Annotated in this window: 86 protein-coding genes and 2 pseudogenes; 58 read left to right on the top strand and 30 right to left on the bottom strand. The window is 39.0% G+C overall.

What is annotated here, in order from left to right:
• Positions 1-96 (top strand): IS3 family transposase (locus FJR77_RS07185; protein ID WP_133162783.1); only part of this gene is annotated, 96 nt, incomplete at its 5' end.
• Between the two features lie 116 nt (positions 97-212).
• Here FJR77_RS07185 and FJR77_RS07180 read toward each other — a convergent pair.
• Genes FJR77_RS07180 through FJR77_RS07170 form a run of 3 tightly spaced genes read right to left on the bottom strand, consistent with a single transcriptional unit; the run spans position 213 to position 2,492 of the window.
• The gene (locus tag FJR77_RS07180) at positions 213-509 is read right to left on the bottom strand and encodes a rhodanese-like domain-containing protein (protein ID WP_140833997.1); all 297 of its coding nucleotides are present in this window, start codon (positions 507-509) and stop codon (positions 213-215) included.
• Positions 499-2,166: an FAD-dependent oxidoreductase gene (locus FJR77_RS07175; protein WP_140833999.1), complete on the bottom strand. Its 1,668-nt coding sequence runs from the start codon at positions 2,164-2,166 to the stop codon at positions 499-501. Before FJR77_RS07175 ends, FJR77_RS07180 begins: the two co-directional genes overlap by 11 nt.
• 20 nt (positions 2,167-2,186) lie before the next feature.
• A complete protein-coding gene (locus tag FJR77_RS07170) occupies positions 2,187-2,492 on the bottom strand; it encodes a rhodanese-like domain-containing protein (protein ID WP_000468857.1) in 306 nt (101 codons plus the stop codon).
• Between the two features lie 185 nt (positions 2,493-2,677).
• On the opposite strand from FJR77_RS07170, the gene FJR77_RS07165 reads away from it, so the two are divergent.
• The 3 genes from FJR77_RS07165 to FJR77_RS07155 are packed head-to-tail and all read left to right on the top strand — an operon-like array spanning position 2,678 to position 5,534.
• On the top strand, positions 2,678-3,442 hold the full coding sequence (locus FJR77_RS07165; RefSeq protein ID WP_140834001.1) for a nucleoside phosphorylase: 765 nt from the start codon (positions 2,678-2,680) through the stop codon (positions 3,440-3,442).
• Positions 3,443-3,475: 33 nt separating this feature from the next.
• Positions 3,476-4,855 carry a TrkH family potassium uptake protein gene (locus FJR77_RS07160; RefSeq protein WP_140834002.1) on the top strand — a complete coding sequence of 460 codons (1,380 nt, stop codon included), beginning with the start codon at positions 3,476-3,478 and terminating at the stop codon, positions 4,853-4,855.
• Positions 4,856-4,868: 13 nt separating this feature from the next.
• Positions 4,869-5,534, top strand: coding sequence for a potassium channel family protein (locus tag FJR77_RS07155; RefSeq protein WP_023944046.1), 666 nt, complete (start codon positions 4,869-4,871; stop codon positions 5,532-5,534).
• 88 nt (positions 5,535-5,622) lie between these two features.
• Here the strand turns inward: FJR77_RS07155 and FJR77_RS10340 are convergent, their stop codons facing one another.
• Positions 5,623-5,892 carry a hypothetical protein gene (locus FJR77_RS10340; protein WP_235888722.1) on the bottom strand — a complete coding sequence of 90 codons (270 nt, stop codon included), beginning with the start codon at positions 5,890-5,892 and terminating at the stop codon, positions 5,623-5,625.
• 39 nt (positions 5,893-5,931) lie between these two features.
• Here FJR77_RS10340 and FJR77_RS07145 point away from each other — a divergent pair, with 39 nt between their 5' ends.
• The 6 genes and pseudogenes from FJR77_RS07145 (at position 5,932) to rpsD (ending at position 12,452) form a co-directional block, all read left to right on the top strand.
• Complete coding sequence (locus FJR77_RS07145; RefSeq protein WP_140834003.1) at positions 5,932-6,948, top strand: glycosyltransferase family 2 protein; 1,017 nt, start codon at positions 5,932-5,934, stop codon at positions 6,946-6,948.
• A gap of 115 nt (positions 6,949-7,063) precedes the next feature.
• Positions 7,064-7,165: pseudogene (locus FJR77_RS10550) on the top strand (YSIRK-type signal peptide-containing protein); the annotation flags it as partial.
• A 72-nt stretch (positions 7,166-7,237) separates the two neighbouring features.
• Positions 7,238-9,775 carry an SSURE domain-containing protein gene (locus tag FJR77_RS07140; protein ID WP_456243019.1) on the top strand — a complete coding sequence of 846 codons (2,538 nt, stop codon included), beginning with the start codon at positions 7,238-7,240 and terminating at the stop codon, positions 9,773-9,775.
• Positions 9,776-9,898: 123 nt separating this feature from the next.
• Complete coding sequence (locus tag FJR77_RS07135; protein ID WP_140834005.1) at positions 9,899-10,594, top strand: response regulator transcription factor; 696 nt, start codon at positions 9,899-9,901, stop codon at positions 10,592-10,594.
• Positions 10,594-11,646 carry a HAMP domain-containing sensor histidine kinase gene (locus FJR77_RS07130; RefSeq protein WP_140834007.1) on the top strand — a complete coding sequence of 351 codons (1,053 nt, stop codon included), beginning with the start codon at positions 10,594-10,596 and terminating at the stop codon, positions 11,644-11,646. The genes FJR77_RS07135 and FJR77_RS07130 overlap by 1 nt, the downstream gene beginning before the upstream one ends.
• Positions 11,647-11,840: 194 nt before the next feature.
• Entirely contained in the window at positions 11,841-12,452 is a 612-nt protein-coding gene (gene rpsD / locus FJR77_RS07125) for a 30S ribosomal protein S4 (RefSeq protein ID WP_000092756.1), read from the top strand.
• A 95-nt stretch (positions 12,453-12,547) separates the two neighbouring features.
• Here the strand turns inward: rpsD and FJR77_RS07120 are convergent, their stop codons facing one another.
• Both FJR77_RS07120 and FJR77_RS07115 read right to left on the bottom strand, forming a co-directional pair.
• Entirely contained in the window at positions 12,548-13,711 is a 1,164-nt protein-coding gene (locus FJR77_RS07120) for a tyrosine-type recombinase/integrase (RefSeq protein ID WP_049534734.1), read from the bottom strand.
• Between the two features lie 56 nt (positions 13,712-13,767).
• Complete coding sequence (locus FJR77_RS07115) at positions 13,768-14,307, bottom strand: helix-turn-helix domain-containing protein (RefSeq protein ID WP_140834008.1); 540 nt, start codon at positions 14,305-14,307, stop codon at positions 13,768-13,770.
• Positions 14,308-14,479: 172 nt separating this feature from the next.
• Here FJR77_RS07115 and FJR77_RS07110 point away from each other — a divergent pair, with 172 nt between their 5' ends.
• The gene (locus FJR77_RS07110; protein ID WP_049499271.1) at positions 14,480-14,776 is read left to right on the top strand and encodes a hypothetical protein; all 297 of its coding nucleotides are present in this window, start codon (positions 14,480-14,482) and stop codon (positions 14,774-14,776) included.
• A gap of 147 nt (positions 14,777-14,923) precedes the next feature.
• Positions 14,924-16,465 carry a phage/plasmid primase, P4 family gene (locus FJR77_RS07105; protein WP_049534735.1) on the top strand — a complete coding sequence of 514 codons (1,542 nt, stop codon included), beginning with the start codon at positions 14,924-14,926 and terminating at the stop codon, positions 16,463-16,465.
• Positions 16,466-17,174: 709 nt separating this feature from the next.
• Here the strand turns inward: FJR77_RS07105 and FJR77_RS07100 are convergent.
• The 4 genes from FJR77_RS07100 to FJR77_RS07080 form a co-directional block, all read right to left on the bottom strand.
• Positions 17,175-18,242 carry a DUF6287 domain-containing protein gene (locus FJR77_RS07100; protein WP_140834010.1) on the bottom strand — a complete coding sequence of 356 codons (1,068 nt, stop codon included), beginning with the start codon at positions 18,240-18,242 and terminating at the stop codon, positions 17,175-17,177.
• Between the two features lie 6 nt (positions 18,243-18,248).
• On the bottom strand, positions 18,249-19,202 hold the full coding sequence (locus tag FJR77_RS10335) for a hypothetical protein (RefSeq protein ID WP_235888721.1): 954 nt from the start codon (positions 19,200-19,202) through the stop codon (positions 18,249-18,251).
• 62 nt (positions 19,203-19,264) lie between these two features.
• Positions 19,265-19,702 (bottom strand): thioredoxin domain-containing protein, encoded by a 438-nt coding sequence (locus FJR77_RS07085; RefSeq protein WP_136937404.1) that lies wholly within the window; start codon positions 19,700-19,702, stop codon positions 19,265-19,267.
• Positions 19,695-20,534 carry an excalibur calcium-binding domain-containing protein gene (locus FJR77_RS07080; RefSeq protein ID WP_140834012.1) on the bottom strand — a complete coding sequence of 280 codons (840 nt, stop codon included), beginning with the start codon at positions 20,532-20,534 and terminating at the stop codon, positions 19,695-19,697. The genes FJR77_RS07085 and FJR77_RS07080 overlap by 8 nt, the downstream gene beginning before the upstream one ends.
• Positions 20,535-20,717: 183 nt before the next feature.
• Here FJR77_RS07080 and FJR77_RS07075 point away from each other — a divergent pair, with 183 nt between their 5' ends.
• The gene (locus FJR77_RS07075; protein ID WP_000340949.1) at positions 20,718-21,044 is read left to right on the top strand and encodes a helix-turn-helix domain-containing protein; all 327 of its coding nucleotides are present in this window, start codon (positions 20,718-20,720) and stop codon (positions 21,042-21,044) included.
• Positions 21,045-21,444: 400 nt separating this feature from the next.
• Here the strand turns inward: FJR77_RS07075 and FJR77_RS07070 are convergent, their stop codons facing one another.
• The gene (locus tag FJR77_RS07070) at positions 21,445-22,248 is read right to left on the bottom strand and encodes a hypothetical protein (protein WP_140834014.1); all 804 of its coding nucleotides are present in this window, start codon (positions 22,246-22,248) and stop codon (positions 21,445-21,447) included.
• A 522-nt stretch (positions 22,249-22,770) separates the two neighbouring features.
• Between FJR77_RS07070 and relB the strand changes: the two genes are divergently transcribed.
• The 7 genes from relB to FJR77_RS07030 all read left to right on the top strand — a co-directional run bounded on the left by relB (position 22,771) and on the right by FJR77_RS07030 (position 29,575).
• On the top strand, positions 22,771-23,058 hold the full coding sequence (gene relB / locus FJR77_RS07060; protein ID WP_001101478.1) for a type II toxin-antitoxin system RelB/ParD family antitoxin: 288 nt from the start codon (positions 22,771-22,773) through the stop codon (positions 23,056-23,058).
• The gene (locus tag FJR77_RS07055) at positions 23,048-23,395 is read left to right on the top strand and encodes a type II toxin-antitoxin system RelE/ParE family toxin (RefSeq protein WP_045606568.1); all 348 of its coding nucleotides are present in this window, start codon (positions 23,048-23,050) and stop codon (positions 23,393-23,395) included. The genes relB and FJR77_RS07055 overlap by 11 nt, the downstream gene beginning before the upstream one ends.
• 537 nt (positions 23,396-23,932) lie before the next feature.
• Entirely contained in the window at positions 23,933-24,739 is an 807-nt protein-coding gene (locus FJR77_RS07050) for a hypothetical protein (protein WP_140834017.1), read from the top strand.
• A 21-nt stretch (positions 24,740-24,760) separates the two neighbouring features.
• Positions 24,761-26,008: a toxic anion resistance protein gene (locus FJR77_RS07045; RefSeq protein ID WP_140834019.1), complete on the top strand. Its 1,248-nt coding sequence runs from the start codon at positions 24,761-24,763 to the stop codon at positions 26,006-26,008.
• 79 nt (positions 26,009-26,087) lie between these two features.
• Positions 26,088-26,729 carry a helix-turn-helix domain-containing protein gene (locus tag FJR77_RS07040; protein WP_140834020.1) on the top strand — a complete coding sequence of 214 codons (642 nt, stop codon included), beginning with the start codon at positions 26,088-26,090 and terminating at the stop codon, positions 26,727-26,729.
• A gap of 90 nt (positions 26,730-26,819) precedes the next feature.
• Complete coding sequence (locus FJR77_RS07035; protein ID WP_140834022.1) at positions 26,820-28,385, top strand: phosphoribosyltransferase-like protein; 1,566 nt, start codon at positions 26,820-26,822, stop codon at positions 28,383-28,385.
• 191 nt (positions 28,386-28,576) lie between these two features.
• On the top strand, positions 28,577-29,575 hold the full coding sequence (locus tag FJR77_RS07030) for a reverse transcriptase family protein (protein ID WP_140834023.1): 999 nt from the start codon (positions 28,577-28,579) through the stop codon (positions 29,573-29,575).
• A 352-nt stretch (positions 29,576-29,927) separates the two neighbouring features.
• On the opposite strand, the gene FJR77_RS07025 is transcribed toward FJR77_RS07030, so the two are convergent.
• The 4 genes from FJR77_RS07025 to FJR77_RS07010 all read right to left on the bottom strand — a co-directional run bounded on the left by FJR77_RS07025 (position 29,928) and on the right by FJR77_RS07010 (position 32,744).
• Positions 29,928-30,458: a hypothetical protein gene (locus FJR77_RS07025; protein WP_140834024.1), complete on the bottom strand. Its 531-nt coding sequence runs from the start codon at positions 30,456-30,458 to the stop codon at positions 29,928-29,930.
• A gap of 103 nt (positions 30,459-30,561) precedes the next feature.
• Positions 30,562-31,881 (bottom strand): hypothetical protein, encoded by a 1,320-nt coding sequence (locus tag FJR77_RS07020; protein ID WP_140834026.1) that lies wholly within the window; start codon positions 31,879-31,881, stop codon positions 30,562-30,564.
• Positions 31,882-31,904: 23 nt separating this feature from the next.
• Positions 31,905-32,444, bottom strand: a complete 540-nt coding sequence (locus tag FJR77_RS07015; protein WP_140834028.1) for a hypothetical protein — start codon at positions 32,442-32,444, stop codon at positions 31,905-31,907.
• A 126-nt stretch (positions 32,445-32,570) separates the two neighbouring features.
• The gene (locus tag FJR77_RS07010; protein ID WP_235888720.1) at positions 32,571-32,744 is read right to left on the bottom strand and encodes a hypothetical protein; all 174 of its coding nucleotides are present in this window, start codon (positions 32,742-32,744) and stop codon (positions 32,571-32,573) included.
• Positions 32,745-32,956: 212 nt separating this feature from the next.
• Here FJR77_RS07010 and FJR77_RS07005 point away from each other — a divergent pair, with 212 nt between their 5' ends.
• Entirely contained in the window at positions 32,957-33,748 is a 792-nt protein-coding gene (locus tag FJR77_RS07005) for a hypothetical protein (RefSeq protein WP_125431706.1), read from the top strand.
• A 60-nt stretch (positions 33,749-33,808) separates the two neighbouring features.
• On the opposite strand, the gene FJR77_RS07000 is transcribed toward FJR77_RS07005, so the two are convergent.
• From FJR77_RS07000 to rpmF, 3 genes are all read right to left on the bottom strand, one after another.
• Positions 33,809-34,594: a hypothetical protein gene (locus FJR77_RS07000; RefSeq protein WP_140834030.1), complete on the bottom strand. Its 786-nt coding sequence runs from the start codon at positions 34,592-34,594 to the stop codon at positions 33,809-33,811.
• A 280-nt stretch (positions 34,595-34,874) separates the two neighbouring features.
• Complete coding sequence (gene rpmG, locus FJR77_RS06995) at positions 34,875-35,024, bottom strand: 50S ribosomal protein L33 (RefSeq protein ID WP_001265622.1); 150 nt, start codon at positions 35,022-35,024, stop codon at positions 34,875-34,877.
• A gap of 15 nt (positions 35,025-35,039) precedes the next feature.
• Positions 35,040-35,222, bottom strand: a complete 183-nt coding sequence (gene rpmF, locus FJR77_RS06990) for a 50S ribosomal protein L32 (protein WP_000290417.1) — start codon at positions 35,220-35,222, stop codon at positions 35,040-35,042.
• Positions 35,223-35,452: 230 nt separating this feature from the next.
• On the opposite strand from rpmF, the gene ilvD reads away from it, so the two are divergent.
• A complete protein-coding gene (ilvD, locus tag FJR77_RS06985) occupies positions 35,453-37,156 on the top strand; it encodes a dihydroxy-acid dehydratase (RefSeq protein WP_140834031.1) in 1,704 nt (567 codons plus the stop codon).
• A gap of 212 nt (positions 37,157-37,368) precedes the next feature.
• Here the strand turns inward: ilvD and FJR77_RS06975 are convergent, their stop codons facing one another.
• A complete protein-coding gene (locus FJR77_RS06975) occupies positions 37,369-37,710 on the bottom strand; it encodes a metal-sulfur cluster assembly factor (RefSeq protein ID WP_001206380.1) in 342 nt (113 codons plus the stop codon).
• Positions 37,711-37,834: 124 nt separating this feature from the next.
• Here FJR77_RS06975 and FJR77_RS06965 point away from each other — a divergent pair, with 124 nt between their 5' ends.
• The 13 genes from FJR77_RS06965 (at position 37,835) to FJR77_RS06905 (ending at position 48,521) form a co-directional block, all read left to right on the top strand.
• Positions 37,835-38,686 carry a helix-turn-helix domain-containing protein gene (locus FJR77_RS06965; RefSeq protein WP_140834032.1) on the top strand — a complete coding sequence of 284 codons (852 nt, stop codon included), beginning with the start codon at positions 37,835-37,837 and terminating at the stop codon, positions 38,684-38,686.
• A 197-nt stretch (positions 38,687-38,883) separates the two neighbouring features.
• The gene (locus tag FJR77_RS06960) at positions 38,884-40,131 is read left to right on the top strand and encodes an MFS transporter (protein ID WP_140834033.1); all 1,248 of its coding nucleotides are present in this window, start codon (positions 38,884-38,886) and stop codon (positions 40,129-40,131) included.
• Positions 40,132-40,359: 228 nt separating this feature from the next.
• Positions 40,360-41,640 (top strand): histidine--tRNA ligase, encoded by a 1,281-nt coding sequence (hisS, locus tag FJR77_RS06955; protein ID WP_140834035.1) that lies wholly within the window; start codon positions 40,360-40,362, stop codon positions 41,638-41,640.
• A gap of 49 nt (positions 41,641-41,689) precedes the next feature.
• Entirely contained in the window at positions 41,690-42,103 is a 414-nt protein-coding gene (locus tag FJR77_RS06950) for a hypothetical protein (protein ID WP_140834036.1), read from the top strand.
• Between the two features lie 9 nt (positions 42,104-42,112).
• Entirely contained in the window at positions 42,113-42,319 is a 207-nt protein-coding gene (locus tag FJR77_RS06945) for a helix-turn-helix transcriptional regulator (protein WP_140834037.1), read from the top strand.
• Positions 42,319-42,516, top strand: a complete 198-nt coding sequence (locus tag FJR77_RS06940) for a hypothetical protein (protein WP_140834038.1) — start codon at positions 42,319-42,321, stop codon at positions 42,514-42,516. Before FJR77_RS06945 ends, FJR77_RS06940 begins: the two co-directional genes overlap by 1 nt.
• Entirely contained in the window at positions 42,513-43,259 is a 747-nt protein-coding gene (locus tag FJR77_RS06935) for a DUF3169 family protein (RefSeq protein ID WP_140834040.1), read from the top strand. The genes FJR77_RS06940 and FJR77_RS06935 overlap by 4 nt, the downstream gene beginning before the upstream one ends.
• A gap of 10 nt (positions 43,260-43,269) precedes the next feature.
• Positions 43,270-44,094: an ABC transporter ATP-binding protein gene (locus tag FJR77_RS06930; protein WP_000621677.1), complete on the top strand. Its 825-nt coding sequence runs from the start codon at positions 43,270-43,272 to the stop codon at positions 44,092-44,094.
• Positions 44,087-44,785, top strand: coding sequence for an ABC transporter permease (locus FJR77_RS06925; RefSeq protein WP_140834042.1), 699 nt, complete (start codon positions 44,087-44,089; stop codon positions 44,783-44,785). Before FJR77_RS06930 ends, FJR77_RS06925 begins: the two co-directional genes overlap by 8 nt.
• Before the next feature lie 9 nt (positions 44,786-44,794).
• Positions 44,795-45,436 (top strand): CPBP family intramembrane glutamic endopeptidase, encoded by a 642-nt coding sequence (locus tag FJR77_RS06920; RefSeq protein ID WP_140834043.1) that lies wholly within the window; start codon positions 44,795-44,797, stop codon positions 45,434-45,436.
• A 17-nt stretch (positions 45,437-45,453) separates the two neighbouring features.
• Complete coding sequence (locus FJR77_RS06915; RefSeq protein ID WP_000832180.1) at positions 45,454-45,684, top strand: hypothetical protein; 231 nt, start codon at positions 45,454-45,456, stop codon at positions 45,682-45,684.
• A gap of 154 nt (positions 45,685-45,838) precedes the next feature.
• Positions 45,839-47,602: an aspartate--tRNA ligase gene (gene aspS / locus FJR77_RS06910; protein ID WP_140834044.1), complete on the top strand. Its 1,764-nt coding sequence runs from the start codon at positions 45,839-45,841 to the stop codon at positions 47,600-47,602.
• On the top strand, positions 47,580-48,521 hold the full coding sequence (locus tag FJR77_RS06905; RefSeq protein ID WP_140860093.1) for a YitT family protein: 942 nt from the start codon (positions 47,580-47,582) through the stop codon (positions 48,519-48,521). The genes aspS and FJR77_RS06905 overlap by 23 nt, the downstream gene beginning before the upstream one ends.
• Before the next feature lie 29 nt (positions 48,522-48,550).
• Here the strand turns inward: FJR77_RS06905 and FJR77_RS06900 are convergent, their stop codons facing one another.
• From FJR77_RS06900 to FJR77_RS06880, 5 genes are all read right to left on the bottom strand, one after another.
• Complete coding sequence (locus tag FJR77_RS06900) at positions 48,551-49,537, bottom strand: LacI family DNA-binding transcriptional regulator (protein ID WP_140860091.1); 987 nt, start codon at positions 49,535-49,537, stop codon at positions 48,551-48,553.
• 9 nt (positions 49,538-49,546) lie between these two features.
• Entirely contained in the window at positions 49,547-50,347 is an 801-nt protein-coding gene (locus FJR77_RS06895) for a DUF1189 domain-containing protein (protein WP_140834048.1), read from the bottom strand.
• 135 nt (positions 50,348-50,482) lie between these two features.
• Complete coding sequence (locus FJR77_RS06890) at positions 50,483-51,325, bottom strand: sugar ABC transporter permease (protein ID WP_042900152.1); 843 nt, start codon at positions 51,323-51,325, stop codon at positions 50,483-50,485.
• Between the two features lies 1 nt (position 51,326).
• Entirely contained in the window at positions 51,327-52,619 is a 1,293-nt protein-coding gene (locus FJR77_RS06885; protein ID WP_000414958.1) for a carbohydrate ABC transporter permease, read from the bottom strand.
• Positions 52,620-52,730: 111 nt separating this feature from the next.
• Positions 52,731-54,002, bottom strand: a complete 1,272-nt coding sequence (locus FJR77_RS06880; RefSeq protein WP_140834049.1) for an extracellular solute-binding protein — start codon at positions 54,000-54,002, stop codon at positions 52,731-52,733.
• Positions 54,003-54,481: 479 nt separating this feature from the next.
• Here FJR77_RS06880 and malQ point away from each other — a divergent pair, with 479 nt between their 5' ends.
• The 7 genes and pseudogenes from malQ (at position 54,482) to FJR77_RS10465 (ending at position 61,891) form a co-directional block, all read left to right on the top strand.
• Complete coding sequence (gene malQ / locus FJR77_RS06875; protein WP_140860088.1) at positions 54,482-55,999, top strand: 4-alpha-glucanotransferase; 1,518 nt, start codon at positions 54,482-54,484, stop codon at positions 55,997-55,999.
• 25 nt (positions 56,000-56,024) lie between these two features.
• On the top strand, positions 56,025-58,283 hold the full coding sequence (glgP, locus tag FJR77_RS06870) for a glycogen/starch/alpha-glucan family phosphorylase (protein ID WP_140834051.1): 2,259 nt from the start codon (positions 56,025-56,027) through the stop codon (positions 58,281-58,283).
• A gap of 350 nt (positions 58,284-58,633) precedes the next feature.
• Positions 58,634-59,530: a helix-turn-helix domain-containing protein gene (locus FJR77_RS06860; RefSeq protein ID WP_140834053.1), complete on the top strand. Its 897-nt coding sequence runs from the start codon at positions 58,634-58,636 to the stop codon at positions 59,528-59,530.
• A 158-nt stretch (positions 59,531-59,688) separates the two neighbouring features.
• Positions 59,689-59,910 carry a hypothetical protein gene (locus FJR77_RS06855; RefSeq protein WP_033679542.1) on the top strand — a complete coding sequence of 74 codons (222 nt, stop codon included), beginning with the start codon at positions 59,689-59,691 and terminating at the stop codon, positions 59,908-59,910.
• Between the two features lie 41 nt (positions 59,911-59,951).
• A pseudogene (locus tag FJR77_RS06850) lies at positions 59,952-60,776 on the top strand (ABC transporter ATP-binding protein).
• Positions 60,769-61,557 carry an ABC transporter permease gene (locus FJR77_RS06845; protein WP_140834054.1) on the top strand — a complete coding sequence of 263 codons (789 nt, stop codon included), beginning with the start codon at positions 60,769-60,771 and terminating at the stop codon, positions 61,555-61,557. The pseudogene FJR77_RS06850 and the gene FJR77_RS06845 overlap by 8 nt, the downstream one beginning before the upstream one ends.
• A gap of 127 nt (positions 61,558-61,684) precedes the next feature.
• A complete protein-coding gene (locus tag FJR77_RS10465; RefSeq protein WP_033679545.1) occupies positions 61,685-61,891 on the top strand; it encodes a hypothetical protein in 207 nt (68 codons plus the stop codon).
• A gap of 352 nt (positions 61,892-62,243) precedes the next feature.
• Here FJR77_RS10465 and FJR77_RS06835 read toward each other — a convergent pair whose 3' ends face one another.
• Complete coding sequence (locus FJR77_RS06835; RefSeq protein WP_140834055.1) at positions 62,244-63,092, bottom strand: putative RNA methyltransferase; 849 nt, start codon at positions 63,090-63,092, stop codon at positions 62,244-62,246.
• A 151-nt stretch (positions 63,093-63,243) separates the two neighbouring features.
• On the opposite strand from FJR77_RS06835, the gene FJR77_RS06830 reads away from it, so the two are divergent.
• Both FJR77_RS06830 and FJR77_RS06825 read left to right on the top strand, forming a co-directional pair.
• Positions 63,244-63,522: a DUF6110 family protein gene (locus tag FJR77_RS06830; RefSeq protein WP_000910903.1), complete on the top strand. Its 279-nt coding sequence runs from the start codon at positions 63,244-63,246 to the stop codon at positions 63,520-63,522.
• Position 63,523: 1 nt separating this feature from the next.
• Positions 63,524-65,584 (top strand): heavy metal translocating P-type ATPase, encoded by a 2,061-nt coding sequence (locus FJR77_RS06825; RefSeq protein WP_061759667.1) that lies wholly within the window; start codon positions 63,524-63,526, stop codon positions 65,582-65,584.
• 78 nt (positions 65,585-65,662) lie between these two features.
• Here the strand turns inward: FJR77_RS06825 and tyrS are convergent, their stop codons facing one another.
• Entirely contained in the window at positions 65,663-66,919 is a 1,257-nt protein-coding gene (gene tyrS / locus FJR77_RS06820) for a tyrosine--tRNA ligase (protein WP_140834056.1), read from the bottom strand.
• Positions 66,920-67,060: 141 nt separating this feature from the next.
• Here tyrS and pbp1b point away from each other — a divergent pair, with 141 nt between their 5' ends.
• The 6 genes from pbp1b to FJR77_RS06790 all read left to right on the top strand — a co-directional run bounded on the left by pbp1b (position 67,061) and on the right by FJR77_RS06790 (position 73,857).
• Positions 67,061-69,526 carry a penicillin-binding protein PBP1B gene (gene pbp1b / locus FJR77_RS06815; RefSeq protein ID WP_140860086.1) on the top strand — a complete coding sequence of 822 codons (2,466 nt, stop codon included), beginning with the start codon at positions 67,061-67,063 and terminating at the stop codon, positions 69,524-69,526.
• Between the two features lie 82 nt (positions 69,527-69,608).
• Positions 69,609-70,520: a DMT family transporter gene (locus FJR77_RS06810; protein ID WP_140834058.1), complete on the top strand. Its 912-nt coding sequence runs from the start codon at positions 69,609-69,611 to the stop codon at positions 70,518-70,520.
• A gap of 228 nt (positions 70,521-70,748) precedes the next feature.
• A complete protein-coding gene (gene dapD, locus FJR77_RS06805; RefSeq protein WP_140834060.1) occupies positions 70,749-71,447 on the top strand; it encodes a 2,3,4,5-tetrahydropyridine-2,6-dicarboxylate N-acetyltransferase in 699 nt (232 codons plus the stop codon).
• A 67-nt stretch (positions 71,448-71,514) separates the two neighbouring features.
• On the top strand, positions 71,515-72,645 hold the full coding sequence (locus tag FJR77_RS06800) for an N-acetyldiaminopimelate deacetylase (protein ID WP_140834061.1): 1,131 nt from the start codon (positions 71,515-71,517) through the stop codon (positions 72,643-72,645).
• 11 nt (positions 72,646-72,656) lie between these two features.
• The gene (locus FJR77_RS06795; protein WP_140834062.1) at positions 72,657-73,196 is read left to right on the top strand and encodes a 5-formyltetrahydrofolate cyclo-ligase; all 540 of its coding nucleotides are present in this window, start codon (positions 72,657-72,659) and stop codon (positions 73,194-73,196) included.
• Positions 73,180-73,857 (top strand): rhomboid family intramembrane serine protease, encoded by a 678-nt coding sequence (locus FJR77_RS06790; protein ID WP_140834063.1) that lies wholly within the window; start codon positions 73,180-73,182, stop codon positions 73,855-73,857. The genes FJR77_RS06795 and FJR77_RS06790 overlap by 17 nt, the downstream gene beginning before the upstream one ends.
• A gap of 169 nt (positions 73,858-74,026) precedes the next feature.
• On the opposite strand, the gene galU is transcribed toward FJR77_RS06790, so the two are convergent.
• The 4 genes from galU to argS all read right to left on the bottom strand — a co-directional run bounded on the left by galU (position 74,027) and on the right by argS (position 78,321).
• Positions 74,027-74,926 (bottom strand): UTP--glucose-1-phosphate uridylyltransferase GalU, encoded by a 900-nt coding sequence (gene galU / locus FJR77_RS06785; RefSeq protein ID WP_125451563.1) that lies wholly within the window; start codon positions 74,924-74,926, stop codon positions 74,027-74,029.
• Positions 74,927-74,947: 21 nt separating this feature from the next.
• The gene (locus FJR77_RS06780; RefSeq protein ID WP_140834064.1) at positions 74,948-75,964 is read right to left on the bottom strand and encodes an NAD(P)H-dependent glycerol-3-phosphate dehydrogenase; all 1,017 of its coding nucleotides are present in this window, start codon (positions 75,962-75,964) and stop codon (positions 74,948-74,950) included.
• A 167-nt stretch (positions 75,965-76,131) separates the two neighbouring features.
• Positions 76,132-76,377, bottom strand: coding sequence for a hypothetical protein (locus FJR77_RS06775; protein WP_049532292.1), 246 nt, complete (start codon positions 76,375-76,377; stop codon positions 76,132-76,134).
• A 252-nt stretch (positions 76,378-76,629) separates the two neighbouring features.
• The gene (gene argS, locus FJR77_RS06770) at positions 76,630-78,321 is read right to left on the bottom strand and encodes an arginine--tRNA ligase (RefSeq protein WP_140834066.1); all 1,692 of its coding nucleotides are present in this window, start codon (positions 78,319-78,321) and stop codon (positions 76,630-76,632) included.
• Positions 78,322-78,456: 135 nt separating this feature from the next.
• On the opposite strand from argS, the gene argR reads away from it, so the two are divergent.
• The 8 genes from argR (at position 78,457) to FJR77_RS06725 (ending at position 89,492) form a co-directional block, all read left to right on the top strand.
• Positions 78,457-78,903, top strand: coding sequence for an arginine repressor (argR, locus tag FJR77_RS06765; protein WP_001231476.1), 447 nt, complete (start codon positions 78,457-78,459; stop codon positions 78,901-78,903).
• 50 nt (positions 78,904-78,953) lie between these two features.
• Positions 78,954-81,488, top strand: a complete 2,535-nt coding sequence (gene mutS / locus FJR77_RS06760; protein WP_140834067.1) for a DNA mismatch repair protein MutS — start codon at positions 78,954-78,956, stop codon at positions 81,486-81,488.
• Positions 81,489-81,634: 146 nt separating this feature from the next.
• The gene (gene patA / locus FJR77_RS06755; RefSeq protein ID WP_140834068.1) at positions 81,635-83,341 is read left to right on the top strand and encodes a multidrug efflux ABC transporter subunit PatA; all 1,707 of its coding nucleotides are present in this window, start codon (positions 81,635-81,637) and stop codon (positions 83,339-83,341) included.
• Position 83,342: 1 nt separating this feature from the next.
• The gene (gene patB / locus FJR77_RS06750) at positions 83,343-85,109 is read left to right on the top strand and encodes a multidrug efflux ABC transporter subunit PatB (protein WP_140834069.1); all 1,767 of its coding nucleotides are present in this window, start codon (positions 83,343-83,345) and stop codon (positions 85,107-85,109) included.
• A gap of 137 nt (positions 85,110-85,246) precedes the next feature.
• The gene (locus FJR77_RS06745; protein WP_140834071.1) at positions 85,247-85,936 is read left to right on the top strand and encodes a gamma-glutamyl-gamma-aminobutyrate hydrolase family protein; all 690 of its coding nucleotides are present in this window, start codon (positions 85,247-85,249) and stop codon (positions 85,934-85,936) included.
• A 170-nt stretch (positions 85,937-86,106) separates the two neighbouring features.
• Positions 86,107-87,456: a glucose-6-phosphate isomerase gene (locus tag FJR77_RS06735; protein WP_000018268.1), complete on the top strand. Its 1,350-nt coding sequence runs from the start codon at positions 86,107-86,109 to the stop codon at positions 87,454-87,456.
• Between the two features lie 127 nt (positions 87,457-87,583).
• A complete protein-coding gene (gene gltX, locus FJR77_RS06730; RefSeq protein WP_140834073.1) occupies positions 87,584-89,044 on the top strand; it encodes a glutamate--tRNA ligase in 1,461 nt (486 codons plus the stop codon).
• Positions 89,045-89,057: 13 nt separating this feature from the next.
• Positions 89,058-89,492 carry a cytidine deaminase family protein gene (locus tag FJR77_RS06725; RefSeq protein ID WP_140834075.1) on the top strand — a complete coding sequence of 145 codons (435 nt, stop codon included), beginning with the start codon at positions 89,058-89,060 and terminating at the stop codon, positions 89,490-89,492.
• Positions 89,493-89,680 lie beyond the last annotated feature (188 nt).

Here is an 89,680-nt window from a genome sequence, read left to right as displayed (position 1 = left end):
ATTGTAGACTATATTGATTACTACAACAATAAACGAATTAAGGTAAAACTAAAAGGACTCAGTCCTGTGCAATACAGAACTAAATCCTTCGGATAAATTGATTGTCTAACTTTTTGGGGTCAGTACATGAAAACCTTGATAGTATGCGTTTTATTGTGGGGAAATTTACTTCACTTTCTCCTGAAATTGAGTTTTTGCCCAGCTCCTCTTGATTATTCTACTTGCTCAGGCCAAGCATTCATACCACCTTCTACATTGATAACGTTGAGGCCTTGGGCGCTGAGAAATTGGCAGGCAGAGGCAGAACGTACTCCACCTTGACAGATGACATGGTATTCATGGTTAGGTTTGAGTTCTTTATAGCCTTGCTCCAAGGTACTTAACGGAAGATTTTTGGCACCTGGTGCATGTCCTGCTTGGAATTCATGTGCTTCACGGACATCGATAAGCTCTAAATTTTCATTTTGATATTTTTCATAAAAGTCAGCCATGCTGATACTAGTTTCCATATTCTACTCCTTCTGGCTTAGCCATTTTGTATAGTGAATAAGCGCCGTCAAGGTTTTGGACGGTAAATCCTGCTTGTTTGAGGATACGCTCTGCGATATAGCTGCGCAAACCACTGTGGCAGCTAACGATGTAGGCTTGGTTCTTGTCCAGTTCGTTCAAGCGTTCCCGCAAGCGTTCCCGTAGTTCGTTTAGGGGGATGTGGATGGTATCGACTTTGAGTCGACCACTCTGAAATTCGCCACTTGTCCGTACATCAAGGAATTTCTTTCCCTTAGCTAGTTCGTCTTCGAGTTGGTACCATTGAACATTGTCGCTGAGACCTTCGATAAGATTCAAGGCTGCGTAGCCCAGCATATTGACGGGATCCTTGGCAGAGCCAAATGGTGGCGCATAGGTGAACTCCAATTCTGGCAAGTCAAAGACGGTGAGATTTCCCTTGATAGCAGTTGCCAGGATATCGATTCGTTTGTCAACGCCTTTCTTCCCGACTCCTTGGGCACCGTAGATTTTTCCAGTGGTTGGGTCAAAGAGGAGCTTCAAGGTCATATCAGTAGCGCCTGGATAATAACCAGCGTGGTCTTTCCCACTGACATGAAGGGCCTTGTAAGGAAGTTGATTCATGCTAAGGATACGCTCGCTGAGACCAGTCGAAGCAGCTGTCATATCAAAGGCACGAACGATAGCAGTGCCGATACTTCCCTTGTTTGTACGTTCTAGTCCTGCGATGACGTCTGCCACTTGGCGTCCCTGACGATTGGCAGGAGAAGCGAGAGAGATGAGAGCATCTTGGCCTGTAATCTCTTGCTTGACGACGATGGCATCCCCAACTGCAAAAATATCTTTTTGACTGGTTTCGTAATGTTCATCAACCAGAATCCCACCTCTAAGTCCCAGTTCAATCCCCGCAGTTTTGGCCAGTCTATTTTCAGGTTCAACACCGACAGAAAGGATGGTGAGATCAGAAGTGATCTTTTGACCGTTTTCGAGAACGATGACTTTTCCTTGGTCTTCAAATCGAGTCGCAGACTGAGAAGTGATAACGCGAACGCCGTTTTTAACCAATTCTGCTTGGACAAAGGCTGCCATTTCTTGATCTAATGATGGTAAGACATGGGGTGCTTTCTCAACAATAGTAACTTGCAGGCCGCGTTTCGCCAGATTTTCAGCCATTTCAAGCCCGATAAAGCCTACACCGATAACGACAGCTTCTTTTGGATAATTGTCCAAGGCTGCCATAATTTCATCGAGATCGGGAACATTGCGGAGCGTGTAGGCATTCTTAGCTTCTGCCAAACCTTCAATGGCAGGAACAAATGGTTTAGCTCCTGGGGAGAGGATCAACTTGTTGTAGCTTTCTGTGAATTCCTGCCCATCATGTCGTACCGTCACAGTGTGTTCTTCTGGCGAAATCTGGATGACCTCGTGAAATGGTCGCACATCGAGATTAAAGCGTGCCTTGAGACTTTCAGGAGTTTGGACCAATAAACTATCACGGTTTGCAATTTCTCCTGAAACATAGTAAGGAAGCCCGCAGTTTGCAAAGGAAACAAAGGGATCTTTCTCAAAAATAGTGATTTCAGCGTCTTCCATGAGACGTCTGAGACGGGTTGCTGCTGACATTCTGCCTGCAACTCCCCCGACAATGATAATTTTCATTGATTTTCTCCTTTATGCTTCTAGATGACTTTTCCTGTCCAAGAGCTCATACCGCCTCGGACATTGATGACATCGTAGCCTTTTTTCTTTAGCTTTTTAGCAGCCATCTTACTACGCACACCAGAATGACAAATGACATAAAGTGTTTCTTTTGTTGTTGGTGTGTAGGAACCAATTTCGGTCAGAGGAACATTCTTGGCATTTTTGATATGACCTCTACGAAATTCCATTGGCGTCCGAACATCTAGTAGCTGAATTGGTTCCTTGAGTTTAGCTTCTAACTCGCTGGTAGAAATACTGTCAATTTTTGTAAATAAGTGAAACATAGGCACCTCCGAATATACCCTTATGGGGTATATTAAACCATGAAGTCAAGCTTTTGTCAAGCAAGTTGTTTTGACTTGGTGGAGATTGGTTGCGATTGTATTGTTTTTCTCCTCAGTTCCTCAGCTTCCTCCTTGACACTCGGTCAGCTTTTGATACAATAGTACAAAATCAGAGGAGGTGGGTTATGATTCAGAAACATGCGATTCCTATCTTAGAGTTTGATGAAAATCCTCAGGCGGTCATCATGCCCAATCACGAGGGGCTGGACTTGCACTTGCCAAAGAAGTGTGTCTATGCTTTTTTAGGTGAGGAGATTGACCGCTATGCTAGGGAAGTAGGGGCGGACTGTGTCGGCGAATTCGTTTCAGCCACCAAGACCTATCCAGTCTATGTCGTTAACTACAAGGGCGAGGGAATTTGTCTGGCTCAGGCACCTGTTGGCTCCGCTCCAGCAGCCCAGTTTATGGATTGGTTGATTGGCTATGGTGTGGAGCAGATTATTTCCACTGGAACCTGTGGTGTGCTAGCTGATATAGAAGAAAACGCCTTTCTAGTCCCTGTTCGCGCTCTGCGAGATGAAGGAGCTAGTTATCACTATGTGGCAGCTTCTCGTTATATGGAAATTCAGGCAGAGGCTATTGCTGCCATTGAGCAAGTTTTGGAAGCCAGAGGGATTCCTTATGAAGAAGTCGTGACCTGGACGACAGACGGTTTTTACCGAGAAACGGCTGAAAAGGTGGCCTATCGCAAGGAAGAAGGCTGTGCTGTTGTGGAGATGGAGTGTTCTGCGCTTGCGGCAGTAGCCCAACTGCGTGGGGTTCTCTGGGGAGAATTGTTGTTCACAGCTGATTCCTTAGCAGACTTGGACCAGTACGATAGTCGTGACTGGGGTTCAGAAGCTTTCGAGAAGGCCTTGGAACTCTGCCTTGAGATAACTTCTCAGATATAGCTACTCTCCTTCTTTTTATGGTACAATGGATGTATGTTATTCAAATTATTTGTTAAAAAAATTGAAAGAGCCTTGGGCGGACTTTCGCCCGCTCGTCGAATTTTTCTGAGTTTCGCTGGAGTTATTTTGATAGGCTCTCTTCTTTTGAGTTTGCCTTTTGTTCAGGCGAGTGGTTCGCAGGCTACTTATTTTGACCATCTTTTTACGACGGTGTCCATGGTCTGTGTGACTGGCCTTTTTACGCAACCAGTGGCTACTACCTATAATGTCTGGGGGCAGTTGATTTGTATGCTTTTGATACAGATTGGTGGTCTGGGGCTCATGACCTTTATCGGGGTCTTTTATATTCAGGGGAAGCAAAAACTCAGTCTTCGCAGTCGTGAAACCATTCAGGAGAGTTTTAGTTACGGGGAAACTCGGTCGCTGAAGGCCTTTATGCGCTCCATCTTTTTGACGACTTTTCTGGTGGAGGGCTTGGGTGCCTTTCTACTAAGTTTCCGTTTTATTCCTGAGTTCGGCTGGGGAAGAGGCATTTTTACCTCTATCTTTTTAGCCATTTCAGCTTTTTGTAATGCTGGTTTTGATAATTTCGGCAGTAGCAGTTTAGTAGCTTTTCAGACGGATCCCTTGATCAATCTAGTCATTGCTGGTTTGATTATCACAGGTGGTCTTGGCTTTATGGTTTGGTTTGACTTGGCAACCCAGTTTGACAAGAAGAAAAAACGTCGTCTTCGTTTCCACACCAAGCTGGTCCTCTTCTTGACTGCAGGCATTTTGCTGTTTGGGACAGTATCTACACTCTTTACGGAGTGGCACAATCCAGGAACGATTGGCAATCTCAGTGTTCCAGAGAAAGTGCTGGTTAGCTTTTTCCAAACCGTTAGCATGAGAACGGCCGGTTTTGCTTCTATTGACTATACTCAAGCTCGGCCTGTGACCTTGTTTATCTATATCCTACAGATGTTTCTGGGTGGAGCGCCTGGAGGGACGGCTGGGGGTCTCAAGATTACGACTTTCTTTGTCTTATTGGTCTTTGCTCGTAGTGAATTGTTGGGCTTACCTCATGCTAATGTTGCGCAGAGAACCATTGAGGCTCGAACAGTCCAAAAATCCTTTAGTGTCTTCATTATCTTTTTGATGACCTTCTTGTTGGGCTTGATGTTGTTGGGAATTACAGCAGAAGGAACACCGCGATTTATTTACCTCATGTTTGAGACCATTTCCGCCCTTGCGACAGTTGGGGTAACGGCAAATCTGACGCCAGAATTGGGCAAGTTAGCTCTCAGCATTGTCATGGTGCTCATGTTTATTGGCCGTATCGGTCCCTTGACCTTGCTGGTTAGTCTAGCTGACTACCAGCCTGATAAGAAAGATTTGATTCAGTATATGAAAGCAGATATTAGTATTGGATAAGAAAGGAAGAACGATGTCAGATCGTACGATTGGAATTTTAGGCTTGGGGATTTTCGGGAGTAGTGTCCTGACAGCCCTAGCCAAGCAAGATATGAATATTATTGCCATTGATGACCACGCAGAGCACATCAATCAATTTGAGCCTGTTTTGGCGCGTGGAGTTGTGGGCGATATTACAGATGAGGAACTCCTCAGAACTGCAGGAATTGATACCTGTGATACGGTTGTAGTGGCAACAGGGGAAAATCTAGAGTCGAGTGTGCTTGCAGTCATGCATTGTAAGAGTTTGGGGGTACCAAGGGTTATTGCCAAGGTCAAAAGCCAGACAGCTAAGAAGGTGCTAGAAAAAATCGGTGCTGACTCGGTGATTTCACCTGAGTATGAAATGGGGCAGTCTCTAGCGCAGACCATTCTCTTTCATAACAATGTTGATGTCTTTCAGCTGGATAAAAATGTGTCTATCGTGGAGATGAAAATTCCGAGTGTTTGGGCAGGTCAAAGCCTGAGCCAGCTGGATCTACGTGGCAAATACAACCTCAATGTCCTAGGATTTCGTGAACAAGAAAATTCACCACTGGATGTCCAGTTTGGCCCTAATGATCTCTTGAGGGCAGATGCCTATATCTTGGCGGTCATTAACAACCAGTATCTAGATGACTTGGCAGAATTAAATTCGTAAGGAGGGGGATCCCCTCTTTTTTGATGTCCAAGATAGGAAATTGGGAGAACACCTTGTATTCCAGTAAAAGTCCTTCAAAAGCTGGACTTTATGGTAGAATAGAAAGAAGTGACAAGAGAGAGTAATACTCTTCGAAAATCTCTTCAAACCACGTCAACGTCGCCTTTCTGTAGGTATGGTTACTGACTTTGTCAGTTCTATCCACAACCTCAAAACAGTGTTTTGAGCTGACTTCGTCAGTTCTATCTGCAACTTCAAAGCAGTGCTTTGAGCTGACTTCGTCAGTTCTATCTGCAACTTCAAAGCAGTGCTTTGAGCAACCTGCGGCTAGTTTCCTAGTTTGCTCTTTGATTTTCATTGAGTATAAGAAAAAATCAGTCCCCTAAAGGAGTAGATTATGAAGTTATTGTCTATCGCCATCCCTAGCTATAATGCTGCAGCCTATCTTCATTACTGTGTGGAGTCGCTAGTGATTGGTGGTGAGCAAGTTGAGATTTTGATTATCAATGACGGGTCTCAGGACCAGACTCAGGAAATCGCTGAGCGTTTAGCCAGCAAGTATCCTAGCATCGTTAGAGCCATCTATCAGGAAAATAAAGGCCATGGCGGTGCCGTCAATCGCGGCTTAGCGGAGGCTTCTGGTCGTTATTTTAAAGTAGTTGATAGTGATGACTGGGTGGATCCTCGTGCTTACCTAAAGATTCTTGAAACCTTGCAGGAACTAGAGAGTGAAGGTCAAGAAGTGGATGCCTTTGTGACCAATTTTGTCTATGAAAAGGAAGGTCAGTCTCGTAAGAAGAGTATGAGTTACGAGTCAGTCTTGCCTGTCCAGCAGATTTTTGGCTGGGATCAGGTCGGAAATTTCTCAAAAGGCCAGTATATCATGATGCACTCGCTGATTTATCGGACAGATTTGTTGCGAGCGAGTCAGTTCCAATTGCCTGAGCATACTTTTTATGTCGATAATCTCTTTGTCTTTACCCCCCTTCAGCAGGTCAAGACCATGTACTATCTGCCTGTCGATTTCTATCGTTATTTGATTGGGCGTGAGGACCAGTCTGTCAATGAGCAAGTGATGATTAAGCGTATTGACCAGCAACTAAAGGTCAATCGACTCTTGGTAGACCAGCTTGATTTATCTAAAATAAGCCACCCAAAAATGCGAGAGTATCTGCTGAATCATATTGAAATCACGACGGTGATTTCCAGTGCCCTGCTTAACCGAGCTGGAACAGCAGAGCATCTTGCCAAAAAACGGGAGCTGTGGACCTATATTCAGCAGGAAAATCCAGAGGTTTTTCAGGCTATCCGCAAGACCATGTTGAGCCGTTTGACCAAACATTCGGTCTTGCCAGCTCGCAAACTTTCCAATGTCGTCTATCAAATCACCAAGTCTGTTTATGGATTTAATTAATATAAGTATTTTATAAGAGGGATTTAAGAAAAATTTTAACTTTTTCTTAATCCTTTTTAATTTTAGGAGATTATACTAGAGTCATCAAATAAAGAAAAACTCTAAGGAGAATCCTATGAAATTCAATCCAAATCAAAGATATACTCGTTGGTCTATTCGCCGTCTTAGTGTCGGTGTTGCCTCAGTTGTTGTGGCCAGTGGCTTCTTTGTCCTAGTTGGGCAACCAAGTTCTGTGCGTGCCGATGTGGTCAATCCGACCCCTGCTCAAGTTGTACCAGACGCAACTTCGGTGAGTGAAAAGAGCGACTTACCAGCAGAGGTTCTCAAGAAAGCAGTTGATGTAGCTCTGCCTTCAGAACAGGTAGACTCAACACCTAAAGCAAGTTTGGATGCTACAAGCTCTCCAGAAAAAGTGAATGTAGCTGATAAAGACCAAGTAGTAGCACCAAAAGAAGAAGTGCAAGCAAAACCAGAATCTAAGAAAGAAACAGAAGATGCGCTTAAACCTGTGACAAATCCTGCGCCTACAGTTTCTGGACAAGACCGTGAAGCAAATGAAGCGCAACCAGCAACCACCCCAGCTGAAGTGCAAAAGGGCGTGGCTGACAATACCAAAGACACAGTAGATGTTCCAGCTACTTACTTGGATAAAGCCAACTTCCCAGGCCCATTCACAGCTGGTGTCAATCAAGTTATTCCATACGAATTCTTCGCTGGTGACGGTATGTTAACACGCCTTATCTTGAAAGCATCCGACAAGGCCCCATGGTCAGATAATGGTTCAGCTAAAAATCCAGCTCTCCCACCAGTAGAAAACTTGGGCAAAGGTCTCTATTTCTATGAAGTAGATTTGGCTGGTACTCAAGGTAAATCAGATAAAGAGCTTCTTGACCTCTTGAAACAAAACGGCACTCAAAGCTATAAAGCTACTATCAAGGTATACGGTGCTAAAGACGGTAAGGCTGATTTGAGCAATCTCGTAGCGACTAAAGATTTGGATGTCAACTTGAATGGCTTGACTACTCCAGCTGAAGTCCAAAAAGGCGTGGCTGATAACACTAAAGACACAGTAGACGTTCCAGCTACTTACCTAGACAAAGCCAACTTCCCAGGCCCATTCACAGCCGGTGTCAACCAAGTTATTCCTTACGAATTCTTCGCTGGTGACGGTATGTTGACTCGTCTTATCTTGAAGGCTTCAGACAAGGCTCCATGGTCAGATAACGGTTCAGCTAAAAATCCAGCTCTTCCACCAGTAGAGAAACTGGGCAAAGGCCTCTACTTCTATGAAGTGGATTTGGCCGGCACTCAAGGAAAATCAGATAAAGAACTTCTTGACCTCTTGAAGCAAAACGGCACTCAAAGTTATAAAGCTACAATCAAAGTTTACGGTGCTAAAGACGGCAAGGCCGATTTGAGCAATCTCGTAGCGACAAAAGATTTGGATGTCAACTTGAATGGTTTGACTACTCCAGCTGAAGTTCAAAAAGGTGTGGCCGACAATACCAAAGACACAGTAGACGTTCCAGCTACTTATCTAGATAAAGCTAACTTCCCAGGCCCATTCACAGCTGGTGTTAACCAAGTTATTCCATATGAATTCTTCGCCGGAGACGGTATGTTAACCCGCCTTATCTTGAAAGCATCCGACAAGGCTCCATGGTCAGACAATGGTTCAGCTAAAAATCCAGCTCTTCCACCAGTAGAGAAATTGGGCAAAGGTCTTTACTTCTATGAAGTAGATTTGGCTGGCACTCAAGGTAAATCTGATAAAGAGCTGCTTGACCTCTTGAAACAAAACGGAACTCAAAGTTACAAGGCAACTATCAAAGTTTACGGTGCTAAAGACGGCAAGGCCGATTTGAGCAATCTCGTAGCGACAAAAGATTTGGATGTCAACTTGAATGGTTTGACTACTCCAGCTGAAGTTCAAAAAGGTGTGGCCGACAATACCAAAGACACAGTAGATGTTCCAGCTACTTACTTGGATAAGGCCAATTTCCCAGGTCCGTTCACAGCCGGCGTCAACCAAGTTATCCCATATGAATTCTTCGCTGGTGACGGTATGTTGACTCGTCTTATCTTGAAAGCATCTGACAAGGCCCCATGGTCAGATAATGGTTCAGCTAAAAATCCGGCCCTTCCACCAGTGGAAAAATTGGGCAAAGGCCTTTACTTCTACGAAGTAGACTTGGCAGGAACTCAAGGCAAATCAGATAAAGAACTTCTAGACCTCTTGAAACAAAACGGCACTCAAAGCTACAAGGCAACTATCAAGGTATACGGTGCCAAAGATGGCAAGGCGGATTTGAGCAACCTCGTAGCGACTAAGGATTTGACAGTGAACTTGCATGGACATCAGTCTCTGATTCCGATGCAGTCAGGTTTCGACCCCTCTTCTAATGGTTCAGCTATGCCGGCTCCAATGATGAATAGTCATCAAGATGCGTCTAAGATGAACTCTCAAATGCCAAGTGCTCATCAAGATGATATGAAATCTAAAATGCCAGCTGCTAGTCAGGATAAGATGATGCCTAGCAAAGAGCAGGACAAAACCATGAATGCTAGCCAGCCTATGGCAACACCAAGCATGAAACAAGATCAAGCTCCAGCAGCCTCAAGCAAAATGTCTGATGAAGGCAAGATGGCATCTACTAACAAGGTATCAAGTCCAATGATGGCTGCTCAAATGAAAGACCAAAAAGACATGCTTCCATATACTGGTGAAGTCCAAACATCAATGGCTACTCTTGGATTCTTTGGATTAGCCTTGGCCGGCCTGCTAGGTGGACTCGGTTTGAAAGCTAAAAAAGAGGAAAATGACTAGTCTAGCTACAGACTTTCTATCTAGGATTTGAAAAATTCAGATATCGATTAGAATGTTCGTAAAGAGATTAAAATAGTGTTATACTATTGTGGTATAGCACTGTTTTTTTCAAAGGAGAGACAGATGGGAAAGACAATTTTACTCGTTGACGACGAGGTAGAAATCACAGATATTCATCAACGTTATCTGGTTCAGGCAGGATATCAGGTTTTGGTGGCTCATGATGGAGTAGAGGCCTTAGAAATCTTCAGGCGAAAAGCGATTGATTTGATTATTACAGATATCATGATGCCTCGGATGGATGGTTATGATTTGATTAGTGAGGTTCAGTATCAATCTCCGGATCAGCCTTTTCTCTTTATCACGGCTAAAACCAGTGAGCAGGATAAAATTTACGGCCTAAGCTTGGGGGCAGATGATTTTATTGCCAAGCCCTTTAGCCCTCGTGAGCTGGTTTTGCGTGTCCACAATATCTTGCGTCGCCTTCATCGTGGAGGTGAGACAGAGGTCGTCAGTCTCGGGGATTTACGGATGAATCACGGTAGTCATGAGGTCCAAGTCGGAGATGTGGCGCTTGATTTGACCGTCAAATCCTTCGAACTTCTATGGCTTTTAGCCAGCAATCCAGAGCGCGTTTTCTCCAAGACAGACCTCTATGAAAAGGTCTGGCAGGAAGACTATGTAGATGATACCAATACCTTGAATGTTCATATTCATGCTCTTCGACAGGAGTTGGCTAAACATGCTAGCGCAGAAACACCGACCATCAAAACTGTCTGGGGCTTGGGCTACAAAATTGAGAAAGCACGAGGTAGTTAATGAAATTAAAAAGTTATATTTTAGTGGGGTATATCATTTCAACACTCCTAACGATTATCGTGGTTTTTTGGGCTGTTCAAAAAATGCTGATTGAGAAAAGCGAGATTTACTTTCTGCTTGGAATGACCATCGTTGCCAGCCTTGTCGGTGCTGGGATTAGTCTATTTCTCCTATCGCCGGTATTTACTTCGTTGGGCAAACTCAAGGAACATGCCAAGCGGGTAGCGGACAAGGACTTTCCATCAAATCTAGAGGTTCAAGGTCCTGTAGAATTTCAGCAATTAGGTCAAGCTTTTAATGAAATGTCCCATGATTTGCAGGCGACCTTTGATTCCTTGGAAGAAAGCGAACGAGAAAAGGGCTTGATGATTGCCCAGTTGTCGCATGATATCAAGACCCCCATCACTTCGATTCAAGCGACGGTAGAAGGGATTTTGGATGGGGTTATCAAGGAAGGAGAACAGGACCATTATCTAGCAACCATTGGGCGCCAGACGGAAAGACTCAATAAACTGGTTGAAGAGTTGAATTTTTTGACTCTAAATACAGCTAGAAATCAGGTGGAAACTACCAGCAAAGACAGCATTTTTCTGGATCAGCTCTTGATTGAGTGCATGAGTGAATTTCAGTTCTTGATTGAGCAGGAAGAGCGAGATGTTCATTTACAGGTAATCCCAGAGTCTGCCCGGATTGAGGGAGATTATGCCAAACTTTCTCGTATCTTGGTGAATCTGGTCAATAACGCTTTTAAATACTCTGCTCCAGGAACCAAGCTGGAAGTGGTGGCTAAGCTGGAGAAAAACCAGCTTTCAATCAGTGTGACCGATGAAGGGCAGGGAATTGCCCCAGAGGACTTGGAGAATATTTTCAAACGCCTTTATCGTGTCGAAACTTCGCGTAACATGAAAACAGGTGGTCATGGTCTTGGTCTTGCGATTGCGCGTGAATTGGCCCATCAATTGAGTGGAGAAATCAGAGTTAGCAGTCAGTACGGACTAGGAAGCACCTTTACCCTCGTTCTCAATCTCTCTGGCAGTGAAAATAAAGCTTAAAACCCCTTTACAAATTCAGCCATTCATGGTAAAATGAATTTTGTGTGAAATATCAGCAGGAAAGCATGAAGCTCGTCAACAGGTGTCTTATGATAAGTAACCTTGGCTGTTTAGGCGAAGGGCATCTGCACGAATCAGGGCTTTCTAAGTGACTATTTCCACCGAAATATTATTTATATCAGGAGGACATTCACATGTCACGTTATACAGGACCATCTTGGAAACAAGCTCGTCGCCTTGGCCTTTCACTTACAGGTACAGGTAAAGAATTGGCACGTCGTAACTACGTACCAGGACAACACGGACCAAACAACCGTTCTAAATTATCAGAATACGGTTTGCAATTGGCTGAAAAACAAAAACTTCGTTTCACTTACGGTGTAGGTGAAAAACAATTCCGTAACTTGTTCGTACAAGCTACAAAAATCAAAGGCGGAATCCTAGGTTTCAACTTCATGCTTCTTTTGGAACGTCGTTTGGATAACGTTGTTTACCGTCTTGGTCTTGCGACTACTCGTCGTCAAGCTCGTCAATTCGTAAACCACGGTCACATCCTTGTTGACGGAAAACGCGTTGATATCCCATCATACCGCGTAACTCCAGGTCAAGTGATCTCAGTTCGTGAAAAATCATTGAAAGTTCCAGCTATCCTTGAAGCAGTAGAAGCTACTCTTGGACGTCCAGCATTCGTATCATTCGACGCTGAAAAATTGGAAGGTTCATTGACTCGCTTGCCAGAACGCGACGAAATCAACCCAGAAATCAACGAAGCACTTGTCGTTGAATTCTACAACAAAATGCTTTAATTTTAAGAAATATCTTACAGAAAGCCTACAACAGTGGGCTTTTTGCTTTGTCTTAAAATGTTGATTTCTGGGTTTGTCCCCCTTTTTGTCCCCCTTCACAAAGAACTAACAGCTTTCTCATAAAATGAGACGGCTGTTTTTGCTTTTTCTTTGGAGAGATGACTGTAAGTGTCCATAGTCATAGCTAATGTAGAATGACCTAGACGGTGTTGTAATTCTTTATATGGTATTCCAGAGTTTAGCAAGAGACTAGCGTGTGTGTGTCTAAAACCATGGAATCCAATATTAGGTACACCAGCATGTTTGAAACGTGTGTTTAAACGAGTTGATAGTGTTTTATTGTTTGGGTATTTATGAATAAAATCTGAGAAGACAACAGTTTCAGTCCGACCAAGTTTCCAAGCTTCTTGCCTTTGTCTTTTTTGATACATTTTTAAGACCTCTATAGTTTGTAGGTCAATATCAATTGTGCGATAACTTGCCTCAGACTTTGGGCTGTTAATCTCACCTAAATGGTTTAGTGTTTTTGTAATATTCACAGTTGCATTATGTAGGTCAATATCTGACCAGTGTAGAGCTAAGGCTTCATTAATACGGCAACCAGTAGCAAGAAGAAACTTATACAAAGTAATTTCATAGATATTTCTATATATTGCTAAGTTAGCCTCTTCCAAATAACTGAGAAATTGCTTTAACTCTAAGTTATTAAAGTGCTTGACTTTGTTTCTACCCTTTTTTATTTTACGAGGAAGAATAACTTCACGAGCTGGATTTATATCAATAATCTGCATTGTCACAGCATATTGTAGGATACGTTTATTTAGCGCGTGAATTTTATCATAGTGTAGAAATGCGCCTTCTTCTCTTTTGTTAGCACGTAGAGCTAGTTGATTAACAATGCGTTGGATAGTTGGAGTGGTTAACTTATCTAACCTATAAGAACCAAATAGAGGAATCAAATGGTTAGCTAGTAGTCGTTTTACTGAATCTTGTGTATTTGGTTTTACTGTGTGTTGATAGCTTTCCCACCATAATTGAGCTACTTCTTCATAGCTTGTTAGTGGAATGGTTTCCTTCTTAGTAGAGCCATTATTTTGGAATTCGGCTTTAGCTAATTGAGCTTTTTTCTTCAATTCAGTTTTAGTTCTAGCTGTCAGATTAGCCTTTATTTTTTTTCCTGTGAGTTTATCTACTCCTAAGTATACTTTTGCACGATATACAGTGTCACCGTTTTGTTTCTTGATTTCTGCTATTTTCATTTCTTAACCTTTCTAACATCAGTAGGCAAGCTGTAAAAGGTTATGAAAAATAGTTATTATGATTTGTGTCTAGAACGAATACCTTCAATTAGTATTTGTAGAGCGGTTAAGTCTTCAGTTGTGAGTGCTTGACCATCAATAGTTATTTTTACATTCTTTCTAAAGATATAATCAAGGTTGATTTTAATATTTTCTCCATTGATAATATCGTGGCTAATATCTTTGTATGTTTTTAACTTTGAGAATATGGATTTATCATTTCTTAATTCAATTAAATCTTTTAAAAGTTGCTTCTCTTTATCGTTATGAACTGAATTCATGTTGATATTTTTGATTATATCACCAATATAAGTGCTAGCCAATGTTTTATATTCAATGCAGTATTCATCGAACTCTAATCCATCTTGTTCGCATTTTTCTTTTATAGAGAGTGAAGCAATGCTTTCAGTAATATCAATGAGTTTAGTTAAACTGGGAATCTTTTTCCCATTTTCAATTTGTGAGATATAAGACTGTGATACTTTTAGGTCTTCAGCAAGGCTCTTAGTAGTTACATCGCCTTCTGTGCGGCATTTTTTAAGATATGCTCCTATCATATTTAACCTCCGTTTAATAACTTTAGTAATATTTTAGCACAAAACTCTTGACATGTAAATAAAAAACTGATAAAATGCAAAACATAACCTAAGTTAATTAACTTAGTTAAGTAGGTAAGCTGTAATAGTTATGAGAGGATAGTTGTGCACAAATAGGAAAGAAAGGAGATATATGTATAGTATACCACAAGGGATATTATCTAAGGAAGCAGAACTAGCATTATTGGAGAGGATTGAGCATTTAATAAATGATTATCTATCACATGCAATGCTTTCACCTCATAGTGACTCGTTTGGCTTGATACAACAGAAAGAGTTAATCAAAGAACTAGGTATTAGTTTAGTAACTCTGCATGAATGGGAGCGTTTGGGGTTAACCCGATACTGTCCACCAATAGAAGGAACTCGCAAAGTTTTCTATAAGAAATCAGATGTTATGAAGTTTCTTTCAATTACTAATAAGGAGTGAATACATTGTATGAAAAGAAAATAAACACAATTGAAAAATTCTATGATTTCTTGAAATACATAGGAATTTATAACCATGTTGAATCACAGATTCAATTGCTCAAATACACTATACAGTGTGATGTTTATAAACGAAAGGAACATGAATATGTCATTAATTAAGATTAAAGCAAAAGATTCTGTATTAGAATCTGACTATGAATTTGAAACTTATCCTGAGAATGCTATTCAATCTTTTGATAACTCTACTCCAATAGATAAATATAAGGATACATGGCGAATATATAAAGATGAGGTAATTGATTCTAACCCACATACAGATGTTTCAGATAAAGAGAAGCAGAAAAAGAGAAAACCTCCTTTTCATATTATGGCAGAATTCTTAATGGCTCATCTCATTGTGGTTAGTATAGCTGAAATAGAGGATGCTGGGGAAGGTAGCTTATTTGTGTATAATCCAAAAGAGGGGATTTATCAACCTGCTTGGGATATAGTTCCTAAATTAGTAAGAAGATTAGAACCTTCTTTTAGGAGTGCTGATATAAACGAGATTATTTGTGCACTAAGTTGTAGCTGTAAAAATGTAAGTATATATCAAGGTTTACGTTACATAGCTTTAGGGAATTGTATTTATGATACTTATTATCGGTATGGAATGAAATACAGTCCTTCAATTGTGTTTACACATAAGGTACAAGTAAATTATAATTCAGAAGCAAATTCTCCAGTATTAGGTGGTTGGTCTATTGATTCTTGGTTAGCTGAACTGTTTAATAATGATGCTGAACTAATTCACTTAGCATGGCAAACAATTTTGGCAGTGATACGTGGTTATGCTGACGAGAGAATTATTTGGCTGATTGGAAAAGGAGGAACAGGTAAGGGTAGTTTCCAGGAGTTGCTAATTAACTTAGTAGGTAGGAGTAACACAGCCTCCATGAAACTAACTGAATTAGATGGTAGAAACCGTTTTGCCACTTCACAGTTAATAGGTAAACACTTAGTTATTGGAGATGATAATCCTATTGATAAGGTGATAACAGACCCTTCTACTATGTTTTCTCTAGTTACTCATGATATTGTCACAATCGAAAAGAAAGGCAAACAGGCCTATTCTGCTCGACTTACTCCTGTGATTGTTCAATCATCTAATCGATTGATTAAGATTCAAGGAGACAAAGAAGCTATAGCAAGAAGAACTTTCATACTTCCCTTCGTTTCTGAATTTAACAAAGATGGTTACAAGAGAGAAATAAAGCAGGTTTATCTAAAACGTCAGGATGTATTAGAATATGTATTGCAAAATGCATTAGAATATGATATCAGTGATGGATTCAAGGATATCAGTCACCACCCTGCTATCAAGGAAATTCATGGGAAGTCTATGACAAGTGTTGAACAGTTTTCATCTTATCTGTTTAGTCGTGTGAAATCTACTTTCTTGCCGAATTCATTTATGCTATGGGCATATAAACAATTCTGTGAAGGAAATGGTTTAGAACGAGAAACTAAGGAAGTCTTTCACAAAGAATTAAAAGATGCACTTCCAACAAACTGGGTATTTAAGCCAACATTATCTAGTTGTAAATATTTTGATGAGAGTGATTCGGTTCCTTTTGTTCATTCTAAGCCCTTCAGTTTAGATACCACAAAGAGGCATAAAGGGTATGTAATGAAGTCATGCTCTTGATACACTTGAAACAGTAAATTCCATTTCTATTTTCAATTTTATTTGTTTTATTTATCCTAAGAAGTTAGAAATTAGTGTATCAAGTGTATCATTCTAGAGATATACAAAGTGTGAACGACTAGCTCGCCATGAGCGAAAGCAAAGGAGTGAAACACTTTGTTAAGTACCAAATACGCCTAATTTATTCCATGGTCTAATTGACAGCAAGAAACAAGGCACTCTCGTACAAATGAACTGTCCATCCGAAAAACTAAAGCCTTTCGTCTGAGACGTTCTTAGCGTACTTTGTGCCTACTTACTGTCAATTTGCTTTCACGGCATAAAGGCGTATGCTTATGAGATAAATTAGAGAATAAAAATAGCTATTTAAAGAGGTTTTACATTATAGAATTTCATGTTTTTGTAGTGTTGACTTGATTCAGCTATCAGTTTTTACTGTACAATAGTATCAATTTCTCTCTCTGTGTTTGTGGTTAGTAATGCGCGTGATAATGGGATTTCTAAGGGTCGATTAAAAAATAGAATAGTAATGGATGTATGTGAATTTTGCTATTCACCGATTAACTCTCTATATCAAAAATGTGTTAGTAATGTGGAATTGTCTGAAGGAGGTTCATGTGATATAAAGGATATACAAAATCCCTGCAATTACTCATTGCAGGGATTTTCAGATGTTAAGGTATATTTTATAAGTAGAGTCAATTTTGATTTAGTCTGTTTTATAAAATACCTGTTCGGAGCTATTTGGAGGAGTTTGTCCAGCTATAATTCTATTTTTACTTAAGTCAGAATCAACCCACTTTATAGTAATACCAATTGGATAAATATCTATTCCATGTCCTGTAGGTCCTGTACGGACATCAAACCCTATAATTCCTTCGTTTGAAATCCCTGCTTTATGTATCTGCCCCCCTTTTACTAAACCATTCTTATTAAACACTATTTCATGTCCTAGGTCATTCCTCCAAGTACCGGCTATACTAGAGTAGTCTCCATGTAGAATAGCCTGTGTATCAATTTCTTGTGTTGTATTTTCTGTGTGCTTTTCTGCTGTGGGAGTCGTGATAAGTGTGGCATCAGTAGCAACCCAGAATTGAAATTTTTCAGAGTCTTCCATGATTTTGACTGTGAAAGTAACGGTTGCTCCTTCTTTCCATCCTTCAATCATAGATTTCTTTATTTGTACTTGTACACCAGTTATAGGAGCATTACTAGCTTTTACCCAAATAGTATGGTATGTATCTAGAGCTTTAAAATGTCCTACGTATGCTTCCCAAAATTTTTGTCGTGTTAGTTCTGCTGTGAAGCGGTATAGTTGACCAGTTTTTAACCTACCATCATTTTCCATGTCTCGAAGCTCTTCGGCTGTCGTGTCTATTATACTATCTTCAGTTGAGCTAGAGCTTGTGGTAGATGTGCTGGATGAAGAGCTGGATGATGTAGAGGAACTAGAAGTAGTAGATGAGATTTGTTGTGAAGAGTGGTTATCTACTTTTTCTATATTTTCATTTAGATGTCTAAAGAATAAAAAAGTAGCTCCTATAATGGTAAGAAGTAGAAGTGTAATTGAGGATATAAGAATCCAAAGCTTGTTGCTCTGTGGTAGAAGACAAACTATTACGTGATTCTGATTTTGATAGACTTCAACAATATCGTTCACTTTAGGATGAAAAGTTAACTCATTGATAGGAACATTTAGAGTCTCATTTGTGTGGAGTCGAATGATAATATGTGTATCTGAAATGTGAATAATTTGGTTATGTCTTTTATTTTTCATGCAGTATTAGTTTTCGTACATATAGGCAACCATGAGAGGAAGTGTTTTTGTGGCTTTGAAGACCGTTTCATAACTTTGTCTTCCTTTTACTAGTCCGTATAAGGTTATATGGTCATCTTCGGCTATAACTCTATTGTTGTATTCGGAAGGAATAGAAACCAAAATAATTTTATCATAGTCATCATTTATGGCTACACGCAGTGTGTAGGCTTTCCCATCTTCCATAGCTTGTAAAACTTTCCCATATACTCTTACTTTAGTATCTACGGCTATTTCATCATGATTCCACTTGTTATAGTCTACTTCACCATAATTTGCTTTATCATTATCTACAGTAATCTTAGGTTTTGATGGTACTGAGGATGATGAACTAGAGCTACTCTCTCTAGATGATGAAGGTGTAGTAGAGCTACTTGCCTTTAAAGAGGATGAGGAGTTAGAACTATTTTGTGATGTAGTATTTCTTGAAACTGTCGTTGGTGTCTTTTCTGTAAACTTTTCTACAAAACCAAATGCCATAAATGACAAAATCACACATACAAGAGCGATAATAAAACATTTGAAAGAAATGTCCTTATTTACTTTACTTTTTTTAATAGATGAAATTATTAGAAATGCAAGATTTAATAAGCACATTATAGTCGACTCAAGTACAACTAGGGCTATGGTTTCCTGATAACCTAGATATATTGAACAAATTACAGTGATAATAGCTATAATTATTACTAAAACTAGATTTATATGTGCGACTAATGATAGTCTTTCAGAAATACTTTTTTTCACTTTGCTAATTTTATTTTTACTATCAATCTTTATAACAATATCACCATAAACCTCGACATAATCCCCTATACTAGGTTCAAAGTCACAAGATTCAATAGGAATTTCCTTTAAACTTCCATCTTCATAACCTATATAAACTGTAGCTTCAGTTATTTTAATAATTTTTCCTTTAATCATTGTTGGTCTCCCTGAATTTTATCTTATAACATTCAAGTTATTAGCTGTTTGTACTTGTTTTTTTATTTCTCTTCAATAAACTGTGTAATCACTTCAACATTAGCTTGACTTGCTTTCGGTAATATGTCATATACTGTACCATTTGTGAAGTAAGTGAGATTGGGGATTGTTTTGAATCCTACAGTTGTTTTAAAGTTATTCCAACTTGTCTTATCTATATGCTCACTATCTAAGTAATACACAGTTGTCTCAGTTTTATCTACTGCTTTTGCTAGCTTTGGAGCAAATTCTTGGCAGTATGGACAACTCTCTCTCCCTGTGTATAGGTAAAAGCTTTCTTTATGTTGTATTTTCTGTTCCACAGCCTCTAAACTTATCTTTTGGAGTCTCTTTATAGCTATCTGGTATTCTGTTTGTGGTAGAGTAGTTAAGTATGCTGTGAATGTGACGATTATAATAAGTAGTAGTGACAGTAGAATAAGAACTTTTTTACTATTCATCACATCCGTATCCGTCTTTGTCTCTATCTAGCCATGGACCATATTGTGGGTCACTAGCAGGTATGTTTACACGTCCTGCTTTTCGTGCTTCCTTACAGTTTTTGAACGGTCTTAAATTTGATTGTGGAGCATGTGTAGACGATTGTGTAGGAGTAGTTGTAGTGTGAGATGAAGCTTGTTCTTGCTCTTTTGCTCGTGAAGATGCTTTCCTTTCTTCCTCTTTTGATTTGGAGGCTTCAATACTTACTTTTTCCTCTTCTTGTGCTTTTTCTGTTTTTCTCACTTCACTGATTACTAACGAGCCTTTATCGATTGAATCATATTTTTCTAAAGATACTGTATTTCCTGTATAGACCATAAGTTCATTCATTTTCACAGTTAGTGATTCAGGTGTACGGATAAGAAGTTTCTTACCTGTTATGTTGTACTCACGGTATTCATCTTTTTCTTCAATTCCAATTACCTCAGCTTCAACTTCGTAGAGTTTATCTGTGTTAGAGAGTTTGTATGCTACCTCTCTCAGTGCTTTGGCTCGCAGTATGATTTTAATTTGTGGTGTATTAAGATAAGCATCTACGGCTATATGCCCAGTTGGAGACCATTTCTCTATTTTAGAGCTAGTTTCACTACTGGATGATGAAGTAGAGGAAGATGAACTAGACTGTTTAACTTGTGAAGACTGTTTGACAGAATCACTAGCCTTAGTTTGAACTTGTGAGTGTTTAGTGCTACCGCTAGTTAATAGTGTGAAGAACAGAACGAGGATAAGCAGTAGTACAATACTACCTATAATCTTTTGTTCTTTACTCAATTCCTTTAGCTTGTTAAGCATATGTAACCTCCGATGTTTAACTTTATTTAATGAAATAGAAGAAATATTTCCTAATAGCTATAATTATATCACACAAACTTTAACAATGGAATATAGTTTTATTTAATATTAAACTATAGAGAATGTAAACCTGATTGTTTAATCTATAAGATAGATAGTAGATTTAACATAGAGGGTGAAGTAATGGATGATATATTAGAAAATATAAGTAATCAGATACGAGACTTACGAGCTTCAAAGAAGATTACACAGCAAGAACTAGCAGAAAGAACAAATCTAAGCGTTCCTTACATCAGTCAGATAGAGAATAATCACAGAAATATCTCTTTAGAAACTTTTGTGAAGATTGTTGATGCTTTAGAAGTTACGTTGAGTGATTTTTTCTTACCTTATTCTGTGCCACAAGATACAGAAATGATGGAACTATTATTGAAGATTCAGAGACATCCACAGCATAAGATGATTGTTCATAAGGTTATGGAAATACTTGAATTAAGCCAAGATAGTTAGTGTAAAATAAAAAGCACCTAAAGTGTAATTTATCCGAAATATATCCAACAGTAGACAGTTACTTTAGTATCTATTGGTATTTCCTTCATTCTTCAGATTGTTATAGTCTCTTGTGAAGTAATTTTTAATAGTAATCTGTAGGTCAGGTAATTAGAATCTATCCGTACTTTTTACATATTGTGAGGATTAAAGGTTACATTATTCAGATAAGGAATGAGAATTATTTTTCTTTATTGAAGAGGTCGATTAAAAAATAAAAAGAAAGCGCTGAATCTAAGTATCCAGTGCTTATCTATTACCTTAAAAATGTGTTATCTCTTATATAGGGGAACCTGTTAGAAGAACCCTAATAATTGTTGTAATTACAAAAGTAAAAATTACTACTATTCTTATTAATTTACTACTTTAATATTCCAGAAAACTTAACTTCATCAGGAGCCATTATATAACGATTCACAGCGACTTCTTCATCACTGAGTGTGTAATAGAATCTAGGGCTATTTACTCCGTGGGATTTAGCAATTTTATATAAAGATTTGTTTAGCGCACTGATAATTGCTCTAAGTTCTTTATTTGAATACGAAGCATTATTTTCTGTGAGAATGATTCTGATGCCAGGTGTTACAGATGTTTTTTCCATTTCAAGCATATTTGCTCCTAATTGTGTATTTACTTTATCTACACCCTCTTGAATTGCATTATAGAAAGCATCTAAATCTACTTTTCTGTTTTCTTCATTAGATTTTTTCTCAGATTCATTAGATTTTTTTTCTGCTTCCTCTTTCATTTTTTTCTGTTTTTCCCGTTCTTCTTGTTCTTGTCTCTCCTTTTCTTCTTTAATCTTTTCGATTTGTTTATTAAGTTTCAATTCCACTTCATCTACACGGTAAGACAAGTTACCAAATTTTACCTCATAATCGGTTGGATATGTATCTTTTAGGTGTTTAATTTCCTTTTTAACAGATGACAATTCACTATCATTAGAAACAAGCTTCAAAGCTTCCTCTAGCGTTATATTTGGTTTAATATTTTCTGTGTCATTTTCTAGTGTTTCAACTAACTTAGTAACACGTTCCGTATCTTTAGCATATTCTTGCTTACTATTGCTTTCTATTATATGAGCAAACCAAAAACCTAAAAGAGAAAATATCACTAAAAAGCCTATAAAGTAGTTAGCAAATTTCTCAATTTTCTTTTTATTCATAAAAAGCCTCCTGTTTTATATTTATGTTTAAAATATTGTTAAACACTATCCTAATTATACCACAGTTATATACATTAGTTAATTCTTTTTAATAATTTTTAACTAAAGTAAATATACAACCTTAATCTACAAGATGAATAGAGTAAAATAAAAAGTACCTAAATGGTACTTCTTACTTGCCTACTGAACTCATCACCATGAAATTTGTACTCCTTTTTGTCCACCTTGGAGTAAAGTTTAATCTATTTTATTTAATATGTAAATTCTAAAAATATTACAGAATCAACATTTATAAAGCATAACAAAGTGTAATTTATACTAAATCTATTCTACAACAAAATGTTGTAATATTTTATTGAATAAGATAGGCTTTAGAGCCTTGATATTAAGCACTTTGGGACGCTTTCCCTTAGTGCTTTTTTTGTTTTTACAATAGCTTTTAAGCATACAGCTATAAGTATCTATACGCGACTAGACCTGTATAGTTTAAAGTGATATAATAGTCTAAAAGGAGGTACTACTATGAATGTTTTAGAAAAAAATACACAGGTAAACTTTAAGACTAACAGAGACTTGTTAGAGAAGGCTAAAGCTATTATCACAGCGCAAAATCTTGATATGACAGCTAGTTTTAACTTGTTTTTAGAACACATTGTAGAAAATAAAGCTTTGCCATTTGAAACTCAAGTAGATAAAGAAAGAGAAGAACTTCTATCAGGGTTGCGTGCTGAAATTGCCCGTAGCTTTGACGATTTAGAACATGGAAGAACTTACAGCCTTGATGAAGTGAGGGCTAACCTTGGAATTTAACGAGAACGTATATAGCCTTATTATCTCCGAAACGGTACAAGAACAGCTAAGAGGTATTAAAGATTATATCTCAGCTAACTACTTTTCAGAACAGGCAGGAGCAAACACAGTTAAGAATATTCTTTATGGTTTGGAACGTCTTGAAGTTTTCCCGGAAGCAGGATTTGATGCTGATGAAAGAGTAGGAGGCATTATATACCCACCCCACAAAACTCGATGCATCATTTTAGGCGATTACTTAGCCTTCTATCATATTTTAGAGGATAGAAAAGCTGTCTTTGTATCAGATATTATTCATAGTAAACAGGACTACATCCGTTTGTTCAAGAAAAAATAGCGCCTACACATGAAGGCGTTTTTGTTTGGGAATGACACGATGTTGATGATATACATCTGGTGTGATATAATATTTTGGCCCCCTCACTTTAAGGAAGGGAGGTGTTATATATGCTAGAGTTACTTTCCCTTTTTCTAGCTCCGTTACTTGTTAACGTACTATCTGAGCTTTTCAAGCTATGGATAAAGAAACGTAGCAAGTAGCTTTTAACCCTTTGAGAGGGTAGCAAAAAAGCCCCATCGGTGGCACGATGGGGCTTTTTTAGTTACATATGCTAGAAGCATTGTTTTCCCTTTATGCTTTCATTCTAACACACAACCCCCGATATTTCAAGCTTTTGTTTTGATATGTCCTCAGAGGTCATTAGCAATCTTATAACACTGAAGCCTGTGGTTTGAGTCCACTTTACTGAAATTAGCCCACGCGCTACCAAGTTCCATTCTACAGCAAAGAAATCAACTCTTTTCTAGGGATTTCCGCCCTCATTTTTCTCTTTTGTGCTAAAATAGACTTATAAATTGAAAATAAGGAATGTTTATGAAATCGGGTAATGGTTTTTGGAAAGGCTGTCTCTATTTTTGGGGCTTCTTGTTCTTACTGGGCCTTTTGGTCCAATATGCTCTTCCACTTGCGGCTTGTGTACTGCTAGGCTATGGTGGTTATCGCCTCTATAAACGTTGGCGCTATCCTCTTTTGCAGGATCGTTCGCTCGACGATCGGATTGAGCTTTTAAAAGCTCGGATTCGTCAGGCGGACAAAGATATTCAGCAGTTAGAGGGAGTCTTGGTAGAGAAAGGCTCAGATTCCTATAAGAGTCTGGCCAATCAAGTATTAATCGAACTGCGGGAAATCCATCAGGAGGCGGATCGTCTCAAGTCCTATATCGATGATGATGTCTACAACCGTATTGGCAAAAAGGTTCGTACAGTAAGGGCAAATATCGATGTTCAGCTAGAACGTTTGGATAGAGAAAGTCAGGTAGATCTTGAAAATGCGGAACCAGAGGAATTGGCTCCAGAATTGTCCCAGACCTTGGCCAATATTGCCATTGATCATCAGGCTATTTTAGACAAGATTGCTACCTCTGCTGAGGGGGATAAGGAAGAATTGACTGCCATTCATAGTTTGAAGATGGAGAAATTCCAAACGATTTTAGAAGGCTATTTGAAGATTAAGACCAATCCTAAAAACTATAATCGAGCAGAAGAACGTTTGCAACAAGCTAAAGCAGCCATTGAACAATTTGACCTTGAACTGGACCAAGTCTTGAGAGAACTCAATGAAACAGATATGCGTGATTTTGATATCAGTTTGCGTATCCTAGAAAAAGATCGTAAAGAATAGGTTAGAAACAAAGGAGTAACCATGACAGAATTTAATTTTGATATTGACCAGATTGCCAATAATACAGTAGCTAAGGTGGATAAAACAACCCAAATCATCGAGACCAATACTGGCTCAGACAAGACCTTGACCTTCCTTGAGAAGCTGAGCCCTGAGCAGCAAGAAGGAATCAAGGCGCACGTGCCCCAGTTAGTAGACCAGTTTGTCACCAATCAAAATGCTCTCTTAGATTTTGGACAATCTGCTGTAGAAGGTGTGAACAATACAGTCAATCGTATCTTGTCAGAACAAAAGAAATTGCAGATTCCCCAAGTGGATGATCTTCTCAAGAATACCAACCGTGAGTTGCAAGGCTTTGTAGTCAAATACAAGAACGCTGAAATTGCTGAGTTAGAAGAAAAGCAAAACTTTTTGCAACGCTTGTTTAACAAGAGCAAGAATACCCTACAGGAATTTTACTTTGACTCAAAAACAGTGGAGCAAAAGCTGGATGGCATGGCTGCCGCAGTGGTCAAACAAGAAGATGTGCTAGCTCGAAATATCGTTTCAGCTGAGATGTTGATTGAGGACAATACCAAATCCATTGAAAATCTAGTGGGAGTGATTTCCTTTATCGAAGCCAGCCAGACAGAAGCTGGCAAGCGCGCTGCAGAACTGAAAGCTCAAGTTGACCAACTCGATACAAGTACGGTAGAATACCAGACTAAATCTCAAGAATTGGCCCGCATGGCTGAAGTGGTCAATACCCTTGAACAACAACATACTGAGTATGTCAGCCGTCTCTATGTTGCCTGGGCAACAACACCTCAGATGCGCAATCTTGTGAAGGTATCATCGGATATGCGCCAAAAATTGGGCATGCTTCGTCGTAATACGATTCCGACAATGAAGCTTTCCATTGCCGAACTGGGTATTTTGCAACAATCAATGAAATCAGGTGTCGTGGCAGATGCCATTGTCAATGCCAATAATGCTGCCCTTCAGATGCTAGCTGAGACCAGCAAGGAAGTGATTCCGCAGATGGAGAGAATTGCCCAAAGCCCGACAGTCGCTGTTGAGTCTGTTACCAAACTGGCTGAAAGTCTGGTCGCTCAAAACCAAGGTATCGTCGCAGCAATTGAATTGGGACGCCAGAAACGTGCCCAACTAGAAACAACCATTGTCAAGTCCGCAGAAATGATCAACGATTCTGTCAAACTACGCGATGAGAAAATCGTCCAAGCCCTTCTAGACCAAGGCAAGGCCGCCCAGAAAGAAGTACAAGAATAACACAAGTCCCTTGTAAGTATAGTTTGCAGGTAATCTTTTTCTTGAAGGTAAATTTATTTATATTGATTCACATATCTGTTTGAATCAATATAAATATATAGAAACTTTAGAAGATAATAAACTATCCATGACCTATTATGCCAGAACTCACATGGATGAATGTTGTCTTGTATTTGAAAAAGAGCATAAGTATAACATTGATGGATTTGTATTTTATTTCGGCTTATCTACTGCTCTTAACAACTCTATAGACACAAATAAACGACAACAATACAATTATGATAGTAGTGATAATAATTTAGAGCTTGAAATAAGAGCAGCGATGCTAAATGCCGAAGCGAAAGAGTCCGTAGATATTTTAAACAACTTGCCACTCGATTTTGGAAGTGCAATTTCTTATCTGAGAGAACGTAAAAAAATGTCTGTAGAAGACTTAGAAGCCTCTGCTCTAATCTCGCAAAGAACTATATATAGTTTACAAAAAAATGCAAAAGAACCTAAATTACAAACCATTGTGGCACTATGTATAGCCTTAACATTACCTTATCCAGTTTCCGTAAAATTAATGGAAATTGCTGGAAGAAGTTTACGACAATCATCCATAGAAGAAATGATTTATGCTGAATTTCTCCAAAAATCTTACGAGCTTTCTGTAGAGGATTGCAATCAGATGTTGACCAACCTAAACTATAGCATCTTAACTACGAAGACAAGCCTATGATACTATCTTTATACAAGTTTTATCAGCCTTCATTTTAAAATAGTTCATAAATAATTAATTTCCTAGAATATAGTAATTCAAGGAGCGTTTATGCTTGCTAAAAATTCAAAAGAGAATAATCAACCAATTCCCAATCTAGACTTCAATCAAAAAGTTGAAAAAACTAAAGAAATTTTCTGTTTACAAAACTCAATATCTCCCGAAATAATGAATTCTGAAAGATATTTAGTAAATTTTCGTGATAAATTATCAAATTTTTTTTCACGAATTCTAAGTGAGGAAAACGGAGAAGAGATTTTAGAAATTATTATTAATATACTGGAAGAACATTATAGATATTATTCTAAAAATAGTTTTGATGAATTCTATGATTTTACTTTTAATGAGCTTAAAAAAATATATACTGAAATATTTGGGGATGTCAGACTTTGCAAATTTGCTTACGTTTTAAATAAAAATCCTTCTGTCTATAACAGCAGCAAACATATGGTTACATTATTCATTGAAAAATTTGGAATCTCAAATTATTTTATAGATAGTTTTATAACAGATATATTTAACTTAGAATACAATTTATCTAAATTACAAGAGAATATTAGTCAACAAAGATTAGAAATATCTAATTCTCTTTGTAAATTTGTTAGTTTAACGAATGATAACATAACTACTAAACGGCTTAAGAATAAAATTAATCATGCTATTAAAAACTTAGAAGAAAATCTGTCTGATTTGGATTCAATAGAGGAAAAACTTAGAAAAAAAAGAAAAAATGCTAAAAAAGTTTTTAAAACAACACGTTTTCTAGTTTTATTAGATGATTTCAGTGGTTCTGGAGAAACTATCATAGATTATTTAAATATATTACAAAAATATTTACCATCAACAGTCCATGTTCTCATTTTTTGTCTACATGGTATGTCTATTGCTGATCAAAAACTATATCAGTGGAGGCAAAACAATACAAATATAAATGTAACTGTTAAATTCTTTACAGTAGATGAAAAATTTTTTGATAAAATAAAATCTTTAAGCCAAGATGTTTTAGACAAATTTAAAAATTTCGAAAAAAATTCTGTATTAGATGAAGACGAGACAAAGTATATCCTGGGTTACGGAGAGACTCAAGCTCTAGTGACAAACTATAGAAATACACCAAACAATACATTTAGTATATTTTGGAAAAAATCGGAAAATAAGAAATGGAGTCCTCTCTTTCCAAGGCATGAAAAATATATTACAAAAGAATATAATCTATTTGATGCTAACCAATGTACTTTTATTCGTCAAAATATTTATGATTCTTTTACTAATAAACTGAATGATTATCCTGATCTTACTAAAAATAAATTGTTAGGTGTAATTATATTTTTAGTTTATACTAATCAAAATGAGCAAAAATTTTTTAAAAATGAAGATAATGATGTTGTAAATGAACTAGTAAAAGATTATAATAGTAATGTATTACAGGATTGTCTGAATCATAAACTACTAGAAGATTCCGAAGGCCACTATACATTGTCTGAGCTAGGTTATCAATTATTAGAAAAAATAAAATTATCTAATGCAACTTTAGATTCTTTAGCAAAAAGTAAAGTCTTTTCAGCTGAAGACGCTTTACCACCTGGTTCCAAGTTTCTCCCTAACATAAGCACTTGAATCACGAATCTGTGAATTCTCACTAAGCAAAGTCTTAAATTAATACATATATTCAATAGCACATACATCTGTATGTACTTTTTGAAGAGCTTTTACTTTTATCTAATGCTAGTGTACATACAGATGCATGTACTATTGCATTAGTATATTATTTTTTAAAATTTCTTATAAAAGTTATATTAGAGGATAAAATGTGGACCAAAGAATCTATTAAAATTTATGAAAGACAGTTAGAGTCTAACAGACTTCCTGTAATTTTTAATATTGAACATTTACGAAGATTAATTGGTGTTGAAAAAAAGTACTTTTACAAGCTAACTAACTCCGTTGATGCTAGTTATATTTCTCGATTTATCGATAAAAGAAACGGTGGAAAAAGAAAACTTCTAATTCCAGGATTCAATCTAAAACTTATTCAAACCTGGATTTTACATAATATCTTGTATACACAACCTGTTTTTACCTCTGCTACAGGCTTTATAAAACAAAAATCTATTATAGATAATGCTACTCCCCATATTGGGAAAAAGTATATTTTTAAAACTGATATTTCAGACTTTTTCCCCTCTATTAAATTCAAAAATGTTTTTCTCTTATTTTTAAATTTTGGATATACTAAAGAAGTATCCAATGTTTTAGCGATATTATGTACTTATGAAGGATACTTACCACAAGGAGCACCTACTAGTCCTTATCTTTCCAACTTAATATTCCGTGATTTCGATAAAAAGTTAGAAAATATCTGTTCTCTTTCAGAATACAAATATACTAGGTATGCAGATGATATAACAATTTCTAGCAATGAAAAAATTTCTTCAATAGAAGTAGATTATTTATCCAAAACAATAGAGCAGTCGTTACAAACTATCAATAATTTTCTAAAATTAAATTTGGATAAAACTACAGTTTTGCGTCCTGGACAGAGAAAAATCATCACTGGTGTACTTGTGAACGAAACACTGAATGTACCAAAGAAAATACTAAGTGAAATACGATTAGAAATCTATTGTCTACAAAAATATGGAGCTTCAAACCGTATAGAGGCCTATAATCAAAAACATAATACAAATTTAGATAAATACTCTTATCGTCAAAAACTATATGGGAAAATCTGTTTTGTCAATATGATTAATCCTAAAAAAGCTGAGAAGTTCTATGAACAGTTTTATGATATAAATTGGATAAAGTAAAAAACTTTGGTTTTTATAGCAAAAATCAAATAAACTTACAAAATAATTCGAATCCCTGTCCAACTCCTTGCAATTTTTATAGACTATCTGATATACTATTATTGTACCGATGAGAATCAGTACAAAAAATACCTTATCAGTTTGGTTAGTTTGTTAAATTCCATTTTTTTAACTATTCCTCCTTACTGTTAGTATTTCATTTTAACTTCCTTTATATTTAATCCATTAGATAATAATCAAAATAACTTTCTCCTACTATCTTTTCAAGAAAATAGAAAAAGCACTGTCAACTTCCCTCCGACAGTGCTTTTTTGTTGATTTTAAAACTTTTAATTGAAATGTATTGCTGAAACTATTGTTTAAAATCATTCCTTTTGGTTTCAATTACTCTCACAGCAGCTCTTACTGCGTGAAATTCATCAATAAATTTACTAATGAGCTCAAAATTATGTTGACTGACTCTTCCTGCCATTAATTTTTCAGCAATTTGATTAAATTCGGTCAAATGATCTCTTACACTCAGTAACATTTCTTTCGTATCTTTTAAGTAGTATTTCCTTGATAATTTTTCAACTTCTTGCTTAAATAAGTCCACATTATTATCATGTATAGTTATCTTTTTACCATCAGCAATCCAATCATTCGCTTCATAACAAGTGATGAATTTATGCTCAATCGTATCACAAACAAAAATAATTCCACTATCAGTTATATACTTTCGCTTTTCTGGAATTTGTCCCTCGCTTGAGTCATATGGTGTCAAGCTATTTATCTGCTTAGAAATCCATTTAGGAAGTTGCTCTTCTTTAATTCCAAATCGATCATTAGCTCTTTCAACAAAATGATCTGTCCATACATAATCTGGTGCATACGAAAGTCCCATGGTTGTACTCCTTTATATAACTTAATAAATCATAAATTATATCATTTACGAGTCTATTATGAATTAAATATTTTACTTTTATTCTAACATCCAATTTCAATCATTAATCGACTGCTTTCTTTGAACTAACTTTTTTAATATCAATACGAGGTAATAATTCAGATATTTCTTTAAAAGCTTCTTTTTTCATATTTAAAAACAACTCATAATTTGGAACTGAAATCACATTCCCATCTGTTATTCCTCCACCTGTATTTGCTAGCTGACAATAAAAGAAATTCTCCTCTAGTTTTTTCATCACATCATCAACTTTAAATGTTGTATTTTTTTCTTTAACTTCCGAAAAAATTTGTTTAAACAGTTTGTTCCAAGCTCTATCGTATTTACGAAAAACAAAAATAGGTTTTTCTTTCTCAAATTCACTATTTAAATATTTGTAGATTCTTCTTAATACAATATATGCACTCAAACGAGATAATTCCGAATTTTCCAAAATATTTTTGCCGATACCATTTTTACCTAAAGCTGGTTGTGCACATGCGAAAGGATAAATTTCTAAATTACATAGTTTGCTAGCGATATTTTTTACATCAGTCTCTTTATTTTGTAATTTTTCAAAATCCAATTTTGTATCTGTTTGAATCAATTGAGAGTAATATTCTTTAAAATAATAATAATCTTTCAATAATGTTTTTTTTCTTTTTCCACTTTGATCTTTAAAAACTGTTCCAGAACTATAAAGCTGCTCGATTTCACTCATTAAGTTGCTCTTCTTACTATGAATAATGGAACTAACACTTTTTATATCATTTAATTGATATCTTTCCTGGATAACTGATGCAAGATTTATATGATCTGTAGGACTTTTTTCTCGTATGGTATTTTTAATATATTCAATTAAATTAGATTTATCTTCATTTTTATACTTGTTTTCGAGGAGTGTTTTACTTTTTTTATAATATTCCCTTAAATTTGTATTTTCAAAGCCTTTGTCAATATCACTATCTTTATAATCGCCTAAATAACCTCTAGGATTTTCCAGACAGTGAAAAATTATAGCATTATCAATATCTCCATGAAAATGAGTTGGAATTTGATAACGCATATTTAAATACTTGGTTTTATCTGCAAGTTTCCACTTGTGATTTTCTTCTATAAATTTATTCCACCTCAAATCTTCATCTAGAATATCCAACCAAGAAAAATCCTCAGTAGTATTAGAGTTTTTGATTTTATCTACAAATGATTTAATTAAATCCTGTCCTTTTTTTTGATGCCAAAGACTAAATTTATTTAAAAATTGTTCGCCATCATCAAAATGCAATTCATTTAAGCTATCTTTTCCTACTATAGTTTTCAAACATATTTCTAACGGTTCTTTTAATTCTTTACTCAGTTCTTCCTTAGGTTTATCTTTTGACATAAATCTTTCCTAACTTGATTTTTCTAAATCTCTACTTCAGCAATTGGTTTGCGATAACGAGGCGCATAAGGATTGTGGCAATAAATCTTACCTAGTTCAAGTTTAGGTTTGAACTCTTCAAAGTCACTTGCTAGTAAATAGCAAGGTTTGTAGGTACAACTAATTGTGATAGCTACTTCCTCTTTTAAATCCTCTAAAAGCATTTCCAATGTTTCATACTCGTAGATACGTGCTATTTGTCCTTTACCCTCAAATAAAGCTTTGACTAAAATAGATGTCCCATTCCCGTAAAAGACGGTATTAGATGTTATGCTTTCATAACCTTTCATTTCTAGACGATAGTACCTATCTGCTCTGGTATCTCCGATTTCAATTTCTTTAGGTACGGTATAAAAATATCTACCCTTTTCTACTGCCAACGTGAACCGTCTGCGCACTTCTATTTGTTTTAGGTACTCGTCAATCCCACTACCAGTAGTCAATGCTCTTCGGATAATTGAGGCTTTATTTGACGAGTGGTGTTTGTCTAACCATTTTCCTAAAAATCTGTGAACATATACCATAATTTTTCACTCCTTTTTATTTGTCTATATTTATATTGTAGACTATTTTTTTAAAAAAAGCACAGTCTCAGACAAAATATTGACATTTTATTATGTTCAACTAACTAGACACTGAGATAGAATTAATTAGTCCATACGTTTCACTATAAGTAATTTTGAAAAACTCAAGTATCCATTATAATATTCTTGTTTTTTCTTCATGATAGAGACAAAGGCTAACTTTACAGGAACTGCATTGGCTCTTGAATGTTTAAAATTTAAATCTTCTGATTGTGGGATAAATCTTAATTCATCTTCCAAATATCTATACACTCTTTCAGGGATTACTACATTACAGATATACTTTTCATGATCATTGTTTAGAAACATTCGTAGATATTATGTCTTACTCTTTTTTATGATAAACTACATACAAAATTTCAGTTTCAGAAAAGTATTAATTGAAATTTTTTGTTCCATACTATATACTAAAATTAAGTATATAGAAAAAATAGAAAATGTAGGCAGAACCAATGAGTGATGTTAATGAAGTACTGAGTCTGTATAAATCAAGTTCATTTTATAAAAAATATAAAGATACATATTTTTCTGATATTATTTTAAGAGATGCTCTTAAATGCAAGAATTCCATACATAGATATTACGGACTAAGTAAAATGAGTTATGAAGATGTACATAGATTATCTACTGATGTTCTACGGGATTTATTTAATAAATTTGCCAAGGAAGTAGATTTCAATGATATAGAATTATTTTGGAAAATGATTTATTCATTCTATATTGATCCAGATTCAAACGGATTGAAAGAACTAAATGGAATCCAGTGTACAGCAGATGGCTTATTTTCTATCCGTAGAATATACAGAAAAAATGGAATTGACATCCAAACTGTTGAAGAGTACGCTGTGTATCGTAAAATTCCAATATTCTTTTTTCCTCAAGAAAAAAACGGAATTAATAGTAGACGCAATTTTGTTTTTGGTGATAGAATTGACTATACACTATATGATATTAAGTTGTATCTAGATGCAAAAACCGACGAAGAACGAAACCAGTGTAAGTTAATCTCTACATATAAATTGCCCAAAACAAAAATGTGGTTAGAAGAACTTGGGTCTTTCAAAAATTTAGTTGATTGGTATGGCATAGAAGACATTTTTGTAAATGATAACTATGACGTTTATGATATTGAGCGAGGAAATGGCAAAGTGATTTCAGCTCACCTCGATAAATATGATTGGGATTGGAGCGAAAATTATTATAGCAATCTCAAAGGGTATATTGATCGATTCGTAAGGAAATAAATTCTATGAATTGTGCACTTTATCCTAAAAGAAAAAACTAATCTTGAGAGTTAATACAATCTAAATACGCTTCACTCTAAGTAATTTTGAAAAACTCAAGTATCCATTATAATATTCTTGTTTTTTCTTCATGGTAGAGACAAAGGCTAACTTTACTGGAACTGCATTAGCTCTTGAATGTTTAAAATTTAAATCTTCTGATTGTGGGATAAATCTTAATCCTTCTTCCAAATATCTATACACTCTTTCAGGAATTACTAAATTACAGATGTACTTTGCATGATCATTGTTTCGAAACATTCGTAGGTAGTACTTTTTATCAGTCTTTCCTATAAACACCTTACATTCTCCATAGTACATAGTCAGATGGTCAGATACTTCTAATTCATTTAGGAGGAGGGACCTGCGAGGTAAATATTTTCTGATACCGACTTTATTTTCTAAAATAAATTTTACATCAAGCACTTCATTATTATTTTGCAGAGAATTGACGCTCCTTGGTTGTATTACTCTGGTGGACTTTTCTTCCAGAATACGATTTAAGAGTTGCTCAGCTAAGTCTGCATCAATTTTCTCATAGTATTCTTTCAGTTCCATTTTCGAAGCTGATTCCAAAGCATATTCACATCCGTCAGAATGAGGTGATTTAGGATGGCTCGACAAATAGATTTTCCCTTTTTTCTCGTTTATCACTAAATCCACTTTGTAACAACCAGGACAAAACAATTGGTTTTCATACTTAAGTTTTGTCCCAGCTTTATCCTTTTGATATTCCTTTTGAAGCTCATGAAGTTCTAGTCTCTCATGATTGTAAATACAGTATTGAAATTTGTTTTTTGTAAACATAATAATCCTTTCTAGTTATCAACAATTAAATCTTGTTTTAAAAAATCTAAAATGTGTAGTTATCTAAAACCAACATCTATTTTTCTTAAACAACACAAAAATGCTCTAGACAATATGACTAGAGCATTTTCTATATATCCGAACATCTAATTTATTTCACAAAAAATGTAGTCAAAAATGTAGTCATTCGGTTGAGTTTTATTGCAATACATTGAAATTTGAAACTTCAAAAATCGCTTAAAATCAAGGATTCTCACGCCTACTGACGTGTAGTGAATCTCTATTTAACCTCTGTAAACACAACGTGTTTGCGAAGTTTTGGTGAGTATTTCTTCAATTGAAGACGGTCTGGAGTGTTACGTTTGTTTTTAGAAGTAAGGTACAAGCGTTCACCAGATTCTTTGTGTTCAAGTGTAATATTTACGCGCATGGTATCTCCCTTCTATTATTCAGCTGATGCAGCTTTAGCGATTTTACGTCCTTTGTAGTATCCTTTAAGTGATACACGGTGAGAACGTGAGTAATCTCCAGTAGTTTCGTCAAAGTTTACAGATGGAGCTGTTACTTTGTAGTGTGTACGACGTTTGTTTTTCTTCGCTTTTGAAGTGCGACGTGCAGGTACTGCCATTTTGATTTCTCCTTTAGGTATTTATATTCGATTCAATCTACTGATTTTCATCAACCATACTAGGATAACACATTTTTTTTGTAAAGTAAAGTTACTTGACAAAAAAAGATGAAAAAATTAGAAGCTCATCAACCAAATTAATCGAAATTTTCTGAAAATTCAAGAATTTTCTTCTGTTCATTGCCTTTAAAATGTGCTATAATAGTAAAAACTGAAATGGGAGGGAACAAATGACTGAATTAGATAAACGCCACCGCAGTAGCATTTATGACAGCATGGTTAAATCACCAAACCGTGCCATGCTTCGTGCGACTGGTATGACAGATAAGGACTTTGAAACACCGATTATTGGGGTCATTTCGACTTGGGCGGAAAATACACCATGTAACATCCACTTGCATGATTTTGGGAAATTGGCTAAAGAGGGTGTCAAATCTGCAGGTGCTTGGCCTGTACAATTTGGGACTATCACTGTAGCGGACGGGATTGCCATGGGAACGCCTGGTATGCGTTTCTCTCTAACATCTCGTGATATCATCGCGGACTCAATCGAGGCGGCGATGGGTGGTCACAATGTGGATGCCTTTGTTGCTATCGGTGGCTGTGACAAGAACATGCCTGGTTCTATGATTGCCATTGCTAATATGGATATTCCAGCTATTTTCGCCTATGGTGGAACCATTGCACCGGGGAATCTTGATGGTAAAGATATTGACTTGGTTTCTGTTTTTGAGGGTATCGGAAAATGGAACCACGGTGATATGACGGCTGAGGACGTGAAACGTCTCGAATGTAATGCCTGCCCTGGACCTGGTGGCTGTGGTGGTATGTATACAGCTAATACCATGGCGACAGCTATCGAAGTTCTCGGTATGAGTTTACCAGGATCTTCATCTCACCCAGCTGAATCAGCTGATAAGAAAGAAGATATCGAAGCAGCAGGACGTGCTGTTGTTAAGATGTTGGAACTGGGTCTCAAACCGTCAGATATCTTGACTCGTGAAGCCTTTGAAGATGCCATTACTGTAACTATGGCTCTCGGTGGTTCTACAAACGCCACTCTTCACTTGCTTGCCATTGCCCATGCTGCCAATGTTGACTTGTCACTTGAGGACTTCAATACGATCCAAGAGCGTGTGCCTCACTTGGCCGACTTGAAACCATCTGGTCAGTATGTCTTCCAAGACCTCTACGAAGTCGGTGGTGTGCCTGCGGTTATGAGATATCTCTTGGCAAATGGTTTCCTTCACGGAGATCGCATCACATGTACTGGTAAGACAGTCGCTGAAAACTTGGCTGATTTTGCAGACCTCACACCAGGTCAAAAAGTCATTATGCCACTTGAAAATCCAAAACGTGCAGATGGTCCGCTTATCATCTTGAACGGGAACCTTGCACCTGACGGTGCGGTTGCCAAGGTATCAGGTGTTAAAGTGCGTCGTCACGTTGGACCAGCTAAGGTCTTTGACTCAGAAGAAGATGCTATTCAGGCCGTTCTGACAGATGAAATCGTTGATGGCGATGTAGTCGTTGTTCGTTTCGTTGGGCCTAAGGGTGGTCCTGGTATGCCTGAGATGCTGTCACTTTCATCCATGATCGTTGGTAAAGGTCAAGGAGACAAGGTTGCCCTCTTGACAGACGGCCGTTTCTCTGGTGGTACTTATGGTCTGGTTGTTGGACATATCGCTCCTGAAGCTCAGGATGGTGGACCAATTGCCTACCTTCGTACAGGCGATATCGTTACGGTTGACCAAGATACCAAAGAAATTTCCATGGCCGTATCCGAAGAAGAACTTGAAAAACGTAAGGCAGAAACAACCTTGCCACCACTTTACAGTCGTGGTGTCCTCGGTAAATATGCTCATATCGTATCATCTGCTTCACGCGGAGCCGTGACAGACTTCTGGAATATGGACAAGTCAGGTAAAAAATAAACTCAAAAAGCAAGCCAATTTCGGCTTGCTTCTTTTTATCTTCAAAAGTGATTTGCCTGCTTATACTCAATAAAAATCAAAGAGCAAACTAGAAAGCTAGGCGCAGGTTGCTCAAAACAGTGTTTTGAGGTTGTGGATAGAACTGACGAAGTCAGTAACCATATCTACGACAAGCCGACGCTGACGTGGTTTGAAGAGATTTTTGAAGAGTATTAACGAGGTGGTAGTCCAAGGGCAATGCGGCCGTAGCGACTGATTCGTGTGATTTTCCAAGCAGGCGACCAGGTAACTTCAACCTTGACATCTTCGATACCCTCGATTTGTTTCAGACCTGCAACGATTTCGATAGGCAGACTTTCGGCACAATCGCAGGCTGTGTCAGTGAAGGTCATGACAATCTTGCAGAGACCTGTTTCATCCAGATTGATTTCATAAATCAGTCCTAGATTGTAAACATCCAATTCCACATCTGTATCAAAAACCTTCTCTAGTTTTTCGATAATTTGGTCTTGTAAGGCCAAAGCACGGTCATTGATTTTGATATCCTCTCTCATTACAGTCCCTCCACATGATAAATATCCTCTATTTTCTCATAATTCTGACAATTTGGCAAGTTTTTGATGGATTTTCTGAAAAAATATGATAATATAAAGAAAAGACTAAATTAAGGGGAAGCCTATGGAGCAGATTGGAAAAGTCTTTAGACAATTACGAGAGTCAAGAAATATCTCGCTGAGACAAGCAACTGGGGGACAATTTTCGCCGTCCATGTTATCCCGCTTTGAAACAGGTCAGAGTGAGCTTTCGGTAGAAAAATTTCTATTTGCCCTAGAAAATATATCTGCTAGTGTGGAGGAAATACTCTTTCTGGCGAGAGGTTTTCAGCATGATACAGATTCTGAGTTGAGAAAAGAAATCATAGATGTCTTGAATCCAAAGAATATAGCTCCGCTTGAGGACTTGTATCGCAAGGAGTATCAAAAGCATGCCCATTCTCAAAACAAACAGAAACATATTCTAAATGCCATTATTATCAAGTCTTATATGAAGAGCATGGATGAAAGGGTGGAGTTAACAGTAGAGGAAGGGAAAGTTCTTCATGATTATTTGTTTTCTACCGAGATTTGGGGGATCTATGAACTCAATTTATTTTCAGTCAGTTCACTATTTCTATCTGTTTCTCTTTTTACTAGATATGTACGAGAAATGGTCCGCAAATCTGATTTTCTAATGGAAATGTCTGGCAATCGAAACCTTTTTCACACTATACTATTGAATGGCTTTTTAGCCAGCATTGAGTGTGAAGAATTTACCAATGCCTCTTATTTTAAACGTGTTATCGAAGAGCATTTCTACAATGAAAATGAGACCTATTTCCGAATTGTCTATTTGTGGGCGGAAGGTCTCCTTGATAGCAAGCAAGGTAGAGTCAAGGAAGGCCAGAAAAAGATGGAAGATGCTGTCCATATTTTTGAGATGCTTGGTTGTGACAAATCTGCGGATTACTATAGAAAAACTCTCGATTCTTGAATATCTGCAAACTAAGAAAATCATTTGAAATTTGAAGCGATAGAACTTTTGACTACTCGCAGGTCATCAAAGAGATTTTATCGTTGCTTTGCTTATTTTGTGTGTTGCATATATTCAAAAAAATTTCTCGCTAATTCATAAGTGCTATACTATGGTCATACTTCATATTGAACTTATAACAAGAAGGGAGATTATCTATGAAACTATTGTTTAGAAATCAAGCTTATCGACTCTTGACTTTGTCACGATTCTTCAATGCTTTTGGTGCTTCAATTTTTAATCTGGTCTTTATCGTCTATGCATCGACCTTGCCACAAGCATCTTTTGCGGTTGCTATGGCGAATATTGTCATGATTCTTCCGACTTTCTTTACAGTTTTTGTAGGAATTCGGGCAGATTATACGAGGGCCAAGGTCAAATGGATGGTCTATAGTGGTTTGTTTCAGGCGATTTTATTTTTTCTAGCAGCTTTAGTTGTCCAGCAAGCTAGTATATTTGCCTTTTCTAGCCTGTGTTTAATCAATGTCATTAGTGATGTCATCAGTGATTTTGCAGGTGGCTTGCGCATGCCTCTTATTAAGGAAAAAGTAGCTGAAGAGGATTTGATGGAGGCTTATTCTTTTTCCCAGTTCATCACCTATATTTCAGCTATTGGTGGTCAAGCTTTTGGAGTCTGGCTCTTAGGTCTATCGGTTAACAATTTTTCCCTCGTTGCGGGAATCAATGCCTGCTTTTTCCTAGTATCAGCCTCTATTCTCTTTTTAGGAAAAAGCAAATTAAGCCTGTCACTTTCAGCTGCTGATGGTAAATCACTAAAAAATGAGAAGCTATCTATCAAAGAGCAGTTCCTAACGATTTATCGAAATTTACGTCTTGTTTTTCTTAAAGGTGGACAGAAAAACTTTGGCTTTATGCTCTTTGCTGTCTTGCTTATCAATGCTTTGGGTGGCGCTTTAGGAAGCATCTATAACATCTTCTTTTTGAGCCATTCTCTTTTGGACTTTTCTTACACAGAGGCATTATTTATCAGTCAATTCTGTGCTTTGTTAGCAATCATCATCAGTAGCCTTACGGGCAATGATTATTTTGGGAAGCAGTCCTTGCCTAGATTGATGATGTGGGTGACCGTAGGACTCAGTCTAGTTGGTCTAGCTAATTTATTCAATCAAGTCGTACTTGGTTTACTATTTATCTGTTCAACTCTGTATGTGTCTGCTAAAGTTCAACCAAAGATTAGTGCCTTGCTCCTGAAAAATCTAGCTCCAGAGGTTCTAGCTCGTACCAGTAATTTTTTAGGTTTATTGTTTACCTTATCCATACCTGTGGGAACAGCTTGTTTTTCACTTGTAGCTGTATGGAATATACAGTTGACTTGGATGCTATTTGTTGGTCTCTCCTTGATAGCTATTCTTTTGACAGTTATTAATCTCAAAAATGATATCTAATACTCTTCGAAAATCTCTTCAAACCACGTCAACGTTGCCTTGCCGTAGATATGTTACTGACTTCGTCAGTTCTATCCACAACCTCAAAACACTGTTTTGAGCAACCTGCGGCTAGTTTTCTAGTTTGCTCTTTGATTTTCATTGAGTATAAATCCTAATTTTATTCATACTGTTTTAATCCCTCTATTTATGGTAAAATAAGACTATTAAGTTTAAAGAGGACACCCTATGAAATTACAAAAACCAAAAGGAACGCAGGATATTTTACCTGCTGAATCTGCCAAGTGGCAGTACGTTGAGGGCTTTGCCCGTGAAATTTTCAAGCGCTATAACTACGCAGAAGTGCGCACGCCTATTTTTGAGCATTACGAGGTTATCAGTCGCTCTGTCGGAGATACAACGGATATCGTAACCAAGGAAATGTACGACTTCTATGATAAGGGTGACCGTCATATCACCCTCCGTCCAGAAGGAACTGCGCCCGTTGTCCGTTCTTATGTGGAAAATAAACTCTTTGCCCCAGAAGTGCAAAAGCCAAGCAAGTTCTACTATATGGGACCTATGTTCCGTTATGAGCGTCCACAGGCAGGGCGTTTGCGCCAATTCCACCAGATTGGTGTTGAGTGTTTTGGCTCTAGCAATCCAGCTACCGATGTAGAAACAATCGCGATGGCAGCCCATTTCTTGAAAGAAATCGGTATCCAAGGTGTCAAATTGCACCTTAACACTCTTGGAAATCCTGAGAGCCGTGCGGCCTACCGTCAAGCCTTAATTGACTATTTGACACCGCTCAAGGAGACCTTGTCCAAGGATAGCCAACGTCGTTTGGAGGAAAATCCTCTCCGTGTCTTGGACTCTAAGGAAAAAGAAGACAAGGTGGCAGTAGAGAATGCACCGTCTATCTTGGACTTCCTTGATGAAGAAAGCCAAGCCCACTTTGATGCTGTGCGTCAGATGTTGGAAAATCTTGGAGTAGACTACATCATCGATACCAATATGGTGCGTGGTCTGGACTACTACAATCACACTATTTTCGAGTTTATCACTGAGATTGAGGGCAATGACTTGACAGTCTGTGCGGGTGGTCGCTACGATGGTTTGGTTGCCTACTTTGGTGGACCAGAAACTGCTGGCTTTGGTTTTGGACTAGGTGTAGAGCGCCTGCTTCTCATTCTTGAAAAGCAAGGTGTGGCCCTCCCTATCGAAAACGCCCTAGATGTTTATATCGCAGTCTTGGGTCAAGGAGCAAATGTCAAGGCCTTGGAGTTGGTGCAAGCCATTCGCCAACAAGGTTTCAAAGCAGAGCGTGATTATCTCAACCGTAAGCTCAAAGCTCAGTTCAAGTCAGCCGATGTCTTTGCGGCTAAGACCCTCATCACCCTAGGAGAGAGTGAAGTCGAAAGCGGACAAGTGACGGTCAAGAACAATCAAACACGAGAAAAAGTGCAAGTGTCACTTGAAACAATCAGCCAAAACTTCTCAGAAATCTTTGAAAAACTAGGCTTTTAATAGTAGAAAAACTGGTCAGAGAACTACTCTGACCTTTTTCTTTTGCAAAATGACAAAAATCATAAACTTTTTGACAAATATGCTTGTCAAAAAGAAAAAGATGTGTTACAATAAATTCAAGTTAAGAAATAGGAATCAGAAAGGAGCTATGATGTGGGTAGTATTTATACTATTTATGATTTTCTTTTATTCTAATAATTCTAAAAAAATCAAGAAACTAGAGAATAAAATCAAAAAGCTTGAGCGAAAAGAGAAAGGAAATATAGAAATGTCAAGATTATTGCAAGAATTAATTGGGAAAAATCCAACAATCGTTGGACAAGTGTTTGGAACATCTTTATGGGAAGTTGTGGATGTTGATGAGGAATGGGTCAAACTACGTAGTGTTGATAAAGAGGGGAAAGAAAAATTCAAGTTGCAACGTATTGAGGATATCCAAACCGTTGAATTTGATGGAGAGTAGGTGTGTAACATGCAACTAAAAAATCGTCTAAAAGAGCTTCGGGCTCGCGATAGTCTCAATCAAACCGACCTAGCCAAGCTGGCAGGGGTTTCCAGACAGACCGTTAGCCTACTAGAACGGGACGAATACACCCCGTCCGTTGTGATTGCCCTGAAAATATCTCAGATTTTCAACGAAACAGTCGAATCGGTATTTCGCTTAGAGGAGGATGAGTGATGAAAAAGTACAAAGTAATCTATTATGTAGTTGCCATAGCTCTATTAGTCAGCGTATTTCTACTGATTGGGATAGACTTAGGCTGGTTTAATCCCTATCAAAGCGACCAATTTATTTGGGCCTACTTTGCTCTTATCCCAGTCGTTGACTGGATTGAAAAGAAAGTAAACAATTTAGCAAGTGAAAAAGGAGAATGAATATGAAAAAGAAAAAGAAAGGTGGATTGTTATTTTTGATGTCTATTGTCTTGGGAGGTTTCTTGGGCATGTTTGTAGGGATGTTTAAGGCAGATGCCGAATCCAATGGAATTATGTTAGATGTAAAACCCTTGATACCATGGCTATCAGCTATCAGTTTACTACTAGCCGTCATTATTCTTTTTTTGACTTTCAATTTCCTAAAGAAAAGCAGAAAATTTCATTCCTTGTATCGAGAGGAAATGGATGATGATCTGAATGAAACCTATTATGTGCAGATGTATCGGAATCTCGAGTTTGGAACCATTGCTTTTAATATTGCAAGCGTAGCAATTTCATTGTCTATTTTTCTCTCATTAAATGAAGTGGTTATATTGCATACAGACCACCAAACATTTTCCCTCTCTTTCTTAGTCTTTGTGCTATCCTTAATCGCTCAAAAATCTCTTTTTAAAACAATTGCGATTGTGCGTCAGTTTGATTTGGCTCTTTTCTCTACACCAAAGGATGTCTTGGACTATATAAATTCCTATGATGAAGGGGAGCGCCAGGCTAATTTGGAACAGAGTTTTCGAATTTTATTCCAATTAAACCAATATGTCTTACCAGCCTTATATGTTTTTCTTATTATCATTTCTTTCTTGACAGGAGAGATTCAGTTACTAGCCTTCTTGCTTGTTGGAGCTATCCATATTTATATCAATGTGATGCAGTTACCTATGGTAAAACGCTATTTCAAATAAAGGAGTTTCTATGATTCGTGTTGAAAATGTAAGCAAAAGTTTTGGGAGCAAAAAAGCTCTTCATCAGATTTCTTTTGAGATTAAGGAAGGTGAAATCTTTGGTTTTCTTGGCCCTTCTGGCTCAGGTAAAACAACCATGATCAATGTCTTGACAGGTCAGTTGGCTGCAGATCAAGGTAAAACAGTTTTGTTAGGCAAGAACTCTCAAGATTTAACCTCAAATGATTTGGAACAAATTGGTATTGTTAGTGATGGCAGTGGCTTTTATGAAAAGATGAGTCTTTACAAAAATCTGCTCATTTACGCTAAGTTATATGGTCTCAAGTCAGATAGAGTAAATCAGGTGCTCCAACAGGTTGGATTGGCAGATGCTAAAGATATTATCGCAGAAAAACTATCTACAGGAATGAAACAACGAATGTTCTTGGCTCGTGCCCTTCTGAATGCTCCTAAGATTCTCTTTCTAGATGAGCCAACCAGTGGCTTAGACCCTACAACATCCAAGATGATTCATACCCTACTTCAAGAATTAAAGCAGGCGGGGACAACTATCTTTCTGACCACGCACGATATGAATGAAGCAACTCTGCTTTGTGATCGCTTATCTCTTTTGAATAAGGGAAACTTAATAGAGTATGGAAGTCCGCAAGATATCATCCAGAAGTACCATGTGGATAAGAAAGTACGTGTGGTTTATAATGATGGACGAGAACAGATAGTTCCATTTGAAGAATTGCCACATTTAGACACGACAGATTTGATGGTGGTTCACTCTTGTGAGCCGACTTTAGAAGAAATCTTTATCAGATTGACAGGAGAAAAGTTAGATGTTTAGAAAATTAAATGCCCTACTATGGTTAAGATTACAAGTTCTTATCAGCAATTCAACTTTATTGGCGAGTCTATTGATGCCTTTTGGTACTGCTATTCTATATAATGAATTTTCAAATAAGGATGGACAATTGAGCCTATTTTTACTATCTGCTAGCTTGACGATGGTCTTGAGCATGGGAAGTGGTTATATGGTATCGATTATGATGGCAGAAGATAAGGAAAAGCGCAATCTTAAATCACTCATCCTAAGTGGTGTGACAGCAACAGAATATACTATTAGTATGCTCGTTCTTCCTATGTTGATTATGTTGCTTGGAATGATTTTACTACCAATCTATCTTAAAGTAGATGTATCAGGTTACCTATTTGCCTATGTTATCTATTTGGTCTTAGCAACTATTAGTGTTATTTTTCTCAACCTTCTAATCGGTGCGGTGTCAGATACTCAATCTAAAGCGCAAGTTTATAGTATCTTCCCTATGTTAATTGTCTCTTTTTTACCTATGATTGCTCTTCAAAATGATACGGTTCAAAAAGTGTTGGATTACTCGTTCATCGGTCCTATTGTAAATCTTTTAAATAAAAAAGGTGGGGAAATATCTTTTTCTAACATCGGTATGTTACTTGCCTGGGTACTTGTGTTAGGAATAGCAAACCTCTTTGTATTGAAAAACAGCTATAAAGCAAGATAGGAGAACTTTATGAAACTACTTAAAAACCTTGGCTGGTTTCTTCTAGCCATTCTATCCTTTGTGTTTATCTATGGTACCGTTCAGAGTGGGGCTGTAGAAGCTTTGAATCTAGGCGCTTCACCCTATGCTACTACCTTACTCTATGTGGCCTTGGCTGGAGTATATGTGTACGTCATTTATAAATGGTACCAGAAAGCTCCTGTCCATATTGAGAAGAGTGGGTTTAACCGATTTATTTGGCTCCCTGCCTTGGTTTGGTTCTTATCTCTTGTCGTTCAATTTTTCCTACCAAATGATCCTTCAGTAAATCAGCAAATAGCGACAGACTTGACCTTGTCTCAACCACTCTTCTCCTTCTTTGCTATTAATATTTTTGCTCCTTTGACGGAAGAACTCATCTTTAGAGGGATGTTAGCACGCTATCTCTTTCCTAAGCAGGACAATAGCAAACAAACTCTGCTTTTCCTTCTGGTATCGAGTGTTCTGTTTGCTTTGATTCATTCTCCAGGAACTTTGCAACAGTTTTTAGTTTATGCTAGTCTTGGTTTTAGCTTGGGCTTGGCTTATATTAGCAGAAAAGGTCTGGTCTACAGTATTTCTCTCCACGCTTTGAATAATTTAATCGGCTTTTTGATGATACTCATGTTATAATAGAGTCAGGAGGTCACATGAAACGAGTAATTTTATTAGCAGTGATTCAAGCAGTCGTTCTATTTTTCATCATTGGAGCGCTAGCTTATGCCTTTAAGGGCGATTTCTTCTACAACTATCTAGCAGTTGTCTTTGCCCCTATTGCAGGTGTCTTGCGTTTTGGGACGGCTTACATAACGGAAATTGTCTTGCCTCGAAAGGCAGCTGAAATCGCTGAAAAGCGTAAAGCAGGCAAAAATTCAAAATAAAAGAGTCCGATGAAGTTCATCGGATTTTTGTATGGACGCTAATTTTTAGGGTCGTCACTGGATTTTTAAAGACTGACAAACTTTTCTGATGATTTTCATGAAGAGCTTGTGCTTTTATGGTAAAATAGTAACAGAATAAAAGAGGAGAGAAACAATGAAACGTAGTATGTATGCTGGTCGTGTTCGTGAGGAACACATCGGACAAGAAATAACCTTGAAAGGATGGGTAGGCCGTCGTCGTGACCTTGGTGGTTTGATCTTTATCGATCTTCGTGACCGTGAAGGAATCATGCAGTTGGTTATCAACCCTGAAAAAGTATCTGCAGAGGTTATGGCAACAGCTGAAAGCCTTCGTAGTGAATTTGTTATCGAGGTGACTGGCCAGGTCGCTGCGCGTGAACAAGCCAATGATAAGTTGCCAACTGGTGTAGTTGAGTTAAACGTGACAGCTCTGACAGTGCTTAATATAGCTAAAACAACACCATTTGAGATTAAGGATGGGATTGAGGCCAATGACGATACGCGTTTGCGTTACCGTTACCTTGACCTTCGCCGTCCAGAAATGTTGGAAAATCTTAAACTTCGTGCTAAGGTGACCCACTCTATCCGTAATTACTTGGATGAGTTGGAGTTTATCGACGTGGAGACACCATTCCTTTCTAAGTCAACACCTGAAGGGGCGCGTGACTATTTGGTACCGTCTCGTGTTAATAAAGGGCATTTTTATGCTCTTCCTCAAAGTCCACAAATTACTAAGCAATTGTTGATGAATGCTGGTTTTGACCGCTACTACCAAATCGTCAAATGTTTCCGTGACGAGGACTTGCGTGGAGACCGCCAGCCTGAATTTACTCAGGTCGACTTGGAAACGTCTTTCCTTACTGAGCAAGAAATCCAAGATATCACAGAAGGCTTGATTGCGCGCGTGATGAAGGAAACCAAAGGTATCGAAGTGACGCTTCCATTCCCTCGTATGAAGTATGATGACGCTATGGCTCTTTACGGTTCTGACAAGCCAGATACTCGTTTTGACATGTTGCTTCAGGACTTGACAGCAGTGGTCAAAGGTGTAGACTTTAAAGTCTTTTCAGAAGCACCTGCTGTAAAAGCCATTGTGGTCAAAGGAGCTGCGGACAACTACTCACGTAAAGACATCGACAAGATGACTGAAGTAGCCAAACAGTACGGTGCCAAAGGTCTTGCTTGGGTCAAGGTTGTTGATGGAGAATTAAACGGACCAGTTGCTAAGTTCTTGACTAGTATCCAAGCAGAATTGACAGCAGCACTTGCGCTTGAGGATAAGGACTTGGTTCTCTTTGTGGCAGATACGCTTGAGGTAGCCAATGCAACTCTCGGTGCCCTTCGTGGACGTATTGCCAAAGAGCTTGGTTTGATTGATAGCGATAAATTCAACTTCCTTTGGGTGGTTGACTGGCCAATGTTTGAATGGTCTGAAGAAGAAGGTCGCTACATGAGTGCCCACCATCCATTCACGCTTCCACAGGAAGAAACTGCTCACGAATTAGAAGGTGATTTGGCTAAGGTTCGTGCCATTGCTTACGATATCGTCTTGAACGGTTATGAGCTTGGTGGTGGTAGCCTTCGTATAAACCAAAAAGACCTTCAAGAACGCATGTTCAAGGCTCTTGGTTTCTCAGCCGAAGAAGCAAATGACCAGTTTGGCTTCCTTCTTGAAGCCATGGACTATGGTTTCCCACCACACGGTGGCTTGGCTATCGGGCTTGACCGCTTTGTCATGTTGCTTGCAGGAGAAGAAAATATTCGTGAAGTCATTGCTTTCCCTAAAAACAATAAGGCAAGTGACCCAATGACACAAGCTCCTTCAACAGTAGCTCTCAAACAACTAGAGGAACTCAGCTTACAAGTAGAAGAAGATGAAACAAGCAAAACGAATTAAGCGGTGGCGCTATTATCTGCGCCGCTTTGCTCATCAGATAAAAATTTTACGTGTCTTACAAAGCATCTCTCGCGAAAAATATGATGAGAAAATTTCGGCCTCTCTGGTCTATGGTTTTTTATCAGCAGTGGCGGTCAATTTCTTTTTCCAACCAGGACATGTGTATTCGAGTGGTGCGACAGGTCTGGCACAGATTATCTCTGCTTTGAGTAATCACTGGTTTGGTTTTCATATTCCGATTTCATTGGCTTTCTACGCTATTAATTTCCCTTTGATGGTCTTAGCTTGGTATCAGATTGGCCATAAGTTCACCATCTTTACCTTTATCACGGTGTCCATGAGTTCCTTCTTTATCCAGTTTGTCCCTGTGGCGACCTTGATGGAGGATCCCATTATCAATGCCCTTTTTGGGGGTGTTGTCATGGGCTTGGGGATTGGTTTTGCTCTTCGCAACAATATCTCCAGTGGTGGGACGGATATCGTCAGCCTGACCATTCGCAAGAAAACGGGTAAGAATGTTGGTAGTATTTCTTTCTTGGTAAATGGGACTATCATGCTGATAGCTGGTTTGACCTTTGGTTGGAAATACGCTCTCTACTCTATGATTACCATCTTTGTCTCTAGCCGTGTGACAGACGCTGTCTTTACCAAGCAAAAACGGATGCAGGCTATGATTGTGACCAATCATCCAGAGAAGGTAATTGAAAAAATCCATAAAAAATTGCACCGCGGAGCCACCATGATCCACGATGCAGAAGGAACCTATAATCACGAGAGAAAGGCAGTTTTAATTACTGTCATTACACGTGCAGAGTTTAATGAATTTAAACAGATTATGAAACAGGTGGATCCAGGCGCCTTTGTCTCTGTATCGGAGAATGTTCATATTTTGGGACGGTTCGTTGAAACAGATAATTAATGACCAAAAAAACCAGCTCGAGCTGGTTTTTATTTTTCAATAATTTTGTGGGCAATCAACTGACGGTAACAAATTTGCTTATTGCTTTTAGCATCGTTGATAATTTGGAGGATAGTTTCAAGGGAAACACGACCAAGTTCTAGGCTATTGATATCAACATAGGCCGCCAAGTTGAGCTTGGGATTGACCGAGTCAAAGCTGAGAACAGGGACATCCAGTTGGTACTTAGCAATATAGTCACAGACCCCTTCGGCTAGGAGACTATCGGTTGTGATGATAGCATCGATTTGTGGGTCATGCTGAAAGAGAAGCTGACTAAATTGATATCCTTTTTCCTCTAGAAATTCATTTGCAAAGTAGGTCAGATTGTCATCAAGAGGCAGTTGGTATTGCTTGAGTGCTGACTCATAGCCTGTTAAACGGTCTTGTGTAACGAAGAGTTTCTTAGAACCTCCGATAAAGGCAATTCGTTTGCATCCTTTTTTGATGAAATATTCGGTTGCATCAAAACCAGCTTGGGCATTGTCATTATCGACAAGAGGGATAAAGGGTGAAATAGATTTTCCTAGAATGAGGAAGGGGAACTGCTCTTCAGCCACCAATTTGACCAAGGGATCTTCCTCTTCAGCATAAAGGAAAATCAAACCATCCACACGTTTACCGTAAACCATTTGTGAAATAGCTTTAAGGCGTTCTTTTTCATCTTTACCTGTTGCTATCTGAATGGCATAGTGGTTTTCAGATGCGACTTGAGAGATGCCACGTAGGACTGATGGAAAGAAAGGATTCTGGTAGAAGGCATCTGAGTCGTCAGGAAGGACCAAGCCGATAACTTGGGTATAACTGCTTACCAAACTACGAGCATTAAGGTTAGGGTGGTAATTGAGCTCCTTCATAGCCTTGCGAACGCGTTTTTTTGTTTCGTCGCTAATGGTTGATTTGTTTTGAATAACACGGGTTACGGTTGAAGGCGAAACACCAGCAGCCTTGGCCACGTCTTTAATCGTAACGGGCATAAAAATCTCCTATTTATGGTAATCTGGATCACGGAAATGCGTTTTATAAAAGATAGTGACCAGATACAGAACAAAAAGAATGTTTTGTACAGTAATGAGAGTTGTCATATTTTGGCCAAAGAGTCCCAAAATAAGCGTAATCAGAGTTGGTAATCCTAAACAGTTCAAGATAAAATGGTAGCACTCTTTAAAGGTCCTAAATGAAAAGAGGCGTGATTTCTTAGTGATATAAAGGAGAAGACTCGCTCCTAGAGAGACGATAAAGAAATTCAAACCAAATAGGAAGCTTGCACCGAGAACTAGGAAGAGACTGATATAGACACGATTCTGCTGGTACCAGTCTTTAGAAATTGCTTGGGTCAAGCTATCTTTACTTTTGAAACTCTCAGTCTCAATCGCTCGGTAAGAGATGCGTGTCAGCTCTTTACTTTCCTTGCTGATGACCAGTTCTTTTGTATCGAAATGCAGTTGCAAGTCCTTAGGTAATTCCTTGCTTGGGCTTGGACCGATTACAATAGAAGGCGCTTGACTAGCTGTTCCTGTATAAGTTAACTTACCATCAACAATTCTAGCATGCTCAGAGAAATCCTGGACAACCTTATCCGTCAGAGGTTCATAGACATTATCGATAAAGGTTTCTAGCGGATAAGTATCCTGGGAGCTGTTTTGAATAGCAATGGGTACCATAGACAAGCTGATAAGGAAGATACTGGTAAAGAGCAGTTGAAACCAGTTGAGTCCGAAACGTTTGGACAGGGGCTTACGAAATCCCCAAATACTTGAAAAATATGAAAATGGATATGGAAGCATTTGTATCTTTCTAAAAGGTGTTTTCTATATGAGTATTATTATATAGAGAAATGTGCTTTATTTCAAGTCTAGGGGGTAAATTGCTTGTTGTTAGTATATATTTTGTAACAATAAGAAAAGGGTGGCGGGGATAGATTATCCCTTGTCGCCACCACTTGTAAGTCCTGAAACAAAGTTCTTTTGTAGGAAGAAGAAGAGAATACAGATTGGAAGGGCGATGAGGATAGCACCTGCTGAGAAGTAGGCAATCTTCATGTTTTTCACATTGTTAACGAAGGTTTGGAGACCAACGGCAACAGTAAAGTATTCTTTCTCACGAAGCAAGAAACTAGAGAGGATATAGTCTCCGAAAGGTCCCATGAAGGCCCAGAGAGCTTGCACAGCAATCATTGGGCGAACAAGTGGGAGAACAATTTGCCAGAAGCGGCGGAAGTGTCCTGCACCGTCTAGTTTTGCGGATTCATCTAGAGACATTGGCACTGTATCGAAGTAACCTTTCATGAGCCAAGCATTCATCGGGATACCACCACCAACATAAAGGAAGATGAGGAACCAGCTGTGGTTAAGGGCGTTCAACATAAGTGCCATAACGAAGAAGGCTGTCAAAGCGGCCATGGTTGGCACCATTTGGATAATCAAGAAGAAGACCAAACTTTGTTTACGAGCCAAGAAGTTGTAACGGCTATAGGCATAACCAGCAAGTACGATGATACTTGTTTGAACAGCCATAGTAATTAAGGCGATAATCAAAGTGTTGAGGTACCAAGTACCGTACAAGGTTTCAGAGAAGAGCCCTTGGAAGTTAGCAAAACTAAAGTCAACGTTGCTGTCTAGTTTAAAGGCTACTACGTTACCAGTCTTGAAGGCTGACATGATAGTAATCAACAGTGGATAGATAATCACGATTGAAAGGCCAATCAAGTAGAGGTAAGTAAGGGTTTGAGTCAGTCTACGTTTGAGTTTGATTGAGTTATTCATCTTAGACGTCCTCCATATCAAATGCGTGTAGTTTCTTGAATGCGATCATAGAGATTGAGATGACAATGATAGAGATAATCAAGGTAACAGCTGCCGCCATAGAGTATTGAGGAGATGTACCTGTTGTCAGACGGTAGATCCATGAGATCAAGATATCGGTTGAACCAGCTCCACCACCGACACTACCAGGTCCTCCAGCATTAAAGAGGTACATGATAGAGAAGTTGTTAAAGTTGAAGGTGTATTGGCTAATCAAAGTAGGTGCCGCAACAGCCAAGATCATTGGGAAAGTGATGTTGCGGAATTTTTGCCAAGCATTGGCACCATCAATATAAGCCGCTTCGTAAAGGTCGTTAGGAATAGATTGCAAGATACCCAAAGTCAAAACGTAGATGTATGGGAATCCAAGCCAACCTTGCATCATAATCAAGGCAATCTTAGTCCAAGTTGGGTCTGTTTTCCAAGGAATAAGAGCCCCATCAAGGAAAGGAAGGAATTTAGCCAGGATTGGCAATACTTGAGTGTTGATAGCTCCGACACTATCGTTAAACATGTTTGAGAATGTCAAGATAGTGATGAAGGCTGGGACAGCCCAAGGAAGAAGGAAAATAACACCAAAGATACGTTTTCCTTTGATAAATGGTTGGTTAGCAATGATAGCTGTGAAGATACCGATGACGATCTGTAAAGTTGAGGCAGCCAAAGCCCAGATGATGGTCCAAGAAAGAACGGCACCAAAGGCAGAACGGAAGGTACTCAAGCTCCAGATATTCGTAAAGTTGGTCAAACCAACCCAGTCCAACAATTTGTTTGGTGGCAAGTGCTGGAAGTCGTAGTTGGTAAAGGCAATCATCAAGGTTACGATAACTGGGAAGATAATCGCAAAAGTCATGGCAACATAAGATGGAATGATCAAGAGGTAAGGGAAGCCATTTTCATAGATTCCTTTGATCATATCTTTTAGCGTAAGTGGTACTGGAATTCCATTGTTAATACGTTTTGCGATTGTATGTGCATCTTTAATATTTGAGAAATAAAAGAGCACATAAACGACTACAAAGATTAAATGGAAGGCACCACGAATCAGCATAAAGAGTGAATTGTCACGACCTGGCTTGTCACCAAGAGTGATGAGATTGCTTAATTCAGGGGCTGCAAGTGCTAGGAAATAAAGGACAAATACGATGGTTACACCAAGGAAGATAAAACCTTTGGCTTTTTGTTTATTGTAAATCTGTCCTAACCCAGGAATGATAGACAGCAGGGCTGCTTTACTAGGTTGTTGCTTTTCCATAATAACTCCTTTCATAGGATACTGGTTTCTAATCAAAACCTAAACTATATATGTTTTTCTATTGATAAATTCAAAGGGGGATTTGAATTCCACCCCCCTTGAACAAATTTTTTATTCACCAAATTTTTGTTTGATTGTTTCTTTAATCAATGTTACAGCATCGTTAGCAGCTGTTTTAGCGTCTTTCTTACCGCTTACAGAGTCAAAGAGCATGTTAGCAGCTGGTTCCCAAACTGCAGACATTTGAGAGATGTTTGGCATTGGTTGAGCGTTCTTGAACTGTTTGATAACAGCTGTTGTCAACTCATCGTTTTTACCTTCAGCGTATGAACGAGCTTCAGTGTTAGCTGGGATTTCGTTAGTTTTATCGTAGAAGGCTTTTTGTTGTTCAGTTGAAACAAGGAAGTCTACAAATTTTTGTGCTCCTTCAAGGTTCTTAGTGCTTGATGGGATGATCCAAGCTTTACCACCACCGAATGCTGCGTAGTCTTTTCCGTTTGGAAGAGTTGGGATAGTTGCAACACCGTAGTTTACTTTAGCATCTTTGAAGGCTTGAGCTTTCCAAGGTCCATCGATAATAGCAGCTGTTTTACCTTCTTGGAATTGAGTTTGGATTAAGTTTCCAGCAGCTGTACCATCTTGCATACCTTTAGGCCATTTTTCGTACCAAGATTTAGCATAGTTGATACCTGCGATAGAACCGTCGTTTGCAAGACCGATGTCTTTAGCGTCTTTACCGTTTTGTCCGAATACGTAAGCACCGTTACCAGCAAGAAGTCCGTATGCAAAGTAGAAGTTTGTCCAGTCAGCTAGGAAAGCAGAAGTTTTTCCATCTTCTCCAGCGAATGCGTATTTGCTATCTTTAGCAAGGTTTTCTAAGTCAGCAAAAGTTTTTGGAGCTTCTTTTACCAAGTCTTTGTTGTAGTACATAACAAGTGACTCGATAACGGCAGGAGCACCGTAAACTTTACCGTCAGCAGCTGTTACAAGAGATTTAGTTTTATCATCTGTTTTAGCGCCGTCGCTCAATTTAACTTCTGAAAGTTGTCCGTCAGTACCAAGGCTACCTACACGGTCGTATGGTGCCATCATAACGTCAGCAGCTTGACCTGATTGGTTGTCAAGAGAAAGTTTGTCAAGACCACCAAGTTGGTCACCAGATTTGATGTTAACTTTTGTTCCTGACTCTTTTTCGTAAGCTTTAGCAACTGTTTCAGCGAAAGCTTTGTATTGGTCTTCAACGTAAAGAGTGATTTCTTTCCCTGCAGATGAACCAGCATCAGCAGCTTTTTCAGCAGGTTTGCTTCCACAAGCTACCAAAAGCAAGCTAGCAAGTGTAACAGTTCCAAGCACAGTAGCGCTCTTCATGAATTTAGATGACATAGTGTATTCCTCCTAAAGAATAACAAATTTTATAATGAGGAAACGCAAACGTTTTCCTTTATGGGACTAGTATAACACAATCAGAAAGCGGTTGCAAGTGTTTTTTATAAAAAAAATAAAAAAATTGTAGAAAATGGTAAACGCTTAATCGTCGTATAAATAGTAGAAAATCTTAAAAATCGGTTTTGTTTCAAATTTAAAAAAGTTGAGAAAACGATTGCCTAATTTACAAATGGAAAGTAGAGAGAATTCTCACTTTATTTTTGCTTAAGTAAGATAAGTGAAACCCTTATTCCTATTTTGTTTGTTTCCTGAAAGGATATATATACGAGTAAGAAGAAAAAATTTTTAAAAAATAATCAAAAAAGTTATTTAAAACCGCTTGCATTTATCAAGAAAATGAGATATACTAATCATAGCGCAAACGTTTGCGTTCGTAAAAATGTAATATCTAACTATAAACACATGAGGTGCTTATTATGAAAAAACGTCAAAGTGGTGTGTTGATGCACATTTCTTCTCTTCCAGGAGCATACGGAATCGGATCATTTGGTAAAAGTGCTTACGACTTCGTTGATTTTTTGGTTCGCACAAAACAACGTTACTGGCAAATCCTTCCATTAGGAACAACTAGTTATGGAGACTCTCCTTACCAATCTTTCTCAGCCTTCGCAGGGAACACTCATTTTATCGATTTAGATATCTTGGTGGAACAAGGTTTGTTGCAAGCAAGTGACCTTGAAGGGGTTGACTTTGGTAGCGATGCGTCTGAAGTTGATTATGCGAAAATCTACTATGCACGTCGTCCTCTTTTAGAAAAAGCGGTAAAACGTTTCTTGGAAGTAGGAGATGTTAAAGATTTTGAGAAATTTGCTCAAGACAACCAATCATGGCTTGAACTCTTTGCAGAGTATATGGCTATTAAAGAAAATTTTGACAATCTTGCTTGGACTGAATGGCCAGATGCAGATGTTCGTGCTCGTAAAGCTTCAGCACTTGAAAGCTACCGTGAGCAATTGGCAGACAAGTTGGTTTACCACCGTGTGACTCAATACTTCTTCTTCCAACAATGGTTGAAATTGAAAGCTTACGCTAACGACAATCACATCGAAATCGTTGGGGACATGCCAATCTACGTAGCGGAAGATTCAAGCGATATGTGGGCAAATCCACATCTCTTCAAGACAGATGTCAACGGTAAGGCGACTTGCATCGCAGGATGCCCACCAGATGAGTTTTCTGCAACTGGTCAGCTTTGGGGTAACCCAATCTATGACTGGGAAGCAATGGACAAAGACGGCTATAAATGGTGGATTGAACGCTTGCGTGAAAGCTTCAAAATCTACGATATCGTTCGTATCGACCACTTCCGTGGGTTCGAATCTTACTGGGAAATCCCTGCTGGTTCTGATACAGCAGCACCTGGTGAATGGGTCAAAGGTCCTGGCTACAAGCTTTTTGCAGCCGTTAAGGAAGAACTTGGTGAGCTAAACATCATCGCTGAAGACCTTGGTTTTATGACAGACGAAGTTATCGAATTGCGTGAACGTACTGGCTTCCCAGGAATGAAGATTCTTCAATTTGCTTTCAACCCAGAAGACGAAAGCATCGATAGCCCACACTTGGCACCTGCTAACTCAGTTATGTACACAGGAACACACGATAACAATACGGTTCTTGGTTGGTACCGTAACGAGATCGATGATGCGACTCGTGAATACATGGCTCGCTACACTAACCGTAAAGAATACGAAACAGTGCCACATGCTATGCTTCGTACAGTCTTTTCATCAGTTAGCTTCATGGCAATTGCAACTATGCAAGATTTGCTAGAATTAGATGAGACAGCTCGTATGAACTTCCCATCTACTCTTGGTGGAAACTGGTCTTGGCGTATGACTGAAGATCAATTGACACCAGCTGTCGAGGAAGGCTTGCTTGACTTGACAACAATCTATCGCCGAATCAATGAAAATTTGGTAGATTTAAAGAAATAATACAATATCAGGAGACACCTTAAACATGTTATCACTACAAGAATTTGTACAAAATCGTTACAATAAAACCATTGCAGAATGTAGCAATGAAGAGCTTTACCTTGCTCTTCTTAACTACAGCAAGCTTGCAAGTAGCAAAAAACCAGTTAACACTGGTAAGAAAAAAGTTTACTACATCTCAGCTGAGTTCTTGATTGGTAAACTTTTGTCAAACAACTTGATCAACCTTGGTCTTTACGACGATGTTAAAAAAGAACTTGCAGCTGCAGGTAAAGACTTGATTGAAGTTGAAGAAGTTGAATTGGAACCATCTCTTGGTAATGGTGGTTTGGGACGTTTGGCTGCCTGCTTTATCGACTCAATTGCGACTCTTGGTTTGAACGGTGACGGTGTTGGTCTTAACTACCACTACGGTCTTTTCCAACAAGTTCTTAAAAACAACCAGCAAGAAACAATTCCAAACGCATGGTTGACAGAGCAAAACTGGTTGGTTCGCTCAAGCCGTAGCTACCAAGTGCCATTTGCTCACTTCACATTGACATCAACTCTTTACGATATCGATGTACCTGGTTACAAGACAGAAACTAAGAACCGCTTGCGTTTGTTTGACTTGGATTCAGTTGATTCTTCAATCATTAAAGATGGTATCAACTTTGATAAAACAGACATCGCTCGCAACTTGACTCTTTTCCTTTACCCAGATGATAGTGACCGTCAAGGTGAATTGCTCCGTATCTTCCAACAATACTTCATGGTTTCAAACGGTGCGCAATTGATTATCGAAGAAGCAATCGAAAAAGGAAGCAACTTGCATGACCTTGCTGACTACGCAGTTGTACAAATCAACGATACTCACCCATCAATGGTTATTCCTGAGTTGATCCGTCTTTTGACTGCTCGTGGTATCGAACTTGACGAAGCAATCTCAATCGTTCGTAGCATGACTGCCTACACTAACCACACAATCCTTGCTGAAGCCCTTGAAAAATGGCCTCTTGAATTCTTGCAAGAAGTGGTTCCTCACTTGGTACCAATCATCGAAGAATTGGACCGTCGTGTGAAAGCAGAATACAAAGATCCAGCTGTTCAAATTATCGATGAGAGCGGACGTGTTCACATGGCTCACATGGATATCCACTACGGATACAGCGTTAACGGGGTTGCAGCACTTCACACTGAAATCTTGAAAAATTCTGAGTTGAAAGCCTTCTACGACCTTTACCCAGAAAAATTCAACAACAAAACAAACGGTATCACTTTCCGTCGTTGGCTCATGCATGCTAACCCAAGATTGTCTCACTACTTGGATGAGATTCTTGGAGAAGGTTGGCACCATGAAGCAGATGAGCTTGAAAAACTTTTGTCTTATGAAGACAAAGTCGCTGTCAAAGAAAAATTGGAAAGCATCAAGGCTCACAACAAACGTAAATTGGCTCGTCACTTGAAAGAACACCAAGGTGTGGAAATCAATCCAAACTCTATCTTTGATATTCAAATCAAACGTCTTCACGAGTACAAACGCCAACAAATGAACGCTTTGTACGTGATCCACAAATACCTTGACATCAAAGCTGGTAACATCCCTGCTCGCCCAATCACAATCTTCTTTGGTGGTAAAGCAGCTCCAGCCTACACAATCGCTCAAGACATCATCCACTTGATCCTTTGCATGTCAGAAGTTATTGCTAACGATCCAGCAGTAGCTCCACACTTGCAAGTAGTTATGGTGGAAAACTACAACGTTACTGCAGCAAGCTTCCTTATCCCAGCATGTGATATCTCAGAACAAATCTCACTTGCTTCTAAAGAAGCTTCAGGTACTGGTAACATGAAATTCATGTTGAACGGAGCTTTGACTCTTGGTACTATGGACGGTGCTAACGTTGAAATCGCTGAGTTGGTTGGAGACGAAAACATCTACATCTTCGGTGAAGATTCAGAAACTGTTATCGACCTTTACGCAAAAGCAGCTTACAAATCAAGCGAATTCTACGCTCGTGAAGCTATCAAACCATTGGTTGACTTCATCGTTAGCGATGCAGTTCTTGCAGCTGGAAACAAAGAGCGCTTGGAACGTCTTTACAATGAATTGATCAACAAAGACTGGTTCATGACTCTTCTTGACTTAGAAGATTACATCAAAGTCAAAGAGCAAATGCTTGCTGACTATGAAGACCGTGACGCATGGTTGGATAAAGTCATCGTTAACATTTCTAAAGCAGGATTCTTCTCATCTGACCGTACAATCGCTCAGTATAACGAAGATATCTGGCACTTGAACTAATACTCTTCGAAAATCAAATTCAAACCACGTCAGCGTTGCCTTGCCGTACTCAAGTACAGCCTGCGGCTAGCTTCCTAGTTTGCTCTTTGATTTTCATTGAGTATAAGATACAAGATTTATACTAATACACTTTCCTATAAAGCGAATTTCGATTGAAATTCGCTTTTTTTTTAATGCTTGAGTAGAAATAGACCTCAGATACTTTATTGAAATGGGGCACTTATATAAGATAGTTGCTTAAAACTATTCGTTATAATTATTTTTTCTGAAAATTGTAGGAAAGTGTGTTAAAATGGAAACGTATACAAGTAGTTGTTTGAATGTCTAATTAGAATTTGAAGAGGCGCATTATGAGTAATTTAGAAATAGGGAAACGGATTCGCACTTTACGAACTGAAAAAGGACTGAGTAGAGAAGCCTTTTGTGGCGATGAAAAAGAACTTACTGTTCGTCAGTTGGGTCGAATTGAAACTGGAAATAATTTGCCCAGTTTAGCGAAACTAGATTATATAGCTGGAGTGCTAGAAATTCCGATATCTCAGTTAATTGATGAAGGCATGATAATTGTTCCTAAAGAGTATTTAAAACTAAAAACGAAATTGATTCGTCAGTCTATTCATGGAGATGAAGAAAAAATCCGCCAACGTGAGGCTATCTTTGAAGATATTCAGGAACATTTTTATGATCAACTCCCTGAGGATGAACAAATAGCAGTTGAAGTTTTACAAGCTATTGATGATGTGTATGTTTCTGAAAACTCTGAATTTGGAGAAGGTTTGATTGAGGAATACTTTGAGCAGTTACTTTTAAAAACAAATTATGACACCAATGATTTACTAATTTTACACCTATATTTTTTAAAGTGTACCTTGAATGCTAAGCCAATTGATAATGTATTTGAAAATATCTATGCTAACATCTTGGAGCAAACTAATTTCTCTGATGCCAACAATATTCATTTGATTCAAAGGGTTATTGTATCAATTGTTTTATATCACTTTAATATTGAATATTATGATTTAATGCCCCAAACGCTAAGTGCTGTACGAGAAATAATAGATGAAATCCAAGATTTTGCTTTACTACCTACAGTAGATTTTTTTGAAGCCAAATATTATATTCATACTAATCAGAATAAAGATCTTGCTTTGGACTACTATAATAAAGCAATAAACGGATCGAAATTATTAAATGATAAATCATTTAGGGATAGAGTAATAGAAGAAAAAAATAAGGATTTTCCATAATTTCAATTTAAAAACAGGACATAAATGTCAGTGGACATAAATGTCCTGTTTTTTTACTCTCATAAGGGATATACTGTTAGTGTAAATAAGTTAAGCAGAACGCAATGCTAGAAACATTACTATTTAACGGGATGTAGATTAGCAGGCGGGAGGAAAATATGGTAAAAACAATTGACTATTATATGGATGAAAAATTTGTCAAGAAGGACTATCTGATTATCAAAAATAGTCTAGATAGCAGACGCCTATGTAAAGTAACACTTGATGAGAAGCTACTAAAATTAGTTCTCTTGCTTCCAAATGAAATGAGAGAAATCAAAATGGACTCTAACTTAAAGCCTAGAATTAGAGTTGTTGACATAACCGATGGGAGTGAGTGAAGTTTCTAAAATACAATTTATCATTAGAAAGAGGTAATACAATGATTAAGGTAGAAAGAGTTACAAAGCGATTTGGAGATAATATTGCTTTAAATCAAATTAGTTTTTCAATAAACGAAGGAGAAATTTTTGGATTCCTAGGTCCATCTGGTTCAGGGAAAACAACAATGATCAATATTCTGACAGGACAGCTACAGGCTAACAGCGGAAAGACAGAATTATTAGGGAAAGATTCTCAAAAATTACTTCCGTCAGATTTTGAAGAGTTAGGTTTAGTAGGTGACACAAGTGGTTATTACGAAAAATTAAGTTTGTACAATAACTTGTTGCTATTTGCAAGACTATACGGAGTTTCAAAATCTCGAATTGAAGAAATTCTAAAACAAGTTGGTCTGTATGATAGTAAAGACACTCCAGCTGAGAAACTTTCTACAGGAATGCGTCAACGAATGCTTTTAGCTCGTGCTTTAATCAATTACCCTAAAGTTCTATTTTTAGACGAACCTACAAGTGGGTTAGATCCCACCACCTCAAAGAAGATTCACAAATTACTATAGGAGTTAAAGGAAAGAGGAACAACCATTTTCTTAACTACTCATGATATGAATGAGGCGACTTTATTATGTGATAACCTAGCTCTTTTGAATAAAGGTGATCTTATTGAACAAGGAAGCCCAAGCGAAATTATCCAAAAATACAACACGGAAAAAAAAGTTGCAGTAACTTATAGTGATTCTACTAAAAAGGTAGTGCGCTTTGAAGACTTGCAGCAAGAAGATTATAAAAAAATGATGACGATTCACTCATGTGAACCAACTTTAGAAGATATTTTTATTAAATTGACAGGAGAAAAATTAGATGTTTAAGAGAATTTTAGCCCTTATCTGGTTGAGGACACAAGTATTATTAACAAACAAAAACACTTTGGTACAAGTAGTATTCCCATTCTTTCTGGTTCTACTCTTCCAAAATTTTATGAATACAGATGGTACTCAAGGGAAAACACTATTGTATAGTTCTTTAACAATGGCATTCTCATTTTCTTCTGGGTCAATGATTTCAAACTCTATTGCAGAGGAAAAAGAAAAAAGAATTTTTAAAACACTCATTTTAAGCGGAGTTCGCCGTGGAGAATATCTTGTTTCCGTGTTGTTTTATCCTGTAATCTTTGCCTTGGCTGCAGTTATTTCTTTCCCTATTATGGTTGAAGTGGATTTCGCAAAAGATTATCCTGTATACCTTGTAGTAGCTTCTCTGGTAGCATTATGTACAATCCTCTTAAATTTAGTGATTGGAGCTATTTCAGAGACACAAACTCAGGCTCAGGTTTATGGTTTGATTCCAATGCTTGGTCTCTCATTCTTGCCAATGTTTTCTCAAGTTAGCTCAGAGATCAAGAAATTTATGGATACAACCTTCTTAGGAGTTTATGTAGATTTCTTTAATAAACCAGATTTCAAGTTGAATTTTGACAGTTTGGGAATCACTTTTGCTTGGGTTGTAGCATTACTTGCCCTTAGTTATTGGGGTTTAAAAAATAAAAAAAGAGTACAGTTTGGAAAACTAACAATTAATCAACTTCAAAAACTAACTTTTTTAAAGTTTAGTGTTAGTAAGTTTTGTAAGAAACCTAGTTTAAAACAGTAAACCAGCGCTTAAAATGCTGGTTTTTACTGTCTTCAACCTCATGTTTCTTCGTAGTTGATTACCTCACATCCCTTGTATTCGCTTACATAAAGTATTATAATATAATTGTAGGAAAGAAGGTGTTTTTATGTGGAAAAAATATTTTTCAAAATATAAATGGACGGATTTATTTTGGATTCTATTTGTTATTTTAACATGCCTCTATATAGGTAACCATGATTTGTTTCCTCTCAATCATCAAGAAATCTCGCTTCGAGGGAGTTTCTGGGGATTTGTACTTGCCTTATATCAATTGCTATTTATTGATAAGTTTATTATCTCGAATCGAAAATAAATATGAGGTATATGCCTGACTGGCTACTTTTAATATTGATTTTGGAGGAAGATTTTGTCTCTATTATTTATTATTTTAAATTTGTTTATCTTGTACAAGATCTATTCTTTGAGGCGAGAGAAATCGAAATACTTGATTTATACGGCCTATATCATATTTGGGGTAAATGTAATGTATGATATTCAATGGTTATTAAAAGAACTGGTTTCAAAGATTTCCACTTAATGTGTATAGAAACTCCAGCGATTTTTGCATAACAAAACGCATAAGATTAAGGTTTTAGCACCTGTTCTTATGCGTTTTTGTAATATTGAAGATTTTCGGTAAGTTTTCTACCTTTGCGAACTCTAGTTTAGATTGCTTTCCCAACCAAAATCTCTGCCTCAATGGTAATCTCTGTCAGTTGGCTCCAGTCAATCTTGCTCTGGTCGATGTGAAAGAGGAGCGGAGTCATACTGAGTAGGGCTTGGAGCTGATCTGCTGTGATAGTCTTAGTCAGAGAGGCCGTTTGGCTAGATAGGATGGTAAAGTGTTCTTGGAAATGATTTTTGATATCTTGGTTGGAATAGTTCTTGTTTGTAAGCTGGTCTTGTACCTTCTGACGGATTTCTTTGAGGTGATTTTTAGTTGGAATAACCTTTATCAAGATACCGTCTTTGGATAAAACGCGACGAAATTCTCCATAGTTGGCAGGTGAGAAGATATCAAGCAGGATATCCATGCTGGCGTCTTTTATAGGAAGACGAGCTAAGTCACCAACGAACCAATTGACTGCCCAGTTGGGTTCGCTCTTGGCAGCGATTTGGACGGAATCTTTGGAAATATCAAAGGCATAGAAGGTTTTGTCAGGATGACTTTCTTGGAGTTTGCGAGAATAGAATCCTTCGCCACAGCCGATATCTAAGACTGTGGTGCTAGTTTTTGATCTTGCAAGCAAGTCAGATACAGCATCTAAAATAGCTTGGTAAAAGCCGGCTTCTAGGATTTGTTGACGATTTTGAAAATTTTCCTTGTCGTAGTTGGTAGATTGCTTGATTTGAGGAGCTAGATTGACATAGCCGAATTTTGCTAGGTCAAAAGAATGGCGATTGCTACATTTGAGACTGCTCTCAACCAGAGTCAGCTTTTCTTGGCAGATAGGACAGGCAAAGGCAGTGGCAGAAGCAAAACGCTGAAGTTTGGGTTTGAGATTTGTATTCATAGTTTAAGTGTATCAAAAGAGGCAGATGAAAGCAACTTTAGGAATAAGTAGATGAGAGATTCAGTAGAAATAAAACTGATTCTCCAATTTATGAAATGAAATTGCTTTTATATCTAAATTGCTATATAATAATGATAAGGAGGAAATAAGTATGTTAAAAGAAGTATTAAGCGTCGCAAAAGTTGCGAAAAAATCATCACTCTTTTTGGGTGGTGTCGCATTTGGTACCCTTGGCTTGAAAATCTTAGCAAGTAAGGAAGCTAAAAAAGGTTATTCTAAAGCTTTGGCTAAGGCTTATAAGTTAAAAGACGAGCTAGATGCATCTGTTTCTGTTGTGAAGCAACATGGAGATGATGTCTTGCAAGATGCCAAATATTTGTACGAGCAAGAGAAAAAAGAAGAGCAATTAGATAGCCTTATAGGGGAATAATATGTCTTTTAAAGTGCTACATAGAGGATACCAACATATCCGACTATCATCTTCTTTTTCACTCACCTTGGATATTCAAGACTATCTTCGTTCCTTGGCGAGAGATGAAAAGGGGATTGAGTCTATCCAGTTTTACATGGATCAACAGCACTTTACTCTACGCATAAAAGAAGGCTTTTCTGTATTAGATAATGCAGAAGCCTTTTTAAAAAGAATTGATAAAGGGAAAGTTTCTGAGTTGATGACTCTTCCCATTCGTAGAGAAGAGAGTGCTTATTCTATTGTTTCAGGTGCAGCGATTAAGCGTGTACTTTTTCGTAGTCTTGTACCGTCTCCAATTCGCTATATATGGACTTGTTATCAGGCTTTGGGCTATATTAGAGAAGCCTATCAAACACTAGCGCGTAAGGAACTAACGATGGAGGTCTTGGACTGTTCGGCGATTTTATTGTCCTTGTTTATGAACCAATCCAAGACAGCTAGCAATATCATGTTTATGCTTGATTTGGGGAATCATTTAGATCAGTGGTCTTTGAAAAAAACTGCAACAGATTTAGAACAAAGCCTTCTTGCAAAAGAGAGCGATGTATTTCTAGTACAGGGCGATACGGTTGTTAGTATCAAGAGTTCCGATGTTCAAATAGGAGATGTCTTGATCTTATCTCAAGGAAATGAAATTCTGTTTGATGGACAAGTAGTTTCAGGTTTAGGTATGGTTAACGAAAGTTCCTTGACGGGAGAGAGTTTTCCAGTTGAAAAAAGAGAGTCTGATTTGGTTTGTGCAAATACAGTATTAGAAACTGGAGAGTTACGCATTCGTGTAACCGATAATCAGATGAACAGTCGGATTTTACAACTGATTGAGTTGATGAAGAAATCTGAAGAAAACAAGAAAACGAAACAACGCTATTTCATCAAGATGGCGGACAAGGTCGTCAAATATAATTTCTTGGGGGCTGGGCTGACTTACCTATTAACAGGTTCTTTTTCTAAGGCTATCTCTTTCCTATTGGTCGATTTCTCCTGTGCTTTGAAAATTTCTACTCCTGTAGCTTATTTGACAGCTATCAAGGAGGGGTTGAATCGTGAAATGGTGATTAAGGATGGAGATGTTCTGGAGAAATATCTGGAAATTGATACTTTCTTATTTGATAAGACGGGAACAATCACAACTAGTTATCCTATAGTTGAAAAGGTGTTACCTTTTGGGGACTATAGTGAGGAAGATATTCTCAGAATCAGTGCCTGTCTTGAGGAGCACATCTATCATCCTATCGCTAATGCCATCGTCAAGCAAGCTGAGATAGAGGGGATTGAACATGAGGAAATGCATGGGAAACTCCAATATATTGCAAGCAAGGGGATCAAATCTCATATAGATGGCCAACCAGTTCTTATTGGGAATTATGTCTTGATGCAGGATGAGCAGATTTATATCAGTTCAGAACAAAATGCTTTAATTGAAGAGTACAAGAGTCACTACAATCTCTTATTCTTGGCTTATCAGAATGAATTGATTGGAATGTTCTGCATTCATACTCCTTTGAGAAAAGAAGCAAAAGCAGCCTTGGAGAAACTTAAGGCACAAGGGAAAAAATTGATTCTGGCAACAGGAGATACCTTGGTTAGGACAGAGGAATTAGTCAAAGATTTGCCCTTTGATCAGGTCTATACAGACTTGAAACCTGATGGGAAATTTGAGTTAGTAGAGGAACTACAGAAAGCAGGTCACACTATTTTGATGGTTGGGGATGGGTTGAATGACTCAGCTGCTCTAACCCTATCAGATATCGGTGTAGTGATGAATGAGAGTGCAGATATTTCTAAGCAGATGAGTGATATCTTATTGTTAGATAATCGCTTGGATTTCTTCCGAGAGTTGGATTGGCTATCATCATCTTTACAAACACTCATCAAGAAGAATATTCAAGATACCGTTGTCGTAAATAGTAGTTTGATTGGCTTTGGCTTGTTTAATTGGCTCAGTCCTTCAAATCTCTCCATCTTACATAATCTAACAACCTTGCGCATAGTCCTGCGTAGTCTGTCTATTAAGGGATAGGTAGGGGACTATTCACAGCAAAAAGGAGTTACCTTTCTTGAGGGTAACTCCTTTGTTTATAGGTAAATGTTGAACAGTTTAGTAAGTCAATACAAAGTATTTTTTCTTACCGCGACGGATAACAGTCAGTTCATTCTCTAACTTATCAGTGTCACTTAAGACATAGTCAAGGTCTTGGATGCGGTCGCCGTTGACGTAGATAGCTCCGTTTTGGACGTCTTCACGGGCTTGGCGTTTTGAGTTAACTACACCAGCTGACACGAGCAGTTCCACAATATTGTGGTTTTCGTCTACTTGTACTTGGTAGTTTGGCACACCACGAAGTCCTTGTTTGAGCTCTTTAACAGAAAGGTTTTTGATGTTTCCTGCAAAGAGTTGCTCAGTGATATTGAGGGCTTCTTTGTAGGCTTCTTCTCCGTGAACAAGTGTAACGACTTCACGAGCCAAAACTTTTTGAGCCAAGCGTTCGTGTGGCGCTGCTTCAAATTGTTTACGGATGTCTTCAATCTCATCAAGTGACAAGAAAGTAAAGATTTTCAAGAAGCGAACAGCGTCTGCGTCCATAACGTTCATCCAAAATTGGTACATTTCGTATGGAGAAGTCTTTTCAGGATTAAGCCAGACGGCGTTTCCTTCTGATTTACCAAATTTCTTACCAGTTGCATCTGTGATCAGTGGAACAGTGATAACGTGTCCAGTTTTGTCAGCCTTACGACGAAGCAATTCAGTACCAGCTGTCATATTTCCCCACTGGTCAGAACCCCCGATTTGAAGCGTTACGTTGTGGTCTTGGTTAAGAACGAAGAAGTCGTAACCTTGCATGATTTGGTAAGCAAACTCAGTGTATGAAATTCCTGTTTCAATCCGTTTTTTCACAGACTCCTTGCTCATCATGTAGTTGACAGTAAAGTATTTTCCGATATCACGGAGGAAGTCAATGAAGCTGATGCTGCCAAACCAGTCGTAGTTGTTGACCATGACAGCCTTGTTTTCGCCATTTTCAAAATCAAGAAAACGAGAAAGTTGTCCTTGGATAGACTTGACCCAGCCATCTACTGTGTCTTTTGTTTGGAGACTACGTTCAGCATCTTTGAAGGACGGATCTCCGATGAGACCTGTAGCACCGCCAACGAGCGCATAAGGTTTGTGACCTGCTAGCTGCAAGCGACGACTTGTCAAGATTGCGACAAGGTGGCCTAGGTGAAGGCTGTCAGCGGTTGGATCGTAGCCAGTATAATAAGAAACTTGACCTTCTTCTAGGGCTTTACGCAAAGCTTCTTCATCAGTCGTTTGAAAAATCAAACCACGCTCTTTTAGCTCATCAAAAATGTGCATGTGTCTTTTCTCCTTTTTAAAATTATTGTTTCTAACTATTGTATCACAAACTTGGGTAATAGCCTAGTAGAATAGGGAAGAAAGTGGCTATTTTATTGAAAGTTTACCTTTTATGGTATAATAGATAGAGTGAGGAAATCCATGCAAAATCAATTAAATGAATTAAAACGAAAAATGCTGGAATTTTTCCAGCAAAAACAAAAAAATAAAAAAACAGATAGGCCGGACAAGAAAGGTTCAAGTGCTGAAAAATCTAAATCCCTAGATAGGCCAGCCATTTTTCCAGCTATTTTACTGAGTATAAAAGCCCTATTTAACTTACTCTTTGTGCTCGGTTTTCTAGGAGGAATGTTGGGAGCCGGGATTGCTTTGGGGTACGGAGTGGCCTTATTTGACAAGGTTCGGGTGCCTCAGACAGAAGAATTGGTACATCAGGTCAAGGACATTTCTTCTATTTCAGAGATTACCTATGCGGATGGGACGGTGATTGCTTCCATAGAGAGTGATTTGTTGCGCACTTCTATCTCATCTGAGCAAATTTCGGAAAATCTGAAGAAAGCTATCATTGCGACGGAAGACGAACACTTTAAAGAACATAAAGGTGTAGTGCCCAAGGCGGTGATTCGTGCGACCTTGGGGAAATTTGTAGGTTTGGGTTCCTCTAGTGGGGGTTCAACTTTGACCCAGCAACTGATTAAACAGCAGGTGGTTGGGGATGCGCCGACTTTGGCTCGTAAGGCGACAGAAATTGTGGATGCTCTTGCCTTGGAACGTGCCATGAATAAGGATGAGATTTTAACGACATATCTCAATGTGGCTCCGTTTGGCCGAAATAATAAGGGGCAGAATATTGCAGGAGCTCAGCAGGCAGCTGAGGGGATTTTCGGTGTAGATGCAAGTCAGTTGACTGTTCCTCAAGCAGCATTTTTAGCAGGACTTCCACAGAGTCCCATTACCTATTCTCCTTATGAAAATACTGGGGAGTTGAAGAGTGATGAAGACTTAGAAATAGGCTTGAGACGGGCTAAGGCAGTTCTTTACAGTATGTATCGTACAGGTGCCTTAAGCAAAGACGAGTATTCTCAATATAAGGATTACAATCTTAAACAGGACTTTCTCCCTTCAGCTACAGTCACAGGTGTGTCACGAGGCTATTTATACTTTACAGCCTTGGCAGAAGCTCAGGAACGTATATATGATTATCTAGCTCAGAGAGACAATGTCTCCGCTAAGGAGTTGAAAAATGAGGCAACTCAGAAGTTTTATCGCGATTTGGCAGCCAAGGAAATTGAAAATGGTGGTTATAAGATTACTACTACCATAGACCAAAAAATCCATTCTGCCATGCAAAATGCGGTTGCTGACTATGGCTATCTTTTAGACGATGGAACAGGTCGTGTAGAAGTAGGGAATGTCCTGATGGACAACCAAACAGGTGCTATTCTAGGCTTTGTAGGTGGTCGTAATTATCAAGAAAATCAAAATAATCATGCCTTTGATACCAAGCGTTCGCCAGCTTCTACTACCAAGCCTTTGCTTGCCTACGATATTGCTATTGATCAGGGCTTGATGGGAAGCGAAACGATTCTATCTAACTATCCAACAAACTTTGCTAATGGGAATCCGATTATGTATGCTAATAGCAAGGGAACAGGAATGATGACCTTGGGAGAAGCTCTGAACTATTCATGGAATATCCCTGCTTACTGGACCTATCGTATGCTCCGTGAAAAGGGTGTTGATGTCAAGGGTTATATGGAAAAGATGGGCTACGAGATTCCTGAGTACGGTATTGAGAGTCTGCCAATGGGTGGTGGTATTGAAGTCACAGTTGCCCAGCATACTAATGGCTATCAGACCCTAGCAAATAATGGTCTATATCATAAAAAACACGTGATTTCTAAAATTGAAGCAGCAGATGGTAGAGTGGTGTATGAGTATCAGGATAAACCGGTTCAAGTCTATTCAAAAGCTACTGCTACAATTATGCAGGGCTTGCTGCGAGAAGTTCTATCCTCTCGTGTGACAACAACCTTCAAGACGAATCTGACTTCTTTAAATCCTACTCTGGCTAATGCAGATTGGATTGGGAAGACTGGTACAACCAACCAAGACGAAAATATGTGGCTCATGCTTTCGACACCTAGATTAACCCTAGGTGGCTGGATTGGGCATGATGATAATCATTCACTGTCACGTAGAGCAGGTTATTCTAATAATTCTAATTACATGGCTCATCTGGTAAATGCGATTCAGCAAGCCTCCCCAAGCATTTGGGGGAACGAGCGCTTTGCTTTAGATCCTAGTGTAGTAAAATCTGAAGTCCTGAAATCAACAGGTCAAAAACCAGGGAAGGTTTCTGTTGAAGGGAAAGAGGTAGAGGTCACAGGTTCGACTGTTACCAGCTATTGGGCTAATAAGGCAGGAGCGCCAGCGACCAGTTATCGCTTTGCTATTGGTGGAAGTGATGCGGATTATCAGAATGCTTGGTCTAGCATTATGGGGAGTCTACCAACTCCATCAAGCTCCAGCAGTTCAAGTAGTAGTTCTAACAACAGTAGCAATTCAAGCGCTACTAGACCTTCTTCTTCAAGGACGAGACGATAAGTTCTTTAAACTTTTCTAAATGAAGTGGCCAATCAATGGATTGCCACTTTTTTCTTTTTTCCTTTCGTGTTACAATAAAGGTATGAATCAGTATCAGAAAAAGATTGTTAAAGGAACCATTTATTCGCTCCTATCTGGCTTAATATGGGGAATCTGTGGAATTTTAGGAGAATATTTCTTCACCCATTACCAGGTGTCTTCGGGCTGGATTACCTCTATGCGTTTGACATTAGCAGGGAGTCTTGTGCTCGTTTGGTCTGCAATGCAATTAAAGTCACAAGTGCTAGATATCTGGCGAGACAAGAAAAATTACTTGCCCTTTTTGGCCTACGCTATTTTGGGAATTTTCTCAGTTCAGTATTTTTTCTATCTCTGCGTAGAATACTCAAATGCAGCGACAGCGACTATTCTACAGTTTATAAGTCCTGTCTTTATCCTCTTTTACAATCGCTTGGTTTATCAAAAACGAGCGTCAAAAAGCGCTATTTTTTATGTTTTGGTTGCCATGTTGGGTGTTTGCTTGATGGCGACAAAGGGAGATCTCTCTCAGTTATCTATGACTCCATTAGCCCTTATAACAGGTCTGTTGAGTGCCATGGGTGTTATGTTTAATGTTATCTTGCCCCAGCCTTTTGCGAAGCGCTATGGTTTTGTCCCCACGGTTGGGTGGGGGATGATTTTGGCCGGTTTGTTTAGCAATGTCCTCTCGCCGGTTTATCAGCTTTCCTTTATTCCTGATATTTGGAGTATCTTGATTTGCCTTATTATCGCTTTCTTTGGTACGGCTTTTGCTTTTTTTATTTCCATGAAGGCTGTGTCCTTGGTTTCTCCTTTGGTGGTTTCAGTTATCAGTGCCAGTGAACCTCTGTCTTCCGCCTTGTTGAGTGTTTTATTTTTAGGCTTGGTAGTAGATTGGTCCCTCCTTCTAGCTATGGCCTTGATTATTTTACCCATGATTTTCCTATCGGTAGAAGAAGCGAAAGAAAGTAAATAAAAAGTCTTTTCTTAATTCTAAAAGTGTGCTATACTAGAATAGTCAATAAAACACGGGGAGATAGTTGTGAAGAGTGTTTTTAGGTTGTATCGGTAGGGGCTTGCTTTTACCGACAGCACGTTTTATCTCACATCCCTAAAAATCATACCTAAAAACAAACAAAAAGGCTTCAAATTTGAGGCCTTTTTTGGTAGAATAGGTATCATTAAAATGAACTAGGAGGCGCCTATGACTGCCACAAAAATGAATGCTCAAGAAATTATCCAATTTATCGCCAATGCCGAAAAGAAAACTAGTGTGAAAGTAACCTTTGAGGGAGAACTTGCAACTGCTGTACCTAGCTCTGTTGTGAAACTAGGAAATGTCCTATTTGGAGACTGGAAGGACGTTGCTCCGCTTCTAGAAGGTTTGGTAGAAAATAAAGACTATGTTGTTGAGCAAGATGCTCGTAATTCTGCAGTTCCCTTGCTAGACAAACGTGCTATCAATGCTCGTATCGAGCCAGGTGCTATTATCCGTGATCAGGTTGAAATTGGTGGCAATGCTGTTATCATGATGGGAGCAGTTATTAATATCGGTGCTGAAATTGGTGCAGGAACCATGATTGACATGGGTGCTATCCTTGGTGGCCGTGCTATCGTTGGGAAAAACAGTCACGTTGGTGCAGGTGCCGTTCTTGCAGGTGTGATTGAGCCAGCGAGCGCTGAACCAGTCCGTGTTGGAGACAATGTTCTCATCGGTGCCAACGCAGTGGTTATCGAAGGGGTCCAAATCGGTAGTGGTTCAGTTGTCGCAGCAGGAGCCATCGTTACCCAAGATGTCCCAGAAAACGTAGTAGTAGCAGGTGTTCCAGCTCGTATCATCAAAGAGATTGATGCCCAAACCCAACAAAAAACAGCGCTAGAAGATGCGCTTCGTACCTTGTAATTTGTAAAAGAAAAATAGAGGCGGAACCCTTTTCCAGCCTCTTTCTGCTATATAGGAGGATAGATAGATGTTAGATTTGATTCAGACTAGACGGGATTTGCACCAGATTCCAGAAATCGGCTTGGAGGAGTTCAAGACTCAGGCTTATCTGTTGGATGTGATTGAGAAATTGACTGCGGGCAAGGATTTTGTTCAAGTTCGTACTTGGCGGACAGGTATTTTGGTCTATTTGCAGGGAAGTCAGCCAGAGCGGACCATTGGTTGGAGAACAGATATTGATGGCCTGCCTATCGTCGAACAAACAGGACTTCTTTTTGCTTCTCAGCACCAAGGTCGCATGCACGCCTGTGGACATGATTTCCACATGACCATTGCCTTGGGCTGTCTTGAGCGCGCCCTTGAGGAGCAACCCAAGAATAATCTACTCTTCCTATTTCAGCCTGCTGAAGAAAATGAAGCTGGTGGTATGCTCATGTATGAGGATGGCGCTTTTGGAGACTGGTTGCCAGACCAGTTTTATGGCCTCCATGTTCGACCAGATTTGAAAGTCGGCCAGATTGCGACTAATACTCATACACTCTTTGCAGGGACTTGCGAGGTGAAGATCCGTTTCAAAGGCAAAGGTGGCCACGCAGCTTTTCCACATGAAGCTAATGACGCCTTGGTGGCTGCTAGTTACTTTGTGACCCAAGTACAGTCAGTTGTCAGCCGCAATGTCAATCCAATCGAGGGAGCGGTGGTGACCTTTGGCGTTTTCCAAGCTGGAACAACCAACAATGTCATCACAGACACAGCCTTTTTACATGGAACTATTCGGGCCTTGACTCAGAATATGAGCCTCTTGGTGCAAAAGAGGGTCAAAACAGTTGCAGAAGGAGTTGCAATCGCTTTTGGTATGGAAGTTGAAGTCGAACTCAAACAAGGGGGCTACTTGCCTGTTGAGAACAATCCAGTCTTGGCACGTGAACTAATGGACTTTTTTGAAGAGAAAGAGGGAATTGAGCTGATTGATATCGAGCCTGCTATGACAGGCGAGGACTTTGGTTATCTCCTTTCAAAAGTTGATGGTGTTATGTTCTGGCTTGGTATCGATAGTCCCTATGCCCTTCATCACCCTCAGATGAGTCCTAAGGAAGAAGCATTAGCCATTGGGTTAGATGCGGTTTCTAGTTTCCTGAAAAAGAAGGCAGCAGAGTAGAGGGCTTGTCTATGAAATTGAAATTACGCAAGCAGGTCTTGAATGAAATGAAGGCTTTACCTCAAGAGCAAAAACAGTTTATAGATCAAACTTTAACCGAGCGGCTTTTACACCATCCCTTCTACCAAGAAGCCAAGGTCATCGCAACCTATCTCTCTTTTCCTCATGAGTTTCAAACTCAGGAACTGATTGACCAGGCGCTGAGGGATGGTAAGAAAGTTTTGATACCCAAAACCTATCCCAAGGGGCTCATGAAGTTTGTAGTCTATGATCCGCAGCAGTTGGTAAAAACTTCCTTTGGCTTACTGGAGCCACAGGGAGATTTGGAAGTGGTGGATGCCTCTCAGATTGATTTGATTCATGTTCCTGGCTTGGCTTTTACGACGGAAGGATATCGGATTGGATACGGTGGAGGTTATTATGACCGCTATCTGGAATATTTTTCTGGTCATACTTTGAGTACGATATATCCTTGTCAAATTCAGGACTTTATTCCTGAAAATCATGATATTCCTGTTCAGGAGGTACTGATTGATGAAAGAAATCTTTGATAGGCGTTACCCTGTGACGAGTTTTTTCCTCTTAGTGACGGCCTTGGTATTTCTACTAATGTTGGTGACCACAGGTGGAAACTTTGACAGGGCGGATACCTTATTTCAATTTGGAGCCATGTATGGGCCAGCTATTCGCCTCTTTCCTGAGCAGGTTTGGCGTATCTTCTCTGCCATTTTTGTTCATATTGGGTGGGAGCATTTCATTGTCAATATGCTTTCGCTTTATTATCTTGGTAGACAAGTAGAGGAAATTTTTGGATCCAAGAAGTTTTTCTTTCTCTATCTCTTATCAGGAATGATGGGCAATCTCTTTGTTTTTGTATTTAGTCCTAAATCCTTAGCAGCAGGAGCCTCGACTTCTCTCTATGGATTATTTGCTGCAATTATTGTTCTTCGTTATGCAACTCGCAACCCCTATATTCAACAGCTAGGGCAATCCTATCTGACACTTTTTGTGGTTAACATTATTGGAAGTGTTCTGATTCCAGGAATCAGTCTAGCAGGTCATATCGGTGGTGCAGTTGGTGGAGCATTACTAGCAGTTATCTTTCCAGTTCGAGGAGAAAGACGGATGTATAGCGCTAGTCAGAGACTGGTAGCGTTAGTGTTATTCGTAGTACTTGCAGTCTTGCTTCTTGATAAGGGAATGGAGTTGTGAAGGTTTATAAGAATACTTATGTATAGTAGGTTGAATTTAGAATAGCACGCTGTGGCTACTGAAATATTTCTAGAAATTAATTTGACTTTCCTAATCGATTTGTTTACATCTTATTTCAATCTACTATAATAAAAAAGATAAGGCAATTTTTGAACCTTATCTTTTTATGTTATTCCTTCTCAGCCAATTCTTTTCCGAGTTGGATGATGTAATCTTTCAAGTCATCTTTGACTTGTGGGTGCTTGAGGGCGTAGTCAATAGATGTTTTCATAAAGCCAAACTTATCGCCAACGTCGTAGCGAGCTCCTGTAAATTTACGAGCGAAAACACGTTGTGTTTTATTGAGAGTATCGATTGCATCCGTAAGCTGAATTTCATTTCCAGCACCGGGAGCTTGCTTTTCGAGGATATCAAAAATCTCAGGTGTGAGAAGATAGCGACCGATAATTGCTAAATCACTTGGAGCATCTTCGGGAGCTGGTTTTTCAACGAAAGTTTCAACGCTGTATAGACCATTGATTCCTTCACCTTGAGGAGCGATAACTCCATATGATGAAACTTCTTCATGAGGAACAGGCATAACAGCAATGGTTGATGCGTGTGTCTTTTCGTAATCATTCATCAGTTGTTTTGTTAATGGGATAGTCTTGTCGTTAGTAATGTCCATAAGGTCATCGCCCAGCATAACAACGAAGGGTTCATTCCCCACAAAAGCTTTGGCTTGTAGGACAGCGTCTCCAAGACCGCGAGGGTGAGTTTGGCGGATGAAATGAAGGCGCATACCAGTTGCTTCATCTACCAATTTTAACAAATCCGTTTTGCCTTTTTCTTTGAGATTGTACTCAAGTTCAAAGTTTGAGTCAAAGTGGTCTTCAATAGAACGTTTTGATTTACCAGTGACAACCAGAATATCTTCAATACCTGATTTGAGAGCCTCTTCCACGATAAACTGGATAGTTGGTTTGTCTACAATTGGCAACATTTCTTTAGCAAGTGCTTTGGTTGCTGGTAAAAATCGAGTCCCGAGTCCAGCGGCAGGGATGACTGCCTTTCTAACTTTTGATGTCATAAGAATCCTTTCTTTAGAGAGTTAAGACCACTCATTTTCTGCTTTAAATTCATTGTTCATGATGTCATAAATAGCATCTTTGATATTGGTTCCGTGGTAGATAACTTGGTAAATGGCTTGTGTAATGGGCATATAGACTCCAAGTTCTTGCGCTAGTTCATAGGCTGCTCGAGTCGTTGAGATTCCTTCGATTACCATGCCCATATTGGCTTCGATATCAGCTAGAGATTCTCCACGACCAAGAGCATCTCCGGCTCTCCAGTTACGAGAGTGGATGGAGGTTCCCGTTACAATCAAATCTCCCACACCAGATAAGCCACTATAGGTCAGTGGACTGGCACCGAGTGCTACCCCTAGGCGGGTAATTTCTGCCAAGCCTCGAGCGATGATGGCTGCTTTGGCATTGTCACCAAATCCCAAACCATGTAGAGCTCCAGCACCGACAGCGATAATATTTTTAAGAGCACCAGCAGTTTCGACTCCAATAACATCCGTATTGGTATAAAGTCGGAAGTAGTGATTACTAAAGAGTTCTTGAACGTATTGAGCTGTTTGTAAATCTTTAGAAGCAGCAGTGATTAAAGTCAGGTCACGTACAATGGTCTCTTCTGCATGACTAGGGCCTGAAACAACGACAATATCACTGCGGAGATGTTCAGGAATTTCTTCTTCAAGGATGGTTGATAATCGTTTATGACTATCAGGCTCTAATCCCTTTGAAGCGTGCATGATGATAGCCTTATGATCCAAGGTTTTTGCAACTTGTTGGGCAACAAGTCGTGTCACTTTTGTTGGGACAACAAACAAAATCGCATCTACATCTTTCAATGTTTCTGCTAAGTCGGTGTAGGCAATGATATTTTCGTCTAGAACGACATCTTTAAAGTAGTGTTTATTAGTATGATAGGTATTAATTTCATTGATTTGCTCGGGAAGATTTCCCCAAATACGTACCTCGTGTCCATTGTCATTCAAGACTTGTGAAAGGGCAGTTCCCCAAGAACCAGGCCCCAAGACGGCGATGGTTTGTTTTTCCATGATTTCCTCCTTGATAGAGTTCTCTTTTTATTTTATCACATTCTAGGGGATTTTGCACTTGCATTGCTGGGGAGTGGTTGCTTTGTTACTTGAAAAATATACAAAAACCGATCCTAAGTATTAAACTCTTAGTCTCGGTTTTGATATTCCTTAAAGAATAGCTAGGTTTATTTCAATTGATCTGTAATGTCTTTTGATAGTAACATTCCCAGATGATAAGTTTTATTGATGTAAGCAATGACATCATTGATATTTTCAGTCGTGTGAATTTTCTCTTTGATGTCAGTCCTGAATGTTTCATCCTTCAAAAGTTGTTCTTGGTAGAGTCTTTGAAGCCGTTCTTTCTCGTACTTATTAAGCAGAAAAAGGAACACCAAGCTAATCACAACGAGGATATAAGCATATTGGCTCATAGGATATCTCCCTGTATGATAAAAAATAGTAGTGAGTAGATTGAATTAGTGAAGCGCTTAGCCAAATCCCTGATAAGGTTTGACATTCATTACTTAGATTGTCTTGCATTCAAGTGACTTGAGGATTACGACGTCATGGCTTCTAAATCGATTATATTTAGGAGCCATGACTAGTGAAGCAGTTAGCTAGTCCGCATACAAGCGGATAGCGTCTAACAATTGGGAACTTTAGTTCCAATTGTTAGTACTGAATCACATCTTCTCAGGCGCTTCTACTCCAAGCAAGCGAAGGGCCTCTTTGAGAACGACTGCGGTTGCGTAGCTAAGAGCTAGACGGCTGTCGCGTTCTGGGCTTTCATCCAAGATGCGCGTATGTGCATAGTATTTGTTAAAGGCTTGAGCCAGGCTAACTGCAAATTTAGCAATGATAGAAGGTTCAAAGTTATCCGCCGCACGGTTGATAATACGTGGGAAGTCTTGGATGAGTTTGATGATTTCCCAACTTTCGGCATCATTCAAGCTATAGTTGCCAGCTGTTTCTGGTTTGAAATCGGCTTTGCGTAAGATAGATTGGATACGAGCGTAGGCATATTGTACATAAGGTCCAGTTTCCCCCTCGAAGGATACCATAGCTTCTAGGTCGAAGTCGTATCCATTTGTACGGTCGGTTTTGAGGTCATAGAACTTAATGGCTCCAACCCCAACAGCATGCGCTACCTGGTCTTTGTTTTCTAGTTCAGGATTTTTAGCCTCGATTTGGGCCTTGGCACGGCTAACAGCCTCTGCAACAGTAGGCTCTAGCAAGATGACATTCCCTTTACGCGTAGAGAGTTTTTTCCATTCTTTTGTAACCAAACCAAAAGGAACATGAGTAATGTCTTCACTCCAGTCGTAGCCCATTTCTTTCAAGACAGCTTTGAGCTGTTTAAAGTGGGCAGATTGCTCTTGACCAACGACATAGATAGATTTAGCAAATTGGTATTCGTTTTTACGGTAAAGAGCTGCAGCCAAGTCACGTGTGATGTAGAGAGTTGCACCATCAGATTTTTTGATAAGGGCTGGATGTTCAATTCCATATTTCTCAAGATTCACAACTTGGGCACCTTCTGATTCAACAAGAAGGCCTTTTTCAGAAAGAATGTCTACAACTGCATCCATCTTATCGTTGTAGAAGGATTCTCCGTTGTAGCTGTCAAATTCGACTTGCAATTCATTGTAAAGGCGGTTAAATTCCACCAAACTTTCATCACGGAACCATTGCCAAAGTGCGAGAGCTTCCTCGTCTCCATTTTCAAGTTTACGGAACCATTCGCGTGCTTCTTCATCCAAACTTGGGTCATTTTCAGCCTCAGCGTTGATGCGGACGTAGAGTTTAAGGAGTTCATCGATTGGATGAGCCTTTACAGCTTCTTCGTCGCCCCATTTTTTGTAGGCAACAATCAACATTCCAAACTGTTTACCCCAGTCTCCCAAATGGTTGACCTTGACTGTTTGATAACCGATTTTTTGGAAAATATGTGACAAGCTATCTCCGATAACAGTTGAGCGTAGGTGACCAATAGAAAATGGTTTAGCGATATTGGGACTAGACATATCGATAACAACATTTTCTTGTTTGCCAATAGTTTGGTCAGCATAGTGTTCTTTTTCAGTGATAACAGCTTGCAATACTTGAGCAGAAATGGCAGATTTATCAAGGAAAAAGTTGACGTAAGGTCCTGTTGCGACAACCTTTTCAAAGGCTTGGCTGTTAATTTTTTCAGCCAGTTCAGCCGCAATCATTTGAGGTGCTTTACGTTCGACTTTTGCAAGTGAAAAAGCAGGGAAAGCGATGTCTCCCATTTCTGAGTTTTTAGGGGTTTCCAGTAAATTTAAAATAGCCTCTTGGTCCAGGCTATCAATGATGCTAGCCAACTCGCTAGCAATCAATTCTTTTGTATTCATTAAGAGCTCCTTTTTGGACTTTTCTACTATTTTATCACAATTTTAAAGAAAGAAGAAAAAATTTTTGAAATCTCCTATTTTTTTGGGATAATATAGTTATAAAATTAGTTATAAATATTCATATAAGAGGATTTTATGAGAAAAAGAGATCGTCATCAGTTAATAAAAAAAATGATTACTGAGGAGAAATTAAGTACACAAAAAGAAATTCAAGATCGGTTGGAGGCGCACAATGTTTTTGTGACGCAGACAACCCTGTCTCGTGATTTGCGTGAAATCGGCTTGACCAAGGTCAAGAAAAATGATATGGTGTATTATGTACTAGCAAATGAGACAGAAAAGATTGATTTGGTGGAATTTTTGTCTCATCATTTAGAAGGTGTTGCAAGAGCAGAGTTTACCTTGGTGCTTCATACTAAATTGGGAGAAGCCTCTGTTTTGGCAAATATTGTAGATGCAAACAAGGATGAATGGATTTTAGGAACAGTTGCTGGTGCCAATACCTTATTGGTCATTTGTCGAGACCAGCACGTTGCCAAACTCATGGAAGATCGTTTGCTAGATTTGATGAAAGATAAGTAAGGTCTTGGGAGTTACTCTCAAGACTTATTTTTGACAAGGAGAGACGGAAAATGGTGACAGAAAAGTTATCACCCGGCATGCAACAGTATGTGGATATTAAAAAGCAATATCCAGATGCTTTTTTGCTCTTTCGTATGGGTGATTTTTATGAATTATTTTATGAGGATGCGGTCAATGCTGCGCAGATTCTGGAAATTTCCTTAACGAGTCGCAACAAGAATGCGGACAATCCGATTCCTATGGCGGGTGTCCCCTATCATTCTGCCCAGCAGTATATTGATGTCTTGATTGAGCAGGGCTATAAGGTGGCTATCGCAGAGCAGATGGAAGATCCTAAACAAGCAGTTGGGGTTGTTAAACGAGAGGTTGTTCAGGTCATTACGCCAGGGACAGTGGTCGATAGCAGTAAGCTGGATAGTCAGAATAATTTTTTGGTTGCCATAGACCGTGATGGGAATCAATTTGGTCTAGCTTATATGGACCTGGTGACGGGTGACTTTTATGTGACAGGTCTTTTGGATTTCACGCTGGTTTGTGGGGAAATCCGCAATCTCAAGGCTCGAGAAGTGGTGCTGGGCTATGACTTGTCTGAGGAAGAGGAACAAATCCTTAGTCGTCAGATGAATCTGGTACTTTCCTATGAAAAAGAAGGTTTTGAAGACCTTCATTTACTGGATTCACGATTAGCAGCTGTGGAACAAGCGGCATCTAGTAAGTTGCTCCAGTATGTCCATCGAACCCAGATGAGGGAATTGAACCACCTCAAACCTGTTATCCGCTATGAAATCAAGGATTTCTTGCAGATGGATTATGCGACCAAGGCTAGTCTGGATTTGGTCGAGAATGCTCGGTCAGGCAAGAAGCAAGGCAGTCTTTTCTGGCTTTTGGATGAAACCAAAACAGCTATGGGTATGCGGCTCTTGCGGTCTTGGATTCATCGTCCCCTGATTGATAAGGAACGAATCGTCCAACGCCAAGAAGTGGTGCAGGTCTTTCTCGACCATTTCTTTGAGCGTAGTGATTTGACAGACAGTCTCAAGGGTGTTTATGACATTGAGCGCTTGGCTAGTCGTGTTTCTTTTGGCAAAACCAACCCAAAGGATCTCTTGCAGTTGGCGACTACCTTGTCTAGTGTGCCACGGATTCGTGCGATTTTAGAAGGGATGGAGCAACCTGCTCTAACTTATCTTATCGAACAATTGGATGCAATCCCTGAGTTGGAGAGTTTGATTAGCGCAGCGATTGCTCCTGAAGCTCCTCATATGATTACAGATGGGGGTATTATCCGGACGGGATTTGATGAGACTTTAGACAAGTACCGTCGCGTTCTCAGAGAAGGGACTAGCTGGATTGCTGAGATTGAGACTAAGGAGCGAGAAAACTCTGGTATCAGCACGCTTAAGATTGACTACAATAAAAAGGATGGCTACTATTTTCATGTGACCAATTCGCAACTGGGAAATGTGCCTGCTCACTTTTTCCGCAAGGCGACGCTGAAAAATTCAGAACGTTTTGGAACCGAAGAATTAGCGCGTATCGAGGGTGATATGCTGGAGGCGCGTGAGAAGTCAGCTAACCTAGAGTACGAAATTTTTATGCGTATTCGTGAAGAGGTCAGCAAGTACATCCAACGTTTACAAGCTCTAGCCCAAGGAATTGCGACAGTTGATGTCTTGCAAAGTCTGGCAGTTGTTGCTGAAACCCAGCATTTGATTCGACCTGAGTTTGGAGATGGTTCGCAGATTGATATCCAGAAAGGACGTCATGCTGTCGTTGAAAAGGTTATGGGGGCTCAGACCTATATTCCAAATACGATTCAGATGGCAGAATATACCAGTATTCAACTGATTACAGGGCCCAACATGAGCGGAAAGTCAACCTACATGCGTCAGTTAGCCATGACGGCGGTTATGGCCCAGTTGGGTTCTTATGTGCCAGCGGAAAGCGCTCATTTACCGATTTTTGATGCGATTTTTACCCGTATCGGAGCAGCAGATGACTTGGTTTCAGGTCAATCAACCTTCATGGTGGAGATGATGGAGGCCAATAATGCCATTTCGCATGCAACCAAAAATTCCTTGATTCTTTTCGATGAGTTAGGACGGGGAACTGCGACTTATGATGGGATGGCTCTTGCTCAGTCCATCATCGAATACATCCATGAACACATCGGAGCCAAAACCCTCTTTGCGACCCACTACCATGAGTTGACTAGTCTGGAGTCTAGTTTACAACATTTGGTCAATGTCCACGTGGCAACCTTGGAGCAGGATGGGCAGGTCACCTTCCTTCACAAGATCGAACCAGGACCAGCTGATAAATCCTACGGTATCCATGTTGCCAAGATTGCTGGCTTGCCAGCAGACCTTTTAGCAAGGGCGGATAAGATTTTGACTCAGTTAGAGAATCAGGGCCCAGAAAGCCCAGGTCCTATGAAACAAACAAGTGCCGTCACTGAACAGATTTCACTCTTTGACGCGCCAGCAGACCATCCTATCCTAGCAGAATTAGCTAAACTGGATGTTTACAATATGACACCTATGCAGGCTATGAATGTCTTAGTAGAGTTAAAACAGAAATTATAAAGCCAAGATTGACTTGTCATTCTAGCTATATCAAGGAGACTTCTTTGACAATCCCCCACTTTTTTGCTAGAATAACATCACACAAACAGAATGAGAAGGAGCTGACACATTGTCGCTCCCTTTTGTCTATTTTTTAAGGAGAAAGTATGCTAATTCAGAAAATAAAAACCTACAAGTGGCAGGCCTTAGCTTCGCTTCTGATGACAGGCTTGATGGTTGCTAGTTCACTTCTGCAACCGCGTTATCTGCAGGAAGTGTTAGACGCCCTACTTGCTGGGAAATATGAAGCCATTTATAGTATAGGGGTTTGGTTAATTGGTGTGGCCTTGGTTGGTCTGGTTGCTGGTGGGCTCAATGTTATCCTTGCAGCCTATATTGCCCAAGGAGTTTCATCTGACCTTCGGGAGGATGCCTTCCGTAAAATCCAAACCTTTTCTTATGCCAATATTGAACAATTTAATGCGGGAAATCTAGTCGTTCGAATGACAAATGATATCAACCAGATTCAGAACGTGGTCATGATGACCTTCCAAATTCTTTTCAGACTTCCCCTCTTGTTCATCGGTTCGTTTATCCTTGCGGTTCAAACTCTTCCTTCGCTGTGGTGGGTGATTGTTCTCATGGTGGTCTTGATTTTTGGTTTGACTGCTGTCATGATGGGAATGATGGGGCCTCGTTTTGCCAAGTTTCAAACCCTTCTTGAACGCATCAATGCCATTGCCAAGGAAAATTTGCGTGGCGTTCGTGTGGTCAAGTCCTTTGTCCAAGAAAAAGAGCAGTTTGATAAGTTTACGGAGGTTTCAGACGAGTTACTCGGTCAAAACCTTTACATTGGTTATGCCTTTTCAGTAGTGGAACCTTTCATGATGTTGGTCGGTTATGGGGCGGTATTCCTCTCTATTTGGCTAGTTGCTGGGATGGTTCAGTCGGATCCGTCAGTTGTTGGCTCCATTGCTTCCTTTGTCAATTACCTGAGCCAGATTATCTTTACCATTGTTATGGTTGGATTTTTGGGAAATTCTGTCAGTCGTGCTATGATTTCTATGCGTCGTATTCGAGAAATTCTTGACGCAGAGCCAGCCATGACCTTCAAGGATGTGCCAGATGAAGAGTTGGTTGGAAGTCTTAGCTTTGAAAATGTAACCTTTACCTATCCAATGGACAAGGAACCGATGCTAAAAGATGTGACCTTTACTATTGAACCTGGTCAAATGGTTGGTGTAGTTGGAGCGACTGGTGCAGGAAAATCAACCTTGGCTCAATTGATTCCACGTCTCTTTGATCCGCAAGAAGGCTCTATTAAAATCGGAGGAAAGGATATTCGAGAAGTGAGTGAAGGGACCCTACGTAAAGCTGTCTCTATCGTTCTCCAACGTGCCATTCTCTTTAGTGGAACGATTGCAGATAACTTGAGACAGGGTAAGGGAGATGCTACTCTATTTGAAATGGAGCGCGCAGCCAATATTGCCCAGGCTAGTGAATTCATTCATCGTATGGAGAAAACCTTTGAAAGTCCAGTTGAGGAACGAGGAACCAATTTCTCTGGTGGGCAAAAGCAAAGGATGTCGATTGCTCGTGGAATTGTCAGCAATCCGCGTATTCTGATTTTTGACGATTCGACCTCAGCATTGGATGCCAAGTCAGAGCGCCTGGTGCAAGAAGCCTTGAATAAGGATCTGAAGGGGACGACAACCATTATCATCGCGCAAAAGATTAGCTCGGTTGTCCATGCAGATAAAATCTTGGTTTTAGATCAAGGACGATTGATTGGTCAAGGTACGCATGCAGACTTGGTTGCCAACAATGCTGTTTACCGTGAAATCTATGAAACACAGAAAGGAAAGGAGGAGTAACATGAAGACAGTTCAATTTTTTTGGAATTATTTTAAAGTTTATAAGTTATCATTTGTAGTTGTTATTCTGATGATTGTTCTAGCGACTCTTGCCCAAGCTCTCTTTCCGGTATATTCTGGACAAGCAGTGACGCAGTTAGCTAATTTAGTTCAAGCTTATCAAGATGGTAATCCAGAACTTGTTTGGCAAAGTCTATCAGGAATCATGGTCAATCTTGGTCTGCTGGTTTTGGTTCTATCTATCTCTAGTGTCATATACATGTGTCTCATGACGCGCGTGATTGCAGAATCTACCAATGAGATGCGTAAAGGCCTCTTTGGTAAGCTTGCGCGATTGACGGTTTCATTCTTTGACCGCCGACAAGATGGCGATATCTTGTCTCGTTTTACCAGTGATTTGGATAATATCCTCCAAGCCTTTAACGAGAGCTTGATTCAGGTCATGAGCAATATTGCTTTATACATTGGTTTGATTCTTGTCATGTTTTCGAGAAATGTGACGCTGGCCCTCATCACCATTGCCAGCACACCAGTTGCCTTCCTCATGCTGATTTTTATCGTAAAAATGGCACGCAAATACACCAACCTCCAGCAGAAAGAGGTAGGGAAGCTCAACGCCTATATGGATGAGAGTATCTCAGGCCAAAAAGCCGTGATTGTGCAAGGAATTCAAGAGGATATGATGGCAGGATTTCTTGAACAAAATGAGCGCGTACGCAAGGCAACCTTTAAAGGAAGAATGTTCTCAGGAATTCTGTTCCCTGTCATGAATGGGATGAGTCTGGTTAATACAGCTGTCGTCATCTTTGCTGGTTCATCTGTACTTTTGAATGATAAGACTATTGAAACAAGCACAGCCTTAGGTTTGATTGTTATGTTTGCCCAATTTTCACAGCAGTACTACCAGCCTATTATCCAAGTTGCAGCTAGTTGGGGAAGCCTTCAGTTAGCCTTTACGGGGGCTGAACGGATTCAGGAAATGTTTGACGCAGAGGAAGAAATCCGACCTGAAAAGGCTCCAATCTTCACTAAGTTGCAAGAAGGTGTTGAAATCAGTCACATTGATTTCTCATATTTGCCTGATAAACCTATTTTGAAAGATGTCAGCATTTCCGCTCCGAAAGGACAGATGACCGCGGTTGTTGGGCCGACGGGTTCAGGAAAAACCACTATTATGAACCTCATCAATCGCTTTTATGATGTTGATGCTGGTGGCATTTATTTTGATGGGAAAGATATTCGTGACTATGATTTAGATAGTCTCAGAAGTAAGGTGGGGATTGTCTTGCAAGATTCCGTTCTTTTTAGCGGAACCATTCGAGACAATATCCGTTTTGGTGTGCCAGATGCTAGTCAAGAAATGGTTGAGGCAGCAGCCAAGGCAACCCATATCCACGACTATATCGAAAGCTTGCCTGATAAGTACGATACTCTTATAGATGATGACCAGAGCATCTTCTCGACAGGGCAGAAGCAATTGATTTCTATCGCTCGAACTCTGATGACAGATCCAGAAGTTCTCATTCTAGATGAAGCAACTTCAAACGTAGATACGGTGACAGAAAGTAAGATTCAGCATGCCATGGAGGCAGTTGTAGCAGGTAGAACTAGTTTTGTCATTGCCCATCGCTTGAAAACCATTCTCAATGCAGACCAGATTATTGTCCTTAAAGATGGAGAAGTCATTGAACGCGGTAGCCATCATGAACTCTTGAAACTAGGTGGATTCTACTCAGAACTCTATCACAATCAATTTGTCTTTGAATAAGAAAGAAGTTGTCCTATGGGGCAGCTTTTTCTTGTCCATAAAAAATATTTATCACATCCTTAAAAAAAACATATTAGACGAAAGTCATTTTGAGTGCTATGATAGGACTATCGTTAACATTCGAAAGGAGAGGCATCATGGCTAGAACGGTTGTAGGAGTTGCTGCAAATCTATGTCCTGTAGACGCAGAAGGTAAAAACATTCACTCATCTGTATCTTGTAGATTCGCAGAGAGCATTCGTCAAGTTGGTGGTCTCCCTTTAGTCATTCCTGTTGGTGATGAGTCAGTTGTACGCGATTATGTGGAAATGATTGACAAACTCATTTTGACAGGAGGCCAAAATGTTCATCCTCAGTTTTATGGAGAGAAAAAGACCATCGAGAGCGATGATTACAATCTAGTACGTGATGAGTTTGAACTGGCACTCTTGAAAGAAGCGCTCCGTCAGAATAAACCAATTATGGCAATCTGTCGCGGTGTTCAACTTGTCAATGTTGCCTTTGGTGGAACCCTAAATCAAGAAATAGAAGGTCACTGGCAAGGATTACCTTTCGGAACATCTCACTCTATTGAGACAGTAGAAGGAAGCGTGGTGGCCAAGCTATTTGGAAAAGAAAATCAGGTCAATTCTGTCCATCGTCAAAGCATTAAAGATTTGGCACCTAATTTTCGTGTAACTGCTATTGATCCAAGAGACCAGACCATTGAAGCGATTGAGTCTATCGATGAGCACCGTATTATCGGTTTGCAGTGGCATCCAGAGTTTCTGGTTAATGAAGAAGATGGCAATTTAGAATTATTTGAGTATTTATTGAATGAACTGTAACGACTGGAACATCTAGTCGTTCTTTCTTTTATTTTTTCAAAATTTTTGGAATATGGGATTTTTACGCAAACGTTTGAATTCTGATAAAAATTGGAGAAATTCGACAAAAAAACTTGAAAAAAACGAAGGTAAGCGTTATGATAGAAAAGAAGAAATATTGGAGGAATAACATGTCACATATTAAATTTGATTATTCAAAAGTCTTAGACAAATTTGTTGCACCACATGAAGTGGAATACATGCAATCACAAGTAACAGCAGCCGATGAATTGATCCGTAAAGGAACTGGTGCTGGTAGCGACTTCTTGGGATGGTTGGACCTTCCTGAAAACTACGACCGCGAAGAATTTGACCGCATCTTGAAAGCTGCTGAGCAAATCAAATCAGACAGCGATGTTTTGGTTGTGATCGGTATCGGTGGATCTTACCTTGGTGCTAAAGCAGCGATTGACTTCTTGAATCACCACTTTGCAAACTTGCAAACAAAAGAAGAACGCAAGGCTCCACAAATCCTTTACGCAGGAAACTCAATCTCATCTACTTACCTTGCTGACTTAGTAGAGTACGTTGCGGATAAAGACTTCTCAGTAAACGTGATTTCTAAATCAGGTACAACAACTGAACCAGCTATCGCTTTCCGTGTTTTCAAAGAACTCTTGGTTAAGAAATACGGTCAAGAAGAAGCTAACAAACGTATCTATGCAACAACTGACCGCCAAAAAGGTGCGGTTAAGGTTGAAGCAGATGCTAACGGTTGGGAAACATTTGTTGTTCCAGATGACATCGGTGGACGCTTCTCAGTATTGACAGCCGTTGGTTTGCTTCCAATTGCAGCATCAGGAGCTGACATCAAAGCCCTTATGGAAGGTGCGAATGCAGCTCGCAAAGACTACACTTCAGACAAAATCTCTGAAAACGAAGCTTACCAATACGCAGCAGTTCGTAACATCCTTTACCGTAAAGGTTATGCAACTGAGATCTTGGTAAACTACGAGCCATCACTTCAATACTTCTCAGAGTGGTGGAAACAATTGGCTGGTGAATCAGAAGGAAAAGACCAAAAAGGTATCTACCCAACTTCAGCCAACTTCTCAACTGACTTGCACTCACTTGGTCAATTTATCCAAGAAGGAACTCGTATCATGTTTGAAACAGTTGTTCGTGTTGACAAACCTCGTAAAAACGTGATTATTCCTAGCTTGGAAGAAGACCTTGATGGACTTGGTTATCTTCAAGGAAAAGACGTTGACTTTGTAAATAAAAAAGCAACTGATGGTGTTCTTCTTGCCCACACAGATGGTGATGTACCAAACATGTATGTGACTCTTCCAGAGCAAGATGCTTTCACTCTTGGTTACACTATCTATTTCTTCGAATTGGCAATCGCCCTTTCAGGTTACTTGAATGCTATCAACCCATTTGACCAACCAGGTGTTGAAGCTTACAAACGTAACATGTTTGCCCTTCTTGGAAAACCAGGATTTGAAGAATTGAGCAAAGAACTTAACGCACGTCTATAATAGAAGAAAAGAGTGGTTTGCCCACTCTTTTTACTATCTTTATTCATAGAAATTGGACTCAGCCAAGACTTGTGATATAATATAGAGAGCAAAAAGGCAGACGCCTAGAGACTTTATAGGAGAAACTATGTCAAAAGATATCCGCGTACGTTACGCACCAAGTCCAACAGGACTACTACACATCGGAAATGCCCGTACAGCATTGTTCAATTACCTTTATGCCCGTCATCACGGTGGAACATTTATCATTCGTATCGAAGATACTGACCGTAAACGTCATGTCGAAGATGGGGAACGCTCACAGCTTGAAAACCTTCGTTGGTTAGGCATGGATTGGGATGAAAGTCCAGAAACAAATGAGAATTATCGCCAGTCTGAGCGTTTGGACTTGTATCAAAAATACATCGACCAACTGTTAGCTGAAGGAAAAGCTTACAAATCTTATGTTACAGAAGAAGAGTTGGCAGCTGAACGCGAACGCCAAGAAGCAGCTGGTGAAACACCACGTTACATCAATGAATACCTTGGCATGAGTGAAGAGGAAAAAGCGGCTTACATCTCAGAACGTGAAGCAGCAGGGATCATCCCAACGGTCCGTTTGGCTGTCAATGAGACAGGTATCTACAAATGGAATGATATGGTCAAAGGTGATATCGAATTTGAAGGTGGCAATATCGGTGGTGACTGGGTTATCCAAAAGAAAGACGGTTATCCAACATACAACTTTGCCGTTGTCATCGATGACCATGATATGCAGATTTCTCACGTAATCCGTGGAGACGACCACATTGCTAATACACCAAAACAGCTCATGGTTTATGAAGCGCTTGGCTGGGAAGCTCCAGAGTTCGGTCACATGACCTTGATCATCAACTCTGAAACTGGGAAAAAATTGTCTAAACGTGACACAAACACCCTTCAGTTTATCGAAGACTACCGTAAAAAAGGTTACTTACCAGAAGCAGTCTTTAACTTTATTGCTCTTCTTGGTTGGAACCCAGGTGGCGAAGATGAAATCTTCTCTCGAGAAGAACTCATTAAACTTTTCGATGAAAACCGCCTGAGCAAGTCTCCGGCAGCCTTTGACCAGAAGAAACTCGACTGGATGAGCAATGATTATATCAAGAATGCAGACCTAGAAACTATCTTTGAAATGGCAAAACCATTCTTAGAGGAAGCAGGCCGATTAACTGATAAGGCTGAAAAATTGGTAGAACTCTATAAACCACAAATGAAATCAGTAGATGAGATTATCCCATTGACAGATCTCTTCTTCTCAGATTTCCCAGAATTGACAGAAGCAGAGCGCGAAGTCATGGCGGGGGAAACAGTCCCAACAGTTCTTGAAGCCTTCAAAGTAAAACTTGAAGCGATGAAAGATGATGAATTTGTGACAGAGAATATCTTCCCACAAATTAAAGCAGTCCAAAAAGAAACAGGTATTAAAGGGAAAAATCTTTTTATGCCTATTCGTATCGCTGTTTCAGGTGAAATGCATGGACCAGAATTGCCAGATACTATCTTCTTGTTAGGCCGTGAAAAATCAATCCAACATATCGAAAATATGTTAAAGGAAATCTCTAAGTAAGAAGGGTACAATAATGGACATTTGGGAAAAGATGTACGAAGAAGCACAGAAGCTATACGATCCACATGAAGTATCTGATTTTGTTTACGCTAACCATGTTGTGGCCTCCGTAGAAGCAGAAGATGGACAAATATTTACAGGATTCTGTATGGAGGGAACCTGTGGTGTTTTCCATCTCTGCGCAGAGCGGGCAGCACTCTTCAATATGTACCAATTCTCGGGACAAACTAAGGTTAAAAAAGTATTAGCCTTTCGAGACAAACCACCTTATGGTGGAAGTTCGGGTATGCCTTGTGGCGCTTGCAGAGAGTTCCTCTTAGAGTTGAACGCTGAAAATAAAGATGCAGAATTCATGATGGACTATGATACAAGAAAGACAGTAAAAGTCGCAGAATTAATCCCTTATTGGTGGGGGGAAGAACGTGCTTCTAAGTTTAATGAGAAATAGAAGAGTCAGTACAATTCTGGCTCTTTTTACTATAATTTGAAAAACGAATTGAAAAAATTGTAAAAAGTTTAAAAAAGTAGTTGACAAAAAACAAAAAGGCTGTATAATAGTAAGAGTTGAAAATAACAACTCTGGTCCGTTGGTCAAGGGGTTAAGACACCGCCTTTTCACGGCGGTAACACGGGTTC

It is taken from the genome of Streptococcus shenyangsis (assembly GCF_006385785.1).
Classification (GTDB): Bacteria; Bacillota; Bacilli; order Lactobacillales; family Streptococcaceae; genus Streptococcus; species Streptococcus shenyangsis.
Note: the sequence above shows the minus strand (reverse complement) of the source record. Positions and strands in the feature narration are given on the sequence as shown.

Bases quoted from the DNA above. Each gene is read 5' to 3' on its own strand.
- FJR77_RS07180 (WP_140833997.1), bottom strand. From the start codon at position 509: ATGGAAACTAGTATCAGCATGGCTGACTTTTATGAAAAATATCAAAAT.
- FJR77_RS07175 (WP_140833999.1), bottom strand. From the start codon at position 2,166: ATGAAAATTATCATTGTCGGGGGAGTTGCAGGCAGAATGTCAGCAGCA.
- FJR77_RS07170 (WP_000468857.1), bottom strand. From the start codon at position 2,492: ATGTTTCACTTATTTACAAAAATTGACAGTATTTCTACCAGCGAGTTA.
- FJR77_RS07165 (WP_140834001.1), top strand. From the start codon at position 2,678: ATGATTCAGAAACATGCGATTCCTATCTTAGAGTTTGATGAAAATCCT.
- FJR77_RS07160 (WP_140834002.1), top strand. From the start codon at position 3,476: ATGTTATTCAAATTATTTGTTAAAAAAATTGAAAGAGCCTTGGGCGGA.
- FJR77_RS07155 (WP_023944046.1), top strand. From the start codon at position 4,869: ATGTCAGATCGTACGATTGGAATTTTAGGCTTGGGGATTTTCGGGAGT.
- FJR77_RS10340 (WP_235888722.1), bottom strand. From the start codon at position 5,892: ATGAAAATCAAAGAGCAAACTAGGAAACTAGCCGCAGGTTGCTCAAAG.
- FJR77_RS07145 (WP_140834003.1), top strand. From the start codon at position 5,932: ATGAAGTTATTGTCTATCGCCATCCCTAGCTATAATGCTGCAGCCTAT.
- FJR77_RS07135 (WP_140834005.1), top strand. From the start codon at position 9,899: ATGGGAAAGACAATTTTACTCGTTGACGACGAGGTAGAAATCACAGAT.
- FJR77_RS07130 (WP_140834007.1), top strand. From the start codon at position 10,594: ATGAAATTAAAAAGTTATATTTTAGTGGGGTATATCATTTCAACACTC.
- rpsD (WP_000092756.1), top strand. From the start codon at position 11,841: ATGTCACGTTATACAGGACCATCTTGGAAACAAGCTCGTCGCCTTGGC.
- FJR77_RS07120 (WP_049534734.1), bottom strand. From the start codon at position 13,711: ATGAAAATAGCAGAAATCAAGAAACAAAACGGTGACACTGTATATCGT.
- FJR77_RS07115 (WP_140834008.1), bottom strand. From the start codon at position 14,307: ATGATAGGAGCATATCTTAAAAAATGCCGCACAGAAGGCGATGTAACT.
- FJR77_RS07110 (WP_049499271.1), top strand. From the start codon at position 14,480: ATGTATAGTATACCACAAGGGATATTATCTAAGGAAGCAGAACTAGCA.
- FJR77_RS07105 (WP_049534735.1), top strand. From the start codon at position 14,924: ATGTCATTAATTAAGATTAAAGCAAAAGATTCTGTATTAGAATCTGAC.
- FJR77_RS07100 (WP_140834010.1), bottom strand. From the start codon at position 18,242: ATGAAAAATAAAAGACATAACCAAATTATTCACATTTCAGATACACAT.
- FJR77_RS10335 (WP_235888721.1), bottom strand. From the start codon at position 19,202: ATGATTAAAGGAAAAATTATTAAAATAACTGAAGCTACAGTTTATATA.
- FJR77_RS07085 (WP_136937404.1), bottom strand. From the start codon at position 19,702: ATGAATAGTAAAAAAGTTCTTATTCTACTGTCACTACTACTTATTATA.
- FJR77_RS07080 (WP_140834012.1), bottom strand. From the start codon at position 20,534: ATGCTTAACAAGCTAAAGGAATTGAGTAAAGAACAAAAGATTATAGGT.
- FJR77_RS07075 (WP_000340949.1), top strand. From the start codon at position 20,718: ATGGATGATATATTAGAAAATATAAGTAATCAGATACGAGACTTACGA.
- FJR77_RS07070 (WP_140834014.1), bottom strand. From the start codon at position 22,248: ATGAATAAAAAGAAAATTGAGAAATTTGCTAACTACTTTATAGGCTTT.
- relB (WP_001101478.1), top strand. From the start codon at position 22,771: ATGAATGTTTTAGAAAAAAATACACAGGTAAACTTTAAGACTAACAGA.
- FJR77_RS07050 (WP_140834017.1), top strand. From the start codon at position 23,933: ATGAAATCGGGTAATGGTTTTTGGAAAGGCTGTCTCTATTTTTGGGGC.
- FJR77_RS07045 (WP_140834019.1), top strand. From the start codon at position 24,761: ATGACAGAATTTAATTTTGATATTGACCAGATTGCCAATAATACAGTA.
- FJR77_RS07035 (WP_140834022.1), top strand. From the start codon at position 26,820: ATGCTTGCTAAAAATTCAAAAGAGAATAATCAACCAATTCCCAATCTA.
- FJR77_RS07030 (WP_140834023.1), top strand. From the start codon at position 28,577: ATGTGGACCAAAGAATCTATTAAAATTTATGAAAGACAGTTAGAGTCT.
- FJR77_RS07025 (WP_140834024.1), bottom strand. From the start codon at position 30,458: ATGGGACTTTCGTATGCACCAGATTATGTATGGACAGATCATTTTGTT.
- FJR77_RS07020 (WP_140834026.1), bottom strand. From the start codon at position 31,881: ATGTCAAAAGATAAACCTAAGGAAGAACTGAGTAAAGAATTAAAAGAA.
- FJR77_RS07015 (WP_140834028.1), bottom strand. From the start codon at position 32,444: ATGGTATATGTTCACAGATTTTTAGGAAAATGGTTAGACAAACACCAC.
- FJR77_RS07005 (WP_125431706.1), top strand. From the start codon at position 32,957: ATGAGTGATGTTAATGAAGTACTGAGTCTGTATAAATCAAGTTCATTT.
- FJR77_RS07000 (WP_140834030.1), bottom strand. From the start codon at position 34,594: ATGTTTACAAAAAACAAATTTCAATACTGTATTTACAATCATGAGAGA.
- rpmG (WP_001265622.1), bottom strand. From the start codon at position 35,024: ATGCGCGTAAATATTACACTTGAACACAAAGAATCTGGTGAACGCTTG.
- rpmF (WP_000290417.1), bottom strand. From the start codon at position 35,222: ATGGCAGTACCTGCACGTCGCACTTCAAAAGCGAAGAAAAACAAACGT.
- ilvD (WP_140834031.1), top strand. From the start codon at position 35,453: ATGACTGAATTAGATAAACGCCACCGCAGTAGCATTTATGACAGCATG.
- FJR77_RS06975 (WP_001206380.1), bottom strand. From the start codon at position 37,710: ATGAGAGAGGATATCAAAATCAATGACCGTGCTTTGGCCTTACAAGAC.
- FJR77_RS06965 (WP_140834032.1), top strand. From the start codon at position 37,835: ATGGAGCAGATTGGAAAAGTCTTTAGACAATTACGAGAGTCAAGAAAT.
- FJR77_RS06960 (WP_140834033.1), top strand. From the start codon at position 38,884: ATGAAACTATTGTTTAGAAATCAAGCTTATCGACTCTTGACTTTGTCA.
- hisS (WP_140834035.1), top strand. From the start codon at position 40,360: ATGAAATTACAAAAACCAAAAGGAACGCAGGATATTTTACCTGCTGAA.
- FJR77_RS06950 (WP_140834036.1), top strand. From the start codon at position 41,690: ATGACAAAAATCATAAACTTTTTGACAAATATGCTTGTCAAAAAGAAA.
- FJR77_RS06945 (WP_140834037.1), top strand. From the start codon at position 42,113: ATGCAACTAAAAAATCGTCTAAAAGAGCTTCGGGCTCGCGATAGTCTC.
- FJR77_RS06940 (WP_140834038.1), top strand. From the start codon at position 42,319: ATGAAAAAGTACAAAGTAATCTATTATGTAGTTGCCATAGCTCTATTA.
- FJR77_RS06935 (WP_140834040.1), top strand. From the start codon at position 42,513: ATGAATATGAAAAAGAAAAAGAAAGGTGGATTGTTATTTTTGATGTCT.
- FJR77_RS06930 (WP_000621677.1), top strand. From the start codon at position 43,270: ATGATTCGTGTTGAAAATGTAAGCAAAAGTTTTGGGAGCAAAAAAGCT.
- FJR77_RS06925 (WP_140834042.1), top strand. From the start codon at position 44,087: ATGTTTAGAAAATTAAATGCCCTACTATGGTTAAGATTACAAGTTCTT.
- FJR77_RS06920 (WP_140834043.1), top strand. From the start codon at position 44,795: ATGAAACTACTTAAAAACCTTGGCTGGTTTCTTCTAGCCATTCTATCC.
- FJR77_RS06915 (WP_000832180.1), top strand. From the start codon at position 45,454: ATGAAACGAGTAATTTTATTAGCAGTGATTCAAGCAGTCGTTCTATTT.
- aspS (WP_140834044.1), top strand. From the start codon at position 45,839: ATGAAACGTAGTATGTATGCTGGTCGTGTTCGTGAGGAACACATCGGA.
- FJR77_RS06905 (WP_140860093.1), top strand. From the start codon at position 47,580: ATGAAACAAGCAAAACGAATTAAGCGGTGGCGCTATTATCTGCGCCGC.
- FJR77_RS06900 (WP_140860091.1), bottom strand. From the start codon at position 49,537: ATGCCCGTTACGATTAAAGACGTGGCCAAGGCTGCTGGTGTTTCGCCT.
- FJR77_RS06895 (WP_140834048.1), bottom strand. From the start codon at position 50,347: ATGCTTCCATATCCATTTTCATATTTTTCAAGTATTTGGGGATTTCGT.
- FJR77_RS06890 (WP_042900152.1), bottom strand. From the start codon at position 51,325: ATGAATAACTCAATCAAACTCAAACGTAGACTGACTCAAACCCTTACT.
- FJR77_RS06885 (WP_000414958.1), bottom strand. From the start codon at position 52,619: ATGGAAAAGCAACAACCTAGTAAAGCAGCCCTGCTGTCTATCATTCCT.
- FJR77_RS06880 (WP_140834049.1), bottom strand. From the start codon at position 54,002: ATGTCATCTAAATTCATGAAGAGCGCTACTGTGCTTGGAACTGTTACA.
- malQ (WP_140860088.1), top strand. From the start codon at position 54,482: ATGAAAAAACGTCAAAGTGGTGTGTTGATGCACATTTCTTCTCTTCCA.
- glgP (WP_140834051.1), top strand. From the start codon at position 56,025: ATGTTATCACTACAAGAATTTGTACAAAATCGTTACAATAAAACCATT.
- FJR77_RS06860 (WP_140834053.1), top strand. From the start codon at position 58,634: ATGAGTAATTTAGAAATAGGGAAACGGATTCGCACTTTACGAACTGAA.
- FJR77_RS06855 (WP_033679542.1), top strand. From the start codon at position 59,689: ATGGTAAAAACAATTGACTATTATATGGATGAAAAATTTGTCAAGAAG.
- FJR77_RS06845 (WP_140834054.1), top strand. From the start codon at position 60,769: ATGTTTAAGAGAATTTTAGCCCTTATCTGGTTGAGGACACAAGTATTA.
- FJR77_RS10465 (WP_033679545.1), top strand. From the start codon at position 61,685: ATGTGGAAAAAATATTTTTCAAAATATAAATGGACGGATTTATTTTGG.
- FJR77_RS06835 (WP_140834055.1), bottom strand. From the start codon at position 63,092: ATGAATACAAATCTCAAACCCAAACTTCAGCGTTTTGCTTCTGCCACT.
- FJR77_RS06830 (WP_000910903.1), top strand. From the start codon at position 63,244: ATGTTAAAAGAAGTATTAAGCGTCGCAAAAGTTGCGAAAAAATCATCA.
- FJR77_RS06825 (WP_061759667.1), top strand. From the start codon at position 63,524: ATGTCTTTTAAAGTGCTACATAGAGGATACCAACATATCCGACTATCA.
- tyrS (WP_140834056.1), bottom strand. From the start codon at position 66,919: ATGCACATTTTTGATGAGCTAAAAGAGCGTGGTTTGATTTTTCAAACG.
- pbp1b (WP_140860086.1), top strand. From the start codon at position 67,061: ATGCAAAATCAATTAAATGAATTAAAACGAAAAATGCTGGAATTTTTC.
- FJR77_RS06810 (WP_140834058.1), top strand. From the start codon at position 69,609: ATGAATCAGTATCAGAAAAAGATTGTTAAAGGAACCATTTATTCGCTC.
- dapD (WP_140834060.1), top strand. From the start codon at position 70,749: ATGACTGCCACAAAAATGAATGCTCAAGAAATTATCCAATTTATCGCC.
- FJR77_RS06800 (WP_140834061.1), top strand. From the start codon at position 71,515: ATGTTAGATTTGATTCAGACTAGACGGGATTTGCACCAGATTCCAGAA.
- FJR77_RS06795 (WP_140834062.1), top strand. From the start codon at position 72,657: ATGAAATTGAAATTACGCAAGCAGGTCTTGAATGAAATGAAGGCTTTA.
- FJR77_RS06790 (WP_140834063.1), top strand. From the start codon at position 73,180: ATGAAAGAAATCTTTGATAGGCGTTACCCTGTGACGAGTTTTTTCCTC.
- galU (WP_125451563.1), bottom strand. From the start codon at position 74,926: ATGACATCAAAAGTTAGAAAGGCAGTCATCCCTGCCGCTGGACTCGGG.
- FJR77_RS06780 (WP_140834064.1), bottom strand. From the start codon at position 75,964: ATGGAAAAACAAACCATCGCCGTCTTGGGGCCTGGTTCTTGGGGAACT.
- FJR77_RS06775 (WP_049532292.1), bottom strand. From the start codon at position 76,377: ATGAGCCAATATGCTTATATCCTCGTTGTGATTAGCTTGGTGTTCCTT.
- argS (WP_140834066.1), bottom strand. From the start codon at position 78,321: ATGAATACAAAAGAATTGATTGCTAGCGAGTTGGCTAGCATCATTGAT.
- argR (WP_001231476.1), top strand. From the start codon at position 78,457: ATGAGAAAAAGAGATCGTCATCAGTTAATAAAAAAAATGATTACTGAG.
- mutS (WP_140834067.1), top strand. From the start codon at position 78,954: ATGGTGACAGAAAAGTTATCACCCGGCATGCAACAGTATGTGGATATT.
- patA (WP_140834068.1), top strand. From the start codon at position 81,635: ATGCTAATTCAGAAAATAAAAACCTACAAGTGGCAGGCCTTAGCTTCG.
- patB (WP_140834069.1), top strand. From the start codon at position 83,343: ATGAAGACAGTTCAATTTTTTTGGAATTATTTTAAAGTTTATAAGTTA.
- FJR77_RS06745 (WP_140834071.1), top strand. From the start codon at position 85,247: ATGGCTAGAACGGTTGTAGGAGTTGCTGCAAATCTATGTCCTGTAGAC.
- FJR77_RS06735 (WP_000018268.1), top strand. From the start codon at position 86,107: ATGTCACATATTAAATTTGATTATTCAAAAGTCTTAGACAAATTTGTT.
- gltX (WP_140834073.1), top strand. From the start codon at position 87,584: ATGTCAAAAGATATCCGCGTACGTTACGCACCAAGTCCAACAGGACTA.
- FJR77_RS06725 (WP_140834075.1), top strand. From the start codon at position 89,058: ATGGACATTTGGGAAAAGATGTACGAAGAAGCACAGAAGCTATACGAT.